Annotated in this window: 105 protein-coding genes, 1 tRNA gene and 1 riboswitch (2 of these 107 cut by a window edge); of the genes, 73 read left to right on the top strand and 33 right to left on the bottom strand. The window is 46.2% G+C overall.

From position 1 onward, the window contains the following. From rpmB to ABDD94_RS03400, 9 genes are all read left to right on the top strand, one after another. Positions 1-213, top strand: partial view of a 50S ribosomal protein L28 gene (rpmB, locus tag ABDD94_RS03440; RefSeq protein WP_342645947.1) — the 3' portion only. 21 nt of this gene lie to the left of the window's left edge; only the last 213 of its 234 coding nucleotides appear in the window; the start codon falls outside the window, past its left edge; its stop codon occupies positions 211-213. Positions 214-294: 81 nt separating this feature from the next. Further along, positions 295-477 carry a 50S ribosomal protein L33 gene (gene rpmG, locus ABDD94_RS03435; RefSeq protein WP_157539955.1) on the top strand — a complete coding sequence of 61 codons (183 nt, stop codon included), beginning with the start codon at positions 295-297 and terminating at the stop codon, positions 475-477. An 87-nt stretch (positions 478-564) separates the two neighbouring features. Then, positions 565-726, top strand: a complete 162-nt coding sequence (locus ABDD94_RS03430; protein WP_345949112.1) for a DUF4295 domain-containing protein — start codon at positions 565-567, stop codon at positions 724-726. 239 nt (positions 727-965) lie between these two features. Further along, positions 966-1,934: a signal recognition particle-docking protein FtsY gene (ftsY, locus tag ABDD94_RS03425; protein WP_345954699.1), complete on the top strand. Its 969-nt coding sequence runs from the start codon at positions 966-968 to the stop codon at positions 1,932-1,934. 127 nt (positions 1,935-2,061) lie between these two features. Beyond that, the gene (gene rimO / locus ABDD94_RS03420; RefSeq protein ID WP_345954698.1) at positions 2,062-3,396 is read left to right on the top strand and encodes a 30S ribosomal protein S12 methylthiotransferase RimO; all 1,335 of its coding nucleotides are present in this window, start codon (positions 2,062-2,064) and stop codon (positions 3,394-3,396) included. A 47-nt stretch (positions 3,397-3,443) separates the two neighbouring features. Next, a complete protein-coding gene (gene bshC / locus ABDD94_RS03415) occupies positions 3,444-5,045 on the top strand; it encodes a bacillithiol biosynthesis cysteine-adding enzyme BshC (protein ID WP_345954697.1) in 1,602 nt (533 codons plus the stop codon). Between the two features lie 178 nt (positions 5,046-5,223). Beyond that, on the top strand, positions 5,224-6,303 hold the full coding sequence (locus ABDD94_RS03410; protein ID WP_345954696.1) for an Ldh family oxidoreductase: 1,080 nt from the start codon (positions 5,224-5,226) through the stop codon (positions 6,301-6,303). A 168-nt stretch (positions 6,304-6,471) separates the two neighbouring features. Continuing rightward, a complete protein-coding gene (locus ABDD94_RS03405) occupies positions 6,472-7,626 on the top strand; it encodes an XdhC/CoxI family protein (protein WP_345954695.1) in 1,155 nt (384 codons plus the stop codon). Further along, on the top strand, positions 7,623-8,219 hold the full coding sequence (locus ABDD94_RS03400; protein WP_345954694.1) for a nucleotidyltransferase family protein: 597 nt from the start codon (positions 7,623-7,625) through the stop codon (positions 8,217-8,219). The genes ABDD94_RS03405 and ABDD94_RS03400 overlap by 4 nt, the downstream gene beginning before the upstream one ends. Positions 8,220-8,384: 165 nt before the next feature. Here ABDD94_RS03400 and ABDD94_RS03395 read toward each other — a convergent pair whose 3' ends face one another. After that, entirely contained in the window at positions 8,385-9,155 is a 771-nt protein-coding gene (locus ABDD94_RS03395; protein ID WP_345954693.1) for a glucose 1-dehydrogenase, read from the bottom strand. Between the two features lie 116 nt (positions 9,156-9,271). Continuing rightward, complete coding sequence (locus tag ABDD94_RS03390) at positions 9,272-11,875, bottom strand: glucosidase (RefSeq protein ID WP_345954692.1); 2,604 nt, start codon at positions 11,873-11,875, stop codon at positions 9,272-9,274. A gap of 160 nt (positions 11,876-12,035) precedes the next feature. On the opposite strand from ABDD94_RS03390, the gene ABDD94_RS03385 reads away from it, so the two are divergent. Then, the gene (locus ABDD94_RS03385; protein WP_345954691.1) at positions 12,036-12,566 is read left to right on the top strand and encodes a sigma-70 family RNA polymerase sigma factor; all 531 of its coding nucleotides are present in this window, start codon (positions 12,036-12,038) and stop codon (positions 12,564-12,566) included. Next, entirely contained in the window at positions 12,547-12,819 is a 273-nt protein-coding gene (locus ABDD94_RS03380) for a hypothetical protein (RefSeq protein WP_345954690.1), read from the top strand. Before ABDD94_RS03385 ends, ABDD94_RS03380 begins: the two co-directional genes overlap by 20 nt. A 119-nt stretch (positions 12,820-12,938) precedes the next feature. Here ABDD94_RS03380 and ABDD94_RS03375 read toward each other — a convergent pair whose 3' ends face one another. Continuing rightward, a complete protein-coding gene (locus ABDD94_RS03375; RefSeq protein ID WP_345954689.1) occupies positions 12,939-13,709 on the bottom strand; it encodes a GLPGLI family protein in 771 nt (256 codons plus the stop codon). 8 nt (positions 13,710-13,717) lie between these two features. Further along, complete coding sequence (locus ABDD94_RS03370) at positions 13,718-16,465, bottom strand: outer membrane beta-barrel protein (protein WP_345954688.1); 2,748 nt, start codon at positions 16,463-16,465, stop codon at positions 13,718-13,720. Between the two features lie 194 nt (positions 16,466-16,659). Between ABDD94_RS03370 and ABDD94_RS03365 the strand changes: the two genes are divergently transcribed. After that, complete coding sequence (locus ABDD94_RS03365; RefSeq protein ID WP_345954687.1) at positions 16,660-17,604, top strand: YafY family protein; 945 nt, start codon at positions 16,660-16,662, stop codon at positions 17,602-17,604. Between the two features lie 65 nt (positions 17,605-17,669). Further along, on the top strand, positions 17,670-18,179 hold the full coding sequence (locus ABDD94_RS03360) for a DinB family protein (RefSeq protein WP_345954686.1): 510 nt from the start codon (positions 17,670-17,672) through the stop codon (positions 18,177-18,179). Between the two features lie 135 nt (positions 18,180-18,314). Here ABDD94_RS03360 and ABDD94_RS03355 read toward each other — a convergent pair whose 3' ends face one another. The 4 genes from ABDD94_RS03355 to ABDD94_RS03340 form a co-directional block, all read right to left on the bottom strand. Next, entirely contained in the window at positions 18,315-19,118 is an 804-nt protein-coding gene (locus tag ABDD94_RS03355; protein ID WP_345954685.1) for a phosphatase PAP2 family protein, read from the bottom strand. Between the two features lie 121 nt (positions 19,119-19,239). Continuing rightward, positions 19,240-20,559 carry a Na+/H+ antiporter NhaA gene (gene nhaA, locus ABDD94_RS03350; protein WP_345954684.1) on the bottom strand — a complete coding sequence of 440 codons (1,320 nt, stop codon included), beginning with the start codon at positions 20,557-20,559 and terminating at the stop codon, positions 19,240-19,242. Positions 20,560-20,602: 43 nt separating this feature from the next. Beyond that, a complete protein-coding gene (gene murF, locus ABDD94_RS03345) occupies positions 20,603-21,910 on the bottom strand; it encodes a UDP-N-acetylmuramoyl-tripeptide--D-alanyl-D-alanine ligase (protein ID WP_345954683.1) in 1,308 nt (435 codons plus the stop codon). Positions 21,911-22,004: 94 nt separating this feature from the next. After that, positions 22,005-22,658, bottom strand: a complete 654-nt coding sequence (locus ABDD94_RS03340) for a LysE family transporter (RefSeq protein WP_345954682.1) — start codon at positions 22,656-22,658, stop codon at positions 22,005-22,007. A gap of 99 nt (positions 22,659-22,757) precedes the next feature. Between ABDD94_RS03340 and ABDD94_RS03335 the strand changes: the two genes are divergently transcribed. Then, positions 22,758-23,684 (top strand): cobalamin-binding protein, encoded by a 927-nt coding sequence (locus ABDD94_RS03335; protein WP_345954681.1) that lies wholly within the window; start codon positions 22,758-22,760, stop codon positions 23,682-23,684. A 141-nt stretch (positions 23,685-23,825) separates the two neighbouring features. Here ABDD94_RS03335 and ABDD94_RS03330 read toward each other — a convergent pair whose 3' ends face one another. Then, the gene (locus ABDD94_RS03330; RefSeq protein WP_345954680.1) at positions 23,826-25,910 is read right to left on the bottom strand and encodes a TonB-dependent receptor; all 2,085 of its coding nucleotides are present in this window, start codon (positions 25,908-25,910) and stop codon (positions 23,826-23,828) included. Positions 25,911-26,059: 149 nt separating this feature from the next. On the opposite strand from ABDD94_RS03330, the gene ABDD94_RS03325 reads away from it, so the two are divergent. Beyond that, on the top strand, positions 26,060-27,286 hold the full coding sequence (locus tag ABDD94_RS03325; protein WP_345954679.1) for an acyltransferase: 1,227 nt from the start codon (positions 26,060-26,062) through the stop codon (positions 27,284-27,286). 25 nt (positions 27,287-27,311) lie between these two features. Here the strand turns inward: ABDD94_RS03325 and ABDD94_RS03320 are convergent, their stop codons facing one another. Together ABDD94_RS03320 and ABDD94_RS03315 are read right to left on the bottom strand one after the other, a co-directional pair. Further along, on the bottom strand, positions 27,312-28,631 hold the full coding sequence (locus ABDD94_RS03320) for a sorbosone dehydrogenase family protein (RefSeq protein WP_345954678.1): 1,320 nt from the start codon (positions 28,629-28,631) through the stop codon (positions 27,312-27,314). 232 nt (positions 28,632-28,863) lie between these two features. Beyond that, positions 28,864-29,385: an NAD(P)H-dependent oxidoreductase gene (locus ABDD94_RS03315; RefSeq protein WP_345954677.1), complete on the bottom strand. Its 522-nt coding sequence runs from the start codon at positions 29,383-29,385 to the stop codon at positions 28,864-28,866. Between the two features lie 158 nt (positions 29,386-29,543). Between ABDD94_RS03315 and ABDD94_RS03310 the strand changes: the two genes are divergently transcribed. Genes ABDD94_RS03310 through lepB form a run of 5 tightly spaced genes read left to right on the top strand, consistent with a single transcriptional unit; the run spans position 29,544 to position 33,897 of the window. After that, positions 29,544-30,347, top strand: coding sequence for an AAA family ATPase (locus ABDD94_RS03310; RefSeq protein ID WP_345949136.1), 804 nt, complete (start codon positions 29,544-29,546; stop codon positions 30,345-30,347). 8 nt (positions 30,348-30,355) lie between these two features. Next, positions 30,356-31,276: a ParB/RepB/Spo0J family partition protein gene (locus tag ABDD94_RS03305; RefSeq protein WP_345954676.1), complete on the top strand. Its 921-nt coding sequence runs from the start codon at positions 30,356-30,358 to the stop codon at positions 31,274-31,276. Positions 31,277-31,278: 2 nt separating this feature from the next. After that, positions 31,279-31,971, top strand: coding sequence for a DUF5683 domain-containing protein (locus ABDD94_RS03300; protein ID WP_345954675.1), 693 nt, complete (start codon positions 31,279-31,281; stop codon positions 31,969-31,971). A gap of 32 nt (positions 31,972-32,003) precedes the next feature. After that, a complete protein-coding gene (dapB, locus tag ABDD94_RS03295; RefSeq protein ID WP_345954674.1) occupies positions 32,004-32,756 on the top strand; it encodes a 4-hydroxy-tetrahydrodipicolinate reductase in 753 nt (250 codons plus the stop codon). A gap of 31 nt (positions 32,757-32,787) precedes the next feature. After that, on the top strand, positions 32,788-33,897 hold the full coding sequence (gene lepB, locus ABDD94_RS03290) for a signal peptidase I (RefSeq protein ID WP_345949140.1): 1,110 nt from the start codon (positions 32,788-32,790) through the stop codon (positions 33,895-33,897). Between the two features lie 110 nt (positions 33,898-34,007). On the opposite strand, the gene ABDD94_RS03285 is transcribed toward lepB, so the two are convergent. The 3 genes from ABDD94_RS03285 to ABDD94_RS03275 all read right to left on the bottom strand — a co-directional run bounded on the left by ABDD94_RS03285 (position 34,008) and on the right by ABDD94_RS03275 (position 37,265). Next, a complete protein-coding gene (locus tag ABDD94_RS03285) occupies positions 34,008-35,213 on the bottom strand; it encodes a bifunctional 3,4-dihydroxy-2-butanone-4-phosphate synthase/GTP cyclohydrolase II (RefSeq protein WP_345954673.1) in 1,206 nt (401 codons plus the stop codon). A gap of 118 nt (positions 35,214-35,331) precedes the next feature. Further along, the gene (locus ABDD94_RS03280; RefSeq protein ID WP_345954672.1) at positions 35,332-36,765 is read right to left on the bottom strand and encodes an LptF/LptG family permease; all 1,434 of its coding nucleotides are present in this window, start codon (positions 36,763-36,765) and stop codon (positions 35,332-35,334) included. Between the two features lie 119 nt (positions 36,766-36,884). Further along, positions 36,885-37,265, bottom strand: a complete 381-nt coding sequence (locus tag ABDD94_RS03275) for an START-like domain-containing protein (RefSeq protein ID WP_345949143.1) — start codon at positions 37,263-37,265, stop codon at positions 36,885-36,887. A 138-nt stretch (positions 37,266-37,403) separates the two neighbouring features. Here ABDD94_RS03275 and ABDD94_RS03270 point away from each other — a divergent pair. Next, positions 37,404-37,477: transfer RNA gene (locus tag ABDD94_RS03270), tRNA-Met, on the top strand. Here the strand turns inward: ABDD94_RS03270 and ABDD94_RS03265 are convergent. The 4 genes from ABDD94_RS03265 to ABDD94_RS03250 all read right to left on the bottom strand — a co-directional run bounded on the left by ABDD94_RS03265 (position 37,437) and on the right by ABDD94_RS03250 (position 45,406). Next, on the bottom strand, positions 37,437-38,993 hold the full coding sequence (locus ABDD94_RS03265; RefSeq protein ID WP_345955976.1) for a recombinase family protein: 1,557 nt from the start codon (positions 38,991-38,993) through the stop codon (positions 37,437-37,439). The two genes, ABDD94_RS03270 and ABDD94_RS03265, sit on opposite strands and share 41 nt — an antisense overlap. A 914-nt stretch (positions 38,994-39,907) precedes the next feature. Beyond that, on the bottom strand, positions 39,908-41,644 hold the full coding sequence (locus ABDD94_RS03260; protein WP_345954671.1) for a hypothetical protein: 1,737 nt from the start codon (positions 41,642-41,644) through the stop codon (positions 39,908-39,910). A gap of 71 nt (positions 41,645-41,715) precedes the next feature. Next, positions 41,716-42,693: a hypothetical protein gene (locus ABDD94_RS03255; RefSeq protein ID WP_345954670.1), complete on the bottom strand. Its 978-nt coding sequence runs from the start codon at positions 42,691-42,693 to the stop codon at positions 41,716-41,718. Further along, positions 42,680-45,406: an AAA family ATPase gene (locus tag ABDD94_RS03250; protein WP_345954669.1), complete on the bottom strand. Its 2,727-nt coding sequence runs from the start codon at positions 45,404-45,406 to the stop codon at positions 42,680-42,682. The genes ABDD94_RS03255 and ABDD94_RS03250 overlap by 14 nt, the downstream gene beginning before the upstream one ends. A 79-nt stretch (positions 45,407-45,485) precedes the next feature. On the opposite strand from ABDD94_RS03250, the gene ABDD94_RS03245 reads away from it, so the two are divergent. The 4 genes from ABDD94_RS03245 (at position 45,486) to ABDD94_RS03230 (ending at position 51,702) form a co-directional block, all read left to right on the top strand. Further along, positions 45,486-46,130: a hypothetical protein gene (locus ABDD94_RS03245; protein ID WP_345954668.1), complete on the top strand. Its 645-nt coding sequence runs from the start codon at positions 45,486-45,488 to the stop codon at positions 46,128-46,130. Positions 46,131-46,524: 394 nt separating this feature from the next. Next, positions 46,525-47,397, top strand: coding sequence for a DUF4007 family protein (locus ABDD94_RS03240; RefSeq protein WP_345954667.1), 873 nt, complete (start codon positions 46,525-46,527; stop codon positions 47,395-47,397). After that, positions 47,387-50,602 carry a hypothetical protein gene (locus ABDD94_RS03235; protein WP_345954666.1) on the top strand — a complete coding sequence of 1,072 codons (3,216 nt, stop codon included), beginning with the start codon at positions 47,387-47,389 and terminating at the stop codon, positions 50,600-50,602. Before ABDD94_RS03240 ends, ABDD94_RS03235 begins: the two co-directional genes overlap by 11 nt. Next, entirely contained in the window at positions 50,599-51,702 is a 1,104-nt protein-coding gene (locus ABDD94_RS03230; RefSeq protein ID WP_345954665.1) for a phosphoadenosine phosphosulfate reductase family protein, read from the top strand. Before ABDD94_RS03235 ends, ABDD94_RS03230 begins: the two co-directional genes overlap by 4 nt. Positions 51,703-51,752: 50 nt before the next feature. Here the strand turns inward: ABDD94_RS03230 and ABDD94_RS03225 are convergent, their stop codons facing one another. The 4 genes from ABDD94_RS03225 to ABDD94_RS03210 form a co-directional block, all read right to left on the bottom strand. Continuing rightward, on the bottom strand, positions 51,753-57,077 hold the full coding sequence (locus ABDD94_RS03225) for a DUF87 domain-containing protein (RefSeq protein WP_345954664.1): 5,325 nt from the start codon (positions 57,075-57,077) through the stop codon (positions 51,753-51,755). Further along, the gene (gene dptG, locus ABDD94_RS03220; protein WP_345954663.1) at positions 57,067-58,539 is read right to left on the bottom strand and encodes a DNA phosphorothioation-dependent restriction protein DptG; all 1,473 of its coding nucleotides are present in this window, start codon (positions 58,537-58,539) and stop codon (positions 57,067-57,069) included. Before dptG ends, ABDD94_RS03225 begins: the two co-directional genes overlap by 11 nt. Next, a complete protein-coding gene (dptF, locus tag ABDD94_RS03215) occupies positions 58,536-60,257 on the bottom strand; it encodes a DNA phosphorothioation-dependent restriction protein DptF (protein ID WP_345954662.1) in 1,722 nt (573 codons plus the stop codon). The genes dptG and dptF overlap by 4 nt, the downstream gene beginning before the upstream one ends. Positions 60,258-60,485: 228 nt before the next feature. Next, positions 60,486-61,400, bottom strand: a complete 915-nt coding sequence (locus ABDD94_RS03210) for a hypothetical protein (protein WP_345954661.1) — start codon at positions 61,398-61,400, stop codon at positions 60,486-60,488. 185 nt (positions 61,401-61,585) lie between these two features. Between ABDD94_RS03210 and ABDD94_RS03205 the strand changes: the two genes are divergently transcribed. The 4 genes from ABDD94_RS03205 to mobC (ABDD94_RS03190) all read left to right on the top strand — a co-directional run bounded on the left by ABDD94_RS03205 (position 61,586) and on the right by mobC (ABDD94_RS03190) (position 66,476). After that, complete coding sequence (locus ABDD94_RS03205; RefSeq protein ID WP_345954660.1) at positions 61,586-61,930, top strand: hypothetical protein; 345 nt, start codon at positions 61,586-61,588, stop codon at positions 61,928-61,930. 801 nt (positions 61,931-62,731) lie between these two features. Beyond that, entirely contained in the window at positions 62,732-63,142 is a 411-nt protein-coding gene (gene mobC, locus ABDD94_RS03200) for a plasmid mobilization relaxosome protein MobC (RefSeq protein ID WP_345954659.1), read from the top strand. After that, the gene (locus ABDD94_RS03195; RefSeq protein WP_345954658.1) at positions 63,124-64,389 is read left to right on the top strand and encodes a relaxase/mobilization nuclease domain-containing protein; all 1,266 of its coding nucleotides are present in this window, start codon (positions 63,124-63,126) and stop codon (positions 64,387-64,389) included. Before mobC (ABDD94_RS03200) ends, ABDD94_RS03195 begins: the two co-directional genes overlap by 19 nt. 29 nt (positions 64,390-64,418) lie before the next feature. Continuing rightward, positions 64,419-66,476: a conjugal transfer protein MobC gene (mobC, locus tag ABDD94_RS03190; RefSeq protein WP_345954657.1), complete on the top strand. Its 2,058-nt coding sequence runs from the start codon at positions 64,419-64,421 to the stop codon at positions 66,474-66,476. A gap of 50 nt (positions 66,477-66,526) precedes the next feature. Here the strand turns inward: mobC (ABDD94_RS03190) and ABDD94_RS03185 are convergent, their stop codons facing one another. Next, positions 66,527-67,060, bottom strand: coding sequence for a helix-turn-helix transcriptional regulator (locus ABDD94_RS03185; RefSeq protein ID WP_345954656.1), 534 nt, complete (start codon positions 67,058-67,060; stop codon positions 66,527-66,529). A 393-nt stretch (positions 67,061-67,453) separates the two neighbouring features. On the opposite strand from ABDD94_RS03185, the gene ABDD94_RS03180 reads away from it, so the two are divergent. From ABDD94_RS03180 to ABDD94_RS03165, 4 genes are all read left to right on the top strand, one after another. Next, on the top strand, positions 67,454-67,843 hold the full coding sequence (locus tag ABDD94_RS03180; RefSeq protein WP_345954655.1) for a hypothetical protein: 390 nt from the start codon (positions 67,454-67,456) through the stop codon (positions 67,841-67,843). A gap of 130 nt (positions 67,844-67,973) precedes the next feature. Next, the gene (locus tag ABDD94_RS03175) at positions 67,974-69,326 is read left to right on the top strand and encodes a redoxin domain-containing protein (RefSeq protein ID WP_345954654.1); all 1,353 of its coding nucleotides are present in this window, start codon (positions 67,974-67,976) and stop codon (positions 69,324-69,326) included. Between the two features lie 26 nt (positions 69,327-69,352). Continuing rightward, the gene (locus tag ABDD94_RS03170) at positions 69,353-72,544 is read left to right on the top strand and encodes a SusC/RagA family TonB-linked outer membrane protein (RefSeq protein WP_345954653.1); all 3,192 of its coding nucleotides are present in this window, start codon (positions 69,353-69,355) and stop codon (positions 72,542-72,544) included. Positions 72,545-72,558: 14 nt separating this feature from the next. Beyond that, positions 72,559-73,929, top strand: coding sequence for a RagB/SusD family nutrient uptake outer membrane protein (locus ABDD94_RS03165; protein ID WP_345954652.1), 1,371 nt, complete (start codon positions 72,559-72,561; stop codon positions 73,927-73,929). A gap of 39 nt (positions 73,930-73,968) precedes the next feature. Here ABDD94_RS03165 and ABDD94_RS03160 read toward each other — a convergent pair whose 3' ends face one another. From ABDD94_RS03160 to ABDD94_RS03145, 4 genes are all read right to left on the bottom strand, one after another. Further along, complete coding sequence (locus tag ABDD94_RS03160; RefSeq protein ID WP_345954651.1) at positions 73,969-74,277, bottom strand: hypothetical protein; 309 nt, start codon at positions 74,275-74,277, stop codon at positions 73,969-73,971. Positions 74,278-74,395: 118 nt separating this feature from the next. Further along, positions 74,396-74,875 carry a MauE/DoxX family redox-associated membrane protein gene (locus ABDD94_RS03155; protein ID WP_345954650.1) on the bottom strand — a complete coding sequence of 160 codons (480 nt, stop codon included), beginning with the start codon at positions 74,873-74,875 and terminating at the stop codon, positions 74,396-74,398. A gap of 209 nt (positions 74,876-75,084) precedes the next feature. Continuing rightward, the gene (locus ABDD94_RS03150) at positions 75,085-76,077 is read right to left on the bottom strand and encodes a helix-turn-helix transcriptional regulator (RefSeq protein ID WP_345954649.1); all 993 of its coding nucleotides are present in this window, start codon (positions 76,075-76,077) and stop codon (positions 75,085-75,087) included. 115 nt (positions 76,078-76,192) lie between these two features. Continuing rightward, positions 76,193-76,369, bottom strand: a complete 177-nt coding sequence (locus ABDD94_RS03145) for a hypothetical protein (RefSeq protein ID WP_345954648.1) — start codon at positions 76,367-76,369, stop codon at positions 76,193-76,195. Between the two features lie 286 nt (positions 76,370-76,655). Between ABDD94_RS03145 and ABDD94_RS03140 the strand changes: the two genes are divergently transcribed. The 3 genes from ABDD94_RS03140 to ABDD94_RS03130 are packed head-to-tail and all read left to right on the top strand — an operon-like array spanning position 76,656 to position 79,811. Beyond that, positions 76,656-77,942 carry an aminotransferase class I/II-fold pyridoxal phosphate-dependent enzyme gene (locus ABDD94_RS03140; RefSeq protein WP_345954647.1) on the top strand — a complete coding sequence of 429 codons (1,287 nt, stop codon included), beginning with the start codon at positions 76,656-76,658 and terminating at the stop codon, positions 77,940-77,942. Between the two features lie 12 nt (positions 77,943-77,954). Then, positions 77,955-78,620 carry a TetR/AcrR family transcriptional regulator gene (locus ABDD94_RS03135; RefSeq protein ID WP_345954646.1) on the top strand — a complete coding sequence of 222 codons (666 nt, stop codon included), beginning with the start codon at positions 77,955-77,957 and terminating at the stop codon, positions 78,618-78,620. A 9-nt stretch (positions 78,621-78,629) separates the two neighbouring features. Next, positions 78,630-79,811: a hypothetical protein gene (locus ABDD94_RS03130; protein ID WP_345954645.1), complete on the top strand. Its 1,182-nt coding sequence runs from the start codon at positions 78,630-78,632 to the stop codon at positions 79,809-79,811. Here ABDD94_RS03130 and ABDD94_RS03125 read toward each other — a convergent pair. Continuing rightward, positions 79,786-79,947: a hypothetical protein gene (locus tag ABDD94_RS03125; protein WP_345954644.1), complete on the bottom strand. Its 162-nt coding sequence runs from the start codon at positions 79,945-79,947 to the stop codon at positions 79,786-79,788. The genes ABDD94_RS03130 and ABDD94_RS03125 overlap by 26 nt on opposite strands. Before the next feature lie 516 nt (positions 79,948-80,463). On the opposite strand from ABDD94_RS03125, the gene ABDD94_RS03120 reads away from it, so the two are divergent. From ABDD94_RS03120 to traK, 10 genes are all read left to right on the top strand, one after another. After that, complete coding sequence (locus tag ABDD94_RS03120; protein ID WP_345954643.1) at positions 80,464-81,333, top strand: RteC domain-containing protein; 870 nt, start codon at positions 80,464-80,466, stop codon at positions 81,331-81,333. 204 nt (positions 81,334-81,537) lie between these two features. After that, a complete protein-coding gene (locus ABDD94_RS03115; RefSeq protein ID WP_345954642.1) occupies positions 81,538-82,200 on the top strand; it encodes a hypothetical protein in 663 nt (220 codons plus the stop codon). Positions 82,201-82,252: 52 nt separating this feature from the next. Next, on the top strand, positions 82,253-82,597 hold the full coding sequence (locus tag ABDD94_RS03110) for a DUF4134 domain-containing protein (RefSeq protein WP_345954641.1): 345 nt from the start codon (positions 82,253-82,255) through the stop codon (positions 82,595-82,597). 10 nt (positions 82,598-82,607) lie between these two features. Continuing rightward, a complete protein-coding gene (locus tag ABDD94_RS03105; RefSeq protein ID WP_345954640.1) occupies positions 82,608-82,943 on the top strand; it encodes a DUF4133 domain-containing protein in 336 nt (111 codons plus the stop codon). Continuing rightward, positions 82,930-85,404 (top strand): TraG family conjugative transposon ATPase, encoded by a 2,475-nt coding sequence (locus ABDD94_RS03100; protein WP_345954639.1) that lies wholly within the window; start codon positions 82,930-82,932, stop codon positions 85,402-85,404. Before ABDD94_RS03105 ends, ABDD94_RS03100 begins: the two co-directional genes overlap by 14 nt. 70 nt (positions 85,405-85,474) lie before the next feature. Then, positions 85,475-86,209: a conjugal transfer protein TraI gene (locus ABDD94_RS03095; protein WP_345954638.1), complete on the top strand. Its 735-nt coding sequence runs from the start codon at positions 85,475-85,477 to the stop codon at positions 86,207-86,209. After that, complete coding sequence (locus ABDD94_RS03090) at positions 86,193-86,861, top strand: hypothetical protein (protein WP_345954637.1); 669 nt, start codon at positions 86,193-86,195, stop codon at positions 86,859-86,861. Before ABDD94_RS03095 ends, ABDD94_RS03090 begins: the two co-directional genes overlap by 17 nt. Then, on the top strand, positions 86,848-87,477 hold the full coding sequence (locus tag ABDD94_RS03085; protein ID WP_345954636.1) for a TerB family tellurite resistance protein: 630 nt from the start codon (positions 86,848-86,850) through the stop codon (positions 87,475-87,477). The genes ABDD94_RS03090 and ABDD94_RS03085 overlap by 14 nt, the downstream gene beginning before the upstream one ends. Continuing rightward, positions 87,474-88,700, top strand: coding sequence for a conjugative transposon protein TraJ (gene traJ / locus ABDD94_RS03080; RefSeq protein WP_345954635.1), 1,227 nt, complete (start codon positions 87,474-87,476; stop codon positions 88,698-88,700). Before ABDD94_RS03085 ends, traJ begins: the two co-directional genes overlap by 4 nt. Positions 88,701-88,711: 11 nt before the next feature. Next, positions 88,712-89,329: a conjugative transposon protein TraK gene (traK, locus tag ABDD94_RS03075; RefSeq protein ID WP_345954634.1), complete on the top strand. Its 618-nt coding sequence runs from the start codon at positions 88,712-88,714 to the stop codon at positions 89,327-89,329. Here traK and ABDD94_RS03070 read toward each other — a convergent pair. Then, entirely contained in the window at positions 89,310-89,543 is a 234-nt protein-coding gene (locus tag ABDD94_RS03070) for a hypothetical protein (protein ID WP_345954633.1), read from the bottom strand. The genes traK and ABDD94_RS03070 overlap by 20 nt on opposite strands. A 35-nt stretch (positions 89,544-89,578) precedes the next feature. Between ABDD94_RS03070 and traM the strand changes: the two genes are divergently transcribed. The 5 genes from traM to ABDD94_RS03045 all read left to right on the top strand — a co-directional run bounded on the left by traM (position 89,579) and on the right by ABDD94_RS03045 (position 94,221). Next, entirely contained in the window at positions 89,579-90,658 is a 1,080-nt protein-coding gene (traM, locus tag ABDD94_RS03065; RefSeq protein WP_345954632.1) for a conjugative transposon protein TraM, read from the top strand. Positions 90,659-90,671: 13 nt separating this feature from the next. After that, positions 90,672-92,054: a hypothetical protein gene (locus ABDD94_RS03060; protein WP_345954631.1), complete on the top strand. Its 1,383-nt coding sequence runs from the start codon at positions 90,672-90,674 to the stop codon at positions 92,052-92,054. An 87-nt stretch (positions 92,055-92,141) separates the two neighbouring features. Further along, a complete protein-coding gene (locus ABDD94_RS03055) occupies positions 92,142-92,585 on the top strand; it encodes a hypothetical protein (RefSeq protein WP_345954630.1) in 444 nt (147 codons plus the stop codon). Positions 92,586-92,629: 44 nt separating this feature from the next. Next, a complete protein-coding gene (locus ABDD94_RS03050) occupies positions 92,630-92,893 on the top strand; it encodes a hypothetical protein (RefSeq protein WP_345954629.1) in 264 nt (87 codons plus the stop codon). 407 nt (positions 92,894-93,300) lie between these two features. After that, positions 93,301-94,221, top strand: coding sequence for a zincin-like metallopeptidase domain-containing protein (locus ABDD94_RS03045; protein WP_345954628.1), 921 nt, complete (start codon positions 93,301-93,303; stop codon positions 94,219-94,221). A 43-nt stretch (positions 94,222-94,264) separates the two neighbouring features. Here ABDD94_RS03045 and ABDD94_RS03040 read toward each other — a convergent pair whose 3' ends face one another. Beyond that, positions 94,265-94,441: a hypothetical protein gene (locus ABDD94_RS03040; RefSeq protein WP_345954627.1), complete on the bottom strand. Its 177-nt coding sequence runs from the start codon at positions 94,439-94,441 to the stop codon at positions 94,265-94,267. A gap of 209 nt (positions 94,442-94,650) precedes the next feature. Then, positions 94,651-94,716, top strand: a riboswitch (Fluoride riboswitch). Between the two features lie 177 nt (positions 94,717-94,893). Between ABDD94_RS03040 and eno the strand changes: the two genes are divergently transcribed. Both eno and ABDD94_RS03030 read left to right on the top strand, forming a co-directional pair. Then, positions 94,894-96,171 (top strand): phosphopyruvate hydratase, encoded by a 1,278-nt coding sequence (gene eno, locus ABDD94_RS03035; RefSeq protein WP_345954626.1) that lies wholly within the window; start codon positions 94,894-94,896, stop codon positions 96,169-96,171. Positions 96,172-96,185: 14 nt separating this feature from the next. Further along, positions 96,186-97,547 (top strand): voltage-gated chloride channel family protein, encoded by a 1,362-nt coding sequence (locus tag ABDD94_RS03030; RefSeq protein WP_345954625.1) that lies wholly within the window; start codon positions 96,186-96,188, stop codon positions 97,545-97,547. 21 nt (positions 97,548-97,568) lie between these two features. Here ABDD94_RS03030 and ABDD94_RS03025 read toward each other — a convergent pair whose 3' ends face one another. Continuing rightward, positions 97,569-98,555, bottom strand: coding sequence for a sulfite oxidase (locus tag ABDD94_RS03025; RefSeq protein ID WP_345954624.1), 987 nt, complete (start codon positions 98,553-98,555; stop codon positions 97,569-97,571). 327 nt (positions 98,556-98,882) lie between these two features. On the opposite strand from ABDD94_RS03025, the gene ABDD94_RS03020 reads away from it, so the two are divergent. The 20 genes from ABDD94_RS03020 (at position 98,883) to ABDD94_RS02925 (ending at position 112,225) form a co-directional block, all read left to right on the top strand. Then, positions 98,883-99,272 carry a DUF202 domain-containing protein gene (locus tag ABDD94_RS03020; protein WP_345954623.1) on the top strand — a complete coding sequence of 130 codons (390 nt, stop codon included), beginning with the start codon at positions 98,883-98,885 and terminating at the stop codon, positions 99,270-99,272. 46 nt (positions 99,273-99,318) lie between these two features. Beyond that, complete coding sequence (locus ABDD94_RS03015) at positions 99,319-99,546, top strand: hypothetical protein (RefSeq protein WP_228169690.1); 228 nt, start codon at positions 99,319-99,321, stop codon at positions 99,544-99,546. 188 nt (positions 99,547-99,734) lie between these two features. After that, positions 99,735-100,259: an NUDIX hydrolase gene (locus tag ABDD94_RS03010; RefSeq protein ID WP_345954622.1), complete on the top strand. Its 525-nt coding sequence runs from the start codon at positions 99,735-99,737 to the stop codon at positions 100,257-100,259. A 94-nt stretch (positions 100,260-100,353) separates the two neighbouring features. Continuing rightward, positions 100,354-101,460 carry a c-type cytochrome gene (locus tag ABDD94_RS03005; RefSeq protein WP_345954621.1) on the top strand — a complete coding sequence of 369 codons (1,107 nt, stop codon included), beginning with the start codon at positions 100,354-100,356 and terminating at the stop codon, positions 101,458-101,460. A 10-nt stretch (positions 101,461-101,470) separates the two neighbouring features. Continuing rightward, entirely contained in the window at positions 101,471-101,929 is a 459-nt protein-coding gene (locus ABDD94_RS03000; protein ID WP_345954620.1) for a DsrE family protein, read from the top strand. Between the two features lie 32 nt (positions 101,930-101,961). Then, on the top strand, positions 101,962-102,882 hold the full coding sequence (locus ABDD94_RS02995; protein ID WP_345954619.1) for a substrate-binding domain-containing protein: 921 nt from the start codon (positions 101,962-101,964) through the stop codon (positions 102,880-102,882). A gap of 18 nt (positions 102,883-102,900) precedes the next feature. Next, positions 102,901-103,539: a peroxiredoxin gene (locus tag ABDD94_RS02990; protein WP_345954618.1), complete on the top strand. Its 639-nt coding sequence runs from the start codon at positions 102,901-102,903 to the stop codon at positions 103,537-103,539. Continuing rightward, entirely contained in the window at positions 103,536-104,276 is a 741-nt protein-coding gene (locus ABDD94_RS02985) for a substrate-binding domain-containing protein (RefSeq protein WP_345954617.1), read from the top strand. The genes ABDD94_RS02990 and ABDD94_RS02985 overlap by 4 nt, the downstream gene beginning before the upstream one ends. Positions 104,277-104,438: 162 nt before the next feature. After that, positions 104,439-104,585: a hypothetical protein gene (locus tag ABDD94_RS02980; RefSeq protein ID WP_345954616.1), complete on the top strand. Its 147-nt coding sequence runs from the start codon at positions 104,439-104,441 to the stop codon at positions 104,583-104,585. 14 nt (positions 104,586-104,599) lie between these two features. Beyond that, a complete protein-coding gene (locus ABDD94_RS02975; RefSeq protein WP_345954615.1) occupies positions 104,600-105,493 on the top strand; it encodes a LysR substrate-binding domain-containing protein in 894 nt (297 codons plus the stop codon). Between the two features lie 9 nt (positions 105,494-105,502). Then, positions 105,503-105,964 carry a hypothetical protein gene (locus tag ABDD94_RS02970; RefSeq protein WP_078346161.1) on the top strand — a complete coding sequence of 154 codons (462 nt, stop codon included), beginning with the start codon at positions 105,503-105,505 and terminating at the stop codon, positions 105,962-105,964. A 116-nt stretch (positions 105,965-106,080) separates the two neighbouring features. Then, positions 106,081-106,740 (top strand): MBL fold metallo-hydrolase, encoded by a 660-nt coding sequence (locus tag ABDD94_RS02965; RefSeq protein WP_345954614.1) that lies wholly within the window; start codon positions 106,081-106,083, stop codon positions 106,738-106,740. Positions 106,741-106,786: 46 nt separating this feature from the next. Next, positions 106,787-107,395 carry a Crp/Fnr family transcriptional regulator gene (locus ABDD94_RS02960; protein ID WP_078346164.1) on the top strand — a complete coding sequence of 203 codons (609 nt, stop codon included), beginning with the start codon at positions 106,787-106,789 and terminating at the stop codon, positions 107,393-107,395. Positions 107,396-107,454: 59 nt separating this feature from the next. Beyond that, positions 107,455-108,258 carry a sulfite exporter TauE/SafE family protein gene (locus tag ABDD94_RS02955; RefSeq protein ID WP_345954613.1) on the top strand — a complete coding sequence of 268 codons (804 nt, stop codon included), beginning with the start codon at positions 107,455-107,457 and terminating at the stop codon, positions 108,256-108,258. Then, on the top strand, positions 108,245-108,805 hold the full coding sequence (locus tag ABDD94_RS02950) for a YeeE/YedE thiosulfate transporter family protein (protein WP_345954612.1): 561 nt from the start codon (positions 108,245-108,247) through the stop codon (positions 108,803-108,805). The genes ABDD94_RS02955 and ABDD94_RS02950 overlap by 14 nt, the downstream gene beginning before the upstream one ends. Then, positions 108,802-109,212 (top strand): DUF6691 family protein, encoded by a 411-nt coding sequence (locus ABDD94_RS02945; protein WP_345954611.1) that lies wholly within the window; start codon positions 108,802-108,804, stop codon positions 109,210-109,212. Before ABDD94_RS02950 ends, ABDD94_RS02945 begins: the two co-directional genes overlap by 4 nt. 1 nt (position 109,213) lies before the next feature. Beyond that, a complete protein-coding gene (locus ABDD94_RS02940; RefSeq protein ID WP_345954610.1) occupies positions 109,214-110,551 on the top strand; it encodes a rhodanese-like domain-containing protein in 1,338 nt (445 codons plus the stop codon). 2 nt (positions 110,552-110,553) lie between these two features. Beyond that, entirely contained in the window at positions 110,554-110,745 is a 192-nt protein-coding gene (locus tag ABDD94_RS02935; RefSeq protein ID WP_345954609.1) for a hypothetical protein, read from the top strand. Positions 110,746-110,828: 83 nt separating this feature from the next. Continuing rightward, complete coding sequence (locus ABDD94_RS02930) at positions 110,829-111,170, top strand: hypothetical protein (RefSeq protein ID WP_345954608.1); 342 nt, start codon at positions 110,829-110,831, stop codon at positions 111,168-111,170. 83 nt (positions 111,171-111,253) lie between these two features. Beyond that, on the top strand, positions 111,254-112,225 hold the full coding sequence (locus tag ABDD94_RS02925; RefSeq protein WP_345954607.1) for a putative sulfate exporter family transporter: 972 nt from the start codon (positions 111,254-111,256) through the stop codon (positions 112,223-112,225). Between the two features lie 817 nt (positions 112,226-113,042). Here ABDD94_RS02925 and ABDD94_RS02920 read toward each other — a convergent pair. Together ABDD94_RS02920 and ABDD94_RS02915 are read right to left on the bottom strand one after the other, a co-directional pair. Next, positions 113,043-113,399 (bottom strand): response regulator, encoded by a 357-nt coding sequence (locus tag ABDD94_RS02920; protein ID WP_345954606.1) that lies wholly within the window; start codon positions 113,397-113,399, stop codon positions 113,043-113,045. Positions 113,400-113,443: 44 nt separating this feature from the next. Further along, a protein-coding gene (locus ABDD94_RS02915; protein ID WP_345954605.1) for a PAS domain-containing protein crosses the window boundary here: on the bottom strand, positions 113,444-115,343 show its 3' portion. 1,001 nt of this gene lie beyond the right edge of the window; 1,900 of the gene's 2,901 nt are visible here — the last part of the coding sequence; its start codon lies off the right edge, out of view; the stop codon is at positions 113,444-113,446.

The following is a 115,343-nucleotide window of genomic DNA, read 5'->3' as shown; positions in this document are numbered from 1 at the left end:
ACAGGAAAAAGCCCGATGAACGGCCATAACGTTTCTAACTCAAACGTTAAGACTAACCGTAAGTTTTATCCTAACTTAAAAATCAAGAAGTTTTATATACCGGAAGAAGATAAATGGATTACTTTGAAAGTATCTACTTCGGCCGTAAAAACCATCAGCAAAAATGGTATAACTGCTTGTATCAATAAATTTGTTAAAAAAGGATATATATAGTAGAACCCCGTTGTGGGTGGTGTTGTGGGTTGCCTGTTAGCTTTCTTACAACATAACGTACAACATACAACATAAAATATTATGGCAAAGAAAGGCAATAGAGTTCAGGTAATATTAGAGTGCACCGAGCATAAAGAAAGTGGTATGCCAGGTATGTCTCGTTACATCACTACCAAGAACAAGAAAAATACAACCGAGCGTTTAGAATTGAAAAAATTCAACCCGGTATTACGTAAAGTAACCACTCACAAAGAAATTAAGTAATTAACTTAGTTATTACGTTAGTATGTTATTAGGTTATCCGTTAGCTTAATAACTGATAACCAGTAACTCAATAACCACACAAAAGAGATGGCAAAGAAAGTAGTTGCAACCCTGAAAACCGGTAAAGGTAAAGAGTACTCTAAAGTAATTACCATGGTTAAATCAACCAAAACAGGTGCTTACTCATTCAAAGAGCAAATCGTACATAACGATCACGTTAAAGATGCGATCACTGAAGCTAAAGCTTAATTATTAGCTTTACAATAACAATATATAAAAGCCGTCTTGCCAGCCAAGAGGGCTTTTTTATTTGCCCCAAGCCTCCCAAGGCCGAGTACATAACTTTATAAATGCCGGCAATTCGGTCATTATCATTAAACATTCATAATTAATACATTAGCCGTTTTCAGGCGCTTACGCTTTAGGGGGTTGGAGGGTATTTGCGTATATTTGCACATCTGCACATTTTTAATCTGCACATCTGACACATGGGATTATTCGATTTTTTTAAAAAGAAAGAAAGTACGCCACAGCAGCAAGAGGCGCTGGATACCGGTTTAGAAAAAACCAAGGATAGCTTTTTTTCTAAAATAACTAAGGTAATTGCCGGTAAATCAACGGTTGATGATGATGTGCTGGATGATCTGGAAGAAGTGCTGGTTACCTCTGACGTAGGCGTTACTACTACACTTAAAATTATTGAGCGTATACAAGCCAGGGTAGCACGAGACAAATATGTAAGCACCTCTGAGCTTAACAACCTGCTGCGCGACGAGATACAACACCTCCTGGCCGAAAACAACAGCAACGATTTTCAAAAATTTGAATACGGCAACCACAAACCTTATGTGATTATGGTAGTGGGCGTTAACGGTGTAGGTAAAACAACCACCATTGGTAAGTTGGCCCACCAGTTAAAGCAAGCCGGAAACAAAGTCGTGCTTGGCGCCGCCGATACCTTTCGTGCTGCCGCAGTAGACCAGATACAGCTTTGGGGAGAACGTGTAGGCGTACGCGTAGTAGCGCAGGCCATGGGTTCAGACCCGGCATCGGTAGCGTATGATACCCTGCGTTCGGCTGTTGCTAATGGTGAGGACGTGGCTATTATTGATACTGCCGGTCGTTTACATAACAAAGTAGGCTTAATGAATGAGCTTACCAAGATAAAAAACGTAATGGAGAAGGTAATACCCGGTGCACCGCACGAGATATTGCTGGTGCTGGACGCCTCAACCGGCCAAAACGCCATTGAACAATGTAAGCAGTTCACCGAAGCCACGGCGGTAAATGCCCTCGCACTTACCAAGCTTGATGGTACGGCCAAGGGCGGTGTAGTTATCGGCATATCCGATCAGTTTAAAATTCCAGTAAAATATATAGGTGTAGGCGAAGGCATGAACGATTTGCAGCTGTTTGACCGCAAAGCCTTTGTAGATAGCCTGTTTAATAAAATATAAGATAAAATGAATGATGTTATCTCGAATAATAGGGAGAGCTCTTTTCAAACGCGTATTTAAATCGCTTAGAAAAGATTTCTTATTAGCCTCGAAATAACAGAAGTGGAGATAGATAAGCGTAGCGTAAATGAAGACAAAAGTAATTCCTCAACCCATTTTAACTGCCAAGCCCCGTGTAAACGTGGTTACTTTGGGCTGCTCTAAAAATATATACGACTCCGAAGTGCTGATGGGCCAGCTGAAAGGTCAGCTGTTTGATGTAGTGCACGAGGCCGAAAACGTGAACAGTAATGATATTGTAGTGATTAACACCTGCGGCTTTATTGATAATGCCAAGCAGGAGTCAATTGACACTATTCTGCAATACAGTGAACTGAAAGAGCAGGGTAAAATAGGCAAAGTAATAGTTACAGGCTGTTTATCAGAACGGTACAAGCCCGAGCTTGAAGCCGAGATTCCTAACGTTGACGCTTATTTTGGCACCAATAATCTGCAGGATGTACTGCAAACCATCGGCGCTAATTATAAATACGAACTATTAGGCGAGCGCTTGCTCACCACTCCATCGCATTTTGCTTACTTTAAAATAGCTGAAGGCTGTAACCGCCCATGCTCATTTTGCGCTATCCCGCTCATGCGCGGCAAGCACGTAAGTACTCCAATGGAGCAACTGGTTAATCAGGCTAAAACCCTGGCTAAACAAGGCACGCGCGAACTGATCCTGATTGCACAGGATTTAACCTATTACGGCCTCGACCTTTATGGCAAACGTAACCTGGATGAACTTATGCGCCGCCTGAGCGATGTGGATGGCATTGAATGGATACGCCTGCAGTACGCCTACCCTTCGGGCTTCCCAATGGAGATACTGGATGCCATGAACGAGCGCAGCAATATTTGCAAATACCTGGATATGCCGCTGCAGCACATCAGCGATAACATGCTGAAGTCGATGCGCCGTGGCATTACTAAGCAAAAAACCATCGACCTTGTAAATACCATACGTGATAAAGTACCGGGCATTGCTTTGCGTACCACGCTCATCACCGGTTACCCCGGCGAAACCTTGCAGGATTTTGAAGAAATGTATGACTGGGTGGAAGGAACCCGTTTTGACAGACTGGGCTGCTTTACCTACTCGCACGAGGAAAAAACCCATGCCCATAATTTAATTGACGACGTGCCCGAGGATACAAAGCAGGAACGTGTTGAAACCATAATGGAATTGCAACAAGGCATATCCTACGAAAAGAACCAGGACAAAGTAGGCAATACGTATAAAGTACTGATCGATAAAATTGACAACGGCTATCTCACCGGCCGTACCGAGTTCGACTCGCCCGAAGTGGATAATGAAGTTTTAATTGACGCTACCCAACAATACGCTACTGTTGGCAGTTTTGTTAATGTAAAGATTGACAGTGCTGAGGACTTTGACCTTTATGGACAAATTGTAAAATAATATAAGGCAATGGGAGCGTTTTAAATAATGCTTCTACTTTTGATGATATGGACGCTAACTGTATTGATTATCATGAAACCGGGTTCTTCTCCAAAACGGTAATAGATTACCTGGAGGATGTGCCCGAACTGAAGTCGTTTTACAGTCACCGTCCTACTCTAAAAGGCTTTCATGAACTGCTGGAGCATAAGCAGGTAACTGCCAACCGCAATTTGCTGGCGCAGGTACTTACCGAGCAATACAACAAAGCCGGTAATCCTGAAATGCCGTTTGCATCAACCGTTCAGGCTAATATTGAACTGCTGAAAGCTGATCATACCTACACCATAACTACTGGCCATCAGCTTAACGTTTTTACCGGTCCGCTGTATTTTTTGTATAAAATTGTAACAGCCATAAAGCTGTGCAGGCAGTTGGAAGAAGCATTCCCTGATAAGAAATTTGTACCGGTATACTGGATGGCATCTGAAGACCATGATTTTGCTGAGATTAATTACACCAACATCGGTTCCAAAAAAATACAGTGGAATGAGCAAGTGAGCGGCGCTACCGGCCGTTTGGCTATCAAAACTTTTCGTGAATGCCTTACCCAGTATAAAGGTGTATTAGGATTGGAAGGCCACGCTACCGAGCTGGCTCAAATTGTTGAAACGGCCTATGGTTCACATCACACCCTGGCCGATGCCATGCGCTATTTGGTAAACGCTTTATTTGGTCAATATGGTTTAGTAATTATTGATGCCGACGATAGCCGGTTAAAGCAGCAGTTTGCGGATATTATTAAAGAGGATATTATTGAGCAGAACAGCTTTAAGCATATATCGGCCAGTAATACTCTGTTGCAAAACCTGGGTGTGCATACACAGGTAAACCCACGCGAAATTAACTTCTTCTATCTTCAAGACAATCTGCGTGAGCGCATTGTGCAAGAAGGTGATATCTACCATGTACTGAACACCAGTATCCGTTTTACCCAACAGGAGCTGGAACAGGAAATTGATACGCACCCCGAACGCTTTAGCCCCAATGTAGTAATGCGCCCTATGTACCAGGAGTACATTTTACCTAACCTGGCTTACATTGGCGGCGGTGCCGAAATTGTGTACTGGCTACAACTGAAAGCCAATTTTGATCATTACAACATCCCATTTCCTATACTTATTTTACGCAACTCAGGGCTTGTTATCCGTAAGGAAACAACAGCCAAAGTGCGAAAGATGCAGCTTAAGCCTGCACAGTTATTTAAAGACACAGACATTATAAAGAATGAATGGGTGAAGGCTCATACCCAGCACGAGCTGTCGCTGAAAGACGAGTGGCGCGAGCTGCAGTGCATTTTTGAGAAGCTTAAGCTGAGGGCACACAAAATTGACCCAACCTTAGGCCCCTCAACCAATGCAGTGCAGGCACGTTTAAAGCATGCCATTGATAATCTTGAACGGAAGCTTATTAAAGCCGAAAAACGCAATCACGAAACTCACCTGCGCCAAATCGAAGCTATTAAGCAAGATATATTCCCTAAAAACAGCCTGCAAGAACGTAGCGAAAACTTCGGCCTTTTCTACGTAAAGTGGGGTCAGGTATTTATCGACGAGCTTATCCGGAACTTTGAACCGTTGGAATTTAAATTTACGGTACTGTCTGAGTAATTAATGCTGCTACTGCTTGTCTCGAACGATGGCGAGAGATCTTTTCGAATACAATCTATTGCTTAGAAAAGCTTTCCCTTTTTACTAAAGTAAGATTTTGGGAGGCTGGTGTTAAGTCTTCAACCAGCGCATACTGGCAGCATACTACATAATTTATAAATTGTAGCTTTGCAAAACCATGCAAAACATCTTCCCCGAATCGACCCTACGTATCTTTACGCAGAATATATTTACAGCTATAGGCTGTTCAGAAGAACATGCTCAACTGGCTGCTGATGTACTTCTAAAATCAGATTTACGTGGAATAGATTCGCACGGGGTAGCCCGGCTAAGCGGGTACGTGCGCCTATGGGAAAAGCAGCGCATTAATCCCACGCCAAACATTCGGGTAGTGCACGAAACGCCTACCACAGCTACCGTTGATGGCGACGCCGGACTGGGTTTGGTGGTAGCGCCTTTTGCCATGCAGATAGCCTTACAAAAAGCTGAGCAGTATGGCTCAGGCTGGGTATCTGTACGTAATTCCAACCACTTTGGCATTGCCGGTTACCATGCACTGATGGCAGTTGAGCAGAACATGATTGGCTTCGCCATGACGAATGCCAGTCCGCTGGTGGCGCCAACTTTTGCCAACGAGCGCATGCTGGGTACCAATCCTATGTGCTATGCTTTTCCGGCTGGTAAATACCCTCCTTTAATTGTAGATATGGCTACATCGGCCGCAGCTAACGGCAAATTGGAGATTGCACAACGCTCAGGCAAACCTGTGCCCGAAGGCTGGATACAGGATACCAACGGCCAGTATACGACCGACCCGCATGCCTTAAAAAGTGGCGGCTCCCTCCTGCCCCTTGGCAGCGACCGTGAGCATGGCAGTCACAAAGGTTTTGGTTTGAGTGCTACCGTCGATATTTTATCTGGTGTACTATCCGGCGCTAATTATGGCCCTTGGGTGCCGCCTTTTGTTGCGTTTATGGAACCATCTGCCAATCCGCCCGGAGAAGGCATTGGTCACTTTTTAGGCGCTATGCGGGTGGATGGATTTCGCCCTGTAGAAGATTTTAAAGACAATTTGGATAACTGGATAGCGCGTTTCAAAAATGCGCAAACAGCTAACCCGGCACAAAAAGTTATCATTCCAGGTGAGCCGGAACTAGAGGCTGAACAGGATAGGAAGTTGAACGGTATCCCATTGGTGCAAGCGGTTGTTGATGACTTGAATACACTGGCAGATAGGTTTGGCTTAATGAAGCTTTGAATTTCCCCCGCCATTTTCGTTTTGAGTGATAGAGGAAATTTTTTCTAAAAGATCGGCTTGGTGCGTTCGAATACCTCTACTACTTATTCGGCGTTACAGTGTTAACTTAAGTGTTCCATCACTAACCTTTACCCAACCTATGTGTTATTCCCTAAGTTTACATTTGGCATGAAAGAATTAGAAGATATAGTTAAGGCTTTTGATACGGCAGAGCAGGCCGGCAAGCAAACTGCATTAGCTACGGTGGTGCAGGTGGAAGGCTCATCGTATCGGCGGGCAGGTGCACGTATGCTTGTTACCGAAGATGGAGAGCTAACCGGCGCCATAAGTGGCGGCTGCCTTGAGGGCGATGCTCTGCGAAAAGCACGACTAGTAATGGCTCAGCAACAACCCATGCTGGTTACGTATGATACGACTGATGATGACGATGCCAAACTGGGTGTTGGCTTAGGCTGCAACGGCATCATTCATATTTTAATTGAACCCATATTTGCCAGCCAACCTAATCACCCTATACAGTTATTCAAAAAGTTTTTGGGCAAGCGCCAAAATGCAGTTGTAATAACCCTGTTTTCGCTGGCTAACCGCAAAGGTACGCAGCTCGGTACCTGCCTGTTTTTAACAAATGATGAATACCTGAGCAAATGCGGTAACACGCCGATAGAAGCGCAATTACGGTCTGATGCACAAGCGGTGTTACAAACAGGCCGCTCCACAACCAAAACTTACTTGGCCGATAGCGAAATAACCGGTTTTGTGGAGTTGTTGAAACCTGCCGTTTCGTTACTGGTTTTTGGAGCCGGTAATGATGCTATACCGCTGGTGCAAATGGCTAGTGTATTAGGCTGGCATACCACAGTAATAGATGGACGTGCCAATTACGCCGTAAGCAGCCGTTTTCCGCAAGCGAGGCAGGTACTGGTAGCCAAACCCGATCAGGCCCTTTCGCTACTTACAACTGATAGCCTTACGGTGGCGGTACTTATGACCCATAACTACAATTATGACCTGGCTATGCTGCGGCAATTAATGCCGCTGCAACTGCCTTACGTGGGAAGCCTCGGACCTAAGAAAAAATTAATGCGTATGCTGGATGAACTGTTGGACAATGGCGTGAACATGACCAGCAGTGAATTGCAAGCGCTATATGGACCTACCGGTTTAGACATTGGCGCCGAAACATCCGAGGAGATAGCCCTGTCTATTCTATCTGAAATACAGGCCGTTTTACAGCAGCGCGAAGGTAAGTCCTTGCGTGATAAGCATACGGTGATCCACTCGAATGATATGGAATCGTTACCAGTAAACCACGAGAATTTATGACGGGGATAATCATACTGGCAGCTGGTTCTTCCTCGCGCATGGGGCAGCCTAAACAGCAATTGATATTTCAAGGACAAACGCTATTACAGCGGGCTATGACGGCTGCTGCCCGCCTTACTGATGTTAAAATTGTGGTGGTACTGGGAGCTAACAATTTGTCTATTTTAACTGATGTAGACAGCAAGCGGGCTGATCTGATTATCAACCCTGATTGGGAACAAGGCATGGGCTCATCTATAAAAGCCGGACTAAAAGCTCTGCTGGAGCTTTATCCTGCACTTAATAACGTATTGTTGATGCTTTGCGATCAGCCTTTTGTAGATACGGCCCTGCTCTATCAACTTATAGAAACGGGTTTAACTGGTGATAACAGCATTATAGCTTGCACTTACCAGAATACGATCGGTGTTCCGGCATGGTTTGCTAAAACCCATTTTGATGAACTACTTGCCTTACAGGAGCAGGAAGGGGCTAAAAAGCTACTGATGAAATATCAGCAAGAGATAGTGACTATACCATTTGAAAAAGGTGCCGTTGACATTGACTCTCCAGAGGATTATGATGCGTTGCTGGGCGCAAACTCATCTTTGTAGCGCTCTATATAAGCGCTGGATGAATTAACGAAAGCAAAGAAGTTAAATAAAAATTGTTATTGCGAAGAGCGAAGCAATACCTTCGGCAGCCTATTCAACTGGCTGCATAGTTCAGAGATTGTTTCGCTCCTCGCAATAACGTGATCAGGTTTTAACCAGCTGCCTTTACTGCTCCTCGTAATGATACGTTAAGCCACCATCTACAAAGTAAGTTGAGCCGGTAACGTACTTGGCATCATCTGAGGATAGGAAAGCTACCAGGCCGGCAACATCCTCCGGCGTACCCATTTTGCGCATAGGAATATTATCCAACACACTTTCCAATTGCTCTTTATTATCCATCAGCTTTTTGTTGATGGGTGTTGCTATAGCACCTGGGGCTACGTTGTTTACTCTTATATTTAACGGGGCCAACTCGGTGGCCAGGTTACGGGTTAACATTTTAAGTCCGCCCTTGCTGGCGCAGTAAGCTGCAAAATGCGGAAACACAATTTCCTCATGCACCGAGCTCATGTTTACCACTACACCCTCGCGCTGGTTATCCTTACAATACTTTACAAATGCTTGTATGCCGAAGAAAACCCCCTTTAAGTTGGTATCCATTACAAAATCATATTCCTCTTCGGTTACGTTCCAAAAATCGTTGTTTTTTTCAACGCCGGCATTATTTACCAGTATGTCCAGTCGGCCAAACGCAGCAATGCCATCCTCAATCAGCTTTATAACTGTTGGAGCTTTGCTTACATCGGCTACAACGAATTCAGCCCGGCGCCCCATCCCTCTAATTTGCTGCAGTACCTTTTCGCCCCGCTCATCCAATTCACGGCCGTTCAAAATAATATCTGCGCCCTCCTGCGCTAAACGGATAGCACAGGCCGCGCCTATGCCCTGGCTGCTACCAGTAACTAAAGCCACTTTATTTTCGAAACCTTTCATAATTTCAGTAATCGTTTTATTGTTAATTGTCTGCTTTATTTAATAAGCGTCAACCTTAAAAGTAGTTTGCACAAATTGACATTTTATAAAATGAGGCGCTCACGTTCATCTTGTCGTTACTTTAGCAAAGCAACCAGCCCTGTCCACCCAGTTTGGTGGCTTGCCCCTAAACCTTTTCCTGTATCACCATGAAAGTATTCGTAAAACAGAATGTAATCCTTAAAGTGCTCGTCTTGGTTAAACTTAGGGTGTCCGCCAAATACAGGCCGCTCGCCTTTCTCATTCCGCAAAAATATCCCTTTGAGCCGCTTACTGAGGGCATGCGCTATCTCGGCCAGCGTTAAATACTGACCTGAACCAGTCGGGTATTCAACCTTAAAATCATCCGTATAATATTCGTGAAAACGATGTAGTGCACCAACGAGCAGGTAATTCATGGGCATCCAGATGGGGCCGCGCCAGTTGCTGTTACCACCAAACATATTGCTGTCACTCTCGGCAGGGGTATATTTAACCGAGTAATCGGCCCCGTTAAGGATGTACTGATACGGCGTTTGCTCATATACCTTAGACAGCGAACGAATTCCATAATCGGACAAAAATTCGTTGGCATCCAGCATTCGGCGCAGTAATAGTTTCATGCGATGGCCACGCAGCAGCGAAAATAAGTGCGTTTCGGTACCTTTGGTATCTTTCCATCGGCTAACCAAGTTAACCAAGTCGGGGCGCTGGTTCATAAACCAGTCGAGCCGTTCGGTTAAGCCGGGGAGGTTTTGCCATTTGGCCTCGTCAAAAATAATTACCGCAAACATAGGAATGAGGCCCACCAGCGTACGCAACCGCAGGCGATCCCAGCTGCAATCGGGCTTCCTAAGCACATCGTAGTAAAAACCGTCTTCATCATCCCACAAACCTAATGAGTCTTCGCCCAGATTGGCCAGTGAGCCTGCTATGTACAAGAAGTGCTCGGCAAACTTTACGGCCATACTTTCATACGCCTTGTTGTGCAAGGCAAGCTCCATAGCTATACGCATCATATTAAGCGAGTACATGGCCATCCAGCTGGTACCATCTGCCTGCTCCAGTAAGCCGCCCCCGGGTATAGGTGCGCTGCGGTTAAAAACACCTATATTATCCAAGCCTAAAAAGCCGCCCTCAAAAATATTGTTACCCTCGCTATCCTTACGGTTTACCCACCAGGTAAAATTGAGCAACAATTTCTGAAATATCTCTTCCAGAAACACCAGATCGTTCTTACCCGTACGCTTGCGATCAATATTAAACACTATCCAGGTGGCCAGTGCATGTACAGGCGGGTTCACATCACTAAAATCCCATTCGTAAGCCGGTAACTGCCCGTTGGGGTGTATGTAGTTAGCGCTAACCAACAGGCGCAACTGATTTTTAGCAAAATCGGCATCAACCGGGGCCAGTGCAATGCAGTGAAAAGCCAGATCCCACGCCGCAAACCAGGGGTACTCCCACTTATCAGGCATCGATAAAATATCTTCGGCCACAAAGTGCTTCCAGTGGCTGTTGCGGCCATGCCGTCGCTCTTTTGGCGGCACCGGTTCATTAGCGTCGCCATCCAGCCAGCGTTTAATGTTGTAATTATAATATTGCTTGCTCCACAACATGCCCGCCCAAGCCTGCCGTTGTACCAGCTTTTCATCGTCAGTACTGCCAGCCGTATGGCGGGTAGCGTAAAATTTATCGGCATCAGCATGGCGCGAAGCCAGCATCTGATCAAAACCATGGAAAGGTGTCTTTTTCTTCATTTTGCTTAACCGCAATCTAATCACCACCTTCCCTTTGGCAGGCACCGTGTATTGGTACCAGAAAGCAGCCTTTGTACCTTCATGACTGGGGTTAACAGCAGCAGTATCTCCATTCACCACCCGGTTATTAATGCCATCTTTTACATAAGGTACTTCATTAGCTGCCTGGTATAAGCGCTCATTGTTGGTTTCGTTGTCGGTAAACAGCGCTTCGGGGTTACCATCGGCATAGCAATAGTAATCGCCCAGCTGATTACACCGGAGATACATCGTGTTATGACCCTGAAACAATATTTCGGGCCGGGCCTCACCATTAAACCAGGTATTACGGTACCACAACTGTGGCAGCACATGTATAGGTGCATCCTCGCTGCCCCGGTTGTAAATAGTGTACTGTATCAGTATATCTTCTTCACTTTGTTTAGCATACTCAGTAAATACATCAAAGTACTTGTCCTCATCAAAAGTACCGGTATCTATCAGCTCAAACTCGGGCTCCTGCTTGCCACGCCGACGATTTTCTTCGGCCAGCCAACTATACGGAAAAGCCTGTTGCGGATACTTGTATAGCATTTTCATGTAGCTGTGCGTAGGCGTGCTGTCGAGATAATAGTAGAGTTCCTTTACATCCTCGCCGTGGTTGCCTTCGTTGTTGGTTAAGCCGAAAAGGCGTTCTTTCAAGATAGCGTCTTTGCCATTCCATAAGGCAAGGCCAAGGCACAATAGCTGTTTATCATCACTTAAACCGGCCATGCCTTCCTCACCCCAGCGGTAGGCTTTACTGCGGGCCGCATCATGCGAAACATAATCCCAGGAGTTGCCATCAGCGCTATAATCTTCACGAACGGTTCCCCATTGGCGCTCGGATAGGTACGGCCCCCATTTTAGCCAGTTTATTTGGTTGCTGTAATGCTGTTCAATTCGTTTTTGCTCGGCGCTCATAAATAGGGGTTGAAAACAATGCGGGTAAGATAGTTAATTTTTAAAATGATGATTATGGGCATTGATCAAGATGTGAAGCTTTGACATTGCTGAGATAAAATCAAAAATTTTTGGTGATATATTTAAAGTATTGTACACCTTGTATGATATAGCAGTAGTTATGGAAACCGTTGACAAAATGAAGCAAGACTGGTTAACAAACCTTTACCTCACCACTTTTCCGGCCGTGGCACAACACATTAGCAGGCAAGGCGGCAGCCTGGACGAGGCTAAAGACATATTTCAGGATGCCCTGATCATCTACTATGAGAAAGCAGTGGCCGGCAAACTGCAGTTAACACATAGCGAAAAAGCTTATATATTGGGTATAGCCAAGCACTTGTGGTACCAGCAGCAACACAAACAGAAAGGGAAAGTTAATGAGGATGTGTTGAATTACACCGAGCTGCCTGAGGATGTTTCGGCCATGCCCTCTACCAAGCGCTTACTACGTTACCTGGAAACAGCCGGACAAAAATGCATGGACATGCTACAAGCCTTTTATTACGATAAATTGCCCATGAAAGACATAGCCGAACGCTTCGGACTTTCGGGTGAGCGATCGGCAACGGTACAGAAGCACAAGTGCCTGGAAAAAGTGCGCGAAACAGTTAAAGCAAAATCACTGACGTATGAAGACTTCTGCAACTGAAACCCGGCTTATAGACAGCTACCTTTTAGGCCAAATGCCACCCGCAGACAAGCTCGTTTTTGATGCCAAACTTATGCTGTGCCCCGAGTTACAGCAAACGGCAGATTGCCAGCAGAAGGTTCACCAACTGGTTAAGCTACGCGGCCGGCAAAAGCTAAAAGCGCGGATACAGGAAGCGGAACAAAAAGTGTTTAGCCAGCCTGAGTACAGTGGGTTTAGGCAAAGGGTGTGGAGGTTGTTTAATCGTCTTTAATGTACTTTTAGAATTTACAATCTGCCATTTCGAACGATAGGGAGAACTTCTTTAAACCTTTTAAGCTTATAATTTAATCTCCTCTTAGCACTCGAAACGACAGATTGTATCAATACCTGTTAAAGCATATAAGCTTTATACTCATCTTTGGCGTATTCACCCCAATCGTCCATAGCTTTTTCCAATGTGGCGCGTAAACCTTTATTATCAAGCGGCTTGCCTTTGGTTGGCGGGGCCAACTTATTGGGGGGTACGGGCACATCGGTTACCTTAGTGGCAAACCAACTGATATTCTCGTGTGGCAGGGCTACGCCCAGTATCATTCCTGGCAAACCGGTAAACGATTCGGGGCCGCCCGATACGGCGATCTGATCGGTATAAAATGCCACCACATAAATCGAATCCATTACAATAGCATTAGCACGGCGGCAAGCAAATCCGGCTATCTCACGGGTTTCGTCGGTAATTTTCCACTTAATTTTACGCAGGCTGTCCCTTACCAAAAAGGTTTCCTCGTAAACTTTCTTTTGGGTAACGCTGGTGCCTGCATTTAAATCGGCCGCTACCGTGTTGTTTTGTGGCACCATGCCGCTACCCCAAAAGTTTTGAGGCCCATTGTCTGGATTGGGCGTGTACAGGGTTTTGCTATCGTTGAAAGTAAGCGTACTGGTAAGCTTTTTAAATTGAGGCTGTGAGCGGCGGTACTGGTCATAAGCCGGTTGCAAATAGCTTTCGTTATCTTTATTAATACGCTTTTTGAGCATGGCAAACATGTTCACCGTCTTCTCGTACTCGACAGTGCCGGATGTAGTAAATCGTGCGTTCTGAGCAAGTAACATACTGCTCCATAAAGTTATAAGGCCGGTGGTGATTAGGGTGGTCAATTTCATGGTGAAAATTATTTTTGTGGCGCGCCTCCGCCCATTCTGTTAAAGTCCCAGGTTAAGGTGAACATAAAGTAACGACGTATGGTGGTATACTGTGTTTGTGTTAACGAACCACCGTTGGCACTACGACTAAAGCCATTATTTTGGTTGAGCAAATCGTAAGCATTTACAGCCAGTTTCAGGCTTTCATCCTTAAAGAATGCCTTGCTAACGCTGGCATTAAGCAGGTAGCGGCTCAGCTTTTCGTTAAAAGACTGCGTAGGCGCTCTGTATTCATAATTGCCCTCACCATTAATTTGTATTTTACCGGGCAGGTAAATACCAACATACTGATAGGAAGTGAAGCCCCCGCCATTATTGTTTACGCTTTTAACCAATGATGACACACTGGTGTTGTAAGTTGGGCCGAACGTGCCGTAAAAGTCATACTTTTTTTGCTTGTATTTTGATAACCTTAACTGGCCAGAGAAATTATAAGAGCGTGTGCGGTTTAATGCATTGTTGGTAAGATTGAAATAAGTGTTACCGTTAGCATTCAAATTAACACCAACGTTAACCCCACCCAGCAATTTAACCTTGCGCCCGTATGAAGAGTAGAGCGAAAAGTTGGATGGTGTATTGTTACCCAAGTTGATATACTGCAAACGGCTCTTGCCCGTCAGCGAATCGGTAGCGGTATTGTTAACTATAGGGTTGGTAGTAAAGTTGTAGGAACCGCCGATGTACATAGACTGATCGCTCAGTACCTTGTAAGAGTTGTAATTCATATTGAAGCGATGGGTAAACGAAGGCTCCAGATTCGGGTTACCTATGGTGATGTTCAGATCGTCGTTATTATTACGAACGGGTTGTACCTGATCAATGCTTGGCTGTGTATTACTGCCGCTGTAGCTTAAATTAAATGCGCGTTGCTGAGAAAAACGGTACTGATAGTTGGCCGAAGGGTTCCAGTTTAAAAAGTGGCGCTTATACCTGTAATCAGACATCAGGTCTTCCTGGCTAAAGCGTACATCTCTTACCTTGGTGCCAAAGTTAAGTACCGTTTTTTCCTTCTTATAATTAAATACTGCACCTAATTGATGTGAGATTTGGTTAAGCTGGTAATTATTGCTTAGTGAATCAATAAGGTTGCTATATACTGAGGGGGCCGATTGTGAGAACGATCTCCTATCGGCCCTACTGTTGTTTAGGCCAAAGCCATAGTTGGCTACAATTGCAAAGTATTTGGTAATTGGCTCGGAGTAAGTAAAATTGGTACTAACTACGTTGCTTTTCACATTGTTAATCTTGTACTGATCAACAAGCTTGGTGCTGTCAACGGCGCCGGTTTCGTCGTAATAGTCAATCTTTTGATACAGGTTGCCTTTAACATTATTTTGATTGAGTGCCTCTGTAACATTTAAAGATATCGTACGACCTGTCTTTTTCAGTTTTTTGGTGTAAAAGCCCGTTGCGTTGAACATCTTTTGATCGCCCTCATTATCAATACGGCGGATGCTCTGGTTAATTAACAAATCGTTACCACGTAAGCTGGTTGATAAGTTGTTGTTGCGGGTTTCGTTGTTTTTGAATGTTCCGTCTACCGTGATCTTAAGGTTAGCTGTAGTGTCCAGTTTAACCTGGTACATTGCGTCCAGCTTTTGCCTGAAAATGTAGTTGTTAAAATCCTGATCGTTGTTGGATTTGATAAAGTTCTGATTGGTGCTTGCGCTTGTACCGGGCAGGTTGTTTTGATTTTGAATGTTCTTGGTACCAACCACACCCAACGAGCCTATTTTATAATTGCCGTTAAGAGTATACTTATCGCCACCCCACTTATCATCAAAGTGCAAACCACCCGTGCGGGCCGTAGGTATACCCTCACCACTATATTGCCCGCCAAACGACTCCAATTCATCACCGCTACTCCCGCTTATATAAATACCGCCATCAATCATTTCCACATTGTTGGCCGAGCCGTACTTACTGTTATCTTCCCAGCTTAAACCTGTTTTACCGGAGTTGGCCAGTGTGCCATAAGCCGAAAACTTCTTTTTACCCCAAAACTTATTAAATGCAAACTGCTCCTGGTAAAAGTCTTTAGTGCCTATGCCGGCGTCTACCTTACCAAAGTAGCCGTTCTTTTTATCTTCTTTCAGTTTAATATTAATGGTTTTAGTTTTCTGACCGTCATCAATACCTGTAAAGGTGGCCTGGTCGCTTTTCTTATCATAAAGCTGCACCTTGTCTACCATATCGGCCCGCAAGTTTTTGGTAACCAGCGTTGGGTCATCACCAAAAAATTCCTCACCATCAACTAAAACCTTATTTACAGTTTGTCCCTGGGCAGTAATCTTCCCATCCTTATCTACCTGTATACCGGGCAGTTGCTTAAGCAAGTCTTCTACCCGGGCATTAGGCTGTACGGTAAAACTGGATGCATTAAATTCAGTAGTGTCGCCTTTAATTTTAATAGCAGCCCGTGTTCCCCTTACAATAACACCCTCAAGCAGCTTAGATTTCAGAATCATACTTATGCGGCCAACATTATGCGTAGTGTGTGCCGAGTCGAGTGTAAACTCCTCCACATAGTCGGCATATTTAGGGTAAGTTGCTAACAAAATAAATTTGCCCTTTCCCAATTGCCCTATGCTAAAGCTGCCATCGGCTGCCGCACGGGTAAACTTACGGAGGGTAGAATCTTTGGCATTGAGCACCGAGATACTCGTGTTGTTCAGCTTTACATTCGAAATAGTGTCGGCCACGGATCCCTTAACCATATATGGATTTTGGGCGAAAGCAAGAGACGTGACCCAGCAGACGGTTAACAAGGTTAGAAATAGTTTCATGATAAGGATTATGGTTGAAAGATATAACTAAATACTTAGTACATCAAGCGAATAAGATGTTAAAACAGCAAATAATTACAGATTTTAACATAATTTAACATGCTTTTCTCAATTTGCACCACAGCATGAACCGTATAGACCGTATATCAGCCATATTAATTCAGCTACAGTCACGTAGAGTGGTTAAGGCTCAGGCTATTGCCGATAGGTTTAACATTAGTTTGCGCACCGTGTACCGCGATATGCGCACACTTGAAGAGGCCGGCGTGCCTATTATAGGTGAGGCTGGCATGGGCTATTCCCTGGCCGACGGCTACCGCCTGCCGCCTGTTGCTTTTACGCTGGAGGAAGCTACTGCTTTCATCACTGCTGAAAAGCTGGTTGAAACCCTGACTGATGAGGTGAATGGCAGCAGTTATAAATCGGCCATGTTTAAGGTACGTGCCGTGTTGCGCAATGCCGAAAAAGATTACCTGGCCGGAATGGATAGCCGCATTGAAGTGTTCAAGGCCAAACGGTCGCCTCATATGCACGGTAACCTTAATCCGCTGCAACTTATTTTAAAGGCCGTTACCTTGAAAAAAGTTATCAGTCTCGATTATTTTTCGCACTACAGGCAGCAGCATAGCCAGCGCTGCGTTGAGCCAGTTGGTGTTTTTTACCTGGATAATTACTGGCACCTGATTGCCTTTTGCCGCGTAAAAAATGACTATCGCGATTTTAGGTTCGACCGCATGCTGAACCTGCAATTAACCGATGATGACGTAATTACCAATCATCCTACCCTGAAAAGTTACATGGACAGCGTTTACCGCCAACGCAACCTGCACCAGGTAAAATTGTTTGTAGAAAAGGAAGCAGCGCTGCACCTGGGCGAACAAAAGTATTACCACGGTTACATAGGCGAGGTGGAGAAAGACGGCGGTGTGGAGATTTCATTTCTTACCAGTTCTTTTGAGGGCTTTGCACGCTGGTACATGATGTTTGGCGATTATGCCCGCATTATAGAGCCCGATGTATTGCGAGAAAGAGTTAAAATGATAGGCGAAAAACTTTTATTGAAGTTATAAACCCTGCTGACATAGGGCTGTCACTCGCTACAGGTTACTTTGTTGCATCATCAAAACAAGTAACCATGAACATTATTGAACTGCTGCTGAAAGAACTGAACGAAGAGACTGAAAAGACGCGCCAAATGCTGGAGCGTGTGCCTAACGACCGTTACGACTGGCAACCCCATGTAAAAAGCATGACCATACGCCGCCTGGCCACCCACATAGCCGACCTGCCCAACTGGATTGCGCTCACGCTAACCACTAATGAACTGGATTTTGCCGCAGCCGACTGGAAGGAAGAAATAATAAATAACACCGGCGAACTGCTCGATTGCTTTAACCGGTCTGTACAGAATGGCAAAGCTCATTTAGAAAATGCAACAGAAAAAGAATTAGAAAAAGGCTGGACTATGCGCAGCGGTGAGCAAATTTATTTGCAGGCTACCAAATATGAGTTTATCCGTATGACGTTTGGACAGATGATACACCACCGGGCGCAAATGGGTGTGTTTCTGCGCTTGCTTAATATTCCTATCCCGGGTCCCTATGGCCCAAGCGCTGATGAAATGGAGTTGGCAATGCAGGCCTAATATAAAAGGAAACCTAACCTAAACCTGTCATTTCCGGCAGCAGTGAGAAGTCTTTTCAAAGGTGGTAAGCTCATTAGTTCGAAAAGATCTCTCGCTGCTGCTCGAGATGACATTTATTGTAGTAATGATGCCTGTTTAAAACCGCTTTACAAAGGTAAAGCCGGCTACGCCGTTGTTATAGCTCGGTATAAATATGGTAGCTGCTTTCTTGTCGTTGTCTTTATCGTTACGGAAAAAGTTATTACGTATAATGGGATATAATAAATAGGCCGCCTTGGTAGACAGGATACCAAAACCTGCACCTGCTATAATATCGCTAAACCAGTGGTCGTTATTGTACACGCGTAAAATGGCTGTAGCTGTGGCAAAAGAATAGCCTACAACGCCATACCACGGCGATAATTCACCATACTCCTGCGCCATAAATTCGGCTGCTGCAAATGCTGTACTGCTGTGCCCGGATGGAAAAGATAAACGGTCGCCCGAATTTGGCCGTAACCTGTCCGACGTATGTTTCAGCACACTCACCGTTCCGGCTCTGATGGCTTCAGACATAGCGTACAGAATGGTACGGTCAATGAACCGGTTTTTGCCGGGTACGCCAGCTAAATTCAAAGCATATACTGCCACTACCGGGGCAAACTGAAAATAGTTATCAACAGGTGTATGAAAATCAGGGTGCTTTTTTTGAATGTCATTGTAAACATGAAAATCTACCCGGCGTATGGCATCTACTTCGAAAGACAGTAAACCATACCCAATAAAAACGGCAGGCGGAATAAAGGAAGCGAACTTGCTCTGCAGGTGCGGCACCGTATCTGGCACTTCCAAAATATGTTCAGCAGAATCGGTTTTAATGGAGTCTTTAACCACCTGGGCCCTTAAGCGTACAGGAAAAACAGCCACGAGGAACAGCAAGGTATATAAAAAGCTTTTCAAGGTATATGCAGTTAATGTTAAACTTATATTAACAAATCGTTCCTATAAATTCACTAAACTGCTATAATGTTTTACAGAAGTCTAAATAACTAGTTGTTAAAGAATTGATTTAAGTAATAAGTTACTTAGCAATTGCGGGTGTACGTTTTAAAATTATGTAGCCAATGCTACCGGCTAAGAGCGAAGCCAGCAGAATACCGTACTTAGCTTCGTCTATCATAATTTGATCTTTAAAAGCCAGGGCCGATACAAACAGCGACATGGTGAAGCCAATGCCGGCTAAAGTAGCTACACCTACAATGTGCCGCCATGTGGCGTGTTGCGGCAAACCTGCCATGCCTGTTTTAACCATTAACCAGGTAAATAATAATACACCAACAAATTTACCAATGAGCAAGCCGGCTATAACACCTATACTTACTGGGTTAATTAATGCCGAAAAGAAATCGGCGCCTATTATTATACCGGCATTAGCCAGCGCAAACAGCGGCATAATCACAAAAGCCACCCAGGGATGTAATGCATATTCAATTTTTTGCAGCGGAGTTTGTGCAGCTAAGCTAAGCATCTTAATATGCTCAATGGTTTCATGTTGCAGCGGTGTGGTTAAGGTGCTATTATTAGGAATTTCCTTATCAAAATCATCGGCCAGTTGGCGCAATTTAGCTGAGTAAACCCGTTCGTCAATAATGGTGCGTGCTGGAATGGTAAAAGCTACCAGCACCCCTGCAATAGTAGCATGAACGCCCGACAATAAAAAGCCCACCCAAACACCAAAGCCAATTATTATATAAAAACCCGTACGGCGAATACCCAATGCGTTGCCGGCTACCAGTACAAGTAAAAAACCAGCACCTATAAATAACGGTATAAAATGCAGATTGCTGCTGTAGAAAAAGGCTATTACCAGTACGGCACCCAAATCATCGGCCACGGCCAGGGCCGAAAGAAATACTTTAACAGATGAAGGTATGTGCTTGCCAGCTACCGAAACCAGGGCCAGCGCAAAAGCAATATCGGTAGCCATAGGGATACCCCAGCCATGCGCTGCTTCGGTATTACGGTTAATTATAAAATAGATAAAGGCAGGTACAAGCATCCCTCCCAAAGCAGCAACCATAGGCAGCGAAGCTTTACTTACCGAGGACAGCTCACCGCCCATAAATTCGCGTTTGAGCTCCAGCCCAATTACAAAAAAGAAGACAGCCATAAGGCCGTCATTAATCCAGATGTGCAGCGGATGGCTCAAAGCATCTCCACCAAAACCGAACGAGAAATTAATATCCCAAACGTGGTGGTAGCTCTCCTGAAACGGCGAATTTACCCATATAATAGCCAAAATTACACTGGCAAAAAGTACGATACCGCTAGTATGCTCCTGGTGTATGAACCGGCTTACCGGCTGTAACAGTACATCAATGGGCGATTTATGTATAGCCATAAGTATTTAAAAGTCAAGTAGCACAAATGGCTTAAATGGGTAACTACAAAAATGCTACCAGCCGCTCCAACGCCATGCCGCGCGAACCCTTAATTAATACCGTAGCATTGGTTACAGGCTTGCTTTGCAGCCCCGCCATAGCTTCTTCGGCTGTTGCGTAAAACGTAGCTGGGTAATTGCCCTGTTGCAAGTAAAACTCCCGACCAACAAAAATGTGTTCATCAGCAGGTACATTTAATGCAATTTTCAACACCGCTTCATGCTCAGCAGCGGCTTCGGGGCCCATTTCAAACATATCGCCCAAAATCATCACCTTATGCTCGGCCTGCATTTTATCCAGGTTGTCAATAGCAACTACCATACTGCTGGGGTTAGCATTATAATAATCGCAAATGAGTGTATTGGTGGCTGTTTTTACAATTTGCGACCTGTTATTTTTAGGCTGATAACCCGATATGCCTGCATTTATTTGCTGAGCGCTTAACTTAAAATAATGCCCCATGCAAATTGCGGCCAGTACATTATCCAAATTATACTCGCCGGTAAGCTGCGTACTCACCTCGTACTGCTCTTCAGAGTTACCTATGCTCCATCTTAAAGAAAGAAATGGAGCATTACCTGTTAAATCGCCCTTAATAGTATTTAAAACGTAATCTTTTCCGTAAAAGATTACGTTCTCCATATTGCGGTCTTGCTGCATGCGCATCAGGTCGCTGCTATTGCCATTTACAAAAGCGGCACCATTAGTGGCTTTAAGGTAATCATACAATTCACCCTTTCCTTTTTTTACACCTTCCACACCTCCAAAGCCTTCCAGGTGCGCTTTGCCTACGTTGGTAATTAAGCCGTGTGTGGGTTGGGCAATAGTGCAAAGCAAACCTATTTCTTTTTGATGATTGGCGCCCATCTCAATAACCGCCATTTGATGGGTGTTATTGATAGATAATATAGTTAGCGGCACACCAATGTGATTGTTCAGGTTTCCTTGCGTAGACAGCGTATTAAATTGCTGCGACAGAACAGCGTTAATTAACTCCTTGGTGGTAGTTTTGCCATTGGTGCCAGTTAAACCGATTACCGGTATCTGCAATTGCTTGCGGTGGTAACGGGCCAAATCCTGCAAGGTACCCAACACATCATCCACCAATATATACTGGTCTGATAATCGGTACACAGCATCATCAATAATGGCATAGGCCGCACCTGCTTCTAATGCCTGTGTGGCAAAGGTGTTAGCATCAAATTTGTCTCCCTTTAGGGCAAAAAACAAACTGCCGGGTGCAATTTTGCGTGTATCAGTACTGATGACAGGATGCTGCAGGTATAGCTGGTAGATTTCTTCGATGGCCATGCGCAAATATAAAATAGAAAAAGATTTAAATACTATTTGGACATCACCCTTTCTTATAACCGGACAGTAAAATCACACCGTTGGATAACCTATTCTATAAGGCCAAGCCGATCTTAATATCAAGCGAATGATGCCCCAGCACCAGCCACACCTGCTTAACCACATGATAAACCGCAAACCCGAAAAAAAGCAACGCAATGCTGGTGTTGATTAACTGTGTGCTTAGGGCAAACTTGCTTTGAATATAACGGGCCGACTTTGCATAAGCATACAAGCATAAAAAAGATCCCATAGCCGAACCTAAACTAAACACGCTTAAAGCAAAAAAGCCGGGCGGTATCCACTGGTGGGCGAGTAAATAAGTACCGGCAATCATCCAAAAAAGAATTTGCATAGGGTTAATAATACCCAGTAAAACACCGTAACGAATACTCTCGCGGTCGGAATATTTTTGTTTGGGTGGCTTTTTACGGTTGAGCCAGGTAATAGTGCCTAAAGTGCCAAAAAGGATTACCATTACCCAGTCAATAATAGTTTCGATATGCGGTTGTACCGACAGCCACTTGGCCGCCTGCATAATAAAAAAAGTAAAAAAGAACTCAACGCACGAAAATGCGGTAATAAAACGCAAGGCCTGACGCATGCCCCGGTTAATAGCTATCTGCGTGAGTGTAAGGTTTATATTGCCCGGCGGAATGTAACCTGTAAAGTTTACAACCAGTCCCAGGAGGAACGTCAGAAAAATCATTACTCAAAAGTAAACCGTTTTTTGGATATCAGATAAGCATTTTATGGTAGTTAGCATGATTTAACCTTTCTTTGTATTTTTATTAACAAGAAAGACTGAATGCCTGCTGATAGAATTATATCCCTGCTGCCCGCCGCTACCGAAATTATTTGCGCCCTTGGATTGGACAACCGCCTGGTTGGTCGCTCACATGCCTGCGATTTCCCGGAGACGGTAAAACAATTACCTGTTTGTTCGTACGACCGTATAGGCAGTAACCTGAGCAGCTTGCAGATTGACGAGCAGGTTAAGCAACTGCTCACCAATGCCCTGTCGGTTTATGAGCTTAACAATGAGCTGATCGAGCAGCTATTGCCCGATGTGATCATTACGCAAGACCAATGTGCAGTGTGTGCGGTTTCTTTACCTGAAGTTGAAAAGGCGCTATCAGCCCAACTAGGTAAGCCGGCGCAAATCATCTCACTACAGCCTAACAGCCTGGCCGAAATTATAGGTAATATAGAAGAAGTGGCCCGTACGCTGGGCGCTACAACAGCAGGCGAAAACCTAATTGAAGAGCTACAGGAGCGTGTAGATATTATACGCCATAAGCTAAAATTTATTGATGCTAAACCTACAGTAGCTTGTATTGAATGGCTGGATCCGCTTATGGTTTCGGGCAATTGGGTACCCGAACTGGTTGCTATTGCCGGCGGAGAGCCTGTAATGGCCGAAGCAGGCAAGCACTCGCCCTACATACAATGGGAAGACCTGCGCCTGCAAGACCCTGATGTAATTGTGTTAATGGCCTGTGGTTTTTCAATAGAACGCACGTTGAAAGAAGTGGAGACGCTACTGCAGTTGCCGGGCTTTTCTGATTTAAGGGCTGTTAAAAACAAACGCCTTTACATAGCCGATGGCAACCACTATTTTAATCGCCCCGGTCCGCGTATTATAGATTCGATAGAAATACTGGCAGAAATCATTAATCCTAAGCAGTTTATATTTGGATATGAAGGCGACGGGTGGATTAAGTTTGAGGTGTAAAGAGTTTATATTTCACAGCCTTTGTGTCATCTCAAAGGATAGGAAGTCTTTTCCCAGCTGCTAAGCTAATTGCTTAGACAAGACTTTCCGCAAACGCTCAAAAACGACAAATTAATAGAACATTTTTTATAGACACCACGCTCAAAATCCTATACTCATCCCCGCATAATAGTTTCTTAAGGATGCAGGATTGTAATAACGGTTACCTACGGCGTTTAAATCATTACCTAAACTGTAATTTTTGTTGAGCAAATTATCAGCACCGGCGTAAATATTTAAACGGGTTTTAGCGCCTATGCCAAACTGCCATCCTGCCTTGGCCTGCAGCAAATGATAAGAACCGGCATAAACCGAGTTAGCATCATTTACCGGGATGCGGGCGGTGTAGTTATGCTGAACAAACAGATATACGGCTTGCGGCAACCTGAATTGCAAACTACTTACCACTACCTGCCTTGGTACACCCGTAAGGCGGTTGCCCGAGTAATCGGTATTATTAATACTATAACTACGGAAGTTGAACCGGTTATATGTAAACGCTTCGTTAAACTGTATGCCACGGATAGTGCCACTGTTTACAGGCCTCATAATCCAACCTGTAAAATTGAGCTCGAAACCTAACTGTTTGGTGCCGCCTGCATTTACAAAATAGTCTGTCTCGTTTGCCAAACGCTGGTTTACAATGGTGTTGTTGAGGCGATAGTAAAACACAGATGCATCCAGCATCAAGCTTTCATCGCGGTTACGCAAGCGCAAACCGGTTTCATAGTTCCAGCCGGTTTCGGGTTGCAGATCGGTATTGATAAGGTTATTGCTGGGCCTTACCTCGGCAATGGTTGGGGTAGAGTAACCGCGGCTAACCGACGCCCGCCAGATAAAGTTGTTGGTTATCTCGTATGACAAGGCCACCCGTGGCATAAGCTGGGGCTTAAAGTTACGCGTACTTAACCCGGCCTGGTTAAGCGGATAAGCATTCCTGAACTTGTATTGATAATAGTTTAAGCTTAAGGCTGCTTCTATATTTAAGCGGCGGTATAAAGTAGCTGCATACCGGGTAAATACAAAATGCTGATTAGTGTTCACCACATCAAGCGATTGGGGGTTGCCTGTTACGCCAGCCAGGTTATCGTAATTATTAATATCAGCATTGGTTTGCTGCCATTCGGCCCCTAAGTTCAGTTTCCAATCTAACGAGGCAGCCGCCAGTCCGCTTAATTCGAAGTAAGTGCGTGCACCATAAGTACCCTCATTACGCTGCTCATAGTTGGTGATAAAAGGGTTTTCAAAATTTACATGGCTGCCAAAAACCGTCGCCACGTTGCGGACACGGTTACTCAATCTGGCCTCGTTTACCACACCGCCAAAAAGCATTTTGGTGCTTATGCCAATATGCTGCTCAATGGCGCCGGGCAATGTAGCCGTAGCTGGCCTTGAAGCGCGTGGGTTGGCCTGTAACTGGGCTAAATTTAAACCACCCGGGGTTTGGTATTGCAGGTCTGAGTAAAAGCCAATGAGCTTTAATTGGTTGCTTTTTCCGTAGTGGTAACGGTTTACCATTTGCAAGTAATGCCGTTGCATGTAGCTATGGTCTCGGTAGCCGTCGTAACTTTGGTAACCCTGACTAACGTTTAAGTCATTTTTCCCCCACTGTTGATGAACAGCGGCATTTTGATGGATTAACCCATACGAACCAGCATTAAAACCAACCGATACCACGCTACTATCGCGCAAACGGCTTACCGGATTTATAAGCACAACACCGCCCGAATTAGCACCAAACAAGCTGCCATCGGGGCCTTTCAGTACCTCAATACTGTGCAGGCTGCTTACGTCTAAAGCATTGAGGTAAGTATTACCGCCTGCATCGGTAAGTGGTATTTCATCAAAATAAATTTTAACGTTACGCACCCCGAAAGGCGACCGCAGTAAACTCCCCCTGATGGATAAACGATAGCTACCCGGCGTACGTTCTTCCATGCGTACGCCAGGTAGGGTGTTCATAGCACTTACCATCGAATTATTGGATTGTAAAGTTAACTGGGCAGAGTTTAACACCCCTACCGAAGCCGGCACCTGCAGCATTTGTTGCTCCGATAAATAGCCCCGAACGGTTACCGGCCTTAAGCGCTGTGTGCTATCCGTTTTTACAGCATCAGGCTGTTGCGCTGTAGCCTGCAAAGCAAATAGTACTAAGAAAGCTGCAAACAAGGTTGATTTAATTATCATAATACTCGAATACATCCAATAATGTATTATTTTATTTATTTTTTAAATATTCTTCAACAAAACAACCAATACATGGGTATTAATACAATTACTTTAAATACATTTGTAGCAACCCCTAACTCACATAAAATACTGTTGCTTAAAAGTTTATGATCCAAACACAAGACCCTGCCCCTGGAGCTGAGCCTTTATTAATTAGTGAGAAGCGTTCACCTGCTTTACACCTCAATTTTTTGGATGGTTTAAGAGCAATAACAGCACTTTATGTAGTATTACACCATGCTTTTCGCGAGTTACCAGTAAATACAAATCCTTACGTTAAACTTGTAACCTACCCGTTCAGATTTGGCGGTGCGGGCGTTGCCGTGTTCATTGTTCTTTCAGGTTTTTGTTTGATGATTCCTGTTGCCAGAAATAACAGCAAGTTAAAAGACAGTACGGGTAAGTTTTTAATTAAAAGAGCAAAGCGAATACTACCAACCTACTACCTGGCTATGTTGTTTGCCTTAATTATGTTTTATACCGTTGTTGGAAACGACACAACAACTCACTGGAAAGGCATGGGTCCGGTTTCATACAAAGACATCATTACCCATATCTTACTTATCCACAATATTTTTTATGACACCTCACGCACTATTAATTATTGCTTTTGGTCTATTGCGGTAGAGTGGTACATCTATTTTTTATTCCCCATAATTGTATTCTTCTGGCGCAAGTTTAATGCGGTAAAAACAACTTTAGCAACCGTATTGATAGCCGCATTAATACAAGTGTTTTTATCCCGTTTTCAAGAAAACCTAAACGTTAAATTCATCAGCCCAATTTTTATTGGCCTGTTTGGCTTAGGAATGTTTGCAGCACATGTTTCTTTTTCAAATAACAAGAGTTTAACTTTTCTTAAAAACTTCAGGTACTGGCCGGTTGTACTTTTAATCACATTTATGCTGTTTTTGAGCGGCCATTTTGCACATAGCTTTTATCAAAAAATTGAGGGACCACTACTTACATCGGGTTCTTTATTGCCTACCATATATACTGGTTTATTTGCATCCAGTTTGCTCATAGCGCTATCAACAAACAAGTTAACCGGCTTCCGCAAATTCTTGTCGTTAAAGCCGCTGGTTTCTATAGGCACATTTGCTTACAGCATTTATTTAATACATGCCCCGCTTATTGAAGTTGTAATGCGTTATGTAATACTCCCTTTAAATATGGGAATTATTGCAAACCTGATTATACTGACTTTTGCAGGCGGCGCTTTTATTATAACGGTATCATACGGCTTTTACTTAATTGCTGAAAAACCTTTTCTGAACACTAAAAGAGCATCGGCAACCACCAGTGATGCCGTGCAACCGCTGGCAGTGTCCTAACACTCGTTAAACAACTACGATTATATTAATTTGCGCTCACGCGCCAAATTTTATTGCCTGAGTCGTCGGCTACCAACAGGGCGCCGTCTTTAGCGACGGCTACACCAACCGGCCTGCCGTAAACCTCGTTTTTAGCTGCGTTGGCAATAAAGCCGGTCAGGAAATCTTCGGGCTTGCCGGGTTTGCCGTTACTAAACGGAATGGCTACCACTTTGTATCCAACCAGTTTTGAACGGTTCCAGGAGCCGTGCTGACCAATGAAGGCAGCATTTTTATATTTTGCACCAAACTTGTCGCCATCGTAAAATGCCAAACCCAGCGAAGCCGTATGCGAGCCTAATGGCACGTCTGGAATTAAAGTTTTTTTCACCAGGTCAGTACGTTCGCCTTTGCGGCGTGGATCTTCATGCTGCCCAAAGTAGGCATATGGCCAGCCGTAAAAGCCACCTTCTTTAACACCGGTCAAGTAATCTGGCACTAAATCATCCCCAAGTTCGTCGCGCTCGTTTACAGCTGTCCAAATAGTGTTCGTACCCGGCTGAAAGCCTACTCCTACCGGATTACGCAAACCACTGGCATATATTTTCTCGTCTGAACCATCTAAATTAACAACCAGAATATTAGCACGTCGAGCCTCGTTAGCTATGCCATGCTCAGCTACGTTTGAGCCCGACCCTACCGTTATATAAAGCTTTGTACTGTCTTTACTAACCAGTAAATTACGAGTCCAGTGGTTATTATAACCACCAGCAGGCAGTTTTAAAACTCGCTGTCCGGGTTTGGTTATGCGGGTATCACCCAAGGTATAAGGGTATCGCCACAGGCCATCAGTGTTAGCCACATAAAACCACCGGCCAACTGCAGCCATACCAAAAGGCTGGTTGAGGCCGGCAAGGAACAGACCTTTATTATCTACTACCCCATCGCCATTCGTATCTCTGAAAATAACTATGGTATTGGGGCTCTCGCCCATGTTTTGCGATTTTGTTTTACCGCTTAAAGCCGATTTAGCTTTAGCCAGTGCTTTAGCTTCAGTGGTTGCCAGGGCAGCAAATACATCACCGTTTGATGCCACGTAGATATTACGCGGGTTGTTAAGTTCTTCGGCATACAGGCTTACCTTATAGCCGGCCGGCGCTGTGGGCGTTTTACCTTTAGGCCAACCTATTACCTTACAAAATGTAGTGGCCGATTTGGTGGCAAACGGCGCCGGTAAATCAACTTTCTCACCGGTTTCTACAGCAACTGTATCCGCTTGCGCAGGATCGGGTTTTTGTTTCTGCTGACAACTGCTAAAAACAGCAGAGGCAAGTATGGAAACATACAGGAAATTCTTGCTTTTCATAAGGTAGTTCTTCAAGTTAAGACTAACAGAACTAACCCTTTATCTTAACAGAATGTTTCAGCAAACAACATGTAGTTGTTTAAACATGATATATAGAAGATAATAGATGTGATAATGTTTACTCAGCCGAAGTCACCTTGTCGCTAAACTTTTACAACGCTAATAGTTAGCAATACTCTGCAAGAGGCTCTTACCTGATGAAACACCCTGAAACAGTTGAAATTATAGTTGCTTAAAACCTTACAAATTTATCAATCTGCTCATTGACAAAGCCTACCGTTTTTTCCTCAAATAAATTGCCTTCTGCATTTATCTCTTTGCGTACCGCCGGTATATGCAAGCGCAGCGGTAAAACGTGTAAATGCAGGTAGCTGCAAATTCCGGCAAAATGCTCAATACCGCGTATGTTGCCGTAAGTACCCGACGACAAGCCAACCAGTGCAGCCTTTTTCTCATAAAAGCTATCCGGAAAAGTGCAAGCATCGATAAAAGCCTTTAATATGCCCGGAAAACTACCGTTGTACTCCGGTATCACGAACAGGAATTTTTCGGTATTAGTTATTAATTGCTGTATGGGCTCAAAGGCAGCGCTGCGGCTGCCAAACATGTCGGTCTGTATAAAATTCGGCGGCAACTCATCGAGCGATAGCAGCTTTACTTCTAATCCTTTATTTAGGAGCTGGCGCTGATAATATTTAGCTAATTTTAGAGTTGAACTACCAGGGCGATTGGTAGCGGCAATGATAGTTATCATTTAAAAGTGTTTATAAGTTACAGGAACATGCCGGGCTGTAGAATTGTTTAAATTCGTATCTTTACCTCCCGGTTAATGCCAGGCGAAAGTATAAAATTTTAGCTTCACCTGTCCTTAGCGTGCCAGGGTAAAGTGTTGTTATATATCGAGGGAAAAAAATGAGTAAAATTATCGCGTTAGCTAATCAGAAAGGGGGAGTTGGTAAAACAACATCTTCAATCAATCTGGCTGCAAGTTTAGCTGTGTTAGAATACAAAACATTGTTGGTTGATGCTGACCCGCAGGCAAACTCTACCTCGGGTATTGGATTTGACCCGCGTACCATAAAAAATAGCATTTACGAGTGTATTATTAACCAGATTGACCCGGCAGAGGCTATACAAAAAACCGAAACGCCTAATTTGGATCTGCTGCCTGCTCATATTGACCTTGTTGGTGCCGAGATTGAGATGATTAACCTTACCGACCGTGAATACAAGATGCGGGCAATACTTGATAAGGTGCGCGATAAGTATGATTTTATCATTATAGACTGTTCGCCATCATTAGGTTTAATTACCATTAACGCCCTTACCGCCGCCGATTCGGTAATTATACCGGTACAGTGCGAGTATTTTGCGTTAGAAGGTTTAGGCAAATTGCTTAACACCATAAAAATTGTACAAAACCGCTTAAACCCTCAATTGGATATAGAAGGTATATTGTTAACTATGTACGATGTACGCCTTCGTTTATCAAATCAGGTGGTTGAAGAAGTACGCACACATTTTGAAGACCTGGTGTTTGATACCATTATACAGCGCAACACGCGTTTAAGCGAGGCGCCAAGCTTTGGCGTATCAGTTATTATGCACGATGCTACCTGTAAAGGAGCCGTTAACTATTTAAACCTGGCCCGTGAAATCATCCGTAAAAATGGGTTAACGAAAACCTCGGGTAAGGCTACACCTGCCGCAGTTTAATTGAAGTAATGAGCGTAGACAAGAAGAAAGCATTAGGTAAGGGGTTGAGCGCCCTGCTGGACGACTCAACCAGCATCAACTCGCAAAAAAGCTACACAGCGCCTGAAACCGGTGGCGTAGGCCAGAACAACAACGGATTAGGCTCTGTTAATGAAATACGTATAGCCGAAATTGAAATAAATCCTTTTCAGCCCCGTACTGATTTTGATGAGCAGGCTTTAATAGAGCTGGCCGAATCCATTAAGGTACAAGGCTTAATACAACCCATTACTGTACGCCGGGTAAATTCGCATTCCTATCAGCTTATATCGGGCGAGCGCCGTTTACGTGCATCAAAACGTGCAGGCTTAAATACCATACCTGCCTATATACGCACCGCTAACGACCAGCAAATGCTGGAGATGGCTTTGATAGAAAACATTCAGCGTGAAAACCTGAATGCCATGGAGGTTGCGCTCAGCTTTCAGCGTATGCTGGATGAATGCGGCCTTAAACAGGAAGAACTAGGCGAGCGCGTTAGTAAAAACCGCAGCACAGTTACCAATTACCTGCGTTTATTAAAATTACCGCCCAGCATACAGGCATCCATTCGCGATGGAGATATTAGCATGGGACACGCCCGCGCCTTAATTACAATAACAGACCCGATAAAGCAAGTACACCTGCACCAGCAAATCTTGCAGCATGGCCTTTCGGTTCGTAAGGTTGAGGAAATGGTGCGCGATCTGCAGCAAGGTAACGCCCAAAAGAAAGAGGCACGTAAACCTGAGCCGGTATCCTTTCAGATACAAAAGATTCAGGATGACCTGGCTTCTAAATTTAGCACAAAGGTGAAACTAAAAGTGAGCAACAAAGGCGCAGGCAGTATTGAAATTCCCTTTTTATCACAAGACGATTTGACCCGTATTTTAGAAATGCTGGACTGGTAGCCATGAAACAAGTACTTATCATTACACTTTTAACATTTTTTGCATTCGCAGCCAAGGCTCAAAAACCTGATACTGTGAAAACTAAAAGCGTTAATGATAGTTTGACCCGCGTACGAGATTCAGTAGCCTCCAAGCCAGTTCTGCCTAAGATATTAGCTAAAAAGAATAAAAAAAAATACAACCCGGATAGTACCCACAGTCCGGGTTTGGCATTTCGCCGCTCGGGTTTTGTACCTGGATGGGGACAAATTTACAATCACCGCTGGTGGAAAGTACCCCTTATTTACGCTGGTTTAGGATCGTTAGGATTGGCACTCGAATTTAACAACAGGTATTATAAGCAATACCTTAAAGTTTACCAAATGCGCCGCAATGGCGACCGTCCGGACGCTGAAACGTCCAAAACCATAACCGATCTTTACGTTAATACACAGAACGCAAATCTTACGCAATTAGAAGGCGCTGTAAACGGTTATCAGCGTAATTTTCAATTGAGTATTTTGGGTGTTATGGGTGCATGGGGCATACAAATGATAGATGCCTATATTGACGCCAAGTTTATCCACTCGTATACCATGGACCGCGACCTGAGCTTTAAGGTAACGCCGGGCATTATGCCAACGGGGCCTATTTATGCAGCGGGAGCCATGCCTTCGGTAATGCCGGTTATAAAGCTTACCTTTACCATGAAATAACCTCAATTTATAAGTCAATACTATTAATTTTCATGAAGATAGGATTATTCGGTTATGGCAAAATGGGCAAGATCATTGAAAAAATTGCCACTGATCGCCAGCACGAAATTGTACTGAAAATAGACCAAGACAACCTGCACGAGGCCACCCCCGAGAACCTGCAAAAGGCCGACGTGATGATTGAGTTTACTACACCGGCATCGGCCATCAGCAATATTGAACGTTGCTTTGAGGCAGGCGTTCCCATTGTGGTTGGTACTACCGGCTGGTATGAACAACTGGACAAAGTAAAACAAAAATGCCTTACGAGTAACAATACCTTATTATATGGCTCTAACTATAGCGTTGGTGTGAATATCTTCTTTCATGTTAACCGTATTTTGGCCAAAATCATGAATAATTATCCCTATTACGAGGTACAGGTAGAGGAGATTCATCATACCCAAAAGCTGGATTCGCCAAGCGGTACGGCCATCACTATTGCCGAAGGCATTTTGGACGGTCTGGAAGCTAAAAATGAGTGGAAAAACGTTTTGGTAAGCGATACCGGCGAAACAGCAGATGACAATCTGAACAACAACCAACTGCTTATAGAATCGCACCGGATTGAAAGCGTACCAGGTACACATACCGTACTTTATGACTCTGAAGTTGACAGCATTGAATTTAAGCATACCGCACATAACCGCAATGGTTTTGCGCTGGGTGCTGTGTTAGCTGCCGAATGGGTTAAAGATAAAAAAGGATTTTACCAGGTAACAGATATGTTTACCTTTAACGCCTAACCCCTGCTGGTGAGGTTTAATTATATTAAATATGAATTGGAAATTCTGGGATAAAAATAACAACCAGACAAAAAAGAAAAAGAGCGCAACCCGCGAATGGTTTGACGCTATATTATTCGCTGTTATTGCTGCAACGTTAATACGTACCTTATTTATTGAGGCTTACACCATCCCGACCGAATCAATGGAGCGTTCGTTGCTGGTAGGCGACTTTTTATTTGTAAGCAAGGTAAATTATGGCGCACGTACACCCATGACGCCTATCGCTTTTCCGTTTGCGCACCATACCATGCCTATTATAGGTACCAAAGCATATTGGGATGGCGTAAAGCTGCCTTACTACCGTTTGCCTGGCCTGAGCGAAATTAAAAAGGGTGATGTAGTGGTTTTCAATTACCCCATGGAAGCCGATTCACCGTATTACCGCCCGGTTGATAAGCGCGAGAATTACATTAAACGCTGCCAGGCCACACCAGGTGATACCCTATCTATTGCCGACGCACAGGTATTTGTAAACGGCAAGGCTAATCCATCGCCGCCCGAAAGTCAAATCAACTACGAAGTAGAAACGAACGGCACAGAAGTAAACCCCAAACTGGTTGATGAATTACATATAACACCGTCTACTTCTCCTTACAACAATTTCCCAACCATGACGGCCGGCTCCGCAGCTGCGCTTAAACGGCTTGAGAATGTAACCAAGGTAAAGGCACATGTTACGCCTAAAGACTCGATTGACGAAAGCGGCACCGTTTTTCCAAACGACCCTCACTACGGTAAATGGAACCAGGACAATTATGGCCCTATTATAGTACCCAAAAAGGGCTGGACAGTGAAATTAGATAGCCTTACCCTGCCTTTTTACAAACGGGCTATAACTGTTTACGAAGGCAATAAGCTGGAGGTAAAAGGCACCGATATTTACATCAACGGCCAAAAAGCCAACACCTATACCTTTAAAATGAACTACTACTGGATGATGGGCGATAACCGCCATAATTCATACGATTCGCGCTTTTGGGGCTTTGTGCCCGAAGACCACATTGTGGGTAAGGCCCTATTTGTATGGATGAGTTGGGACAGCAACGCCAGCTTCCTTAACAAAATACGCTGGAGCCGAATATTTATGGGCATCCATTAAGCACCAACAAAAAAGCCTTAGCAAATTGCTAAGGCTTTTTTGTTGGTGTATATTAATGCAATGCGTACTTTACAAACCCCTCATCTCTCAGGAAGGTTAGAAAAAGCGTCTTAATGATCTTTCAAAATAGCATGCTCCATCTTGTCGCGCTTAGTTCTCAGGTAGGCCTCATTGTGCGGGTTGGGCACAATTTCAATAGGCACTGTTTCTACCACCTCTATACCATAGCCTGTTAAACCGGCACGCTTTGTAGGGTTGTTGCTCATTAGGCGCATTTTGGAAATACCTAAATCTCGTATAATCTGCGCCCCTACTCCGTAATCGCGCTGATCCATTTTAAAGCCTAACTGAATATTGGCTTCAACAGTATCCAATCCGCTTTCCTGCAGCTGGTAGGCCTTTAATTTGTTAATTAAACCAATACCGCGGCCTTCCTGGTTCATATAAACAATTACGCCTTTGCCTTCCTCACTTACCCGCTCCATTGCTTTGTGCAATTGCGGGCCACAATCGCACCGGCACGAGCCAAAAATATCGCCTGTAACACATGAACTATGTACACGTACCAGCACGGGCTCATCGGGTTCCCAGTTACCTTTTATAAGGGCCAGGTGATGCTCACCTGTATTTCGCTGCGTATAGGCAATCATCTCAAAGTCGCCCCACTGTGTTGGCATTTTAACGGCAACCTCGCGGTCAATCAAAGTTTCGCTGCCCAGGCGGTAAGCAATCAGGTCTTTAATTGAAATAATTTTGAGATCAAACTCCTTAGCCAGCTCTAAGAGCTCGGGCAATCGGGCCATTTCGCCATCCTCTTTCATTATTTCACATATAACGCCGGCAGGCTCCAAACCAGCCATTACAGGCAGATCTATGGCCGCTTCTGTATGGCCCGAACGGCGTAATACACCGCCATCTTTAGCTATCAAAGGAAAGACATGCCCCGGGCGACCCAGATCAGCAGGCTTGGTAGCCGGGTCAATTAAAGCCAGCGTTGTTTTAGAGCGGTCTGACGCCGAAATACCTGTTGTACACCCATGCCCCAACAGATCGACCGAAACGGTAAAGCTGGTTTCTAATGTAGCCGTATTTTGATTAACCATCGGTGCCAGCTCCAACTCCAAAGCCCGTTGGCGGGTAATAGGAGCGCAAATAAGCCCGCGACCAAAGCGGGCCATAAAGTTGATGGCTTCAGGTGTAGCATAACGGGCGGCAACTAAAAAGTCACCTTCGTTTTCGCGGTCTTCATCATCAACAACAATAATGATTTTTCCGGCTTTTATAGCTTCAACAGCTTCGGGTATGGTGTTTAACATGTGTGTAAAGGCATCAAGCAAATAAACCGCGCCAATGGGCACTTAATGGTATTATATGCAGTAAGTATATAGCAAAGTTAAGGTATAGCGCAAGTAAACTCGTCTGTAGTTTGTAAAATCAGCCTTGAACGGCTTTGTTGCTTTTTCGGCCCTTAAATAACTTGTTAAAGTATCGTTTATAAGCCTCCGCATCAAACAGAACAGAATCATTGGCGGCTTTGTATGACAAGAAGAGACCAATAGGCGTTAGAATAAAAATAGCCATCCACATACCCGTAAAAGGGGTAATATTGCCCTCCTTGGCCGATTTTTCGCCAATCGTAGCAATAATGTAGTAAATTAAAAAGAAAACTACCGACACTACTACAGGCAGCCCCAAACCACCTTTACGAATGATAGCGCCCAGCGGCGCACCGATTAAAAACAATGCCAGGCAAGCGGCCGAAAGGGTGAACTTCTTTTGATACTCGATAGAGTAACGCCTGATGCCCTTAGATTCTTCTTTATACCTGTCGGCTATACTGCGCAGTGTTTCGCGCACCGATTGAGCCTCGCTTAATGCACTAGCCAATTGCCTGTCGGGCGTGGTGCTTTTAATAGGTGCACTTGCAGCAACCGGCGTAACATTGGTGCCGGCAGGCATTTTTTGGGGAACGGAAAAGTATTTTAAGTACGGTGATATTAAGCTATAGTTAGCGCTACTAGCCTTGTTAACGGCTTTGATGGTCGAATCCTGAAACTTGGTAAGTTGTTTCAAATTCATCATTTGTATGGTGGACCGCCACTCATTGGCATCGGTACGTTTAAGCTTAAAACCGCCCAGGTCAAACTTTTGCTCGGTAGTAGCAAAGCGCATGCGCCTGAATTGCTGCCGAGTGTTAAAGCTCGATTTTCCCGGTTCTTCCTCATAACGTATCCCTTCCTTTAGTTTAAGCACCAGATACATATCATCCGGCGTACGATACATTACGGCCTCTTTTGCAAAAATTACGGCCATATCTGTCATGCCCTCTTTCTTCTCGTAAATCATTACACCGTGCAGGGTTTGCCCATCGGGATCTTTCTTTTTTACGCGAATAGAATAGCCAGGAAAGCTGTCATTAAAAACGCCTTCAGAAATTAGAAATGATGTTTTTTGCTGACGCACATCGTACAGTAAGGAGTAGTATTTAAAGTTAGCGATGGGCAGCATGTAGTCAGAAAAAACAAAGGCGCTGATGCTGAGCAGCGTCACCACAATCATCATGGGGTACATAGCACGACCCAGTGATATACCAGCCGATTTAATAGCCACCAGCTCATAATTTTCGCCCAGGCTACCGTAGGTCATGATAGACGATAACAGTACAGAAAGTGGCAGGGCCATGGCTACGTTGGTCATGGAGGCGTACATCATCAGTTCGAGAATGATATACCACTGAAACCCTTTACCTATTAAGTCATCGATGTATTTAAACAAAAACAGCATCAACAACACAAACATCACAATGAAAAAGGTAACAATAAAGGGCCTGATGAAGGACTTTAAAATTAAGAGGTGTATCTTTTTCACGGTGTAAAGTTAAGCATTTATACCTGTTACTTAGCTACAGTACGGGCAAAGGCGTACCTGTAAACGCTAAAGCGGCGTTCATTATTATAGGTATAAGGTGCTTAATAAAGAGGCTGGTTTTAGGCGCCTATTACGCCAATAAGATAATCTATCTGGTTATTCCAGATAAGTTTGCGCTCGGCAATAGTATCTTCGGTGGCAAAATCGGTTATGCTGAGGGCCACATCATTGGTAAGTTCATCCTGTACAATTTCCATTTCAAAATAGCACTGCGGATCATCGTCCAGCCAGCGGAAACGTACAAACTTATTTTCTTTTATGCCTAGTAACTTGGCTTTCTGCTCCTCATCATCCCAAGTAAAGGTGTAAATCTGGTTGCTGAAACTTACTTTATCGGCAAACCATTGTGTAAGTCCGTTGGCTTCGCTTAAAAAATTAAATAAAATGCGCGGGGATGATTTGATCTCATACTCCAGGTGAAACTTTTTCTTGTCGGACATATATCAGGTTTACAGGCGGTTTGAAGGCTGAACTTCAAATTTTAACATTTTTTCTAAAGAAAAGTAATTTATCCTATATTTGCAAACCTTTTTAGGAAGTCCTTTTAGGCCTGACCGGAAAGTGGATACAACTTATACGGCGGGGTAGCTCAGATGGTTAGAGCGTAGGATTCATAACCCTAAGGTCGGCAGTTCGATCCTGCTCCCCGCTACTGAAGCAGGAAGATGAGAAAACACCTCATTTTCCTGCTTTTTTTTCGCTTGTAAATCCTTGGTATTTAGGTAGATGAGCTCTATCACTTCGTTAAGCCGAGCAGTTCGATAAGTGCTTCCGTCAAAATTTAATTTTCCAGGGAAAACCGAATTAACCAACCGCCTTTTTCCCATCGAATCAAAGTCGTTCCAATAAAGAATCAGCTTTTGCAGGTTGCCAATGGCTTTTTTCAACAGTGAATCTATCTTTTGGGCACCATTAGCCAGTTCCATGAGTCTTGCTTCGAGCTTTTCTATTTCTGCTTCGCATTCAGCCTTGTATTTACGGTACTCCGTTACATCCGTTTCCTCGTTGTAATATTTCTTTTTAGCGTTACCAAGACGCACATTGATGGCACTGATTTGTTCTAGGACATGTTTTCGTGCTCCATTGCCATTTCTGTATTGGGCATTATATAGTACCAAAAGCTCATTTTCAAAGATCTCAGCTCTACCCGGTTTTATTTCTAACTTTCTCAGGACCTGCTCAAATTTATCATTAGCATCTTCTGCGCGGTATCTTGTTTTGCAACGAGATTGACAATGGTAATAAGTATAATAGGTGCTATACCCTTTTGATGAACTACCAGTAAGCATCCTGCCACATTCAGGACAAATTATCAAGCCCCTTAACGGCAACTTATCAACCGAAACCATTTTGGGACCGCAAGTGCCCTTTGTTCTTCCATTGAGCACGTCCTGTACCCTATAAAACAGGTCTTCTGAAATTATACCCTCGTGTTGACCTTGCGCAAAATAACGCTCTTCATCCTTATAGGGAGCAACCTCTATGCGACCGCAGTAAACCGGATTGCGAATGATATTCCAAAAATGTGCGCTGCCACATTTTAGTCCCTTCTTGTTAGCTTGCTTTCTGACATGGTCAGCAGCATATTGCCCTTCGGCTAACTGTTCAAATACCCACCGCATAATGCCAGCTTCGGGTTCTTTAATATCGATATATTTTTTCCCAGATTCTGTGATCTTATTTACAAAGCCTAAAGGGGCCACACCCATAAAACGGCCTTCCTTTCTGGCACGTCGCATACCAACAAACGTATTCAACGCCCTTCTGTCATTTTCAACCTCCGGAGCGGCAAGATAAAAGGCAAGCATCATCTTATTTTCTGGAATACTCAGATCCAACGGTTGTTCGATTGCCTGCGCTTCTGTGCCTAATTTGGCTAAGGTATTGATCATACCATACGCATCGCCGGTATTCCTACTGAACCGATCCCATTTAGTAAAGAGGATAAGGTTGACTCTTCCTTTTTTCTTTTTCAACTCAGTTAAAAGTTGTTTCCAAGCCGGTCGGATGAAGTTTTTGGCAGAATGGTCTTCCATTACAACTTCCAGGATTTGAATGTTATTAATTGTACAGTATCGTCTTAAAGTTTCCTCTTGCCAGCGTTGTGAATATCCTTTATCTGCTTGTTCATCTGTACTAACCCTGATGTATAAATAAGCCGCTTTCATCTTTCAAAATATTGCTCTAATGCTAATTTAGCTAAGTTCTTTAGGAATTCCAAGATTGACTTTGCTTCTTGTATAGTCAACAATTCACCATTCCTTCTAAGAATTTCGACAACTTCCTCAGGTGTTAGTGATTTTCTATTCTTTAACATTATCCCTCCGCTTTGTCAGCAAAGCTTTCTAAAACGTTAGGCAAACATTACAAGTCAATAACTTTTCCGAAATAATTTAAGCAATTAAATAAGTACCAGAAGCTTATAGTATATAAATTTCAATGGAAGTTGGTTTTATAGCTGGTTTTGGCCACTATATTTAGCGTTTTAGCATGCATTTCATGGGGTCTAACGCATGATAAATTAACACATCGAAGTTAGAGTTCAATGATGCATTTACAATCTTTTTACTAGGCATATCAATAAAAGAGCAACAGAACTCTCTGCGTTTGATTAAGCAATTGATAATGTTCAGTTATGCTTTATTGGCAGTACTTATTAAGGGATGAAACTAAGTAAATTCTATTTTTTACATTAAGGTACCCGTCTTGAGGCATAATTCGCTCCGTCTTCGCACTCAAACTTAACTTCTGCGCTTTTCAGAACTCTACTGTAGACTTGACTCAGACCTTTTGTTGCCGTAGAGTTTACTTAAATCCGTTAGTCGATTTATTAGCTTGGCTTTTTATATAAATTACAAATCTTGATCATTTAACGCCCGCTTAACAAAAGTAAAAGCTCCACGAATTTTCAATTTTTATACGAATATGCACCAATTATCTTGGCTAATATTAGCCCTATATATAATCTGTTGTAAGTTCGCTGCCATAATTGACAGGTTTGTGAGCGCGTTTTAATAGTCTTGCAAATAGGTAACGAAAAAACGTTGCCAATCCTGTCATGGCGGATTGTAGGATTAATAATCTAAATTGCGGCCTTCGCCAGTAATTTAGCCATTAATGCTTCCGAGTGCCAAGTTCCGCTAAACCGTCCCTGCATGTAATTATAAGCTACGACACTGAATGGTAGCGTTGAATTGCCGTAAATCTGTTCGGCTTGTTCTGCGGTATGTTTTGCCGGATCCGGCTTGCTCGTCATATTAAGCGCAAAATGATCCAGTAACTCCTTCAGGTTTACTCGGCCATCTGCGAGGCTTGGAGCTACCTGAATTAATGTGTCAATATTCACAAGCGTAAGCGGTTTTACTCTGTCTGTATTCAATCCATCATCTTTTAGCTTTGTCAGCTCCTTTTGCATAAGATCATTTAATATCTTGTTCAAGCCGGGCGTATCGAACATCGGATCATGCAACACGATCAGCGGATAAATATTGGTGTCCGTGTCTGAAAACCCTTCGTCAAAGTTATTGGTGCCATCCAGCAATTTTCTGATATTGGTAACCAATTGTCCTATACCGACTGGCCTTGTACCTTCGAGCAGCAATTTCTTTTTAAGCTCTTTCAACAGAGCTTCGAGGTCATACGATTCTTTTATCGCTGCTCCAATAAGGATATCCTTATTTTCCAGAAGACAAAGATCGTTACCAAAGCGGATGTAGCCATCTGGCGGCCCGACAACTCCTTTGTCCTGTAATTCATGATCAAAGAAAACCGCGTCAGCACCTGGAAAAGCATATCGAATAAGTTCGGCAAAGCAATATCCTTCTGAAAAATTAGTCGTAAACCATTGCCTGAAGTTTCCGGACAGCGGCGGGGCTTCATCATTCAGTTTTTTCAGCAGGAAAAATTGCCCTTTATAAATCTTGTCCGCTACGAAAATCGGATGGATGGCACGAAAAGTAGTTTCATCAAGCTGAATAAGAGGCTTTTCTCTCAATTTGATATAATCCTTGTCGTCGATCTCTGCATAATCGCTCAATGCAAATTTGGTCAGGAATTGCAGGTTATCGTCATACCTGTCATTTTTTTCAAGAACGATATCTACGGCACCTGCTTTTTGTTGTTCTACCCATGGCAAAACGATAGGAAATACAGCAAGAATATACTCCTGCCATTTAGTGAACCCATAGTATTTGCAAAACCTTTCGATCAGCTGTTTTCCTATCTCGTTCGTCTCAAGAAACAGGAACAGTAGTAAGAATTTGATGATCTGATTTATCGTATAAACTTTAAGATCGAAGTTCGTGATATCTTGGGTTGCAAAACCATAGTTCAGCATCAGTGCAGAAAGATGCAGCTCTTCGTCGAACATTTCTTTAAGCTTTTCCGAATCCTTGGTATGGTTGCAATCTTCATTCTGGTTGAGTACTAATAACGCCATCATCAGGTCGATTTCGGCCTGTGCATCCGATTTTAGCGGTTGATCCTTCGCCTCATTCAGTTCCAGGCCGGCTTGCAATACTTTCAGTAACGAAATATTGTAAACGATCGACAGCTGGCTACCAGTTTTCGCCTCGTAAGCTTTGATACGTGCAAGCATATCATCGCCGAACAAACGGTTGCCGTCACTGAACCATTCATCAATAATTGCATTATTTTCCGGCGGCTCCTTATAAAAGATGTTTTTACCAATCAACATGGTGGCGAACTTTATTAATGTCTCCTTGCTGATGCCTTTCAATAGTTCTTTATAATCGAGATTGCCGTATTCTGGATATAGTATCCGCAATTCCGCCATCTGCCTTAATGCCAGGTTACTCATGTTTTTGGGAATTTAAAAATTGGTTATACAAACTTATTACTGCTTTTTATTTTGCCAGTAATAAACATGGATCATTTTTTCGGCAGTTTAGGTATCAAACCTATGTCCCGGGCAATTTCCTGGACGAACTTAGCGGTGGGCCGCATCATCATTTCTTCCGGTTTATCATAATTCCCGATGATCAGGCGATTGATCATCGAGGTATCTGAAAAGACACTTTTGAAATTCTTTGCTAGCACGTCTTTATACTCGTCATTATAGATTTTCGTTTTTACGACAAGTTCTTCCGCGATATCGAGCTGCATGTTGTAAACTTCTTTGATCAGAAACATCGGAAGGTAGGTTTCGCAGAGCGCTTCCTGGCCAGGTAGTGGTGTTACCGTAACCTTCAGTTCAGCGGGATCGTTATGTTGCCAATATTTAGCTATACTTATATCCTCAATGCCGAATGACAAAATATCCAGATTGTCCGTTTCTGTATATAATTCAAAATCTGACGGTTTATCACTCTTGGAAGAGTTACAGTTGCCGCAAATCGGGTAAAGGTTGTAAAACGATGTGGCCAGAAATGGATATTGTGATTTTGGGTATTTATGATCTAATTCAAAAAGGGCTTTGATACTGCCATCTGCCAGTTTATTAAAAACGATGGTTGATTGCGAATGACAGTAGCAGCAAGTTTTGACATTGTGTTTTCTGATGAATTCCGGATATTCCTTAGCCCTGATCGCGTCATAACGCATTGCGGCGGTCACTGCTTCGTGAAATGGAGTTGAGATTACCGTGCCCGCGAGAATATCATCGAATTCCCCGATAAGAGTCTTCATTTCTTTCTCATTTGCAGCAAGAATCCGTTTATATTCAGATTCAATATGTGTTATATAATCAACTACAATTTGCGCTGGCATGTGATACTTTTCCTGCAGATCATCTTCTGTCCTGAGCCCCTCTAAATTAGCCAGCGGCAATTTCCGGAGATTTTTAAAAAGTTGTTTATTGAAGGCTTTGACCTTATCGTCGAAGGTCTTATCAGTCTTAATCCTCCTCATTTTCGATTGCGTGAATTTGATTATACAATGCCATTATTCTCTCTTCCCGGCTCTTGCGGGTTTCAAACTTTTTTCGGTATATATCTAAGAGACGGGATTTAAGTAATTTTTCGCCGATGGCATTTATGACCGTCGCCGAATTATTTACATTCCAGTCGCCCGTATACTTTTGATCGATAAGATAATTGATCAGGTCATTAACTTTATCCTTTGCATATTCACCCATGAACCCGTCTTTCAGAAAAAAACTTTCCGCCAGCATCGTGTGGATATTAGAAGCAAAGGTTTTGATACCCGGCTCGGTATCTCCGAGAAAAATGATATTATCAGCAGGAATGTCAGATAGAATAAATGGTGAGTGTGTTACGAATATTACATTGATTGAACTGATAATATCATACTCAATCCGATTAACGTAATTAAGAAAGTAGTTAATAAAATTTCTTTGCATTTCCGGATGAAAGTATAATTCAACTTCTTCAAAAATGACATTTACGCAGGGATAGCGCACCAGGTCATCCTGGTCGGCATTTGAATCTATGTTAACCAGATGGTAGACAACTGAGCTAACGGAATAAATTCGCTGTTTTTCCCCGGAACTGAGGTCTTTGAGATTCACATTGCCGGTCAGCCAAATGCTCGTTTTTAAAAATGCCGGCGGAGCAAAATGAATTGTTTTGATTGCGTTGTCTTTCGCGTTTAATACTTTTTTTTCTATCGTGTTAGCCAGTTCATCAATATCATATTCAACTTCTTTGTCAAGGTCAGTCTGATTTTTAATCAGTTGCATGTGATCATCATTCATAAAATGGATTACCTGATAAAACTTGTGGGTTACGTGGCTTTTTTGTTTTTTAAGTTCGAAAACCAGACTGTCTAAAAGTTCAACATTAAAGGTGTTCGCTTCCGCATCGAAGAAAATATTAAAATCACGATAAGTCAGACAGATACTGATGATCTTTTTTAGGAGATACATCCATGCAGCCTCTATATAGTCTTCCGCATTTATCAGCGGGGCGTCCGGCAAATCAGGCTTTATATTAAATTCTTTTTTTATCAGCGACAGTATCGTTTTCCAATAACCGGCTGCTTGATTAAACTTGATAAAGTTTTTTTCGGGATATTCATACAGGTTGCTCAGTTTTGCTTTATCGAGCTTCAGTTTAAGTTTTTCTGCCGATTTATTTGCGGTAAGTTTTCTGATCGTATCCGCATTACGCTTCTTTTTGGTAACAGGAAGCAGAAGATTGGCAACTAACCTGGTAATCACGAGATCGTTCTCTTTATTGATATTAACATTTCCCTTATCCCGGAACGGACTGATGTTTATGGGAACCTGATACTGATCGTTTTTGTGAAAAAGTTTCTTGACCCAATCGCCGACCTGATTGCTGTTCAGAGCGTATAAAGCGTAATTAGTGACGATGCTGTAAAAAAACTGATCAAAATCAAACTCCAGCAAAGTATCATCCTTGATAATAGAAAACTTATTTCCTGATCGCTCATAACGCTTCAGGAAATAGCCATCTCCCTGTATGGATAGCTTGTATAATGTATCAGTGATAAAGAAGATATCAACGTATAATTTTTCTACCCTTATTAGATCGTTTTTGATCGACGAGTAGACGGTAGTAAAATTGTTAATCGCCAGCAGAATAAGCTCTATTAGTGTACTTTTTCCTGACCCGTTTTCGCCGACCACAGCTGAAATATGAACCTGTAGTTTTCCATCCTGATAAAGCGGAACGTCTTTAAAAGGATCATAAAGTATCTCGCTGTCATTGTTCTCATGGTATTTCAGATAGCTTTTACGAAAGGAAAATGCCTTGTAAAACGAATAGATCTCGCCGCGTTTGGTTAACACCCGACGCCAATCCTCATCTGTATCCTTATAGGGTCTTATCGCCAACAACCGGCATCCCTGTATTTGATCACCGCCGTCCCATATTGACGGCACAGGAGTTGATTCTATTTCAATTGGAGTAGCCGGTGGCAAATCTTGGGATTCTGTAACTTCAGGAGCAAGTGTTTCGCTTTTTTCCTCTGACTTCAGTAGTGAACTGATTAACGCACGTTCAGCTATACCGGGATAATCCTTAATATTATTATTATTCAGAATCTCCATGTAATCTGCGTAGCTTTTAGGACGGCCTTTAACAAGTCCCATTCCCTTGAGATACCTGATGGTATGCTGATCTGTAGGAAGAAAAAACTGTGCATCGATCCAAAAGAAGAATACAGTCAATGAGGTAATACTTATACCATACCAGCCTTTTAAGGCACCAAATAGCCCAGGTGTCAAGGCTTGTTGTTTCTCTTTGATGATCTGAAACAATAACTCCCATATCTGGTCCTGTACATCCATTGGCCTGCGCGCCGAAACCTTAATATTAAACATTGTGGGACAACCGGCAAAGTCTATTTCAGAAGGGATTTCGATATCTAGCAATTTGCCGAATGATTGCAGCATTCTCGTCCTCAGAGCAATCTTCGAGTGTGGGTCACTGATATTGGCAAAAATCTGGATTGGATCCATGCCGGTTTCATTTAGATCTTCGGCAAGTCGTGGCAACCACGAATTGACTGACATGAAATTTTTATCAGAAAGGCATAATGAGAAAAAATCCGCAGATGGTTTTTCCCGATTACGATCATAGAATTTTGATAAGGCAACAGCTAAATTGTGATAAACGATATGCCATTTTACAGCCATAATGAATCTGTTCAGGTTTAGAAAATATTAATTTGTTGCTAAATTTAACGATATAATTGAAATCACCCATCGTATTATTATGCTTATCACAACACATCAATATTTAGACAAATATCCGGTACCACCCAATAGTAAAATACTGATACTTGGCACTATCCACCCTCACTTCCATGAAGAATTTAAAGTGCCGTTTTTCTACGGCAATGAAATCAGTATATGGAAGATTTTCAGCGAGGCATTTCCTGGTGAACTGACCGACCCTGCGAATCTTGACCACATTACGAGATTTCTGGGAAATCGTGAACTTGCGATAAGTGACACAATCATATCCTGCAAACGACTTAGTCCCACTGCGCTTGACAAAGATCTGGAGATCATCGAAGATAACCGGAAATCACTTTTAAAAACCTTAGCGACATCTGAGATCCTGGAGGTGATTTGTACCAGCGGATTTGGTAAAAACAATGCTTTTAAAATATTCTATAGCCAAATTTTAGGTTTGCCAATCACTACAGAAATCCGAAAAAAGCGAGAGGCAATAGTCATTATTCCTGGCACCGATAAAAAAATACTGGTGCGGGCAATTTATTCGCCTGCACGCACAGCTTTAACGGGTATCGCTAACAGCCAGGGCTACAAAGCCGTAAAACAGAAGATGTCTGTAACTCAGTACCGTGTCTCCCTCTACAGGTCTATTTTCGAAAGTGAGCGTTTCTCTGATTAGAAAATACATTTCAAAAACTTGTACAGATTTATAAAAAGCGATGGGTCCCATGACATGGAGTCTGAGTGCCTTTGACAACCAAAATTATTGAAATCAGATGAAATCCTTTATTTTTTAAGGTTAATTCCACACCGAGTGGCTTGCGCAATAAGGCAAAATTACCTTTATAGGTTTTGGCATCTTTAAATGTCTAACAGTTCGTTTTACACTTATCCAGAAAGAATCAAGGCCATAAATAAACTTCTTATTTCCTTAAATTATGGCTAGAAAACTCGTAAGGAAAAGTTTATGATATAGAAATACCTCGTCTATTATATTCTCGCTAATGATCTTAGCACCATAATGTTAATATTTTTTATGTTTGCAGTTATGTTAAAATGCTTAAATTCAACCTATGTTAGGGAATACGTTAAGGCTAAGCTTCTCGGGTCATGATTCATTTCAGTGCCGCCAGCAATGGCTGAAGAAGGGCTATGACCACCGTTTGGCAGGACGGACTTTCCAGGAGGAAGACGCGGTGGTACACCTCGGTGTGGGTAAGAACATGGTCGGTGCTATCCGTTACTGGATGAAGGCTTTTGACCTGATCGATCAGGCCGATGAGCTGACCCTTTTTGCACATCATCTTTTCGCCGATAACGGCTGGGATCCTTATCTCGAGGACCAGGCTAGTCTGTGGCTGTTACATTATCATCTGATCAAAAAGGCTTCGGCCTCCTCCTACCATTTGGTGTTCAATGAACTGCGGAAGGAAAAGGTAGAGTTCAGTCGCTCCAATTTCGTTGCCTTTGTGAAGCGCCGGGCAGAAGCTGCCGCAGTACTCGTGAATGATAAAACGGTGGCGGATGATTTTGGGGTGATGCTCAAAATGTACTTGCGCACCGAGGCCCAGCAAAAAGAAATCGAAGACAGTTTTTCCGGGATATTTACTGAACTGGACCTGATCAAGCCGAGGGGTAAACGCGGTGAAGATATCTTCGCCGTTGAAAGTACGGAGCGCAACGAGATACCTGACGCGATCCTGCTGTATACGATCGCCGACCAGCTTCGGGGTGGCCAATCGGTCAACCTGGTGAACATTGAGCAGGATGCCGGGCAGGCGGGAACGGTATTCGCCCTTAACAGATCGGGCATTACCAGCAAGATCGAGCGCCTGGTTAAAGCCAATCCGGACTTGGTTTATAGCGATCATGCTGGTGTCCGCGAATTGCAATTCCGGCGGCCTTTACAACCATTCGATATCCTAAACCATTACTATGCGAGCTAATTACAACCCTTCCGTCAATATAGTCCGTGATGCGCAGCGTAAGGTCAATTATATTGCAACCGATAACGCCAGGCGCTCCGCTTTCCAGATCATCAATGATCTGAAGACAGGGCTGCGTTCGTTCATGCTGATCGGTTCATACGGTACGGGCAAGAGCTCGTTCTTATGGGCCTTTCAGCAAAGTCTGCTGAGAACGATAAATCATTTTGCCGTTAACTACGGTAAAAAGGACAATGTTCGGGTGATCAATCTGGTGGGCAGCTATACTTCATTGCGGACCGCGCTGCAGGAATATTTTGACCTGGACGGCGCGACCGACAAAGCGCTTTTTTCGGAGTTGTATAACCAATATCACGACATAAAAGGCGAGCAGCCCTTGTTGCTGATCTGTGTGGATGAGTTCGGTAAATTCCTGGAATATGCCGCCAAAAACCAGCCGGAAGAAGAATTATACTTTATTCAGCAATTGCTGGAGTTCATCAATGATCCTGAACGCCAGATCGTATTATTGTCTACCGTACATCAGAATATCGATGCTTATGGATTTTCGCTTTCGAATACCCAAAAGCAGGAATGGACCAAGATCAAAGGCCGGTTCCGCGAACTGACATTTAACGAGCCGGTTGAGCAGCTGTTATTGCTTGCTGCGGCCCATTTAGTCGACCAGCGTAAGCTGCACACCCAGGTGGACTTCGAAGCGGATATTGAAAGGTTAGCGCGTTCACGTGCTTTCAATTCTGATCCCCAGTATATCGGCGACATCGCCGCCAAGTTATACCCGCTCGACCTCTTTGCCGCCAATGTCCTGACACTGGCTTTGCAACGTTATGGGCAAAATGAGCGCTCTCTGTTTTCTTTCCTGGAATCCACTGACCAGACCGGTATCAAAGCCTTTGATAATAGCGCGGACCGCTATTATCATATCGGGCATGTGTACCAATACCTGGCTTATAATTTTTACAGCTTTATCAATTCACCGGCAAACCGGGACCTGCCGGCCTGGCGCGCAATCCAAACAGCTATGGAGGCGGCTGAGCGCCGCATCACCGGGCATGAGTTGGGAACGGCGCTGCTGATCCAGACGATCGGCCTGCTGAATATATTCTCGGCGGCCGGTGCCGTGATCGACCGGGCATTTCTGATCGACTATGCGACCAATTGCCTCGGAATGCCGGACGCAGAAGCTTCACTTTCTGCGTTAGAGCAACATAAGATCGTGCTCTACCGGAATTACAGCCGCCGGTATATCCTTTTTGAAGGTACCGACCTCGACATCCAATTGGCACTGTTCGAGGCCGCTGACCGCGTAGACCAGGTCGTTGATGTGACGGGGCTGATCAATAAGTATTATCAGTTTCCGCCGGTCGTAGCAAAATCAGCCACGTATTTCCGGGGTACGCCGCGGCTTTTTGAATACCTGATCTCGACCCAGCCGCAGAAAAAGACGCCCAAGGGTGAGATTGATGGTTATATCAACCTGGTATTCAATGAGAATCTGACCGAAGCCGAGATCCTGAATTTTTCAAGGGGCCAGCAAGAAGCGGTGCTTTACGGATTTTACCGGAACTCCAAACACATCAAGGATCTGCTTTTCGAGGTGGAGAAGACCAAGAAGGTGATCGAGGAGAATATGGATGACCAGGTGGCGGTGCATGAACTGAACAATATCATTCAGCACCAGCAAAACCTGCTCACTCATAAGATCCAGCACAGTTTTTACACCAACCACCGGGAGATCGTTTGGATCTACCGCGGCGGTGCAATCAACATTCACAGTCAGCGGGCTTTGAATGAAACACTGTCCATGATTGTTAACGAAGTTTATGATCAGGCACCAGTATTCAAGAACGAACTCGTTAACAAGCATAAGATTTCCCCTTCGATCCATGCCGCACGGCGTAACTATATCAAGGCGCTGGCCAATGACTGGGACAAACCAGGCATGGGCTTTCCCGCTGATAAGTATCCGCCGGAAAAGACAATTTATCTGACATTGCTCGAAAATAACGGCATTGATCTGATGAATACCGCTCATGACCTGGAGATCACCGTCGATGAGCGTAACGACTTCCACCACCTCTGGAATTTCTGCATGGCCTTTCTGGATAGCACCAAAACGGCAAAACGCACGGTCAAAGAACTGGCGGATCTGCTGGCCTTGCGCCCGTTCAAATTAAAACAGGGGCTGATCGATTTTTGGATCGCGAGTTTCTTGTTCATCAAGCGCAATGACCTGGCTCTATTCTATAAGGGCGTCTACGTCCCCAATATGACCGATGAGGTGCTGGAATTGCTCATTAAATATCCTGCTGAGCACGAGATCAAGGCCTTTGATATCGGTGGCGTGCGGCTTGACCTGTTCAATAACTACCGCTCGATGCTGCAGCAGTCGGTCAAATCGCACCTGACAAATAAAGACTTTGTGGAAACGATCCGGCCGTTCCTTACTTTTTACAAGGGCTTACCGGAATATGCCAAGAATACGCAGCGACTCGAGCCGGAAACAATACGTCTGCGCGATGCGATCATCAAAGCGAAAGACCCCGAGCAAACTTTTTTTGATGCTTTCCCGAATGCACTGGGTTACAGTATGCAAACTTTACAGCAGGATCCCGGAAAACTGCAGGAATATGTGAATACGTTGCAGGACGCCATCCGGGAACTGCGCAATTGCTATAATGAGCTGGTGAACCGGGTGGAACTCTTCCTAGCAGGTGATGTGATCGGCAAAAACATGGTGTTCCCGGAGATCAAAACGACTTTACAGGAGCGTTTTGACGGCATCCGTAAACACCTGCTGCTACATAAGCAACGCATCATTGTGCAGCGCATCAATTCTGAACTCGACGACCGTGCGGCCTGGCTCAACTCTTTGGTGCAAGGCGTTATGGGAATCACGCTAGAGAAATTCAACGATGAATCTGAATACATTTTCTATGATAAATGCAAATTCGCGGTACTCGAACTGGACAGCCTGACCAATTTATCTCAGGCCGGCCACCACGAGGACGGTGAAAGGATCGTACAGCTGGACATCAGTTCTTTTGCGGACGGGTTAACGCGCAAGGTACTGCGCATCCCCAAAAAGTCAGAAGAATTGGTGACCCGTTTAGAAGATGACCTGAAGAAAACAATGTCTAGCGACAGAACCGTTAATATTGCAGCATTGACCCAATTGTTAAAAGAACTGATCGAAAAGGAATGAGCAAGGTACGTCACGTCTTAGGGATATCCGGTGGGAAGGATAGCGCCGCACTGGCGATCTATATGCATCACTTGTACCCGGACTTTGACATCGAGTATTACACCTGCGATACCGGTAAAGAACTGGACGAAACCTATCAGCTCATTGATAACCTGGAGATCTACCTGGGCAAAAAGATCACCAAGCTGAAGGCTTTTGCCAATAGCATGGAAGCGCCCTTTGACCATAAATTAAAAACGCTGGGCGGCTTTCTGCCCTCACCGCTGAACCGCTGGTGTACCAAATCACTGAAACTGGATCTTTTCGAAAAATTCATTGGGGACGATCCGGTGATCTCGTATGTGGGTATACGTGGCGATGAGGACCGGGAAGGCTATATCTCCCATAAGCCCAACATCCAGTCGATCTTCCCGTTCCGTCAGAATATCTGGAGCGAGGATGTCATCCGTAAAGTATTTGCGCCTGGTAATCATAAATTCCTGATCGAAACGTATAGCGGTTTCGCTAAGAAGGATATCTCGGAGCGTTTCGCGGCCATTCTTGCACAGCCTGTGAGCACTGAATTTAGTGGCACGGCCAAGATGAATCGCCTGCTCGCGCTCGATGTGGTTGACTTCAACCACTTGGTCAAAGCATTTCTCAATACGACGGAGTACCCGCTGGCCACGGAACCTAACTTCCCGCTGCTGGCCAATACGGATAATCTGGTCCGTGATGATGTCTTCCGGATACTGGAGGAAAGCAATGTTGGCGTCCCTAAATATTATAAGGCGATTGAATTCGAGATCGATGGTCTTAAAGGCAGTTATTCCCGCAGCCGTTCGGGTTGCTTCTTTTGCTTTTATCAGCAGAAGATCGAATGGGTCTGGCTCCTGGAGCAGCACCCGCACCTTTTCCAGCAGGCAGCTGCTTATGAGCTGGAAGGCGGACATACCTGGACGGACGGTGAATCGCTGGCAGAACTTTCGCGTCCGGAAAGGGTCAGGCTGATCAAGCTGGAATACCTCAAACGGAGCGGTTCTGTAAAGAAAAGTTCGCCTTATCTGCTCGACCTCCTGGATGATGCGGAGGAAGAAGGCTGCGCCACCTGTTTTATCTGATTACTTCAAATTATAAAGGGCCGGTTTTGCCGGCCCTTGTTGTTAATTCGCTACTCTTCGAGCAATTCCCAGAAAGCTTTATCCTTCACCTTGATCGGTTTGCTCCCGGCAAGGTTCACGATGCTGTTATGTTTTTCCAGACTTTTGATCACGCCGATGAGTTCATCGCGGTCGTTCTTGTTCGACAGATCGAACAGGGAACCTACCTCCTTGTCCCTGATCTCGTTCACCCTATGGATGATCCAAGTCAGGATATAATTGGAGTATTCATTCTCCGCGGTGGCGAAGTGGTTCAGGAATTGTGTCGACAAAATGGTACCCACACCAAACTCGCGCCCTTCCTTCAGGATCTTCCGTAGAGACTCGAAATTCTTGCTCAGGAAATTATCCGCCTCATCGACCAGGATCATTTTATTGATCTGACGGAAGTTGCCATCTATTTTGCTATGGCCCTCGATCTGCATCTGGGCATAGAAAAGGTCCAGCGTGATCGCCACCACCAGGTTCTGGATCTCCGTGTTGTAACCGTTGAGGTTGATTACGACAACGCCGTTCAGCAGTTCGAACAGGCCCACAGCGTTTTCGCCTTTCGGTTCAAAGAACTCGAAATCGTACAATTCACTGAGCACGGCATGCAAGCTGTCTACTGCCGCATCGTCGTCGCTGAGATAGATATCGCACACATCACTGATAGTCGGGCAGGTGCGTGTCCAGGTAGACTCGGCACTACGGTCAATCCCTTTGGCGGCATAGGCGGACATGATCAGGTCCTTGAGGAGCGCGCGCTGTTTATTGCCCAGGTTGAAAGCTTTGGAAATGGTATCCTGTAATGTACTCGCAGTATGTAGCGGTAATAACCGCTTGGGGTTTTTGCCCAGTACAAGAGCCAGCGGATTATAAGGCAAATGGTGTAGGTCGATCACTTTAGCGCCAGTCGCCGCGACGAAATCATCTTTGATATAATCGCCTTTGTAATCGAAGATCAGGACGCCGATCGGCTTACCGTCAACATTACCGCTGTCATTACGTACCAGTTGGGTGATCAGCGATTTGGTGAACTGGGTCTTACCTGTACCCATGGTGCCGATGATCCCGGTATTGGTGTGCATGACTTTGTCTGTGGAGGTCGGGAACCATTCTACCGGCCGGCCATCATTGGCCCGGGTGCCGAAAAGGACTTTGAGCGGCCCGCCTGAGCCCGCTGGTTTTGGTGTTTCCGGTGTGGCTGGTACGTACTCAACTTCGGGCTCTGACGCCATAGACAAGATAACCTCCGGCTCTTCCGCTTCGGTTTCGGCTTCGGTTATCGTTTCGTCTTCCTCCGCAGCAGCTATTTCGCTTTTTGCTGTTGGAGGCGCAGGGCGTACATATTCACGTGCCGATGTTAATTCTTCTTCGCTAAGGCCGTAGATGTGCTCGAACAGATCGGTCCTGGTGATACCGACCGCCGTGGCTGACTGGTAACGGTTCTTCAGGTTGTCGACACTTTGGACCAGGTCATTCAGACCATCACTTTCGTAAAGATTAATCAGCAGATAGGGTGAATCACCTAGTGCATATTTGATACTGCGGTCCGAGAACTCATTGTTACGGAAAGACAGTACGGCGAAATCACCCAGGTAAGGCGTAAGCGTACCGATCTCGAAATCATCATTAAGCAATCTGCCGCGCAGATCTTCGACCTTTGTCCATTTAGCCTGATACGCCGGCCAGACCTCATAAAGCGCCAGTTTTTGTGCAGCCGTCAGGATCAGTTTAGCAAAATAGTTCCGATAGATCGCGCCGGTCAGCCCTGTTTGACTGAGTGTATCCGACAATAGCCTGGCGGTCTGTTCGCCCTGCGTTGCCCCTTTGGCCAACGTAGCCGAGCTGTTGTTGCCGATCTTCACCTCCACCGGGTAGAAATACATACGCAACTTATCATCCTTGACCTCCAGGCCGACCATAAGCAGGTCGTCGCTGTATAGACCGGTCTTTTCCAGATTTTTCTTGGTAAACAAACCATGCGACTGCGCCAGACCAGCCGAACCGGTCACCCGCAGAATCTCTTCCATGGAAAGTGCGATCCAGGCTACGTCGGGATGGTCGAGCATGGCCAGCATCTCCTTGACCGCGGACAAAATACTGATCTTCTCTTTCTGGATCGCTTCTTGATAGTTTTGCGAACCGAGACGCAACAGCCAGTAGCCGTTCAGTGCATTGAACATATTGATGATCGGCTTGATCGCCTGGTCCGCATGTTCGACCTTACCGCTAAGATACTCTTTGAGGATGAACTCATACTGTTCCCATTTAGTGGTGATCGTAATGGAATCATAGCCGGAGGAATTACCATATTGATCGGTATAATGGATGATGACGATATCCTGCTGGCTTTTGAAAAAGCTCAGGTCGACCATCGGGTTAATAAAAGTGATCCACTGCGAACTGTCATAGACCTTGAGCAGTTTTTCGTTCACATCGGCATTGATGACCGTTGCGAAGGCCAGATTCTCTTTGAAGATACTGGCCGTGCCGGCGACATGGGCTACTGCGTTCAGTTGTTTGCTCAGGTCAGTGAGAATGTTCGGCTCCTCCGGCATCGTGCGCACACCGAATCCCGTGCGGTAGTTGCCATGGTTAAGCACCGAAGGCAGGTCGCTCATCAAGCCGTGCAGTGAAACGCCGGTGCCGATCTCCAGCGTATTGTTATCGGCCCGTTCAAGATCTCTCTCGTTGAACTGGTAAAAGCTGATATGTGCATAATCGTAGGCGTCCGCCGGTCCGAGGTCATCTTTAATAAAAAATTGTACCTTTTGATGGTAAAGACGCAGCAGGTCGTCCGGGTGGATGATATCCTCCAACTCGGTCAGGTCGATCTGGAAATTCCGTTTGATCTCGGCGATCTCATCGAACTTCGAGAATTGCTCGAACTTGGTCGTATAGTCACCAGAGCCGTAAATGCTGATCAGAATTGGGTGAATGGCCAGCATATTCTTTTCTTCCTTAGCCAGTCGGCCGATCGTATGGAAAATATAACGGAAAATGCCCTGCAGGATCTCCAATCCGTCGCCAACGTTCATCAAATTGATGCGGATCGGTGATTCCGGGTCAATATACAGGAAGGAGAAATGCTTGACGAACTCCATGATCTTGGAGGAAACGATCTCCGGCGCATTCTGGCGGTTGATCGATTGCCCTTCCATGGCGGCATTGACATAGTGCAGCCAGCCCGGGCTGTGGTCCTGCTTCACGCCGATATAGTAGTTCTTAGGCTGCACGCCGTTATTGATGAACGGCAGCAGGTTCAGCGCCGACAATTTGGCGAACACCTGGTTCGGCAGTTCCTGGTCCACAGTGCGATCTGCCAGGCGGAGCTGGTAAATGACATTCAGCGGGTGCAGAGGCGACAGGCGCAGCCGGTCATAGATCGAAGTATCCTCTACGCTGCCAAGCCGAAGGAGCGAAAATTGCGAGCGGGTCAGCGCCTGGTTCGGCTCGATGCCGTTCAGGTAATGCAGGTAACGCTGCACGTAGGCAGTATACAGCTGGCGCAGCTCGTCATCGATAAATACCGTGCTGGGCAGTACGCGGTAACTGCCTTTATTGCGTGTCCGGAAATAGATGATGATCTCGAGGTGGGCGCCCAGCAGGTCTTCCGGAAGGGTCTCGTTAAAGCCCTCCAGGTCTGCCGCGCCGGTACCGCGCTGGAAAGGATAGCCGTTGTCGATGATTTTTTCCTCCAGCGAAAGCGTTTCGCGGAAACGTCCGGAAGGAAAATAGCGTTGGTTATCATGCTCCAGCAGGATATTGGGCCTGCCGCTTTTTTCATCGATCCGGGTGGTGTAGTAGACCGATTTACGGTTCGCGGCTTTTTTACGCCACAAGGCCCAGCCGGAAAGTTCGGTCGGCTTGATACCGCTGAATATCGCCTTGGCATTTAGTGTGCCGCTCCCGTAATTAAGCGAGAAATTGAACTCCTGGCTGTCGGTCAGGTTGACCTCGTCCAGCGCCAGTGTCAGCCGCTCACCGTCCTGCAGGAAGTAGATCTTGCTGCGTACATACGGCACCGGATCGGTCGCCTCGCCCTGGTCGTTAAACACCAGCTCATTCTCGGCATCGAATTCGATCACCATGAATTTCTTCTGGATGCGGTAAATGGAACGTACGGCCCGGAAGAAATGATCGGCGAAGGGCGCGACCAATATCTTGAACGAATAGGTATTGAACTTTCCGTCCTTGTCCTCTTTGTATTCGATCCAGCCGTGCTGGAAAAAATGCGGATTGGTGATCTGCATTTTGACATCCAGGCTGTTCTGGCCCTTGATATCTTCGACCGATAGCCCTTTCTTGGTCACATCGGAGATCGCCGGTTTACGCCGGAAGTGCAATTGGAAATGGATTTCCTGGCGCTGCTCCGGGTTAAAGATGAGGATGCTCCGGTTCTGACTGGCTGCCTTGGTGCGGCCGTCGGCCTTGTCCCAAAGCACCTGCTCGTCCAGTGTTTCCTCGGAAGTATTCGGCAGGTATTCATTGAACTTTACTTTATCGCGATTGGCGGCGAACCTTTCGATGTCGTCGAAGGAGACGCTGCTCCAATCTTCCCGCTTTTTCAGCTTGTTCCGGCCTTCCCGGTCAAAGTGTTTTTCCAGGTATTCATCCAGCGTGTTCAGCTGTTCGCTTTGCGTCATCTCGTCGAACCAGCGCAGATTTTTCACCAGCCGTGCTTCGATTTGCTTGCGGCTGATGAGTTGGGTCTGGACCAATTCATCATAGAACACGCCCAGCGTTTCATAGTCCTCGCGGTCCAGCCGCTTTTTATTCAGAATGTCCAGGTACTTTTTCAGGTCGAAAAGGTTGGTACTTTCGATCTGATAATCGCTGTTCTCGTAGTTCAACAGTGTCTTGATGAAATCCTTTTGCGCCTTGGAGAAATTGTTCTCCTCGTCCTCGCTGAAGGTCTGGACAATATTCTGTTTCACGCTGTCAATGTGCAGAGGCAGGCCCCTGGCGGAAAGATCTTCCGCCCCTTTGGTGATACTTTCCAGTTCGGTATTATGAATGAACAGGATCGCGGCATTTTCCTTAAAGCCGGGCGTCTGGTCAAAATGGTTGCGGACACCGGTCAGAAAATCCCCGTTGGCATGGTATGCCACGATGAGCTTTTTGCCGCCGATGACCAGGTAAAAGGTTTCGTAGTTATAGAAGGTAAAGGTACCTACTTCGATCTCGCCGAAATAGACCTGGTCGGTGAACACCCGCAGGCATTCGTAAAGTTGGCGCACATTCGATTCCTTTTCAAAGTAAATATGAAAGCGGCTGCCATCGCGGATGACCTTGCGTTGAAAATACTTGAGGATCAGTTGTGATAAATAAAAGTATAGGTTATTTTCCATCAGATTCTTTGTAAAGGCGTTTAACATATTGCGCGTCGCCGCTGTCGCTCTTCTTTTCGAGCGTATTGATCTTGCCAAAAAAGGTCACCACCGCGCGCTTGGTCTTATCGTCAAAGAATACCCCGCGACGCTCCAATTGTTCCCAGAGCGTGGTGATCAGGATCTTGTCCTTGTTTTCCGACATGACCGCAAGTTCGGTGAGCAACAGGAGCAGATCGCGGTCGATCTTCAGCGTGCCGCCGAGGCCGCCGCGCAATTTGTAAAACCCGCTCTTGGCATAGGTCTTGAACCAGTTGGCATAACTGTTATAGGCATCGACCCGGCCATATTTCGGGAACTGAAAACGCATCATCTGGAACAGTTCGTGTACCAGGCGCAGGCTATGCCGTTCGACGTAATCGCCGGATTCGGGTGGCTGGTACTGTTCGCTGAACTGGTCCCAATGCACATCCGGCAACTTGGCCTGATATTTTTTGATCAGGTGGTGAATGAGGATGGCTAGGTCTTTTTCGTCCTCCTCGGACATTTCCAGCACCGTCGCACGAAGTTCGCGGTAGGTGAAGGGCTGCTGCAACCGGCTGAATTTCGCCGGAAAATCAATGGTATTGAGCAGTTCGAGCGTATTGGTGTGGGCGAATAAAGGCGTGGCGATGGTTTCCAGTTTTTTCCAGCCATGCTCCAGCGCATAGCGTGAACGGGAAAGCTTTTCCCAGTTCAGGGTAAAGAACAAAGGATAACGCTCTTTGGGGGACTCGAAGGCATCGGCCAGAAACATCGACTGCTGGGTGATATAATGAAAAACGTAATATTTGATCAGGAGCGAAACATGGTGGATATAAAATTCCTTCAAGGTGGACAGGTTGCGCAGGTCCTCTTTGAAAAGTTCACGTACCTTCATCACTAGTTCCCCCTGATAGGCGCCGCTGGCATCCTGTTCCCGGGGTTTGGTCTCCACTGCTGAATGTAGCTGTTCCAAGACCAGTTTATAAAGTATATTTTCCTGGGTGTCGCCCGAGGCATTCTGGATCAGCGCCTTGACCTCCGGGTCCATCAGCAGGTTGATGACGAAATCCTGTAGCAGGGCCAGTTTTGCATTCTTATACTGGAAGGTCAGGTGTCGCAAAGTCTCGGCGCTGAACAGGAACAGGTCATCGTTCTCGTTAAAGATCAGCGAGGAGATGATCAGTTTAAGTTGCTCGGCCTGCGTGGTTTCCACATCGGCAATGATACGGTCGATCAGTTGATCTTTGGGCACATGCCGCTGATAGGTCATGCCGTGACTGGCCCGGTAGAACTCACCGGTGACACCGCGAAAGGTGTCGATGTCCGGCACCGATTCCTTCATTTCGATCTTGTCCGAGGCAAAGGGGAACAGTTTGACCAGTACGCCACGGTTATGCTGGAAGGAGCCCCGGGATTCAAATGCCCGGTCCCATTTACTATCGTTGATCTTGAACGTCATAATTTCTTAAATTCATAGCCAAAGCCGGGGACATAACTGAGTTGGAACTTCTCGCTCATGCTGCCCCCGATCTTTTCAAAATTGATTGCCTGCTCCTGCCCGGCCGCTGTCGTGATCTGGTCGATGGCCTGCTGAAAATTGATATGGTCTTCGCGGTCCTGCCGGTTGGGGCTGTAGCCGCGGATTACGTTTTGGAGTAATACGAAAAGCACGATGTCCAGTTTAAAGACGATACCATGCGTACCCGCCTTGATCCCAACTGGGAAGGACAGGTCGAACTCGTTGATCTCAGTGGCCGCGGCTCCGCCGGGGCGGACGCGGATATCGGGATTGAGCACGATGGTCTGCGTAACATTGTAGTCTAACTGCCTTCGGCCCACCGGTACGTTAACCTCTTTCTCCAGCTTGGAGTTACCGTTCCAGTAATAGATGGCTTTGATCATATCCCGGTAAAGGGGCTTTAAACCGTTTTGGTCACCGGCATAATAACAGTACAGATAATGCGAGAACTGATAGAAATATTTCAATTCACCTTCAAAGAAGGCGCTGTCATTCAAATAAAGGCTGCGGATAAAGGTCTTTACCAGTAAAGCCTTGCGTTTGGGCAGCAGTTGCGCCTGGCGGGCATAAGGGATCACCTCCAGGTGATGCTCGGTGAACAACTTGTCCGGCTCGTCCGTCGAACTGATGCGGAAGATCAAGTCATCCAGCGTCGCGCTGCGGTAGCGCACCGGGTCCAGCAACTGGACCGCATCGAACAGCTCGGAACGGCCCTGGTTGTCGAAAAGAATATTGTAAAGTACATTCGGCATCACCTCGGGGTGCTTGCCTGAGGCATACAGCTGTTTGATCTGCGGCCCGCTGAGGCTGGCCAGTTCGGAAGGCATCAGCAGGTTATAAATAAAATCAAGCAGGTCGCGGATGGAAATGATCAGTTTGAACTTAACGATCGCATAGATGAATAGCGTCGCCAGCCCTTTTTGTACGGACGGTTTAGCCAGTTGCTGATAATTGAACCGGATGGGACAGGCATAGGTATTAGGATGGTCGGTGTAAAAATCATTGAAGGCTGCACGGAAGGGGTTGTCGGGGCTGTCCGCGGTCACCTTTTGCAGCACATCGCGGATCAGCGCAGATGAGGCTGCATCGGGCCGTATCGTGAACAGATTATAATCCGCGAAATTCAGAAACTGGAAATATTCCGAAGGGTCAAAATCGTTACCTCCAGCAATGCGGTCGATGATTCCCTTGCGCTCCACAAAATCATTAAGTTCGGCGAATTCCTGGTTGCTTTTATGGAGAAAGGACGATAATACCCCGAGGTTGATCGCAACGATGCGCTTGGCCGTATTGCCGCTATCATGCAGGTGTTCAGAGCGGAACGGTTCAAGAAAATCGGTGAGTTCGGCTACCCAATCCTTATGAACATCCCGGCTTTCAGTGGCATCATTGCGCACTTCAACACCCGACATTTGTTCGGGGTATTTCCGGTACATCCGCGCCAGGATATGTGATTTGCCATCGCCGACATTACCGGAAAGCAGGATAAGCTGCGGTTTGTCGCTGTTGAGGGCGGCCAGCAGGATCTCTTCGAACTTGTGCTCGACAAAGCGGTCGATGTGCAGGTAATCCTTAAAGTTATCAAAAGTGTCCGCATTCCCGTCGATCACGGCCTCCTTAGCGGAAATGCTGAGTTTGTCAAGTAACGATTTAAGCATGCAAAATTGGTTTAGGCATCTATCGCAAAGCCACCGTCACCGGCGAACACTTTAAATAAATGTCAACGTTTGTAAACCACTAAAGCTACAATATATTTAATAATAATATCATGCTACGTGGATGCTGTTCGTAAAAAATGTCACTTATAAATGCCAGGCGTTTAATATAATAATTGTTCTATGTCTGAAGGTGCACATTAGGGTTTTGGCCTAGTTACGCACATATCACTAACGGTTGGGATAAGGGCTCCAATCCTTAAAATGCTCGCGGGTATAAAGAACGATGTGGAATTGTTTAACCTCGGGGAAGCGGCGGTTCACCCTGACCTCTTTTTTATAATGGAATTCCTTGCTAACCTGGTAATGATGTTCCCTGACCCGTTGAAAGAACATTTCATACAGAGTAAAAATGGTCAGGGTACCGTGAAAGATGTCTACCCACTGATCGAAAGTGAGATGGAACTTTTCATCGGGCTGTCCCGGACGCTGGTTATCCAGTATAATGTTCCGGCCCAGCATCGCGTACTGGGAATGGGCGATTGCGTTCCGCAGTTCAGACCGGTGCACGCGCTCGAACACCTCGTTTAGCGCCGGTAACCCTTTTTCAAGATTCGCTTTCAGTTCGCGGATCAGCTGGTGCCGCGGCATACTGCCGGCCTCGGCTTTGCCAAAGGAGATCTTCAAGTGCCAGTCGTAATCCTGGCCAGTGATGAGCCGGCTCAGCTGGTAAATTTTTTTCAGGAAAGTCTCGCCCTCCCATATCTTCATGTAGATCAACATCTCGACCTGGATGGTATTGGATTCCACAAATTGCAGCTCATCGATCTCCTCCTGGCGCTCGTCACAATACTCATGCAGCTTTTTATATTCCTCATAAGGCATATCCACGACACTGCGGATATACTGCCGGATAAAATTGTGGTTGGCGGTCTCGCAATGGTATTCCATGTTCGGACCGATGTTATAGAACATTTTTACTGTGCCAGCATGATCGGGGTCTGGTTCCTCTGTCAGGAAGCCGTTCTCCAGGGCCAGCAACAGGTCGCCCGAATGGGTCTGACGCTTCAACGCCAGGTTGAACAATTCATCAAACAGCGGCGACAAGGCCGCATACCGTTCGTCCAATATTTCTTTGAATAACATAAGCTTACATTTTGTAGCAAAGAAAATAGCCTCCTGCGCAACCTATCTGCGCAGCAAAACATCGCTAAGATACACCCCTTAAGATTTTTATCGACACTACAGCTCTTAACAAAAAAAACGTAAGTCAAAATAGCAAAATACTAAAAATATTAGCATATCTTTACCGTTTCAAATGAGTGATCGTCATGGTACCATTTTCAATAGCTCTTGCATTAAAAGAAACGCCCGTTAAACTACTAATCGAGCAGCTGGACAGGTTGGCAGATGAAGAAGGTTATATCCGTTTTAATGTGCGGGATGAAAGGCGCCGAGCGGTAATATTTGTCAACATCGAAGTTAAATTTATTTTAGCCGCCTTGTCGCGTGACACTAAAGGGCTATCAGGCTCGTTAAATTATTCTACGCAACCGGTTGCTTTCAGTTTTGATGACACGTATAGCAGCAATGAAGTGATGTTAATTGGTATCGGCATTCGTGCGCATCTGAATGAAACGCAATACGTCACGAAAAGGCGAACCTTACTGCTTTAACACAGCAGTTGGTTCAACAATATAAGTACAAGTCGGCTATAATCAGAAAGCATGATAGTCAAATCATGTTCTAACCGTTTACGCAAGCGATGTACTGATATGACCACAATTGGTTGTTGAGAAGTGTCGAGCTTTGAACAAACACTTTGTTAATAGATGATTACTCGCTAGGAAATGTATTCCTAATGAGTAACAATCAATAATAGATAACTATTTATTATCTATCAATTACGTCATAATCGGTTAAGCTTAGGATTCTGTTGAATATAGAAAGCAATATGATTCTAAAGGTCAGTCATTATGATGGGAATTGACCAGCTAATTTTTTCAAACTTTAACTACCCTTACTTTATAGGCATTGTCAATCAATGCTTTGAGCCGAAACATTCTGAACTAATTAAAACTATTATTTCATACATAAAAATCATGACACCTTTAATCCATCAAACACAATGTATCATGATTTACAACATTATCATCAATAGAAGATTCCTGCAAGCAGTTCACCCCTGTATGAAAGATCAAGAAGCGATGCTGGCAAATGGTCGGGGCTTTACTCCATCCATTAGGTCAATTAGTATCTACTGAAAATCAAGTAAGGCAAAGCCTTAAAAGTTCCAATTCAAAAGTCAATTATAATACAAGACTTAGGTTTCCGCGAATGCCGTGACAAAGCAGCTGTTGGCAATCGCCAGATTGCAGCAAAGATGTACGTTTGTCCACAAACGGATCTTTGCTGCCTGCCGCAGTGGCTTACCGGGGTTCGGAACTCACCCCTTTTACGAGTCTTTAAATACTTGTATGGAAGCAGCGAACAACTCGAAAAAAGAAGAACGTTTCACTCATCCGGTCAGAACGAGGGTCACGCTGTCCGTTTATCAACGGCTGGAAAAGCTAATCGAAAAAGGTGATTGCCATAGTATCGGTGAGGTCAGCCGCAAGATTTTATCCAACGAACAGATTAAGGTTTTTCATGTCGATGCGTCGCTTAACAGTGTGATGGAGGAGCTAGCGCTAGTCCGGAAAGAACTCAAAGCCATAGGCGTCAATATAAACCAGATTACTAAAGCATTTCATAGTAGCCGTAATGAAAGCTCCAAAAGTTTCTATGCGCTTAAAGTCGCTGAACGCTATGAAACCGTAGGAAAGAAAGTAGACGTGTTGCTAGAGATCGTTTCCCAACTGGCAGAAAAATGGTTGCAAAGATCATAAGCGGAAAGCAAATACGAGGCGTCTTACATTATAATGAGAACAAAGTAGCTGCAGGTCAGGCACAGCTCATTATGGCAAGCGGTTTTGCCGGTGAGATTAGCAGGATGAGCTTTGATCATAAACTCAGACGTTTTGAATACTTGACGATGACAAATGAAAAAGTAAAAACGAATGCGTTGCACATCTCCTTAAATTTTGATGCCAGTGAAAAGCTGGATATTGGCACCATGCAGGCTATTGCTAATACCTACATGGATAAGATCGGATTTGGTGAGCAGCCTTTCCTCGTCTACCGGCATGGGGATGCGGCGCATAATCACGTGCACATCGTTACGACTAATATCCAGCCAGGGGGTAAGCGAATCCCATTACACAATATAGGTCTCTTGGTATCGGAACCTGCCCGGAAAGAAATCGAGCAGGAGTTTAATCTTGTCCGGGCAGAAAGCAAAACATTCAAGCAGCAACCTGCCATAAAACCGGCTGATATAGAAAAGGCCACCTACGGTCGTCTTCCAACTAAGCGGGCAATAAGTAATGTCGTTGCTGTAGTTATGAGTCAGTACAAGTATACGTCTTTAGCCGAGTTCAACGCCGTACTCAGGCAGTTCAATATTGTTGCCGACCGTGGCAAAGAAGACTCGATGATGTATCAGAAAAAGGGCTTGGTTTATTCCCTATTGGATGGTGAGGGAAATAAAATTGGTGTGCCTATCAAGGCCAGTGCCTTTTACAGCAAACCCACTTTAATGAACCTTGAACAAAAATTCGAACACAATATAGAAAAACGCAAGCCTTACCGGGAGGGTCTCAAAGCAACAATAGAAAAGGTTTTTCTGAACTTTAACAGTATCACAAAAGCCACTTTTATTGCTGAACTGCGAAAGCAGAACATCCTAGCCTCATTCAGGCAGAATGATCAGGGACTAACCTATGGTTTGACCTTTATTGACAATATCAATAAAACCGTATTCAAAGGTAGCGACCTAGGGAAACCTTATAGTGCCGGTAACTTAATGCAACGGTTTGGAAACATTGACCAACACATAGCGCTGGCAAATAACAACTATATACAACAGACATCTAAATCCAATTATTTTAATACTAAGGATGAAGAACCAGAGACTAAGTATCTCCGACCGGATGCTTTTGAACGGCAATTAATGACCTTAATGGGTAATAACAAAGGCGATAGCGCTCCGCTCGCGCCTCGTAAGAAAAAGAAAAAGCGAAGTCTCGGCCGATAACAAATTTTATTATTCACAAAGGAGGGCACATGCAAACCGGAGAAGATACACAAGGATTACGCAAGATCAACGACTTTACTCGCTTGATCAGCATATTCATTCTAGCCATCCACTTTTATATTGCCTGCTTTGCTGCTTTTCAGCAATGGCACTTGACAGCAACCATAACAACGCGCATCGTGACTAATATTGCCAGAACAGGGTTATTTATTAACCTATGGAAGCCTAAGCTAGCGGCGTTATTGATGTTACTGGTTTCGCTGATTGGAGCCAAAGGCAAGAAGGAAGAGCGGATTGATAAACGGACAATTACCGGTTTACTGACCAGCGGTTTACTGCTGTATTTGTTAAGTACCCTCTCTTTTTATTTAACTGCGCCGGCAACAGTCGTCGCGATTTTATATATCGGTATTTCCACAACCGGATATCTGCTGATCCTAACCGGCGGTACCCTTTTATCACGATTAATCAAAGTTGGACTTCAAAATGATATCTTCAATACCGAGAATGAGACCTTCCCACAAGAGGAAAGATTGTTGCAAAACGAGTATTCCATCAACCTGCCCGCCACTTACCAATTAAAGAAACAACTCCGCAAAAGCTGGATCAATTTTATCAATCCGTTTCGCGGACTATTGGTCATCGGTACTCCTGGTGCCGGCAAGTCCTATTTCGTTATCCGGCACATTATTACTCAGCATATTAGAAAAGGGTTTACGCTTTTTTTATATGACTTCAAGTATGATGACTTGACCAAGATTGCTTACAACACTTTACTGAATAATACCGGTGCTTACAAAATCCGGCCTAAGTTCTATGTGATCAATTTTGATGACCTGTCACGTACCCACCGCTGCAATCCATTAGACCCGCACAGCATGGAAGATATCACCGATGCGACAGAAGCTGCCCGGACCATTATGTTAGGGCTGAACCGCGACTGGATCAAAAAGCAGGGCGACTTTTTTGTCGAGTCTCCTATTAACTTTTTAACAGCTGTCATTTGGTATTTGCGCAGATACAAGAATGGCCGGTATTGTACCTTGCCCCATGTCATTGAGCTTATGCAGGCCGACTATGATCCGCTCTTTGGCGTATTGCAGGAACAGGAAGAAATTAAGGTACTCATCAACCCTTTCGTGTCGGCATTCCGGAATAATGCAAAAGAACAACTGGAGGGGCAGATCGCATCAGCGAAGATTGGTTTAGCGAGGTTAGCTTCACCGCAATTATATTATGTGTTGTCAGGCAATGATTTTACTTTAGATGTCAACAATCCTGATGAGCCTAAGATTGTCAGCATGGGCAATAACCCGCAAAAGCTTCAAGTATACGGGGCAGTACTCTCCTTATACATTTCCAGGGTCATTAAGCTGGTTAACCGAAAGAACCAGCAGAAATGCAGCCTGATCTTTGATGAATTTCCTACCATCTATTTTAACAATATGGATAGCCTGATTGCGACTGCACGATCCAACAAAGTAGCAACCACATTGGCGGTGCAGGATTACAGCCAATTGAAAAAAGATTATGGGCGGGAACAGGCAGAAGTCATTATGAATATCGTAGGTAATGTTATCAGCGGCCAGGTCACCGGTGATACAGCCAAACAGCTTTCAGAACGTTTCGGCAAGATTATGCAGGATCGTACGAGTCTATCCATCAATAGTGATGACACCTCAACCAGTAGATCGTTGCAATTAGAATACGCTATCCCAGCTTCTAAGATTTCTGGGTTGTCTTCCGGCCAGTTCGTTGGTATGGTTGCTGACGATCCTGAAAATAAGATTGCACTTAAAGTATTTCACAATGAGATACAAAACGACCATGAGGCTATTAAACGAGAAGAAGAGGCTTATCAACCGATTCCCGTTATTCAGGATGTTACCTCAGATTTGGTTCAAGATAACTATATCAAGATCAAAGATGATATTAAGCGCTTGTTGCTGGAAGAACTAGCTGCCGTAAACGAAAGGAATAAAGGATTAGAGAATGATGAAAAAAATAATACAGAATCTCGGAAGGTAGACAGAAATGATCAAAAAACCGTTAAAAACGAGGGTGATCAGCAAGCCTTTTCAATGTAGTGAGAGTCTATTCAAGTGCTAGGTTAATATCAGCAAGCATTCACATACAATTAAACGCTTCTATTATACTTATACAAATAAATACTTCTGTTCCCAAATTTGTCTAGCCTTTGCAATACATCTTTATCGGCTAATCTATTAAGTTCTCGAGATAGCTGCTTACTAGTAAAATCTTTATCAAACTCAACTTTACAAAATTGTTGTATCGAGTTGACCTCTCTGTTATCATTTAAATATCCAGAAGGGATAAGTGTATTTTTTAAAAAATAAGCCACGCTATTCTCACCTTTCCTTGCAATAAAATACTGAGGGTTACTTATATTTTCTTTATAAAATGCTTCAATAGTTGCTATTTGAGCTAGCTTCTTTAATTTCAATGGCTTGGATGACAGAAGAGAGTTTGGCTCAATCTCACAAAAGTCTGCTATCTTTCTTGCTGTGCTGTATGTAATATTAGCATTCCCTTTTTCTATTAGTCGTAAATAGCTGATTGAAAGATTAACTGCTTCAGAAAACCCAGTAAGTGTGAGGCCTGCATACTCACGAATGTATTTAACATGTTGAGCTATTGTTTTTTCATCCATATACGAAATATCCGCCAAGCAAATGGAGAGATATTTCTGTCCTCATATTGAATTATATATTTTGTTTTATGAAATCAGATTTTTATCTTTACAATTAGTAATAACGTTATAGATTAATAAGTGAAATAAATAATTGAAAGAACACCATAGGTATTTCTAAACAAAGAAACCTTGCTTTGGCAGACGTAGGAATCTTAAAAAGCACGCGAGGTTACGGTGAATGGAATGCCCATTTTTTCTATCTTAGATGGAATTAGTGGGCTATTCTCCGTATTGCGTGCTTAGGAAATTTTAATTTCCGCCCTTCCTACGGGGTGCCATTGCAGTACGGGGAATAGTCCACTATTTTTTTCCCCTATATCCTTGCGGAAAGTACCATTAGCAAACGAGGATATGCACGCCACTGCCGTAATTTCTTTTGAAGGCCAACGAACGGGTAAAACCATTGATTTCTTCGCAGAAGAAAAAGCTACAGATAATTGGTCTAATAATATTCCTTCTAACAAAGTTGCAGAGCAGTTATACGCTTGCTTCACTTTTGACCTCACTGGTATAGATAAACACCAAGTTAGTCTCAACCCAGAACAGCTAAGCTACGTCACTTCTAAATTGCCTAAGCTTATACTAGTATCATGCGACTATTACCATTCTAAGAGGAAAGAGATTGAAGTGGAGTGTAATTGTTATGCTAGCAGGTCAGTGTTTACTTATCAGTTGAAAAGAAGACTTATTACTTACCCTCTCCAAAATCCTATCAAAAATTTAATTTGTTATCCGGAATGAACGCTTAGACAAGCGACAGATTACAATTTCATAGACAGTTATTTTTGGAAGTAACTTCTGTCACGATTCTTTATCCCATTCCGTCAGCGACTTATCTACGGCTGATACATATAATTACTAACGCTCACTCATGAAAAAAATAACGATAAACATCGTAATGGCTGTGCTTTGCCTAAATTTTAGCTTATCGGCACAGGTTAACCAAGCCGTTGGTACTGCGACCCATGGCATCCTGATCGGACAGCCCATGCCCGACATCACCCTCACTGGGCTTTTGCATTATAAGGATCGGGCCGGTCATCCGGCCGTTACCGCCCAACTTGCTGACTTTAAAGGCAAATTACTTATCCTTGACTTTTGGGCGACCTGGTGCAGTCCCTGCATCGCCATGATCCCCAGGATGGACAGCTTGCAAAAGCAGTTCAATGGCCAATTGCAGTTCTTGTCCGTAACCTATCAGTCCGCCAACGAGGTCAATGCTTTTATGACCAAGTTCACCCGGCAGCAACACCGGACTTACGATATCCCGGAACTGGTTGGCGATAATATATTAAACAATCTGTTTCCGCACAGCTCTTTGCCGCATTTTGTTTGGATCGATCCACATGGTGTCGTACGGGCCATCACCGATCAGAATGCGGTTACCTCGAAAAATATCGATGACCTGCTACTACATCAGGACATCAAAGCACCGGTAAAACAGGAAGTCGCCTTATTGCCCTATGACCGCACCAAGCCCTTATTCACCCATCAGAACCCGGCGTTTGATTCCACCTTGGTCTTCCGGTCGTCCCTGACCGGGTGCGTGGAGGGCTTACGGTCAGGCTATCATTATGACCTTGATCAACCGGGAAAATCCCGGCGGATCACCGCCAGGAACCTGCCCCTGATGGCCTTGTTCAGTAACGCCTATGCCGGTCAGTATAAGACGCTGGGCAATCATAAGATCTTACTGGATGTTCAGGATACGACGGCCTTGAACTCCTCTAAGACCGGCGCCGCTTATCATCAATGGCTGTTTGCCGGTCATGGCTATTGTTATGAACTGATCGTTCCGCCACGGCTGGCGCCGGATATCTTCTCCATCATGCAGGCAGACCTCAGCCGGCTGTTTCCGCAATACAAAGCCAGATTGGAAATAATGGAGCGGGATTGCTGGGTACTGACCCGGACCGCTGCTACCGATAAGCTGAAGACCACGGGCAGTAAACCCCATATCCAGGTCGACCGCTTTGGCTTTCAGATGAGCAACGCCACCTTGGATTATTTGATCGTACAGCTGGATTCCTTTTACCTCTCCAACACGCCCTACCCGGTAGTGGACGGTACCGGCTTTACCGGTAAAGTAGATCTCAGCCTGGACGCCAACTTGGGCAGTGTGGAGTCGCTTAATCAAGCCTTGGAAAAATATGATCTGAAATTCGTTTTGAAAAAAGCTCCCGTTGAAATGCTGCACATCAGCGACAACGACAAGGCTTTGTAACCCTAATCTTATTCAATAACACGCTCATGAAAAGACTATTACCCCTTTTATTTGTTATTGGCTTCCCGCTGTTGGTCGTCGCGCAGCAGTCCGCCATCACCGGGACCGTTCTATCCAGGAATAACGGCGAGCCGCTGGCGGGAGCCACGGTACGTATGACAACGCAAAGTACAGTTACTGACCGGTCCGGGAATTTTACGCTCAGGCTTACGGAGGCAGCCGATTCGTTAACCATCTCCTTTATCGGGTACCGGACACAGACCATCCAGCTTAACCACTCACCTGGCTTTCGGCATGTCATTCAATTGGAGCCCACCGCTAACCAGTTAAATGAAGTCGTCATCAACACCGGCTACCAGCGCTTGCCGAAAGAACGCTCTACCGGGTCATTTGCCCAGGTCGACCGGCAACTGCTGAACCGGAGGGTCAGTACCGATCTGCTGAGCCGCCTGGAAGACGTGACTTCCGGTCTGATCTTTAACCGGGGCGCGACCAGCACGAACGCCCAAACGCCCATTACCATACGGGGCCAGAGTACCATTAACGCCAACGTGGATCCCCTGATCATTCTGGATAATTTTCCTTACCAGGGTGACCTCAATGACATCAATCCCAATGATGTGGAAAACGTGACCGTGCTTAAAGACGCCGCTGCGGCTTCCATCTGGGGTGCCCGCGCCGGTAATGGAGTCATTGTCATCACCACCAAAAAAGGAGCCTTCAACCGCCCCATACAAGTGTCGCTCAATGCGAATGTGACCATCGGTGCCAAACCAGACCTCTATTACCAGCCGCAAATATCCTCGGCAGACTTTATTGATATCGAGCAAAAATTATTTGCCCAGGGCTTTTACCAGGCTGCGGAACAGTCGGCGTCGCATCCGGCGCTCACGCCTGCCGTGGAATTGTTCATTGCACAGCGTGACGGAAAAATATCAACGGCTGAGGCGAATGCCCAACTGGGAGTCCTCAAGCAGCAGGATGTCCGCAATGACCTGAACCGGTATTTTTACCGGAAAAGCGTCAACCAGCAGTACGCCTTCAACCTCAGTGGGGGCTCAGAAAAACAGCGGTTCTATGTATCGACGGGTTATGACAAAGATTTGGCTAATCTGAACCGCAATACTTACGACCGATTTACTTTAAATGCTTCCAATACTTATTCTATGATCGGCAGCCGGTTGCAGGTCAATACCGGTTTCATGCTGACGCAAAGCAGGAACCAGCTCGACAACCCTAATTACAATGCTTCCTACAATGCGATCACGAATACGCCTTATTATCCCTATGCCAGTTTAGCCGACAGCAAGGGAAACCCGCTGACGGTCGCTAATGATTACCGGATGGCTTATGCCCGGTCTGCCGCATCCTCCGGACTTTTGGACTGGCAATATAGCCCGGTCAATGAACTCTATGCGGCGGATCAAACCAGCAGGGTCACCGATTACCGGATCAATGCCAGCGCGGATTACCGGATTATTCCCTCCCTGCATGCACTGGTGTCCTATCAATATGGGAGAGGACTCACAGACGGCAGGAATTTGCAAAGCCAGGACACCTACTACGGGCGTAACCTTATCAACCAATTTTCACAGGTCAATACGGACGGGAGTATCAAAAGGATCATTCCCTTGGGTGGCATCCTGGACTTAGGGCGAACCTCCCTAACCAGTCACAATATCCGGGGACAGCTTAACTTCAACAAAGGCTGGCAAAAAAATGAGATCAATGCCATTGCCGGCTATGAGTTGCAGGAGGTCCATACGACCGGCAATACTTATCGCCTGTATGGCTATGACGGCGATCATGCCACCAGTCAATTGGTGGACTACGTGAATCCGTATCCATCATACCACAATCCGGGCGCAACCGGGCAGATCCCCAACCGAGACACCCAGACTGATCTCACCGACCGGTATATTTCCTGGTATGCCAATGCCGGTTATACCTTTGACCGGCGGTATTCCCTGACGGGCAGCGTCCGGTTCGACCGGTCCAACCTCTTCGGGGTCAATACGAATCAAAAAGGCATTCCGCTTTGGTCAGCAGGTGCAGGCTGGAACATCAGCCATGAAAGTTTTTATCACCTGGGCTGGTTACCCTACCTGAAGGTCAGGGCAACCTATGGTTTAAGCGGAAACGTGGACAAAAAGCTCTCTGCTTTCACCACTGCCCAATATGCCCTGACCAAAGCGCCCACGACATTGCTGCCCTTCCAGCGTATTGTCAACCCACCCAACCCGGAACTCCGGTGGGAGCAGATCAGGACCACGAACTTCGGGCTGGACTTTAGTACCCGGAATGACCGGATCAGCGGCACAATCGAGGTTTACCAAAAAAAAGGCATAGATCTTATTGGTACCACACCTTACGCGCCGTCCACCGGTATCAGCAGCTTTACCGGTAATAACGCCAATACACTCACCCATGGTGCTGACCTGACGATCAATACCCGTATCATTGACCGCACCATCCAATGGAATTCTACCCTGCTGCTGAGTTATGTCAAAGATCGGGTGACCGAGTATGCGACCGCTCAATTGAACGCTTCTACGATCGGTCTGATCGGCTATCCCATTCAAGGCGAACCCTTGTACGCCATTTATAGTTATCCATGGGCTGGTCTTGACCCCTTGACGGGCGACCCGCAGGGCATTTTGAACGGTCAGGTCAGTAAAGATTATGCGGCCATCCTTAGCAATGCCAGCGCCGGCACGATTGTATACAACGGATCAGCCAGGCCCACTACTTTCGGTGCATTCCGCAATACGATTACCTACCGGAACTTTTCACTGTCTGCCAATATCAGCTTCCGTTTAGGTTATTATTTCCGGAGATCTTCTGTCAACTATACTTCCGTACTGAGCGGACTGGGAGGAAGCGGGGATTACGCCTTACGCTGGCAACAACCGGGTGATGAATCCCATACCCAGATCCCCTCGCTGCCGGCAACGATCGACAACAACCGGGATGGTTTTTATGCGCTCGCGGAAACGCTGGTCGGCAAAGCGGACCATATTCGTTTGCAGGATATCAATTTCAGCTACGACCTGTCCGGTATCCGCCTGAGAAAATTGGCCATCCGGCATTTACAGTTGTACCTGTATGCCAACAACCTTGCCCTGTTATGGAAAGCCAACTCCTTTGGCATTGATCCCGATTACCAGACCGGGCCGCCGCCCAAAACCATCGCAGCAGGCTTTAAACTCGACTTTTAATCAAATAGCATCCCATGAAACAGATTACCCTATGTCTATTAGCCGGCATGACCTGTTGGATCAGTGCCTGTCAGAAAGAGTTCCTGGATAAAAAGCCCAATCAGGCCCTGACCGTTCCAACCACGCTGACCGACTTCCAGTCCCTGTTAGATAATAACGCGGATATCAATGTGGCGCCCTATCTGAGCGTGACCGCTACCGACGATATTTACACCACGGATGCCGGTCTTTCCGGCGCAGGCGTGGTGATCGCCAACAGCTACCTGTGGCAGCCCGATATCTACCAGGGGCAAACCCAGAATGACTGGAACAAACCTTACCAGCAGGTATTTACGGCGAATGTGATCCTGGATGGCCTGGCTAAGTTTAAGCCGGACCCGGCCAGCCAAAGCCAGTTCAATATGATCAAAGGCAGTGCCTTATTCATCAGGTCGCTGGCGTTCTACCATTTGGCGCAGCAGTTTGCGATGCCCTACGACCCGGCTACCGCTGCTGCGACCTTGGGCATCCCTGTTCGTCTTTCTTCCGACGTCAACCAGCCATCAACCCGGGGGACGCTGCAACAGGTTTATGATCAGATCACGCATGACCTGCTCCTTGCCGCTGACCTGTTACCCATGCAAAATGATTATAAGACCCGGCCGACCCGGCAGGCCGCATTCGCCTTGTTGGCCAGAACGTATCAAACCATGCAGCGGTATGACCAGGCAGGGCAATATGCTTCCGCCTGCCTGAATATCCGGAAAGACCTGATCGATTACAATACGCTCACCGCCAGTTTAGCCAAGCCCTTACCCCGGGCATTGCCTAATGGGAATGATGAGGTATTGTATTACACCGCATTGAGCAACGTTAACTTTTTTATTATCCCGACGCTAACCAGCGTGGACAGTACCTTGTACCGTTCTTATGCGGCCAATGACCTGAGAAAATCCATCTTTTTTACCGTGAAATCCAGCGCGATCACCCAGTTCAAAGGGAACTACAGCGGGACGACAGCCATGTTTGCGGGTCTGGCCCTGGATGAAGTTTACCTCATCCGGGCAGAAAGCTACGCCCGGGCAGGCAACAGTTCCGCCGCCATGAACGACCTGAATTTCCTGTTGCAAAATCGTTGGAAGAAGGGAACCTTTGTCCCGCTGACGGCATCGAGCACCGAAGACGCCTTGACACAGGTATTAACCGAACGCCGGAAGGAACTGGTCTTCCGGAATACCAGATGGACCGATCTGAAACGGCTAAATCAGGATAACCGGTTCGCCAAGACTTTGATGAGAAACGCAAATGGAAAAACCTATACGTTGTTACCCGGAAGCCCGAGATATGCTTTCCCCATACCGGACGATGAGGTCAGGAACAGTGGAATAGCACAAAATAATAGATAAAAAAGCAAAGCCGGCTCCCCTGGGGGCCGGCTTTGTTGATTAAGGAATGACGGTATATTGTCCCATTTCCGTGTCCGGACTGTTGGGCGCCGGTACGCCGTCGGCCGGCTGGCTGTTAAAGAAAGCGGTACAGGCTTTGGATGCTTCCGAACAGCTGTAATTCCCGGATTCGCCACCTTGCTCACGGTTATTTAACACCCAGTGCGTCGTTGCACTGGAACTGGTATTGGCATACTGTTGCAGCGCTTTTGGGCTTGCTGCCGGTGCTTTGAATGCCAGGGTGAAGGTAGCTACTGCTACAAGGCCTGCCAGGCCTAGTTTGTTGATGTTCTTAAAAAAGTTACGCATGATCTCTAGTTTTAAATTCGTACCGGAATGGCACGAATGGATTGACCGTACAGACCCCGGAAGCTTGTATCCTACGGCCGATTTTGATTTTGGTAGTGCAGGGCAAGCTCTCATCCTGCTATCGCTGATCATTCAATTGCCTAAGCCTCCTTTCTTTGTTAGGATGTAACCATCTGTTGATTGCCTTCCATTCGTTGTCTATGGCAATACCCCCAAGGGCAAGCCCTATGAAAACGAGATTGAATAAGAGATGTGTACTATAGCCCATATGGGACAAGATCCCGCCACAGCTGCAGGGAACCCGGCCAAATACCCCGGTCATGGTAATCGCAATATAAATCGTAAAAGCACTCAGTAAAGCAACGGAAGCATACAGCGCTCTCAACCTGCTTGGTAAATAGAGTAATAAGGATACCAGTACCAACTCTGTTAAGGGTACCAGCCACCATAAGAGATCAGCGATCAGGGTTGGAAAAACCTGGTTACGCATTTCCTGCCGTGATTTGTCCAGATCAGCCAGCTTGCTCATCGCTGCATAAAAAAACAACGCTGCTATGATGCCGGCAATTACTTTCAATAGCTTTTCTTTCGTGTTCATGGCTCATTCCTTTGATCAACATCTTTAAGTACAACCTGGCCTAGTGGGCACAGCGCTGAGCTTTTGATAGATGCTGAGGTAAAGTTCGGTCGCCGGACGTCCAATCATTTACAGTTTCGGAGTAAATGGAAACCGGTTAGATGACAATGCGCAAAAAGTAGATGAACTTTGGAGTCCGCTTGCCCGGGAGCCCCGGATCACCTGGTTGATCATTTAACGGCTTTTCGATAGGTCGTGGGATTGGTATGATAGAACTTGTTGAACGCCGTGGAAAAGTAAGCTTCGTTATCATAGCCGACCATTAAGGCAATGCTCCGGATAGGGGTAGTCGTCTCTTTTAACAGCGTGGCTGCTCTATTCATCCGGAGCTCGATCACCAATTGGTGAACCGGTTTGTCCAAATATTTTTTCGCTAATTTTCTGACCTGCCAACCGGTCAATTGCAGCGCCTCCGCCATCGACGATAGCCGGTTAACTGACTCGGTGTGATAATTCGCTTGCAGGAAGTCCAGGAGCCTGCGGGCGTCCGCTTCTTCCAGGTGGGTGATGATATAATGGTTGTTCTCCAGCAGCTTGTGATAAAATTTCAGGCACTTGGTCAGCAAAACCAAAATACCTGCGCCCCGCTCTAAAGCATCTTCGGCAGTGTAATGAAGCATCCGGTCCAGGTAATTCCGGACCGTTTGCCCGATTAGACAATAAGGCAAGATCAGCGGTGCCTTGCGCCCCGCTACCAGGCACCGCAGCAATTCATCAAACTGAGGGAAGTCCGCTTTTGCCGGCAAGAGCGCTTTTTCTGAAAAGGTAACGATCAGCAACTGGTGCAGTCCCTTTTTCAACCTGGCTTCATAACTCACGACTCCGTTATAAGAAAGATAGAAGGTGCCGGCCATAGCCTGGGAGATCCGGTGGTCCCCTTCATCATAAAAATCGATGGCCCCCTTGAACATGAATGTCAGAAAGGTTGCCGGGTAAAGTACATCAAATTTAATGTAGATCTCTGCAGCGGCTTTGATCTCCAGTAACTGCAGGTAAAATCCGACATGGCTGAACTGCTGACTCACCATAGGTGCATCCGGGTAAGGAATCAACTCGCATACGGCGTGCGGAACGGGATAAGCACCCAATCCGGGTCGATATTTCACCCGTTTGATCTGCGCTCTGACATTCACTGGAAGATGTATGGCTATTGGTGGTTCCATAACGCTGTTAATTATTGGTCTTATTGTTCCTGTCCAGCTGCGTGATGAGTACAGGAGTTCAGCCTGGATTTGACCGGATGATCGTTCCTTTCAAACATTCACATGATCAAAAAATCTAATCAACACCCTGTTCACCGGGATAAGTCATGACTTCGGCTATGGGTATCGCCCGCCGCATAATTTCACAGTTTTTACAACCCTGGTCTCTAAATCTGACGTCTATCAGGTCTTTTTTGCAGTTTTTAATCAATATTTTTTCGGAAAACTGCTCAAATTCAATGTTCTGGGGCAAATGAATTAGTTATGTATCGATTGGTCAAGTGTCATTCTCGCAATAATAAAAGACACTTAAATGTAAAGCGATAAGGATTTTTGAAAATTTCGAAAAATAAAGGGTTCAATCGAATATAAAATTGCAATTATGGCAGGCTATAATCGCGGCTGCAAGCCCCGGGTTAACAAAAATTTAAATATTAACAAAAGATTAATTTGGTATTAAATAATACGCAAAAGTGACCGCTTTTTGAAAAATGGTACCTTAAATTTAAGGGTAAGCACTAAAACACTTATCCGGTACAATGAATATTAACTTTGAAAAGGCCAGCTTCAAGGATTTTGAGAACATTGAAGGCTACAACATGTATGCAAGGGCCGAGATCTTTAACAACTACCTGAACTTCCTGGATCAACGCGGGCACCTCAATTACCGCATGGTCTGTACCTCCGGCTGCGGCCCTGAAATACAGGTCCTGCTACCCGGTCAATCCAGTCCGCAGCCACTTGTCGGCCTGGTCTCCAACGACTATCTGGGGTTTACCCAACATCCCCGTGTCCGGCAAGCCGCCATGGCGGCGATCGAACAATATGGCACAGGTTCGGGCGCGTCTCCGGCCATCGGTGGACATTTCCGCTTTCACCAGCAACTCGAAGAAGCAATCGCCCGGTTCTTCAGACGGGATCAGGACGCTTCCATTTTATATACCACCGGTTATACTTCCAACAGCGCCACCATCCAGTGCCTGCTGAAAAAGGAGGATATCGCGATCTATGACATGGGCGTACATGCCAGCGTCCAGGAAGGCGGACTGCTTACCAATGTCAAAACCTTTCCGCATAATGACCTTGACCGGTTAGCGCAGGTATTGAAGAATGCGCAGCATGCCTATCGCAACAAAATGGTCGTGATCGATGGCGTGTATTCCCAGGACGGTGATATGGCCCCGCTGGATCAAATTCTAAACCTAACGAAACAGTACGGTGCTTACCTGGCCGTTGATGACGCGCATGGGATCGGTGTGATCGGTAAAACAGGCCGGGGAGTGCTGGAGTTGTATGACCTGCTGGACGAAGTAGACCTGATCACCGGCACTTTTAGTAAGACCTTCGCCAGTATCGGTGGCTATGTCATTGGCAAGCCGGCGCTCATCCGCCTGCTCAAGTTCCAGTCCCGTCAGCATCTCTTTTCCGCCGCCGGCACCCCCGCAGATATTGCCGCAGTGCTGGAGTCGATCCGCCTGCTCGATGAGGAGCCCCAGTGGATGGATCGGCTCTGGGATAACATCCGTTACTTCCGGCAGGGCTTACTGGATATGGGCATGGATATCGGTACGACCGAATCTGCGATCATCCCCGTGAAGATCGGTGACCCGAAAAAAACGGGTGAAGCCGGATTACTGTTACTGGAACAGGGCATTTATACCAATCCGATCATCTACCCGGCCGTTTCCAGGAAAGATGCCCGGATCAGGATGAGCGTCATGGCCACGCATACCCGGGAACAACTGGACCGGACCTTGCAGGCCTTCGCCCGGGTAGACCAGCAGATCGGCATTGCCCTACCCAACAGATCAAGAAGTGAACATTAAAATAACGCAGCTATGCAATCCGGAAATAAACGCGCCTCCCGCAGGACTAATAACCGGCCGCTGACGGAGCGTAAACTGATCGATGCCGTTGGTGTCATTTTAAAAAAGAAAGGTTATAAAGGCTTATCCGCCCGCGCGATTGCCCGGGAGGCAGAGGTGACCACCAGCCTGATCTTTAAGTATTTCAGCACTGTAGACTCCCTTATTGCCAAATACATCGTCGAAAAAGATTACTGGATGGCCTCTAAAGCCGAGATGACGGTCATGCTGGAAAGTATCCGAAAGAAAAGCGGGCTGATCGAAATGCTGGTCTTTGTCCTGGAAAAACAGTTCGATTACTTTTATCAGGAAGAAGAAATGCAGCAGCTCATTTTGTGGGAGATCACCGAAAAATGTTCCCTCATGGATGATATTGGCAAAATACGGGAACTCCTGGCCAAGGATTTCTTCCAGCAGACCGACCCCTATTTTGAAGGGTCGGGTATCAATTTTAAAGCAGTCGCCGCCCTGCTGGTGTCAGGCGTTTATTACCTGGTGCTACATGCCCGGACGAACTATAGCACACAATGTGGGATCGACATACGTTCGGAGAAAGACCGGGCGGAGATCATCAGAACGATCCGTCAGATCTTGCAATGGGCCTTCGATGCGGCCAGATCACGGCGGCACGCCGGATAACCGATCACGATGAAAACATTGGAACCCCTGGAGCACTTGTTAGCCCGACTGCTCGGCGACTTACCCGCGTCGGTCGATCCGGACTGGTCAGAATATGTGCTGGAGTTGTTCACCGCAGAACAAGATCGTATCATTCAAACTATCCGGGAAACGATCTATAGCTTCCATGGTGACCCAGGCCGGCGATCCGAGCATATCGAATATCTCCAAACCGAGCTCAGTAAGCTTTCGGACCGGTATTACGCGCTCCTGCCGGATTCCGCTGAACGTCATCCGGAACACCTGGTCTTACAGACCTTGCTTGCTGCCCTGAATTATATTTACCGGTCGTTGCAGGAACTGTATGGGGTTGCTTTTAATGACCAGCTGAAAGTGCCCCTTGCCCTGAAAGCGTCCTTTATAGCGGAAAACAGGAAAATGGCTTTTAAAATTCTCCGGGCACTGACCAGCGCCGGCGAGGACCGCGCACTCCTCCGTCTCATCGCGGATTACCTTGATGTCTTATCCAGGCCGGTCTACCGTCCGGTGCATAACAGCCGGGAGCTGGATTACCAGCTTCATTGGGTACAGTCGCTTCATGCCCTCGCTCAGGCTTATTCCGGTGACGAACTCCGGGCGCGGCTCTTCCCGGAACTGGTCCACCTGAATTTCAATTATTTCCCGGTGATCTGTTATTATACCCGGATGCTGCAGACCAACGATGCCGAGGTGGAATTTTATCAGGAGGAACTGGTCCGGGTGGCTGAAAAGCTCCGCGACCTGCGTTCCATTCCAATTAACATTCACTATGGCTACGAACAAGGAACCGAATCTCTGGGCTATATTTTGGCCAAAGCCCTGGAAGAGGAGGCTGCGACGCTCAAGAAGAAACTCCGTATTCAATCCCGGATCACTTATAAGAAGTGGGAGAACATGCTTTTTACGCCCTTCTTTCTGCACGCTGCTGCCACGATGGAACAAGTGATTTACTTTTTTCGTGTACTGATCGAGATCGGCTTTTTTGTCCACCGGAAAAAGGTCGTTTATTTCGATTATGTCGCCAAGCATGTGGAAACAGACGGACAGCAAGGCTTTTCCCCGGGGAGCGTGAAGAATAAGTATAACAACCCCAAGCACGCAACCGCAGAAAAGGTCAAAGAGGTATTTTTGAACGCAGTGCGCTGGATCAACGATAATCCGCCGATGGATTAGCCTGTAACAGATGGAGGAGCTGGTACTGCTCCAGCAACGCCGTAAGTTCATTCATCCACCGGTAGGTGAATCCCTTTTGGTGGATCAGTTTGCCCCAGCCTAATTCCATGATCTCCTGCAGCGTACGAAATCCCATTTGCGCACATCCCCTGCGTAATTTCCTGGAAGCCGGAAGGTCCCCGACAGGGGTTCTTAGCAATAACAGTTCTTCCCGGGTCAGGGTTGCTCTCATAAAAAGGGGAATAATAGACATCAAGTTTTATGCTCATCAAATATAACGGAAGCCAGTGTCCCCTCCAAATGACTTTAGTGTGATCAGCCCGTTAGGGCTGACCGGATTGCGATTTTCCTATTTCTAAAGGTGCCTCGATTTTCCCAGGAACAGGCACTTGACACTCAGCGCATCCGGTTCCAACCTTTGCAAAGATCAATGCCCTCTTTGATCGGACCGGCTGGTATGATGACTTTCGTTCCTGCGGTTTTATGTATCGGTGGCGTTGATCCAGGCAGGAAGCCATCATCTTCCTTCCACTGAAATGGCCATTGGATAACCGCCCTGTTGGTACTGCAACCGTCGTTGCAGGCAGCGCTGTATTTACGTTAAGCTCATTGGATTATGCTACCATCGTATGCCCGGCAGGAACTCCTGCGCATGGAAGATGAACTGGCCCGGATCGCCAGGGAACAAACTGAACCTTTACAGCGAATGACCCTGGCTTTACGGTGTATCCGCAAAGCCCTGTCACGGATTTTTGATCACCTGGATAAACACCCCTTTCCGGATCGGAAAGACGAGATCCATTTCTTCAAGGTGGTCAAACCACAATTTTATGGGCCTTATCTTTTCGAAATCATGCGGTATCATCTCGTTACCGGTGCGCCCGTAGGAGACGAAGAACAGCTGCGGGCTTATTACCTGGACGAACTGCGCTTTATTCAGCGCGACCTCCGGCAGCATACCTTTCTTTACCAGTACTACCGGTTAGGTGCGCGGGAACTGGATGAGCTGTATTTTGTACGGGGCGTTTCCGTGCAGAGCGTACTGATCCCGGAGGTTCCGGAACTCGATCAAAACTTTGCCACCAGCGGTGATTATCTCTTTTCCAAATTCAGCGCCTATGAAATGTTGCAGGAATACATTGCCCAGGCCCTGGCGAATATCGGCAAGCCGGAAAGATCGGTCTATATCCGGCCCGGCCGGAACCGGAAACCACTCAAATGGACCGGGGAACTGATCAACAGCGTTGAACTGGGTTACGGCATCTGGCTCTCCGGGCAGTTAAATGAAGGAGATGCTTCGCTGGCCGATATCATCTATTGGCTCAGCGAAAGCCTGGATATCGATCTGAGCAAACATACCGGCCGCTTTGAAGAGATCAAGAACCGGAAGATCCTCAGTCAAACGCATTTTATTGACCGCATGCGGGACACCTTGCGCAAATACATCGATGACCTGAATGGCTTCCAGCCGCTGAGAAAACGAAAGGCGAACCGGGTTGGGCCCAGATCCGGGGAGGAGTGATGATCTCCGGTTGTTCCTATCCATGCCTGTGCCTGGAACTTTTGCAGAAGAACGGCCGCGTGCGGTATTTAAGTGGCTGAAAATTAATCCTCAACGGGTAAAGTTTCGGAAGTGAACTGCACTGGCTAGCCGGGCGTCCTTCCTTTATCAATTTTGCTTTATCAATCCTGCTGCAATGGGGCGGCAGGTCAAATCAGCAAAAAGATGTTACATCAAATCACATGGCAACAGTACCTGCTCTTGGTGACGGTGGCCCTGCTCATTTACTACCTCATCATCTGGTTCCGCTATTACCGAAAAGACCCTTCCCGGGCGGCTGCCCGCTCACCGGCCCAGCAGCCAACGCCTGCCAGCGAGCAGGAGCCTAGGCATAACGATGGCCTTTTAGGCAGGCCGGCAGATGACTATGGCGCAAGCACGGTAGACAGTGAGGAACTGATCTTCGGCCCGGGGGAAGAGGAACTTGAAGCATTTCCGGACGATGAAGATCCGGACGATGAAGAGGAAGCCGATCGGCATGCGGCGGTAGTTACGCCACCGGTGCAGGTAAGTGGTAGAACCGACAACGATGAATTACTGCAAGGAGACATGGCCGACCTGCTGGAGGACATTAAACTGGTCTTTTATTTTATCAAAAAACACAAACCTGCCGACCGACCGGGCCTGGTCAGCAGGATGGCCAAAAAGGTGGAGCTCTACCCGCGCGTACTGGAAAGTGAACTGCTGGAGCTGGTCCTCGAAGACATCTGTGACAAAGCGTTGTCCGAGCTGGGTTTCCAGATCGATCCTGCAGAAATACAGGAAGCGATCATCTACAACCGGGACAGTTACCAGGCCGGCCCTTTCTCTAAAAAGGGGAAATGGTAAGCTGACCTGATGCTGCCCGGATCCATTATTCATTCCATTAACTCAAAAAACTATGAAATTTCACATTCCGTATAGTCCCCGCAAACAGGCCCTGTTAAAGACGCTGTTGTTTGCCTTTGCCCTGGTCACCTGCAACCTGATCCATTCGATCTGCTACGGGCAGGATGGCTCCGCGGGCATTACCGAGGCCACCAACAAGGTCAAAGGTTACTTCGATGCCGGGTGTAACCTGATGTATGCCATCGGCGCCGTGGTCGGCATCATCGGTGCCGTCAAGGTATTCGGCAAATGGAACGGTGGCGAGCCGGACACCAACAAGGTCGCTGCGGCCTGGTTCGGCTCCTGTATTTTCCTGGTCGTGGTCGCGACCGTACTTAAATCATTCTTTGGTATTTAACCGCAGCCAAATGTCGAGCATTTATCATATCAACAAGGGCATCAACAAACCCATCGAGTTTCATGGTTTAAAGGCGCAGTACATCGGCTATCTGGCCGGTGGTCTGGTGGGCCTGCTCATCCTGTATGCCATCCTCTACATCAGCGGTGTCAATGCCTACCTCTGCCTGGTCTTGATCGGAGGCCTGGCTACCGCGATGCTGGTCACTATTTTCCGGCTGAGTCACCGCTATGGGCAATACGGGCTGCTGAAAAAAGGTGCCCGGCGCAGTTTACCTGTCTACCTGAAATTTCGCTCCCGCAAACTATTTATTCAACTAAAAGCACACGATCATGGTGAACATTGAAAAGATCCTGCCCATCTATAAAGTGGAGAACGACTGTATTGTGTCCATGCAGGGTGATATTACCCTGGCCTGGCGGGTAGACTTGCCGGAGATCTTTACACGCTCCGGCAGTGATTACGAAGCCTTCCACCATGCCCTGATCAAAGCGATCCGGATCTTACCGCAAAACAGCATCTATCACCAGATGGACGTCTTCCGGAAAGCGCAGTACCACGGCGCGCCGGATACCGCCCGGAGCTTCCTGGGCGCAGCCAGTGAACGCTTTTTTGAGGGCCGCCCTTACCTGGACCATTGCTGTTATATGCTGGTTACTAAAAAGCCGGATGACCGTAAAGCGGCAAGCAGCGGCTACTCGGGCCTGATGCGCAGATCGGTCGTCCCGAAACAAACCACCAATACCATGGTTTTTCAGGACTTTTTGGAAAAGGCCGGGGCTTTTGAGCGGATATTGTCCGACAGCGGCTTTGTTACCCTGCACCGCCTCACGGACGATGAGCTGGCCGGTACCGAAAAGAAGGCCGGGCTCCTGGAACAATACCTGTTCCTGCAAGGGGAAAACGAGCGTCCGATGCTGAAAGATATTCATCTGAAAGAAGGTATCCGCGTTGGCAACGACCATTGCCAGTTATTCACCCTGTCCGATGTCGAAGACCTGCCCTCGCTTTGCGGCAGCCGGGTCAATTATGACCAATACAGCACGGACAAAACCAAGTTCAGTATCGGTTTTGTTTCGCCGCTCGGACTCTTACTGGATTGCAACCATTGCTACAACCAGTTTATCTTTATTGGCGACACGCGGCGAACGATGAAAGGGCTGGAAAAGAAAAGGCTGCGCCTGCAATCTTTGTCCGCTTACAGCCGGGAGAATGCCATCGCCCGGGATGCGACCGCAGACTTTTTGAACGAAGCCATCAGCCAACAAAGGCTGCCGGTCAAAGCGCACTTTAATGTCCTGGCCTGGACCGATCACCCGGAAGGTACCCAGGAGATCCGCAACAAAGTGGGTTCGGCCATGGCGCAGATGGACGCCGTAGCCCGGCAGGAAAGCGATGGCGCACCCCAGATCTGGTGGGCCGGCATCCCGGGCAATGCCGCAGACTTTCCGCTCAACGATACCTTTGACACTTTCCTGGAGCAGGCGACGTGTTTTCTTAACGTGGAAACCAATTACCGTTCTTCACCCAGCCCGTTTGGCATCCGCCTGGGTGACCGGCTTACCGGTCGACCGGTGAATGCTGACCTCTCGGATGAACCCATGCTGAAAGGGTATATCACCAACCGCAATAAAATGATCCTGGGACCTAGCGGCAGCGGGAAATCCTTCTTTACCAATCATCTAAACAATGGCTATTATGAACAGGACAGCCATGTCGTGATCGTGGATGTCGGCCACAGCTACCAGGGACTTTGTGAACTGGCGGGCGGTTACTACTTCACTTACAGTGAGGATAACCCCATCAAGTTTAACCCGTTCTTTATTTCCAAGGGTGAAGTGCTCGACATTGAAAAAAAAGAAAGCCTGAAAACCTTGCTGCTGGCGCTATGGAAAAAGGACAACGAGGGCTATACCCGTTCCGAGTATGTGGCCATTTCCAATGCCATTACGCTGTATTACGCACACCTGAACAAGCATCCGGATCTATTTCCCGGATTTAATTCCTTCTATGATTTTTTAATGCAGGAATACCTGCAGGTCCTCCAGGATGGTAATGTTGCCGAAAAGGATTTTGATATCGGGAATTTTCTTTATGTGCTTAACCCTTACTACCATAACGGGGAATATGACTACCTCCTGAATGCCACTGAGAACCTGGACCTCTTAAATGAGCGTTTCATTGTCTTCGAGCTGGACAACATTAAATCGCACGAGATCCTCTTTCCCGTGGTGACCATCATCATTATGGAAGTATTTATTTCCAAGATGCGGAAGCTCCCGAAAAGTACGCGAAAGGTGATCCTCATTGAGGAGGCATGGAAAGCGATCGCCAAGGAAGGTATGGCCGATTATATCCGCTACCTGTTCAAAACGGTCCGGAAGTTCTTTGGCGAGGCCGTCGTGGTTACCCAGGAGGTCGAGGACATTCTCAGCTCACCCATTATCAAACAGGCCATCGTCAACAATTCCGATTGTAAGATCCTGCTCGACCAAAGCAAATACCAGAACAAGTTCGATGACGTACAGGCTTTACTCGGACTGACGGAAAAGGAAAAAGCGATGATCCTGTCGATGAACAAGGCGAACGAACCCGGCAAAAAATATAAGGAGGTCTTTATCAGCCTGGGTGGGCAATACAGCAAGGTGTACCGGACGGAAGTGTCACCGGAAGCGTACTGGGCCTATACGACCGAAGCCGCTGAAAAAGCCAAAGTGCAGGAATTGGCTCAGCAGCTAGGCAGTATGGAAAAAGCCATCGCCGCCATTGTGGCCCGGCAGGCCGCTATACCCGGGAAACCGTCCTGACCGGTCCGAAGCGAATCAACCGTCTTATTCACCAACCATCATTCCCCCTTTCGGGGGCTAAAGGAAACTTATGAAAACGCAACAGCTATTACGCAACGTCCTTAACCAATCCATCAACATCATGAAAAATTATATGGTCATCCTACCGCTTTCAGCGATGACGCTGTTTGTGACCCTGCCCAAAGAGGCTGATGCCCAACTGGCGATCGCAGAGGTCATCAAGGCCGCCATCACCAAAGTGATCAAAGCCGTAGATCTCCAGGTCCAGCGGATGCAGAACAAAACCATCTGGCTGCAGAATGCACAAAAGGCCTTGGAGAACCAACTGTCCAAGCTTAAGCTGGAGGAAATTTCCGGCTGGTCAGCAAAGCAAAAAGAACTGTACGGGCAGTATTACGCCGAATTGTGGAAGGTCAGATCACTCATTGCTTATTATGAACGGATCCGGCACATTACCGAAAAACAAGCCGCACTGATCGGTGAATATCATCAGGCCTGGGGACTGCTCCGGCAGGACCGGCATTTCAGCGCAGCGGAACTGTCTGCTATGCAAAAGGTCTACAACGGCATTCTGCAGGAGAGCGTGAAAAACCTGGATGAGATCCTGGTCATCGTCAGCGCTTTCAAAACGCAGATGACGGACGCCCGGCGGATCGAGCTCATCAACAAAGCGGCCGACCGCATTGATACCAACTGCAATGACCTCCGGCAGTACAATAACCAGAACTATATCCTCAGCCTGCAGCGCGCCCAAAGTGAACATGAAATTTTAACCCTCAAAAAATATTATGGGCTACCGGAATAAAGGATCCCAAAATCTCTCCCTTCCAGGAAGGGTTGGGGTAGCGCTGGTTTTTATCCTCCTTTCCTCCGCCGTGCAGGCCCAAACTTTTGCCGAATGGTGGAGCCAGAAAAAGACCCAGCTTAAATACCTGCAGCAGCAGATCGTGGCTTTGCAGGTCTACGGCGGCTATGTCCGGCAGGGCTACCAGCTCTCGCAGGAGGGCCTGGGCAGCATCAGTGCCTGGACCGGTAAAGAATTCAGCCTGCATGCAGCCTATTACGCGTCGCTTAAAGCAGTTAAGCCACTGATCCAAAATGATCCGAAAGCTTTGGAGATTTTCAGGTATGCCAGCGCGATTCCGGGGCAATTTGACCAGCTAACCGCCTTCGCCGGACCTGTTGCCAGCCACCAGGTTTATATCACCGCAGTCCGGCAAAAAGTGTTGCAGGAATGCGGCCGGGATATCGACCAGCTCCAACTGGTCATGACCTCCGGTAAAGCAGAAATGACCGATGATGAACGGATAGAACGCCTGGACCAGCTTTATGCCAGTATGAAAGATAAATACGCGTTCACCCTGGCTTTTGGCAACCAGGTGAAAATGCTGTCAGGGCAGATGCAAGGGCAGCAAGCGGAGATTCAAGCGCAAAGGAGGCTGTATGCCATACCTTAAATATTTAGGACTGTTCCTGATGGCTACGTTGGCTCGCCACACGAGCCGTGCCCAATCCCAGGAGATCCAGCAATTGCTGCTGAACGTGGAAAAGCTCACCCAGTTCAAAGCCATCCTGTCGGACATGCAGCGGGGTTATACGATCCTTAATGAGGGATACGGACAGGTCAAAGACCTGACGCAGGGCAATTTCAGTTTGCACCAGGTCTTCCTGGACGGGCTCCTGCAGGTCAACCCCGAGATCAGGAAATATGCAAGGGTGGCGGATCTCCTCGCTGACCAGGCCAGTATCCTCTCGGAATATAAAAAGGCCAAAAGCCGGTTTGCCGGCAGTGGCAGGTTCAACGCTGCGGAGCTGGATTACCTGACGCAGGTCTATGCCGGTCTGACCAAAGCGGCCCTGCGTAATCTGAATGAACTGGCTGATGTGGTAACCGCCTCCAAGCTCCGGATGAGTGATGACGAACGCCTCCGGGCCATTGATCGCCTGTATGCGGACACCCATGACCAGCTGCAATTTCTCCGGAGCTTCAACCGGCGGACCAGCCTGCTGCAGATGCAGCGACAAAACGAACAAAATGACATCGATCACCTGAAAAAACTGTTTCAACCATGAAAAAAGTAAAAAGATTTATACGAGTCAGACGCTTGGCATTCAGGGCGCTGGGAGGCTTTGGTTTTGCACTCCTCTTTCCCGCGATATGCAGTGCCGAGGGCCTGGCCGACGACTTGAAAGGCATGCAGCCCGTGCTGGATACAGTCTACAGCCAGATGATCCCCCTTTGCAGCCAACTCATCGGGGCGGCAAGAGGGATCGCCGGGTTTGCCGCCCTTTGGTTTATCGCATCCCGGGTCTGGCGACAGATCGCCAACGCAGAGCCGCTGGAATTTTACCCGCTGCTCCGCCCTTTTGCCCTGGGCATAGCGATTATGCTTTTCCCAGGCGTGCTGAGCCTGATGAATGGCATATTACAACCGGTCGTCAGCGCCACGGGCCATATGGTGCAAAACAGCAATACCGCTATCGCCGCCTTATTGAAACAGAAAGAAGCTGCCATCAAGCAATCCTCCGCCTACCAGATGTATGTTGGCGAAAATGGGAATGGTGATCAGGACAAATGGTATAAATACACGCATCCGGATGATCCGGACCGGGAGAACGAAGGCTTTTTGGACGGCATCGGCAATGACGTGAAGTTCTGGCTCGCCAAGCAGAACTATGATTTCCGGAACAGTATCAAGCAGTGGTTATCCCAGGTGCTGGAGGTGTTGTATGCGGCCGCTTCCCTGTGTATCAACACCATTCGTACTTTTTTTCTGATCGTGCTGGCCATCCTGGGGCCCCTGGTGTTTGGGCTAGCCGTCTTCGACGGTTTCCAGCACAGCCTGAGCCAGTGGCTGGCCCGTTATGTCAATATTTTCATGTGGCTGCCGGTCGCCAATATATTCGGCAGCATCATTGGCAAGGTACAGGAAAACATGATCCGTCTGGACATCTCGCAGATCCAAAGCCAGGGCGACACCTATTTCAGTTCCACCGACACCGCTTATCTGATCTTCCTGATCATTGGCATCGTAGGCTATTTCTCTGTGCCGACGGTTGCCAACTTTATCGTCCATGCCCATGGCGGTAACGGGATGCTGCAACGCGTGAATGTGATCAGCGCGGGTACGACCAGTACCGTGATCAGCACCGGCGCTTCGGCTGCTTCCGCAGTAGGATCCAGAATGGCGGAAGGGGCCCAAAATATGGTCAATGCACCGGGGCACTTCATGGAGGGCTACCGCAGCAGCGGTGCCAGCACCTATCAGCAAGACAAATTATCCGGAAACACCTAATCAGAAAACCTATGTTCACACAACTCAAAAATATCGATACCGCTTTTAAGCATATCAAACTATTCAGTTACCTGCTCATTTTGGCCTGCCTGCTGATCTCCTGCTTTGCGATCTACCAGAGTTACCGGAGTTCAGCGCGTGACCGCAACCACATTTACATCTTAGCCAACGGCAAGGCACTGGAGGCATTTGCCGCAGACCGCCGGGATAACGTTCCCGTCGAGATCCGGGACCATATCAAAATGTTTCACCAACACTTTTTCACCCTTGATCCGGATGAAAAAGTCATTCAGGCCAATATCACCAAAGCCCTTTATCTGGCCGACGGTTCGGCCAGGACCGCTTATAATAACCTGAAAGAATCCGGCTATTTTGCTGGTTTGGTCTCCGGCAACATCAGCCAGCAGATCGAAGTGGACAGCGTGTCCCTGGACATGGATCGCTATCCCTATTATTTCAAGTGCTTTGCCACCGAGCAACTGATCCGTGCGACCTCCACCGTGACGCGCAGCCTGGTCACGCAAGGTTATTTACGCAACGTGTCCCGCTCGGACAATAACCCGCATGGCTTCCTGATCCAAAATTGGGAGACCCTGGAGAACAAAGACCTTAAAACCAGCACCCATTAAGATGAAGACAGGACATCAGCGATCCGGCCCGGCAAGACCCAACCGGATGATCTCTTACCTGGAACAAACCCTGGAGCGCAGGCAAAAGCAGGTAGCCCTTTATTTGGACCGGAAAACGCAGCACTGGAACCGGGCCTCTAAACTGATCCTGCTTTTGCTGATCTGCCTGCTCTTTGGCGGGAGCAGTGTCTGGCTCCTGATCCAGGCTTGCCATTGATCTTACTATTCACTCACCTTAAATGATTTTACATGAAAATGCATTCAACTGAACAGCTCGAAAAACAAAAAAAGTTCTTCCTGGCACTTCCTATACTGATCTTACCCTTTTTAACACTTGGCTTTTGGGCCTTGAGAGGTGGTCAAGATAAAGCCTCGGATCAGCTTGCCTCCGGCAAAGGGATCAATACCGAATTGCCGGAAGCGCAGTTTAAAGACGACAAACCGCAGGATAAATTCAGCTTGTATGACCAGGCGGCCCGGGATTCGGCAAGGGCACAGCATAGGAGTGATGACCCGGTCTCCGGTAGTTTGGCTGTAGATACCCTTCGTCCGGCCACCGACAAGATCCCTTCCGCATCTGCTGATGAAGTACAGATCAGCAGGAAACTTACGCAGATCAGGCAGCAGCTGGACCAGCCCGAGCCTGTAGCCAAACCGGTGGCCCGCCCGGTTCTTGCCTCAGCAAGCAGTCCTGAAGCCGAAAAACTGGAAAAGATGATCCGATCGGTTCAGGATAACAGGACCGAAGATCCGGAGCTGCAGCAGCTTTCCGAAATGCTGGACAAGATCCAAGCCATTCAGAATCCTGATTTGGCCCGGGAAAAGTTCAAACAGGAGTTACCGCCATCGATGCCGGATACTTTATTTAAAGCCGTTCCCGCCGCCATCGACGGCGATCAAAAGGTAGTACAAGGCGGCATCGTCAGACTGCGCTTACAGGATACCATGCGCCTGAGCGGGCTCCTGCTGGATAAAGGTCAGGCGCTTTTTGGCAATTGTACCCTGGTCAACCAGCGCCTACTGCTGAACATCAAAAATATCCGCATCGGTAACGCCATTATCCCGGTTGACCTGACCGTTTTTTCGCTGGACGGCCTCGCCGGCATCGACGCACCGGAAGCCGAGCTGGCTGAAGCGGCAGGTACCGGCAGCAGCAACGCCCTGCAAAGCATGACTTTTATGCCCATGGATCAGACCCTGGCCACGCAGGCGGCCGGGGCCGGCATCGCTACCGCAAAGAGCTTGTTCAGCAAGAAGATCAAACGCATCAAGGTGAAGCTTCAAGCAGGTTACCCGTTATTGCTGCGGAATAACCAGCCCGGAAAATAATTGTCTCCTGGCCATGTATCCCCACAGTATACGCGATGCGGTACAGGACGCGGCTAAACTCGGCTTTGACCCGGTGGAACTGGAACGCGGCTTACGCCGGATGGCTGAACTGAACCTGCGCGGCGACTACCGTCAAAGCCTCTTTGCCGGCGGGCACTTTTCCTTCGGGAATCTGGCCTTCCGCCTGGATTACCGCTTTAATGGCAGCCGGATGGAACTGACCGGCTATGAGGCGCGGCTGCTCAGGGATGACATCACGCCGGCCGCTCACTGGGAGTTTACAAAGGCAATGCCTTTGGCGGAGGCTATCAGAACCATCATCAAAGACCTGGGTATCGTCATGCCCAACATACAGATAACTGAATCATTTACCGGGGTGACCACCCCACAAATCTTACGGACCATGAATTTGAATAACCTGGATGACCTCAAAAAAGAGCTTAAAGACCTGGGCTTTAATCCCAAAGTCGCGGATGAGCTTGAAAAACACATGAAGCCCTTACTGGGCCACTTCACCCTGAATGATCAGTTTCCGGGTGATAAGGGGCTGGTGGACATGACCCTCCACTTCCGGAAATCCAACCAATCGGATTTCTATACCTTGAATAAATATGAGGTCACGGCAGGCAAAGTGCCGCCTACCGTGCCCGGCCAACAGTATATGGTCATCTCCGAAAATGAGAAAGACAAACAGAAGCCACTGGTTAAAACCTTCGATAACCCGAACGAAGCCATTGATTTCTTCAAAAAAGAGAAAGGGACCAGTGAACTGGCGATGGGTGAAAGTGCTGACAGCAAACAGCTATTGGCCAGCAAGGAAAAAGGAACCGTCAATTTCATTGACAAACAGTTCCGGCCTGCTTACTTCAGCCCCGCGGTCAAACAAACCTTTTACATCAAGGAGGGACAAGGCTTCAGTGCCCGGCAGGCGGCCAACCTGGTACAAAACCGCACCGTTCATCGAGACAACATGCTTACCCGGGACGGAGAACCTTACAAAGCCTGGATCAGACTGGACTTTGATCAGAAGAAGGATGATTTCGGCAACCATAAATTCAAACAATTCTATGATCCTTCTTTTGGGTTCGACCTGGAAAAGACCCTCAATCAATATCAGATCAAAGAACTGTCTGATCCGGCCAAAAAGGAAGCCATCATGAATGCCATGAAACAGGGTGACCGGGTGGAGCTTACCGTTAAAGGGCCGGAGAACAAGGATATGAAAGTACTGGCCGAAGCAGTACCACGGTATGGTAAACTGGACTTTTTTAATGAAAAGGGCAGCCGTCAAAAGCGTGAACAGTTTGAAAAACCCTCTGCCGAATTAGCGCACGACAAAGGTCAAAACCAAGGCAAAGAACAACAACAGGAAAAAAGGCAGGGTGTGCGGATGTAGCCATCTTCATCGCTTACCTGTAGAATTAAGTTTTCCAATTTGCAGTAAGGAACAGGGCCGGATCTTTTCCGGCCCTTTTTAGATCCAATGATTTTGCCTATCTTGTATGAGGCCTTTTTAAGTTTTAAGATGACGACCTCGAATGACCGATTACTCCACTGCTTCATCTTAGAAGATGAAAAGCACCAGGTGGGCCACCTTGCCGGATTCATCGATCAGACCATTGGTCTGACATTTGCTGGCTCATCGGCCAATGCGCTGACTGCATTATCCGATGTTACTGGACCGGGCGGGCCGGACCTGGTTTTTCTAAGCAACTATGTGCATGGCATGAACGGTATAGATTTCGCCCAGGCCGTTAAGGGACACACGACGATCATTTTTATCTCTTCCATGCCCTGGCGGATACAGGAGATCTTCCCCGATGAAGCCTTCGAATACTTGCCCAAGCCGATCTCCTATGAGGCTTTTTTGAAATGTATCGGGCGCATCAGGAAGCAAAAATATGGAGCATGTCACCACTTTGGTTAAAAACGAGCGTTATTTTAGCTTAAATAATATAGCCGTTTTTAGCCATGGAAAAAAAGCCCGCAGAATCTATCCCGATGATTGAGTTTGTTCAGGTCTGGCACCGTTTCAGGATCGCTATAGATCTGCTGTTGCAGGAAAAAGGTTATGAAGCGCTCACCGCACCGAACCTCTGCAAGCTGGCAGAGCTACCGGAAAGCGCCATCCTTACCTACTTTGGATCATTGGATATCCTTCTCCGGATGCACGACCATTCCGTCATGCTGGATCAGTTTCTCAGGCTCAGATCCGGAGGTGAAAAGTTAGCGTAGTAAGTATGGACAGGTTATCCTGTTTAATCATTTTCGCAGCAAAGCCGTTTCGTTATTCCTGAACTCATTCCTCAACCGCTTTGCCGGATCGTACAGAACGATGCTCCATTCTTTCGCATAGCTCTTGATAAATTGCGATCATGTCAATAACCGGCAGGCTCTGCGATCTGCAGCGAAAAAGCAGAGAGACGTAAGCATTAATCATTTGCCGCAAAGTTCGCCCGTCAGTCCGCAAACGGGTGCCATTGTTTTTTTTTCTTTGGAATCAAGGTCGTATCCAAAAAATGGGTATCCCTTCGTACCTCCGGGAGCCTCCGCATTTTTAGGATCTCCACCTTGCCCTTATTGCGTCCTGCGGGCGGGGTGGCAGCCATCATTAATTTTTTACGCATTAAAACTTTAAGGTTATGGCAACTACTAAGAATTTTAAGGACACCTATCAGGAAGTAACAGACGCAGTGATCGAACAAATGGAAAGCGGCAACATCGTGTGGCGTTGCAGCTGGAACCAGGTCGGCTTCCCGATGAACGTAACGACCGGGATCAGCTACCGGGGCTGGAATGTCTTCTGGCTCAATTTCCACACGATGCTGAAGGGCTACAGCCTGCCGTATTACATCACCTTCAAACAGGCACAGGACTTAGGTGGCACCATTAAGAAAGGCGAGAAAGGCACAAAGATCACCTACTGGGCCAGCATTAAGGTCAAAGGATTGGATGATGATGCAGCAAAGCAATTAACCGACGGTGACAGCGCTGCACAACAGACACGTATGGTGCCCAAGGTACATACCGTGTTTAACATCGACCAGACCGAGGGCATTGAGTTTCCAAAGGTCGAAGCCTTGTTCAGGTCAGATGCCGAGGAGATAGCCGCTTGTGAGCAGATCATTCAAGAGATGCCCAACAGGCCACGATTGAACCTCAACGGCCAATACCCGGTTTATTATCCGCTGAAAGACCTGGTAGCCGTGCCGGACATCGCCCGATTTGACAGCAGCGAGGAATACTACTGTGCCTTGTTTCACGAACTGGCGCATAGCACGGGGCATGAAAGCCGTTTACGCCGTAAAGAGATCACCCATCCCAACAAATACGGTAGTGAGGCTTATTCGAGGGAAGAACTTACGGCTGAACTGACCGCTGCATTTCTATGCGCCATTACCGGGATACAACAGCAAACCATCCAGAACAGTGCCGCTTACCTGCAAGGCTGGCTGAAAGCGTTGAAGAATGATAAGACCTTGATCCTGAAAGCAGCAGGACAAGCGCAGAAAGCAGCTGATTACATGATGGGAGTAGTTCATCAGCCGCAATCGGAAGGTTAGGAAAAGCCCTTAGGGGCTTTTCTTTTTTGCAATCAAAGATCTTCTACCGCCGGTTCAGTACACTGGCTGCTTTAAGCAAATAACGAAATTCCGCATAATTTACTTTCAGGTTGAGCCTGGTCAGCAGAAATTCTGCACGCATATTCAGCATGTTCTCCTCCAGTTGGCGGTCAAAGTGAATCGTGATCGCGGTTTCAGCAAGCGCATCTCCAATGACCATTTTTAACGATCACCTGTTTGAGGATGCCCCCTCTTTTTATATCATGCGATAATATTCCGTGAAAAAAGGGGGATGCTATATTTCTAAGCCTATGATTATATCCCTGTCAAATTCAAATCGATTGGTTACCGGCAGTGGGATACCGCGTTACTTAGGCGCAAAATAAAAACGATCATTTTTTTAAAAACAAATGGTTTGTTATTTGTTATGATCTAAACGGAAATGGTGTCTTCCGTTCAAAATAACCGCCTCGTGCTGATGACGCCTACAATTATAGCATAGATAAAACCTTGCAGGTTTTGTCGTGAACATTATTGTAGGTGAATGATCAGCGATACACAAATCCCTTTTCTATTCCGTCTCGTATCTAGTCAGGTCACCTCCCTGCTCATTGTTCCGGCATTAGTTCATGGTTTTATCCATACGATTTAAACTTTTAAAAACAACATAAAATGAACATCAAGAACATTATGGCCAGGGAAGTTTTGGATTCAAGAGGTAATCCGACCGTTGAAGCGGAGATCACTCTAGAAGATGGATCCACAGCAAGGGGAATCTCACCATCGGGTGCCAGCACTGGTGAGAAAGAAGCGGTGGAACTACGCGACGGCGACAAAAGCCGCTATCAGGGCAAGGGCGTTGAAAAAGCAGTAGCTGGAATCAATCAGGAAGTTAAGCGCACGGTTATCGGCTCTGCATTTGCGGATCAGGCAGCCTTTGACAAAATGCTGATCGACCTGGACGGAACACCTAATAAGGCTCGGTTAGGCGCTAACGCCATTCTGGCCGCTTCCATCGCCTTTGCGCGGGTCAACGCTGTATCCAAAAAGATTCCCCTTTACCGTCAGCTTATCGAGCGCGATACCTATGTGATGCCGGTCCCATGCATGAACGTGATCAACGGTGGTCGGCATGCGGACAATAACCTGGATTTTCAGGAATTCATGATCGCCCCGCACCATGCGCCGAACTTTAAAGAAAGTATCCGCATGGGAGAAGAGGTATTCCATACATTGAAAAAGCTATTATCTGACAAAGGCTATTATACCGGTGTGGGCGATGAAGGTGGTTTTGCGCCCAACCTCCGCTCTAATGAAGAGGCCATCGAAGTGATCCTGCAAGCTATTCAGAAAGCCGGATACAAACCCGGCGAGGATATCTCTGTTTGCCTGGACCCGGCTACCAGTGAAATGTGGGATAATGGTCATTACAAAATGTACAAAAGTGACCAGCAGCGTTATACCTCGGAAGAGATGGTCGATCTATGGGCAAAATGGATCCGAACCTATCCTATCGTGCTTTTAGAAGACGGTTTGGGCGAAAATGACTGGGATGGCTGGAAGATCATGACCGATCAGCTGGGCAGCGAAGTGGAATTGGTCGGCGACGATATCTTTTGCACGAACCCTTCGATCATTCAGGAAGGCATCGATCGTGGTATCGGGAACAGCGTATTGATCAAGCTTAATCAGATAGGCACGGTATCAGAGACCTTACAAGCTGTAGCATTGGCGCAGCAGAACGGCTACCATTGTTTCATCTCCCACCGAAGCGGTGAAACCGAGGACACGACCATCGCTGACCTGGTGGTAGCCACCAATGCCGGGCATATTAAAACGGGAAGTGGCTGCCGCTCGGAGCGGGTCTCCAAATTTAATCAGCTTTTACGCATTGAACAGGAACTGGGTAGCAAGGCCCGTTTTGCAGGGATCGAAACTTTTAAACGGTAGCAGCAGATCAGGATATGAAAGCCCTTATCACCTCGGAGCGCTACCGGATCGTTAAAGAACTGATCAGGTGGAGCTTGCTTATACTTCCGGTAGCTGTCGCTATCGGAAGTATGGTCGCCTTGTTTCTATGGATACTGGACCTGGCCATCATTTACCGGTTCCATCATCCCTGGCTTCTATTTTTGCTCCCGCTGGCCGGGGTACTGATCCACTTGATCTATCGCTCGGTCGGCAGATCTTCTGAAAAAGGCAATAACCTGATCATGGATGAGATACATGAACCAGGCGGGGGCGTGCCACCGCAAATGTCACCGATCATTCTATTGACCACGGTATTGACACACTTGTTCGGTGGTTCTGCCGGTCGTGAAGGTACCGCGGTACAGATCGGCGGAAGCATTGCCCATTTATTCGGAAAATGGTACAGACTATCCATTCAGGACATGCAGCTGCTGCTCACGTCCGGAGTAGCCGCCGGGTTCGGTGCCGTGTTTGGCACACCGCTGACGGGTGCGCTGTTCGCTCTGGAGGTCCTGGCCATAGGGCGTATGCAGTATAAAGCATTATTGCCTGCACTGATCGGCGCAGTTGCCGGAGATTATACGGTAGCAGCCTGGGGAGTCCACCATACGGCCTACCAGATCAGCGCCTTTCGGCATGAACCCTATTTTTTATCGGCTTATCTACCTTTTGATGGTCTGTTAATGGTAAAAGTAATGTTAGCGTCCGCGGCATTTGGGATGTCCAGTGCTTTGTTTTCTTCACTAGTTCACGCGATCAAGGTCGTTTCAGGTCATTTTATACGAGCGAAATGGCTGATCCCTTTTACGGGTGGCTTGGTCATTATCGCGCTGACCTATCTCAATGGCAAACCTGACTACCTGAGCCTTGGTGTCGCCGCAGAGTATCCCGGGGCCGTTACGATCCAGTCGGCTTTTCATGCCGGAGGCGCAGACCTGTTCAGTTGGTTTTGGAAAATGATCTATACGGCTATCACGCTCGGCTCTGGATTTAAAGGCGGAGAGGTAACCCCTTTATTCTATATCGGGGCTACCCTTGGTAACACTTTATCTGCTGTATTGCATGCACCGGTAGGCTTATTTGCAGCGCTGGGATTCATTGCCGTGTTTGCCGGCGCGACCAATACGCCGCTGGCCTGTACGGTCATGGGAGTAGAACTGTTTGGCGGTGAACACGTACTTTATTATGCGATCGCTTGTTTTACAGCCTATTTATTCAGTGGTCATTCGGGCATTTACAGCGCGCAAAGGATCGCCATCCCTAAATTGCTAAATGCCGGCATAACGCCCGACTCCGCTTTGGGTGACCTGGGTAAAAGCCGGCCGCATTGGTATGAACGATTTCTAAAGCATTAACTGCAGAGGCGGGGCGCGGTTCTACCGCGCCTCTATTTTAACGGTAACGATCTTGTTGACCATATAGGTCCTGCGATCCTTGTCGTGTTCCATGGGTTGCGTATTTCCCTGACTGTCGGTCGCCCTCGACATCAGTTTATATTGGCTATCGCCCGCAGGAACCTGCCAGTTGTATTCCCAAAGCCGCCAGGCGAACTTAACGTGCTTGCCTAGCAACTTTGCCGGTTTCCAGGTTACACCTTCATCGAAGCTGACCTCGACTTTGGTTATTTCATTTTCTCCGCACCAGGCCGCACCATGCACCCGGTATGTTTTACCGGCAGGGATCACTTCGCTTAGCGCTGGTCTGGCGATCTCTGCTTTTACCTGTACCTCGGTGACTGCGGTCAGAGTCGGCTGGTCATCAGTGCGTTTCCAGTAAGCGTATTCCAGGGTTTGCCAATAGCCATCAAAGGGCTTATTCACCGCGGTTATCTTGGTAAGCCACTTTACGGAAGCCATACCATACCAGCCCGGGATGATCGCCCTCACCGGGTACCCATGCTCGGAACTAAGGTCCTTTCCGTTCATTTGATAGGCAAGGATCACTTCCGCCTGCATCGCTTTGGTAAGCGGTAAGCTTCTGGCAAAGTGGATAGCACCAGGAGATTTAGGTTCTTCCGAAACTTCACCCTTGTCTGCGCCTTCTAAAATGATCTCTACTGCGCCCGGCTTTATGCCGGCCTTTTCCAATACTACAGAAAGTGGTACACCGGTCCATTCTGCATTTCCGACGGCACCCTGTTCCCACAATAAGCCTTTTACCTTTGGAGCCAGGTTGGCCCGCCCGTTTCCGGCGCACTCCAATGTTGCCATCACTTTTTTAGCGGGCAAAGCACGTAACTCATCATAGCTTAGTGTAATCTCTTTATTGACATGCCCCCCGATCCTGACCTCCCATTCTTTTGCCTTCAATCTTGGAATGGGAAAATGTGTTCGTATAAAGAACTGGTTATTGGGCGTGATCATACTGGAAAGCATCGGAAAAGGAAATTCAAAATTGACCGGCTCCTTTTCTCTGATGATCAGGCCCGGGAAGGATGGTTGGGGCCCTTTATCTTCGTTACTCGCTGAAGCGATACCCGGAATGAATGCGGTTGCCATGACCGGAACCGTCCCTTTCAGAAAAGCACGTCTTCCATTATTGCTGGTGGCATTGATTTGTTTATGGCCCATAATTGATCGGTCTTGATTGGAGTGTTAAATAAATAAGGTTTAGAAGTTTATTTTGTTTGCGTAGGTAATCCCGTATGGTTGCCAACAATTTAGCCACTTAATTGCTTAGATCATATGAATATGTCAGGCGCAGATACAAGCAAGCAAAAGATCAACCCCGGTGACCATCTGGCCAATGAACGCACCTTTTTGGCCTGGATAAGAACCAGCATAGCATTGATGGGTTTTGGCTTTGTAGTGGTAAAATTCAGTTTGTTCGTCAAGCAATTATCCCTCGTTATTACTGATAAGGTTCTCCTGCCCGGGAAGGGCTTTTCCGCAACCATCGGGATCATCCTCGTCGCTATCGGTGCCCTGATGGCTTTATTAAGCTATTTTAGATATCGACGTATTGAAAAACAATTGCTTAGAAACGCCTATTTCCCTTCGTTCGCCTTGTCGCTTTTGATGACCGTTGCGATAGTACTCGTCAGCGGGCTGCTGCTTTGGTATCTATTACCCAATACCTGATCAAACTTTCGTCTGAACAATTGCAATAGTTTAAAGTTAATAGATCATGGGAGGCACACAATTTAATATAACAGCTACATTGGAAGGCGGATCCGAAATGCGATATAACGTAACGCACCAGGACGAGACATTTGTCGTGCAGACCGGTGCCGGAACGATCACGCTGATTAATAACGGTGATAATTCATGGAGCATTGTTAATGGCGAAATCTCGCAGGAGCTTGCCAATACTATTGGGCAGGCCATTGAAGACTACTATAATAGAAATTCTTAATAGATGTCTATTTAGTATGATAACAAGCATTTCATTTTTCCACCAGCATAATAGATCATAACATTTAATAGTTGGTAGCTAAATTGAGACACACCTGATAGCGCACCCAATGAGGTCAGGTAGGTATTCTTAAAATTGAGTAACGCTGATTCAAAAATCTGTGTATATAGCTTTTAGCACCTTGTCATATGATCACAGCCCCCGAAGAATATTACAAAGGACTTCCGCGAAAAACAATAGCCGCCTGTGTATTGATCCCGCACAACGATCTCTATTTGATCATTAGGAAAAGATCGACTCAAAGATGGACATTACCCGGAGGCATCGTGGAATCTGGAGAAAGCCCAATGGCGGGTGCTATCCGTGAATGTCAGGAGGAAACCGGTATTATGCCAAATATTGAAGGCTTATACCATGTATATTATTCGGAGCCTGTAATAGGTGAAAAGATCAGCTATGGTGATAGCATACATCTGATATTCAAAGCTAAATCTATATCCACCGACCAGCTTGACCAAATTTGCTTCCCTGATCAGGAGGCAGATAAATATCAATGGGTAGCCTTAGATGAGGTCGCATCTTTTGTGAAAAGCAATTTAGGTAAGGCGATCCTCAGCGCTTCCTGCGGCGAACTATATTCTGTTTGGAAAAGAACTCTACATTCCCTGATGGAAGAAGATGAATTTTACCAGCCAAAAAATGATTATCAATAGATGATCAATAACCACAGATTATCGATCATCATAATTTGTGATATAACTTCAGCCGTTTTCAGCTGTACTTTTGATGTATCAACCAACAAACAAAATGAAACAGCAAGACGAAAACAGGGAAGTGACCAAAGCTTTGGTCAAGGTATCAAAGGCCTTAATAACCGTAAGTGTTTTGTTTGCGGTTTGTATAATAGCAGTGATCGTGACATTGGTAGTGCCAGCTGATCATAAACCGGGTGAAGTTTCCCAACAGGTATATGGAAGGTCTGATCAGCCTGCTACCATTCCATCTACCGAAGCCTCTGCCGGCACTACACCACGCCCTATTCCGGCTGATGCCTGGAAAGCCCCTGATGAAAATACCATACCTGCAGGTAAAGATGGCGAGATGATCAAATATGGCAGGGAACTCGTCGCACATACCGCCAAATATTTTGGTCCTCAAGGCAGCATCGCGAAGATAACGAACGGGATGAATTGTCAGAACTGCCACCTTGATGCCGGGTCACGCCTTTTCGGTAATAATTATGCCAGCTTTATTGCCAGTTACCCAAAACTGAGCAACAGGAGTGGCCGGGTGGAGCAGCCCGAAGAACGTATCGCTGAATGCTTCGAGCGTAGTTTGGCGGGTAAAGTACCTAATCCTTCCAGTAAAGAGATTCAGGCCATGCTCGCTTACATGAAGTGGATCGGTAAGGACGTAAAGAAAGGTCAAAAGCTATTTGGAAATGCAACAGAAAAGCTGGCATTCATGGGTCAGGCAGCAGACCCGGCCAAGGGTAAGGAAGTGTTTATGATGAAATGCCAAAGCTGCCACGGTGCTAACGGCGAGGGCTTGCTGAATGCTGATAAAAAAACCTACGCCAACCCGCCATTATGGGGAAAACACAGTTACAATGATGGTGCAGGTATGTACAGGCTGACCAATTTTGCAGGATTTGTGAAAAACAATATGCCATACGGCGCTTCATATCATAGTCCGCAATTAACAGATGAAGAAGCATGGAACGTTGGAGCTTTCGTTAACTCCCAGCCGCGTCCCCATAAAGACCAACATAACGACTGGAAAGACCTGAAGAAGAAACCGATAGATTTTCCGTTCGGGCCTTACGCCGACCAGTTCAGCGAGAAGCAGCATAAATACGGGCCATTCAAACCTATTAAAGACGCCCAGAAACAAGTAACAACTATAAAATCATAAAATTGAGACCATGAAAAAGTACATCATCATTTTAGCAGCAGTAGCGCTGACCGCTTTCACAAAAAATGTTAAGGCCCAACAAACCGATCCAGCGGCCTTTACCGGCGCAACCGCAAAGCTCAAGCATTACAATGCGCTTTATATCATCAATTCCGGCGATGATAAAAAGATCAAGGGGACATTAAGAAACATCAATAATGCGCTGGAAGACACAAGACTGAAAGGTAAACTCCATGTTGAGCTCATCGCTTTTGGCGACGGTGTAGCTGTTTACATGAAAAGTAGTGCTTATGAGCAAACTTTAAAGGACCTCCAGGCAAAGGGAGTGGTATTGGCACAGTGTAATAATACCATTAAGGAAAGGAAGATCGATAAAGCTGACCTGTTCCCATTTATCTCTTATGTGCCGAGCGGCAACGGTGAGATCATCATCCGCCAGTACGAAGGCTGGGCCACCGTGCATCCTTAATCAGTACCCTCATTCAATTTATATAAAACATCATGAAATATCTTCAGAAAATAACATTTGCAATAACAGCAATAATAGCTTTAGGAAGCCAGGCAAAAGCACAGGATCATCGTTTCGATCCGCCATGGAATACCCCACCTGAAAGTAAAGTACAGTTTACCGTCCCAGGAGTGGACAATGTACCCGACCTGTTCGGCGACATTAACGATCCGCAACTGGTGGTCTTCTTTGCCGGGAACCAGTTCATGTGTATCGATGACCTGATGTCCGCCTTCAAAAAACAATACCCGCAATACCAGCGTGTATTTGCCGAAACCCTGCCACCGGGCATATTGGCTAAACAGATCATGGGGGGTAGCATCGTTATCGGAAATATGCGTATTACGCTTAAGCCGGATGTTTACACCGCAGGAAAAAGTCGTATCGATCAGATGCCGGAATATTTCAGCAAGACCGCACCTTATGCTTACAACCGCTTAGCTATTATGGTGCAAAAGGGTAACCCCCAAAAGGTGAAAGGATTAAAAGACCTGGGACGTACTGATGTGCGTGTCAGCATGCCCAACCCGGAATGGGAAGGTATCGGTAAGCGTATCGAAGAGGCTTATGTCAAAGCTGGTGGTGAAACTCTGAAAAAGGAGATCATGGACACCAAGGTAAAAAACGGCAAAACCTTCTTGACCCAGATACACCATCGCCAAACACCGATGCGCATTATGTATCAACAAAGTGATGCTGCACCGGTATGGTACACCGAAGCCTATTATCAAAAAATGATCGGCCACCCGACAGATATGGTAGAAATACCGGAAGGTGAAAATATCAGCGCGACTTATGTGGCCGGCCAACTAAAAACCGCACCACACGCGCGGGCTGCGCAGGATTTTATGGACTTTTTAATAAGCCCGACCGCAAAAGCCATTTATAAAAAATACGGGTTCATTACAAAATAAAGACTAATAATTTAAGATATGTCATTACACTTAGGGGATTTAGCTCCCAACTTTACCGCACAAACAACCATCGGCGAGATCGATTTTTACGAATACCTTGGCGACAGCTGGGGAGTATTATTCTCTCACCCGGCAGATTATACACCTGTTTGCACAACCGAACTCGGAAGAACGGCTTTATTAAAAAGCGAGTTTGATAAGAGAAACGTTAAGGCGCTGGCTTTAAGCATCGATCCGCTTGATAAGCACTTATCATGGATAAGCGATATCAATGAAACACAAAACTGTAACGTTGACTTCCCGCTGATCGCCGACGACGATCGAAAAGTTTCGGAATTATACGACATGATCCACCCGAACGCATCAGCGACAGCTACCGTCCGTTCTCTGTTTATCATCGGGCCTGATAAAAAAGTTAAATTGATGATAACTTATCCGGCATCCACCGGCCGCAACTTTAACGAAGTGTTGAGGGTGATCGATTCTCTTCAGTTGACGGATGAATTCAGTGTGGCGACCCCAGCGAATTGGGAAACAGGCGAGGATGTGATTATTGGTCTGAGTGTTAAAACAGAAGACATTGAGTCAATATTTCCAGAGGGACACCGCATTGTAAAACCTTATTTACGCTATACCCCACAACCTGCCAAAAAATGAAACTTTTAATTACCACTATAATTGTTTTAAAGTCCATTGTATTATTTGGACAAACAAAGGATACGATCTATGCATACGGCCCCGGCGGCCCTTTATCAGCCATGCAGGATTGCGCTAAGGCATTCATCGCTAAAACAGGTATCCCGGTCAAAGTGACTGGTGGCCCGGAACCGAAGTGGCTTTCACAAGCGCAGAAAGACGGTGATGTGATCTACGGCGGGGCGGAATATATGCTTACGCAGTTTATGCAAACCCATCCGGGAATGGTTGATGCTGCAACACGTGTAGAACTTTATAAAAGACGTGCAGCTATTTTAGTAAGGCCGGGTAATCCCAAACATATTATCGGTTTAAAAGACCTTGCCAAACCTGGCATTAAAATACTTGACGTAAATGGCGCAGGACAGTTGGGTTTATGGGAAGATATTGCGGGTAAGGAAAACCTGATCGGTGAGATACAGCGAAACATTGGCGGATCTTTTGCCAATACTGCGTTGGGTATTGAGGCTTGGAAGAAAGATCAAAGTTACGATGCTTGGATCACCTATGCCTCATGGCATGAGAATCTGAAAGATGTTACACAGGTTGTAGAACTGCCTTTGGCATCACGGCTATTTCGTGGTACGCCGGTAGCGCTGACATCCAATACCAAACACGCAGCGCAAGCCAAACAATTCATTCAATTCTTACAAAGTATCGATGGCCATGCGTTATTTAAAAAGTGGGGATGGGAATAAAGCTCACTGTTAAACTATAGCAAAAACAGATCGACAGAAGCAGCCTGCTTTTGTTTTATATGCTTGAGCTATTTTCATAACTTTAGACTATCAACCATCTATTTTGACGATGAAAATGGCTTAGTTTTATGATTGATCTTTGAGATATAAATAAAGAAGATCATGAAAACTATTCAACGTTACGTCCATTATGAATTTGATGACCAAAAAATTATTATTGGCGACAAAGTTCTAAAAATCGCTGTACCTGTTATCGTATTGACGGCAGCTACTTTCCCTTTTTTGTTGTTACTTTTCCGACTTAGCTAATAACATTTATCAGTATGTTCGATTTTCGATTACAGGTTTTTCACACAGTGGCCAAGCGGCTGAACTTTACCAAGGCGTCCACGGAACTTTTTATTAGCCAGCCTGCTGTGACCAAGCATATTAAAGAGCTGGAAGAACAGTTTAAAACCACGCTGATAGATCGTAGCGGGAATAAAAAAATATCGCTCACACCTGCTGGCGAAATGTTGCTGGCTTATGCGGATAGACTGGCCGCTGTTTACAACGAGCTGGACTTTGATATGAACCTACTGATCAAAAAACATTCGGGTACGTTGCGTATCGGTGGCAGTAATACTGTTGCGCAATACGTGATTCCCCCGGTATTAGCCCGGTTCCACGAAAAGTTTAAAGATGTACAAGTGAACCTGGTGCCAGGTAATACGGAGCAGGTTGAGCAGGCCTTACTGAATAAAGAGATTGACCTGGGCATTGTAGAGGGCATCCTCCGTAATCGGCAGTTGAGCTACCAAGAATTTTTGAGTGATGAACTGGTGCTGATCTGTAGTGCCTCGAATACTTTTAAAAAAGACAGCATTAAACCGGAGGAATTAAAAGAACTGCCTTTATTGCTTCGTGAACCCGGTTCGGGAACGTTGGACGTTATTGCTCACGCTTTAAAGCCTTTCAATATCAAATTATCAGATCTGAAGATAGAAATGCAGTTAGGCGGCACGGAAAGTATAAAGTCTTATTTGCTACACAGCAAATGTTTTGCATTTGTATCGGTGCAGTCGATCTTGAAAGAGTTGAAGTATAACGAATGCCGGATCATCGACATTAAAGACCTGACTATTGAGCGGCCATTTTATTTTATCCTGCCACACGGTCAACCTTCATCATTAGCAGAAATATTTATGCGATTCGCTAAAAGCTATAAGAGCCTATAAGCATCTGATATGACTGAAAAGAAGAAAAAAGTCATTATCATGTTTATTGCCGAAGCACCTGGCTCTACCAACAACCATTTTTATTTAAAAAACACCAATTTATTCCGGGCAATGCGCGCGGCCTTTGAACAGGCTTTTGGTAAATTTAGTTCTGCTGACGATTTTCTTGATTTTTTTAACAAGTCCGGCAGCGTCCTGGATCATCTATATCCTCTGGGTAAAGAAACATCAGTTAACTTAACGCCTTATGCTGCCGAACAGTTAGCAGATCGTATGCGTTTGATTCAACCTAAACACGTTATCATTTTAATGAAGCGAATTGCTCCCAATGTCAGGAAAGCAGCTATCGATGCCGGTGTCTCTCCATCTGAAATTCTGACCACCGCATATCCCGCAGGAAGTGAAAAGAACAGGCAAGTCTTTATTCACGATATATCAACATGGTTAAGACACATACTCGATAATTTTTAGTTATCGTTATGTCTGATTACAATCATAGATCTTTTTCTCGGCAATGAGATTTGATAGCTTGGTTGAGCTGGAAACTTTCCCATCATTTGAGGGTTTATTTATCATATTCAAATGGTATGAAAATATCTAAATATATCCACTCTTGCGTGCTATTAGAAAAAGACGGTTTTCGGTTATTATTTGATCCCGGTAAGTTTACCTTTGCCGAGAACTTGGTAAACGTTGAGGAATTTAACAAGGTCAATGCTGTCATCATTACCCATGACCATCCAGACCACCTGGACGTAGAAAAGTTGAAAGCCATTGTTAAGTTAAGCGGCGCAACGATCTACACCAATAAAGAAGTTGCTGAGGGACTAAAAGGGTCTGGTCTTTTTTGTGAGTTGGTTGAGCCGGGAAAATTCGATATCGGTCCTTTTGCTTTGCAGGCGATCAATGTAAAACATGAGAATATTCTTGATAGTCCACTGCCTGATATGCAAGCCTACTTGATCGATGGCAGGATCTTAAATCCTGCGGATTCTTTTGGCACTTATGATGATGAATTTCAACAGCCTGAATTATTAATTCTGCCTGTCATGGCTCCGTTCACGACAGAGATAGCGGTAGCGGATTTTGCAGATCGTATTAAACCCAAGGCCGTACTACCAGTGCACGATGGCTACGCCAAGGATTTCTTTTTAAAACAACGCTACGAGACCTACAGTAAGCACTTTGAAAAACAGGGGATCATATTTCATCAAGCAATGCAACCGGGTTTTAGCATTAGCATTTGAAGAAGCAGTATTCGTTAATAAGCCGCAAGCCTGCTAAATTTACCGCATGATACAGTTTGGGCCAGCATTGCAATCAGCATTAGAAGAGAACAGCCAGCGGAAGCAATTACCGGCGGGTACGGTGCTGATGTCATCCAACAGTTATGTGCGATCATTGCCGGTGCTTTTATCCGGCAGTATGCGGGTTATGCGGCAGGATGAGGACGGCCGCGAGATCCTTTTATATTATATCAAACCCGGCGAAAGCTGTATCATGTCATTCCTGGCCGGGATACATGAGGATACCTCGAAAGTACGCCTGGAGGTAGAAGAAGATGCCGACGTCTTGATGCTGCCCATTACCAAAGCCAGCGAATGGGTAAAGAGCTATCCCGAATGGGCCGACTTTATTTTTAAACTTTACCACCAGCGTTTCGAAGAATTGCTAACTGTGATCAATGAGGTTGCCTTTCAAAAACTGGATGACCGTATTGTAGAACTGCTCAAGAAGAAAGCCGCGGTATTCAATTCCCATGAGTTTCAGGTCACTCACCAGCAACTGGCAGAAGAGTTGGGCACTACGCGCGAAGTCATATCACGCCTGCTTAAGCAAATGGAAAAGAAGGAAATGATTACTCTTTCCCGCAATAAGATCACTTTAAATTTCCCTGTGTAACATAAGTCACCAATAACCAGGCCGAAAGCAAATAGCTTTGTTCCATCAATCATCAGGTTTTGGAAATAGCAGGTTACGCAGCTTCGGTTTTAATTGGTTTGTCCCTCGGTTTAATTGGCGGCGGTGGCTCTATTCTCACCGTACCTATTCTCGTTTATTTTTTTGCTATCGATCCGGTGTTAGCGACCACTTACTCCTTATTTGTAGTTGGACTAACCAGTACCGCAGGCGCGGCCAGCCATTACCTAAAAGGCAATGTGGATGTTAAGACCGCGTTGATCTTCGGTTTACCATCCTTGGCCGCCGTATTTACCATGCGGAGATGGATAATGCCGGTGATACCAATTCACTTACTTACGCTTGGACACTGGGCTGTTACCAAAAGCATGTTACTGATGCTGGTTTTTGCCGCTCTGATGCTGGCAGCATCCCTTTCGATGATCCGGAATAAAAAGGAAGATCGTGGTAGTTCCCTAGAGCTTAGTTATACAAGATTAATTTTCCAGGCCATAGCTGTTGGCCTCATCACTGGTTTTGTAGGCGTTGGCGGTGGTTTTCTTATTATTCCCTCACTGGTTTTGTTCGCAGGTTTGCCAATGAAAAAGGCGGTGGGCACTTCACTTATGGTAATGACCATAAGCTCGCTGCTGGGTGTATTTGGTGATATCACCGGGCATGTGGTGATAAATTACGCGTTTTTAGCCATTTTTTCGGGTTTTGCCATTGCCGGTATCATCCTTGGCAGTTACCTCACGCGGTTCTTTAGCGACACTCGCCTGAAACCTGCCTTTGGCTGGTTTGTACTCGCTATGGGTATCTTTGTTTTAATAAGCACTTTAACTAACTCACATGGACATCATTAAACAACCGTGGCCCTGGTATGTAGCCGGGCCGTTGATAGGGCTCATCGTGCCGGCACTATTAATATTGGGTAACAAAACATTCGGTATCTCATCTACTTTGCGGCAGATATGCGCGGCTTGTATCCCGGCAAATATTTCCTTTTTTAAATACGACTGGAAGAAGGACACATGGAATTTGTTTTTTATTGCAGGCATCGTTATAGGCGGATTCATCGCCGCGCATTTATTGTCCGATCCCGGACCGGTGGGCATCAATCCTAAAACCATTGTTGCCTTGCAGCAGCAGGGCATTAAAGATTTCAGCAGTTTACTGCCACAGGATATTTTTAGTTTCAAGGCGCTTACCACTTTAAAAGGGTTTGTGTTTATTGTAATTGGCGGTTTGCTGGTTGGCTTTGGTACACGCTATGCCGGTGGCTGTACTTCCGGCCATGCCATTATGGGTATTTCCTCTTTACAGTGGCCTTCCCTGGTAGCCACCTGCTGCTTTATGATCGGCGGCTTCGTCATGACCTGGTTGATCTTACCTTATTTATTACAGCTATGAAGAACCTGAAGTTTTTACTGGTAGGGATGTGCTTCGGTATCATCCTGATCAAATCCGAGGTGATCTCATGGTTCCGCATACAGGAAATGTTCCGTTTGCAATCCTTTCATATGTATGGGATCATCGGTAGCGCTATTGTAGTAGCCATGATCTCCATATTATTGATCAAGCGCTTTAATATCAAAACCATCCATCAGGAGCCTATTATTATTCCGGATAAAAAATTTAACTGGGGATATGTTTATGGCGGTTTGATCTTTGGCTTAGGCTGGGCGCTTACCGGCGCATGCCCCGGCCCGTTGTTCGCGCAGATCGGTAGTGGTATTTTAGTTACAACAGTAACGCTGCTGAGTGCCATAGCAGGCACCTGGGTTTATGGTCTATTACGTGAAAAACTCCCTCATTGATATGAAGATCGAACAATTTGAAGATAAAGGCCTGTCGCATTATTCCTATGCGATATTAAGCGAATGTGAAAACAAGATCGTGCTGATCGACCCATCAAGGGATATTACGCCATACCTGTCTTACGCCAAAGCACACGAAGCCACCATTATCGGTGTGATCGAAACCCACCCGCACGCCGATTTTGTGAGCGGGCACCTGGAATTGCAACAGGTTACTGGAGCGGTCATTTATTGCTCTAAACTATTGGGCGCTGAATATGCCCATCAAACATTTGACGATGGCGATGAGCTCTCATTCGGCAAAATAAAACTCAAAGCCCTGAACACACCAGGGCATTCGCCGGATAGCATCAGCATTGTTTTGGAGCATAATGGTCAGGATAAAGCCGTATTTACCGGTGACACTTTATTCATCGGCGATTGCGGCCGTCCTGATCTGCGGGAGCAAGCCGGAAACCTCACCGCCAAGCGTGAGGAATTAGCGAAACAGATGTATCATTCACTGCGCGACAAATTGTTGGTGTTGGACGATGCGGTTCGGGTTTACCCGGCACATGGCGCAGGTACCTTATGCGGTAAAGCGCTAAGCGATGCTAATCGCAGCACTATCGGCGCAGAAAGAGCGGGCAACTGGTCGTTACAGGAAATGAGCGAAACTGAATTTGTGCAGACCTTGCTGGAAGATCAGCCATTCATACCAAAATACTTTGCTTATGATGTTGCCTTGAATAAGCATGGCGCACCACCATTACAACCAGCATTAGCTGGCGTACTGGCCAAAAAACCGGTCGAGCTGAACAGCGAAATGTTTATTATCGACGCCCGCCCTGAACAGGAATTTAAAAAAGGGCATTTGCCAGGATCGATCAATATTCAGGATGGCGGCAAATTTGAGACTTGGCTGGGCAGCATTATCGCACCCAAAGAAGCTTTTTATTTAGTAGCTGAAAACGAGGAGAAACTAAAGCAAGTGATCGGTAAAGCCGCTAAAATCGGTTACGAAGCTTTTTTAGAAGCCGCATTTGTGATTGACGGAGGCCACGAACAAATGGCAGAACTGAATTTTGCTCATTTTGCTGCGCACCCGGAGCAATACACGATAGTCGATATCCGAAACGAAGCTGAAGTAAAAGCGCAGCCGGTTTTCCGGAATGCTCTTCCTATTCCACTATATGAACTGCGTGAGCGTTTAGCGGAAATTCCTTTCAGTAAACCTATTGTGGTGCATTGCGCCGGAGGCTACCGCAGTGCTGCCGGCAGCAGTATTGTTGCTAACGCATTTGATTCGAAAACCAACGTGTTCGATCTTAGTGAAGCGATCAAAAAGTTTATATCTTAACAATGGCTGATAAAAAAGAACACTGGGAAAACGTTTATGCACTAAAAAAGCTGACCGAAGTAAGCTGGTACGAGCCAATACCAGAAACCTCGTTAACGATCATTAACAGCTTAAATCTTCCAAAAGATGCAGCGATCATTGACATTGGGGGTGGTGACAGCGTAATGGCGGATCATCTGCTGGTAAGGGGGTAAACGAATATTACCGTATTGGATATTTCTGCCAAGGCTATTGACAGGGCGAAGTTACGGTTGGGTGATAAGGCCAACGGAATTAAATGGATCTAAGTGATGTGCTGGATATGGAAATTGACGATCAATATGACCTTTGGCATGACCGGGCAGCATTTCATTTTTTGACCAATACAGCAGATCAAAGCAAATATGCTGAAGTGGCAGCTAAACATCTGCCCAATAAAGGATGGCTCATCATCGGGACTTTTGGTTTAAATGGCCCTGAAAGGTGCAGCGGATTAGCTGTTGAATGTCATTCCCCTGCTTCGTTGTCGAATATTTCCCAAGAGCAGTTTCAATTAACTGGCAGTATGGAACATGTTCATCATACACCTTTTGATACTGACCAGGTATTTAATTACAGTTGGTTTCAAATACTACCATAACCTGTGGTTATCGTTCATCGCCGTTTATGATAAAAATCATTACTAAATAAGGCGGAATTTTGGGGTATCAAAAATAAAGTATCATGAATACCCAACATCAGTTAACCCAGCCCCATACATTTCTTCACCTGAACGAAAACACCCGTAAGGTCATTTTTATACTTTGCGTGTCCGTGTGCCTAACACCATTTGTAAGCCCGGCCATCGCGCTGTTATTAGGTTTGGCGGTCGCACAATTATCCGGTCACCCGTACCTGCACTTAACTCATAAAGCGACTCACTTGTTATTACAAGTATCTGTTGTGGGCCTGGGTTTTGGTATGAACGTACACAGCGCCATGCAAGCCGGAAAGGAAGGCGTATTGTTTACCATCGCTTCTATCGCCAGTACGTTACTATTCGGCTTTTTGATCGGCAAATGGCTGAAAATAGAAAAGAAAACCTCATACCTCATATCAAACGGCACAGCTATTTGTGGCGGCAGTGCCATAGCGGCCATCTCCCCGGTGATCAAAGCGGAAGAAAAACAAATTTCTGTTGCGTTAGGCTGTGTGTTTATTTTGAACTCTGTCGCGCTGTTCGTGTTCCCGGTTATCGGGCATTACTTCAACCTGTCGCAAACACAATTCGGTTTATGGTGTGCCATTGCCATTCACGATACCAGTTCGGTAGTAGGTGCCGCCAGCAAATATGGCGCACATGCTTTAGAGGTGGCTACCACCGTAAAACTGACCCGGGCGCTGTGGATCGTGCCTATCGCTTTCCTTTCAACCTTCCTGTTCAAAAACAATTCTAAAAAGGTAGCTATTCCTTATTTCATCGGGTTATTCATCCTGGCCATGATCGCCAACACTTATCTGCCCCTTGTAAAATTGATCAGCCCCTACATGGTGATGATCGCGAAAGCTGGACTTACCTTAACATTATTCCTGATCGGTGCTGGTCTATCTCGCCAAGTACTGGCTTCAGTAGGATTTAAACCTTTGTTGCAGGGTGTGGTACTTTGGATACTAATCTCGACAAGCGCTTTGTATGCCATTATGCATTTGGCATAATTTCAAATAATAATGGCAGAATACTGTAAATAGCTTGATATTGTTGGAAGCTATTTTGCACTTAAAAACATCAGTTATGTTTTTCCTCTGCTACTGGAGGGAATCAGGCTCCCTTAATCGTATGAAGGGAATAAAAAGTAGATAATGGCGACAAGCGAAAACATTTACTGTATCAGCCGAAGGCTCAAAAGCGGAGTTATTGACCAAAGTATTCAATGTAGAAGGTTAAAACGCCGAAATTAACCGATCTCAAAACAAAGCCGGGCCTTCAAACTTTATGATTTATAAACGATGCATACTATCCAACAATCCTTACAGAATTTATCCTCCTGTTTTGGATGTTGCTTGGGGAATATTTTTTGGCTTCCTGCTCTATGTCGCTATCAAAGCGTTTATTTCAACCCGAAACCGTATCGTCAAGGTTAGGTAGGAATACCGCATGATCAGTTGGGGTTTCTAAAGGTTATTGTATTACAAGACACTAAAAAACTGATCAAAACATTCTCTGTGACATCCCTTCTGTATTCACTTTCCAAATAAAGCAGGGATTTTCCATGCTGCCAATTCTGATCAATTCCGCGATCGACCAGTTACTAGGTACCAGCCAATACTAAGCAAGTCTATGTAATGAACATTGCCGTCAAAAGCGGTCCATGACCAGCGTGCCAGTGTATTTTGTTGAACAGGTTTGGCTTGATTAAGCGAAATAGATTTAGGAACATCGACGTACAGAGAAATCCAGTTTTTATTTTTTCACAGAAACGCTGGACACGCGTGGTAAACGACATTAGCATAAGTTCCGTGAATGGGATTGATACTACGCAGCGATAACAGAGTTGATGATAGCTGCCAGGTTTTCTACATCAAAAGGCTTTTCTACAAAACGATCCGCACCGGCTTCCTTAGCGATCATTTTGCCATTGATAGCCGCTGAGAAAAGCACGACCGGGATACGTAAGAGTTGCGGCGTTTTTTTGATCTGTCTGGTCAGTTCATCTCCTGGAAAAGGCATCCAGATGTCTATCAGCATTACATCCGGTTTTTCCGCAATAGCCTGATCGATGACCTTGCTGCTATTGATCTGGGTGATCACCTCAAAACCCGAATACTCCAAAAGCATACTGGTCATATCCAGGATGTCTTTGTCATCATCACAAACCAAAACTTTACACATCGACTTCCTATTTAATAAGATAGAGCAATTATAATGCCTTTAGTTTAATGGGTCACGGGAATTTCAAACCAAAAAGTACTGCCGATGCCTAATTCACTTTCCGCGCCGATCTTACCGCCGTGCCGCTCAATGATCTCGCGGCATAGATACAAACCGATACCAAACCCCTTGGTGGTTTTCATATGTTCGCCCTCGACCCTATAAAAACGGTTAAAAACGTGTGGCAGGTCTTTAGCCGGAATGCCCATGCCCTCATCTTTGACGCAGACACGTACCTGTCCATCCCGGGTGGTAGCCGAAACATTAATGATCGTTCCCTGCGGGGAATACTTGACCGCATTGTTAATCAAATTGATCAGCACCTGTTCTATTTTGTCCTCATCAGCCAGAACGGGTGTATGTTCTACCGGATGATAAATCACGGTATGCGTGGTGATTGTCGCTAACGATTCCGATTCAGCAGCCTTGACCAGCTCAGCCATATCGAACGGTTTGTGATTGATCTGTATCTTTCCTTCGCCCATGCGTGCGACATCCAGGAATCCGGTGATCATGCTGCTCATTTTACCGACCTGCCGTTTAGCTTTTGCCGATACGTTGCCGGTGAATTGATCATTGTTCTTTCTCGCACTCATCTCCAGCATTTGCAGATAACCACTTAATGAAGTTAAGGGCGAACGGAGTTCGTGGCTCACAATGCCGATAAAATCGATCCGGCGCTGTTCTTCCTGCTTTTGCTCGGTAATGTCCAGAACGGAGCCGATGAACCGGAGCGGTGTGCCCTCTTCACTAAACAAGGTCTTACCGATCGCTCTTACCCAGCGCTCGGGCAAGTGTTCCGTAGCCGAGATACGGTATTGTATGTCGTATCTTCCGCCACTGGATTGTCCATAAGTTTGTGATCGCCTGGTCGCCTGTCTGACACGTTCCACATCGTCCGGGTGCAGCCGTTCGAAAACAACCCTGTTATCCTGGAAACTATCCTGATCGGGCAGATTAAATATCTCGCGGAACCGGGCATCCCAATTATATACTTTATTCACGAGGTCCCAGTCGAACAGGCCCAATTGAGCAGCTTCTTTCGCCGAGGTCAGCTGTTCTTCTTTCTCTTTTACTTTAACAAGTGTAGATGCTAATTCGTCAGCTTGCATTTTTTGCGCGCTGATGTCCTGTGCAATCCCGGAGAAGCGGTAAGCGATACCTTTATCATCAAAAAACGCCTTACCGCAGCAGTGGAGCCAGCGTAGACGCTGATCTTCGGCACCGATCGTCCTGAACTCAATATCATACGAACCATGAGATGCGGGATCAAGGGCATACATTACGGCCTCATTGACCTTAGGCCTGTCATCAGGATGCATATACTTCAGCACCTGTTCGTAAGGCACTACATCGTCTTTAGAAAAGCCATAAAGTTCCTTACAGCGTTCATCCCAACTGACCAGGTTATTTACGATGTCCAGGTCCCAGGTACCCACATCAGCAGCTTTCATTGCAAAACGAAGGCGCTCTTCTTTGATGGTAAGTTCCTGGTGCAGCAGTGCACGTTCCTCCTGAATGGATCGCAACTCTTCATTTGTCGCCGTCAGTTCTTCGTTGCCCGCCTGGTATTCCTCATTAACGGCGCTCAGTTCTTCATTAATGTTCGAAAGTTCTTCGTTGAGTTCCAGTTGCTGCCTTTCGCTGGCTTCCAGTTTCTGCCTGGCTTCAACAGCTCCTGTAATATCGACCACCGTGCCGACAAAACGTTGAGGTTCAGCCTCGCTATTAAAATAGACCTGACCTACCGCCCTGACCCAGCAGATGTTACCGTTGCTGGCATCGACCACGCGGTATTCGATATCGTAAACACCCCCGGTAAGTGACTGGTCATAAGCATCACGGACCGCTTGTAATGTCCGTTCCCGGTCATCGGGGTGCAGTCCCTCTGCAAAATCGCTGCTG

It is taken from the genome of Mucilaginibacter sp. PAMB04168 (assembly GCF_039634365.2).
Taxonomy (GTDB): domain Bacteria; phylum Bacteroidota; class Bacteroidia; order Sphingobacteriales; family Sphingobacteriaceae; genus Mucilaginibacter.
This window is presented reverse-complemented; position numbering and strand designations above follow the sequence as displayed.

What these genes read in the sequence shown, in the direction of transcription:
- rpmG (WP_157539955.1), top strand. Translation starts at nt 295, where the DNA reads ATGGCAAAGAAAGGCAATAGAGTTCAGGTAATATTAGAGTGCACCGAG.
- ABDD94_RS03430 (WP_345949112.1), top strand. Translation starts at nt 565, where the DNA reads ATGGCAAAGAAAGTAGTTGCAACCCTGAAAACCGGTAAAGGTAAAGAG.
- ftsY (WP_345954699.1), top strand. Translation starts at nt 966, where the DNA reads ATGGGATTATTCGATTTTTTTAAAAAGAAAGAAAGTACGCCACAGCAG.
- rimO (WP_345954698.1), top strand. Translation starts at nt 2,062, where the DNA reads ATGAAGACAAAAGTAATTCCTCAACCCATTTTAACTGCCAAGCCCCGT.
- bshC (WP_345954697.1), top strand. Translation starts at nt 3,444, where the DNA reads ATGGACGCTAACTGTATTGATTATCATGAAACCGGGTTCTTCTCCAAA.
- ABDD94_RS03410 (WP_345954696.1), top strand. Translation starts at nt 5,224, where the DNA reads ATGCAAAACATCTTCCCCGAATCGACCCTACGTATCTTTACGCAGAAT.
- ABDD94_RS03405 (WP_345954695.1), top strand. Translation starts at nt 6,472, where the DNA reads ATGAAAGAATTAGAAGATATAGTTAAGGCTTTTGATACGGCAGAGCAG.
- ABDD94_RS03400 (WP_345954694.1), top strand. Translation starts at nt 7,623, where the DNA reads ATGACGGGGATAATCATACTGGCAGCTGGTTCTTCCTCGCGCATGGGG.
- ABDD94_RS03395 (WP_345954693.1), bottom strand. Translation starts at nt 9,155, where the DNA reads ATGAAAGGTTTCGAAAATAAAGTGGCTTTAGTTACTGGTAGCAGCCAG.
- ABDD94_RS03390 (WP_345954692.1), bottom strand. Translation starts at nt 11,875, where the DNA reads ATGAGCGCCGAGCAAAAACGAATTGAACAGCATTACAGCAACCAAATA.
- ABDD94_RS03385 (WP_345954691.1), top strand. Translation starts at nt 12,036, where the DNA reads ATGGAAACCGTTGACAAAATGAAGCAAGACTGGTTAACAAACCTTTAC.
- ABDD94_RS03380 (WP_345954690.1), top strand. Translation starts at nt 12,547, where the DNA reads ATGAAGACTTCTGCAACTGAAACCCGGCTTATAGACAGCTACCTTTTA.
- ABDD94_RS03375 (WP_345954689.1), bottom strand. Translation starts at nt 13,709, where the DNA reads ATGAAATTGACCACCCTAATCACCACCGGCCTTATAACTTTATGGAGC.
- ABDD94_RS03370 (WP_345954688.1), bottom strand. Translation starts at nt 16,465, where the DNA reads ATGGTTAAGGGATCCGTGGCCGACACTATTTCGAATGTAAAGCTGAAC.
- ABDD94_RS03365 (WP_345954687.1), top strand. Translation starts at nt 16,660, where the DNA reads ATGAACCGTATAGACCGTATATCAGCCATATTAATTCAGCTACAGTCA.
- ABDD94_RS03360 (WP_345954686.1), top strand. Translation starts at nt 17,670, where the DNA reads ATGAACATTATTGAACTGCTGCTGAAAGAACTGAACGAAGAGACTGAA.
- nhaA (WP_345954684.1), bottom strand. Translation starts at nt 20,559, where the DNA reads ATGGCTATACATAAATCGCCCATTGATGTACTGTTACAGCCGGTAAGC.
- murF (WP_345954683.1), bottom strand. Translation starts at nt 21,910, where the DNA reads ATGGCCATCGAAGAAATCTACCAGCTATACCTGCAGCATCCTGTCATC.
- ABDD94_RS03340 (WP_345954682.1), bottom strand. Translation starts at nt 22,658, where the DNA reads ATGATTTTTCTGACGTTCCTCCTGGGACTGGTTGTAAACTTTACAGGT.
- ABDD94_RS03335 (WP_345954681.1), top strand. Translation starts at nt 22,758, where the DNA reads ATGCCTGCTGATAGAATTATATCCCTGCTGCCCGCCGCTACCGAAATT.
- ABDD94_RS03330 (WP_345954680.1), bottom strand. Translation starts at nt 25,910, where the DNA reads ATGATAATTAAATCAACCTTGTTTGCAGCTTTCTTAGTACTATTTGCT.
- ABDD94_RS03325 (WP_345954679.1), top strand. Translation starts at nt 26,060, where the DNA reads ATGATCCAAACACAAGACCCTGCCCCTGGAGCTGAGCCTTTATTAATT.
- ABDD94_RS03320 (WP_345954678.1), bottom strand. Translation starts at nt 28,631, where the DNA reads ATGAAAAGCAAGAATTTCCTGTATGTTTCCATACTTGCCTCTGCTGTT.
- ABDD94_RS03315 (WP_345954677.1), bottom strand. Translation starts at nt 29,385, where the DNA reads ATGATAACTATCATTGCCGCTACCAATCGCCCTGGTAGTTCAACTCTA.
- ABDD94_RS03310 (WP_345949136.1), top strand. Translation starts at nt 29,544, where the DNA reads ATGAGTAAAATTATCGCGTTAGCTAATCAGAAAGGGGGAGTTGGTAAA.
- ABDD94_RS03305 (WP_345954676.1), top strand. Translation starts at nt 30,356, where the DNA reads ATGAGCGTAGACAAGAAGAAAGCATTAGGTAAGGGGTTGAGCGCCCTG.
- ABDD94_RS03300 (WP_345954675.1), top strand. Translation starts at nt 31,279, where the DNA reads ATGAAACAAGTACTTATCATTACACTTTTAACATTTTTTGCATTCGCA.
- dapB (WP_345954674.1), top strand. Translation starts at nt 32,004, where the DNA reads ATGAAGATAGGATTATTCGGTTATGGCAAAATGGGCAAGATCATTGAA.
- lepB (WP_345949140.1), top strand. Translation starts at nt 32,788, where the DNA reads ATGAATTGGAAATTCTGGGATAAAAATAACAACCAGACAAAAAAGAAA.
- ABDD94_RS03285 (WP_345954673.1), bottom strand. Translation starts at nt 35,213, where the DNA reads ATGTTAAACACCATACCCGAAGCTGTTGAAGCTATAAAAGCCGGAAAA.
- ABDD94_RS03275 (WP_345949143.1), bottom strand. Translation starts at nt 37,265, where the DNA reads ATGTCCGACAAGAAAAAGTTTCACCTGGAGTATGAGATCAAATCATCC.
- ABDD94_RS03265 (WP_345955976.1), bottom strand. Translation starts at nt 38,993, where the DNA reads ATGAAAGCGGCTTATTTATACATCAGGGTTAGTACAGATGAACAAGCA.
- ABDD94_RS03260 (WP_345954671.1), bottom strand. Translation starts at nt 41,644, where the DNA reads ATGAGTAACCTGGCATTAAGGCAGATGGCGGAATTGCGGATACTATAT.
- ABDD94_RS03255 (WP_345954670.1), bottom strand. Translation starts at nt 42,693, where the DNA reads ATGAGGAGGATTAAGACTGATAAGACCTTCGACGATAAGGTCAAAGCC.
- ABDD94_RS03250 (WP_345954669.1), bottom strand. Translation starts at nt 45,406, where the DNA reads ATGGCTGTAAAATGGCATATCGTTTATCACAATTTAGCTGTTGCCTTA.
- ABDD94_RS03245 (WP_345954668.1), top strand. Translation starts at nt 45,486, where the DNA reads ATGCTTATCACAACACATCAATATTTAGACAAATATCCGGTACCACCC.
- ABDD94_RS03240 (WP_345954667.1), top strand. Translation starts at nt 46,525, where the DNA reads ATGTTAGGGAATACGTTAAGGCTAAGCTTCTCGGGTCATGATTCATTT.
- ABDD94_RS03235 (WP_345954666.1), top strand. Translation starts at nt 47,387, where the DNA reads ATGCGAGCTAATTACAACCCTTCCGTCAATATAGTCCGTGATGCGCAG.
- ABDD94_RS03230 (WP_345954665.1), top strand. Translation starts at nt 50,599, where the DNA reads ATGAGCAAGGTACGTCACGTCTTAGGGATATCCGGTGGGAAGGATAGC.
- ABDD94_RS03225 (WP_345954664.1), bottom strand. Translation starts at nt 57,077, where the DNA reads ATGGAAAATAACCTATACTTTTATTTATCACAACTGATCCTCAAGTAT.
- dptG (WP_345954663.1), bottom strand. Translation starts at nt 58,539, where the DNA reads ATGACGTTCAAGATCAACGATAGTAAATGGGACCGGGCATTTGAATCC.
- dptF (WP_345954662.1), bottom strand. Translation starts at nt 60,257, where the DNA reads ATGCTTAAATCGTTACTTGACAAACTCAGCATTTCCGCTAAGGAGGCC.
- ABDD94_RS03210 (WP_345954661.1), bottom strand. Translation starts at nt 61,400, where the DNA reads ATGTTATTCAAAGAAATATTGGACGAACGGTATGCGGCCTTGTCGCCG.
- ABDD94_RS03205 (WP_345954660.1), top strand. Translation starts at nt 61,586, where the DNA reads ATGGTACCATTTTCAATAGCTCTTGCATTAAAAGAAACGCCCGTTAAA.
- mobC (WP_345954659.1), top strand. Translation starts at nt 62,732, where the DNA reads ATGGAAGCAGCGAACAACTCGAAAAAAGAAGAACGTTTCACTCATCCG.
- ABDD94_RS03195 (WP_345954658.1), top strand. Translation starts at nt 63,124, where the DNA reads ATGGTTGCAAAGATCATAAGCGGAAAGCAAATACGAGGCGTCTTACAT.
- mobC (WP_345954657.1), top strand. Translation starts at nt 64,419, where the DNA reads ATGCAAACCGGAGAAGATACACAAGGATTACGCAAGATCAACGACTTT.
- ABDD94_RS03185 (WP_345954656.1), bottom strand. Translation starts at nt 67,060, where the DNA reads ATGGATGAAAAAACAATAGCTCAACATGTTAAATACATTCGTGAGTAT.
- ABDD94_RS03180 (WP_345954655.1), top strand. Translation starts at nt 67,454, where the DNA reads ATGCACGCCACTGCCGTAATTTCTTTTGAAGGCCAACGAACGGGTAAA.
- ABDD94_RS03175 (WP_345954654.1), top strand. Translation starts at nt 67,974, where the DNA reads ATGAAAAAAATAACGATAAACATCGTAATGGCTGTGCTTTGCCTAAAT.
- ABDD94_RS03170 (WP_345954653.1), top strand. Translation starts at nt 69,353, where the DNA reads ATGAAAAGACTATTACCCCTTTTATTTGTTATTGGCTTCCCGCTGTTG.
- ABDD94_RS03165 (WP_345954652.1), top strand. Translation starts at nt 72,559, where the DNA reads ATGAAACAGATTACCCTATGTCTATTAGCCGGCATGACCTGTTGGATC.
- ABDD94_RS03160 (WP_345954651.1), bottom strand. Translation starts at nt 74,277, where the DNA reads ATGCGTAACTTTTTTAAGAACATCAACAAACTAGGCCTGGCAGGCCTT.
- ABDD94_RS03155 (WP_345954650.1), bottom strand. Translation starts at nt 74,875, where the DNA reads ATGAACACGAAAGAAAAGCTATTGAAAGTAATTGCCGGCATCATAGCA.
- ABDD94_RS03150 (WP_345954649.1), bottom strand. Translation starts at nt 76,077, where the DNA reads ATGGAACCACCAATAGCCATACATCTTCCAGTGAATGTCAGAGCGCAG.
- ABDD94_RS03140 (WP_345954647.1), top strand. Translation starts at nt 76,656, where the DNA reads ATGAATATTAACTTTGAAAAGGCCAGCTTCAAGGATTTTGAGAACATT.
- ABDD94_RS03135 (WP_345954646.1), top strand. Translation starts at nt 77,955, where the DNA reads ATGCAATCCGGAAATAAACGCGCCTCCCGCAGGACTAATAACCGGCCG.
- ABDD94_RS03130 (WP_345954645.1), top strand. Translation starts at nt 78,630, where the DNA reads ATGAAAACATTGGAACCCCTGGAGCACTTGTTAGCCCGACTGCTCGGC.
- ABDD94_RS03125 (WP_345954644.1), bottom strand. Translation starts at nt 79,947, where the DNA reads ATGGGATTTCGTACGCTGCAGGAGATCATGGAATTAGGCTGGGGCAAA.
- ABDD94_RS03120 (WP_345954643.1), top strand. Translation starts at nt 80,464, where the DNA reads ATGGAAGATGAACTGGCCCGGATCGCCAGGGAACAAACTGAACCTTTA.
- ABDD94_RS03115 (WP_345954642.1), top strand. Translation starts at nt 81,538, where the DNA reads ATGTTACATCAAATCACATGGCAACAGTACCTGCTCTTGGTGACGGTG.
- ABDD94_RS03110 (WP_345954641.1), top strand. Translation starts at nt 82,253, where the DNA reads ATGAAATTTCACATTCCGTATAGTCCCCGCAAACAGGCCCTGTTAAAG.
- ABDD94_RS03105 (WP_345954640.1), top strand. Translation starts at nt 82,608, where the DNA reads ATGTCGAGCATTTATCATATCAACAAGGGCATCAACAAACCCATCGAG.
- ABDD94_RS03100 (WP_345954639.1), top strand. Translation starts at nt 82,930, where the DNA reads ATGGTGAACATTGAAAAGATCCTGCCCATCTATAAAGTGGAGAACGAC.
- ABDD94_RS03095 (WP_345954638.1), top strand. Translation starts at nt 85,475, where the DNA reads ATGAAAACGCAACAGCTATTACGCAACGTCCTTAACCAATCCATCAAC.
- ABDD94_RS03090 (WP_345954637.1), top strand. Translation starts at nt 86,193, where the DNA reads ATGGGCTACCGGAATAAAGGATCCCAAAATCTCTCCCTTCCAGGAAGG.
- ABDD94_RS03085 (WP_345954636.1), top strand. Translation starts at nt 86,848, where the DNA reads ATGCCATACCTTAAATATTTAGGACTGTTCCTGATGGCTACGTTGGCT.
- traJ (WP_345954635.1), top strand. Translation starts at nt 87,474, where the DNA reads ATGAAAAAAGTAAAAAGATTTATACGAGTCAGACGCTTGGCATTCAGG.
- traK (WP_345954634.1), top strand. Translation starts at nt 88,712, where the DNA reads ATGTTCACACAACTCAAAAATATCGATACCGCTTTTAAGCATATCAAA.
- ABDD94_RS03070 (WP_345954633.1), bottom strand. Translation starts at nt 89,543, where the DNA reads ATGGCAAGCCTGGATCAGGAGCCAGACACTGCTCCCGCCAAAGAGCAG.
- traM (WP_345954632.1), top strand. Translation starts at nt 89,579, where the DNA reads ATGAAAATGCATTCAACTGAACAGCTCGAAAAACAAAAAAAGTTCTTC.
- ABDD94_RS03060 (WP_345954631.1), top strand. Translation starts at nt 90,672, where the DNA reads ATGTATCCCCACAGTATACGCGATGCGGTACAGGACGCGGCTAAACTC.
- ABDD94_RS03055 (WP_345954630.1), top strand. Translation starts at nt 92,142, where the DNA reads ATGATTTTGCCTATCTTGTATGAGGCCTTTTTAAGTTTTAAGATGACG.
- ABDD94_RS03050 (WP_345954629.1), top strand. Translation starts at nt 92,630, where the DNA reads ATGGAAAAAAAGCCCGCAGAATCTATCCCGATGATTGAGTTTGTTCAG.
- ABDD94_RS03045 (WP_345954628.1), top strand. Translation starts at nt 93,301, where the DNA reads ATGGCAACTACTAAGAATTTTAAGGACACCTATCAGGAAGTAACAGAC.
- ABDD94_RS03040 (WP_345954627.1), bottom strand. Translation starts at nt 94,441, where the DNA reads ATGGTCATTGGAGATGCGCTTGCTGAAACCGCGATCACGATTCACTTT.
- eno (WP_345954626.1), top strand. Translation starts at nt 94,894, where the DNA reads ATGAACATCAAGAACATTATGGCCAGGGAAGTTTTGGATTCAAGAGGT.
- ABDD94_RS03030 (WP_345954625.1), top strand. Translation starts at nt 96,186, where the DNA reads ATGAAAGCCCTTATCACCTCGGAGCGCTACCGGATCGTTAAAGAACTG.
- ABDD94_RS03025 (WP_345954624.1), bottom strand. Translation starts at nt 98,555, where the DNA reads ATGATCACGCCCAATAACCAGTTCTTTATACGAACACATTTTCCCATT.
- ABDD94_RS03020 (WP_345954623.1), top strand. Translation starts at nt 98,883, where the DNA reads ATGTCAGGCGCAGATACAAGCAAGCAAAAGATCAACCCCGGTGACCAT.
- ABDD94_RS03015 (WP_228169690.1), top strand. Translation starts at nt 99,319, where the DNA reads ATGGGAGGCACACAATTTAATATAACAGCTACATTGGAAGGCGGATCC.
- ABDD94_RS03010 (WP_345954622.1), top strand. Translation starts at nt 99,735, where the DNA reads ATGATCACAGCCCCCGAAGAATATTACAAAGGACTTCCGCGAAAAACA.
- ABDD94_RS03005 (WP_345954621.1), top strand. Translation starts at nt 100,354, where the DNA reads ATGAAACAGCAAGACGAAAACAGGGAAGTGACCAAAGCTTTGGTCAAG.
- ABDD94_RS03000 (WP_345954620.1), top strand. Translation starts at nt 101,471, where the DNA reads ATGAAAAAGTACATCATCATTTTAGCAGCAGTAGCGCTGACCGCTTTC.
- ABDD94_RS02995 (WP_345954619.1), top strand. Translation starts at nt 101,962, where the DNA reads ATGAAATATCTTCAGAAAATAACATTTGCAATAACAGCAATAATAGCT.
- ABDD94_RS02990 (WP_345954618.1), top strand. Translation starts at nt 102,901, where the DNA reads ATGTCATTACACTTAGGGGATTTAGCTCCCAACTTTACCGCACAAACA.
- ABDD94_RS02985 (WP_345954617.1), top strand. Translation starts at nt 103,536, where the DNA reads ATGAAACTTTTAATTACCACTATAATTGTTTTAAAGTCCATTGTATTA.
- ABDD94_RS02980 (WP_345954616.1), top strand. Translation starts at nt 104,439, where the DNA reads ATGAAAACTATTCAACGTTACGTCCATTATGAATTTGATGACCAAAAA.
- ABDD94_RS02975 (WP_345954615.1), top strand. Translation starts at nt 104,600, where the DNA reads ATGTTCGATTTTCGATTACAGGTTTTTCACACAGTGGCCAAGCGGCTG.
- ABDD94_RS02970 (WP_078346161.1), top strand. Translation starts at nt 105,503, where the DNA reads ATGACTGAAAAGAAGAAAAAAGTCATTATCATGTTTATTGCCGAAGCA.
- ABDD94_RS02965 (WP_345954614.1), top strand. Translation starts at nt 106,081, where the DNA reads ATGAAAATATCTAAATATATCCACTCTTGCGTGCTATTAGAAAAAGAC.
- ABDD94_RS02960 (WP_078346164.1), top strand. Translation starts at nt 106,787, where the DNA reads ATGATACAGTTTGGGCCAGCATTGCAATCAGCATTAGAAGAGAACAGC.
- ABDD94_RS02950 (WP_345954612.1), top strand. Translation starts at nt 108,245, where the DNA reads ATGGACATCATTAAACAACCGTGGCCCTGGTATGTAGCCGGGCCGTTG.
- ABDD94_RS02945 (WP_345954611.1), top strand. Translation starts at nt 108,802, where the DNA reads ATGAAGAACCTGAAGTTTTTACTGGTAGGGATGTGCTTCGGTATCATC.
- ABDD94_RS02940 (WP_345954610.1), top strand. Translation starts at nt 109,214, where the DNA reads ATGAAGATCGAACAATTTGAAGATAAAGGCCTGTCGCATTATTCCTAT.
- ABDD94_RS02935 (WP_345954609.1), top strand. Translation starts at nt 110,554, where the DNA reads ATGGCTGATAAAAAAGAACACTGGGAAAACGTTTATGCACTAAAAAAG.
- ABDD94_RS02930 (WP_345954608.1), top strand. Translation starts at nt 110,829, where the DNA reads ATGGATCTAAGTGATGTGCTGGATATGGAAATTGACGATCAATATGAC.
- ABDD94_RS02925 (WP_345954607.1), top strand. Translation starts at nt 111,254, where the DNA reads ATGAATACCCAACATCAGTTAACCCAGCCCCATACATTTCTTCACCTG.
- ABDD94_RS02920 (WP_345954606.1), bottom strand. Translation starts at nt 113,399, where the DNA reads ATGTGTAAAGTTTTGGTTTGTGATGATGACAAAGACATCCTGGATATG.